The sequence below is a fragment of the Pseudomonas sp. R19M genome (assembly GCF_050312585.1).
Taxonomy (GTDB): domain Bacteria; phylum Pseudomonadota; class Gammaproteobacteria; order Pseudomonadales; family Pseudomonadaceae; genus Aquipseudomonas; species Aquipseudomonas palleroniana.
Genome location: NZ_JBNPJV010000050.1, coordinates 1 through 115,343, shown reverse-complemented (window position 1 = coordinate 115,343; position 115,343 = coordinate 1). Strand labels below are relative to the sequence as shown.

Here is a 115,343-nt window from a genome sequence, read left to right as displayed (position 1 = left end):
TTCAGGAAACGCACGCAAGCGTCAAAGGTCGCGCCGCCCCAGACTTCCAGGGACCAGTAGCCGACTTTGTCGAGCTTGTCGCAGATCGGCAGCATGTCATCGGTACGCATGCGGGTCGCGAGCAGCGATTGGTGAGCGTCGCGCAGGATGGTGTCGGTTACGAAAATCTTCTTGGTCATTGTTGTATTCCTCACAGGCCTGCGTGGGCGGCGATGGCGGCGGCGATGGCCAGGGCCAGCTCTTCGGGTTTGCGCTTGATCGAGTAGTTGGTCAGCTCAGGGTGGCTTTCCACAAAGCTTGTATTGAACTGGCCGCTACGGAATTCCGGGTTGCGCAGGATTTCCTGGTAGTAGGCGGCGGTGGTCTTCACACCTTGCAGGCGCATGTCGTCCAGGGCACGCAGGCCACGGTCCATGGCTTCTTCCCAGGTCAATGCCCACACCACCAGTTTCAGGCACATGGAGTCGTAGAACGGCGGAATGGTGTAGCCGGTGTAGATCGCCGTGTCGGTGCGCACGCCGGGACCGCCGGGCGCGTAGTAACGGGTGATCTTGCCGAAGCTGGGCAGGAAGTTGTTCTTCGGGTCTTCGGCGTTGATACGGAACTGCAACGCGAAACCGCGGTGATGGATGTCTTCCTGTTTCACCGACAGCGGCAGGCCCGAGGCGATGCGGATCTGCTCACGGACAATATCGATCCCGGTGATTTCTTCGGTGATGGTGTGTTCCACCTGCACCCGGGTATTCATCTCCATGAAGTACACCTCGCCCTCGGCGAGCAGGAACTCCACGGTACCGGCGTTCTCGTAGCCCACCGCCTTGGCCGCACGCACCGACAGGTCGCCGATGTAGGCGCGCTGTTCGGGTGTCAGCTGCGGGCTGGGGGCGATTTCGATGAGCTTCTGGTTACGGCGCTGGATCGAGCAATCGCGCTCGAACAGATGCACCACGTTGCCGAAGCTGTCACCGAGGATCTGCGCCTCGATGTGCTTGGGGTTGACGATGCATTTTTCCAGGAACACTTCCGCCGAACCGAATGCCTTGGTGGCTTCGGAGATGACGCGCGGGAAGGCTTGTTCGAGTTCTTCGCGGCTGTTGCAGCGACGGATACCGCGACCGCCACCACCGGAAGTGGCCTTGAGCATCACCGGGTAACCAATGCGATCGCCTTCGGTAAGGGCTTCATGGATATCGGCGACGTTGCCTTCGGTGCCGGGAGTGACCGGCACACCGGCCTTGATCATGCTGCGGCGCGCTTCGGTCTTGTCGCCCATGCGGCGGATGACCTCGGCCGATGGGCCAATGAACTTGATCCCACGTTCGGCGCAGATGTCTGCCAGCTCGGCGTTTTCCGAAAGGAAACCATAGCCCGGGTGCAACGCATCACAGCCGGTTTCCACCGCCAGGTTCACCAGCTTGCGCGGGTTCAGGTAACCGGCCAGAGGCTCGGCGCCAATGCTGTGGGCTTCGTCGGCACGCTTGACGTGCAGCGCATGACGGTCGGCATCGGAAAAGACCGCAACCGAGCGAATCCCCATCTCGGCGCAGGCTCGCACGATGCGTACGGCGATTTCACCACGGTTGGCGATCAGGATCTTTTTTATCACTTGGAAATTCCCTTGAGCCGATTGCTGCGTTCTTCGACCCGCTAGACCCGGGTCGACGCGTGACCAAATGTTTCAAGCCAGTCGCGTGACACACACTAAGCCGCTCAAGGAATTAACAAAAATCAATAATTATTGGGTTAGGCATAAGTAAAGACTTATAGTTGGCCGGACAGGCCGCACCAACAGGAATTAAAAATGCGTAAGTCATTGATGCGTATGACATTGCGTCAACTGCAGATTTTCAATGAAGTGTGTGATTTGCGCTCTTACAGCCGCGCCGCCGAGGAAATGTCTCTCACGCAACCGGCGGTCAGCCTGCAAATCCGCCAGCTGGAAGAGCTGATCGGCCAGCCGCTGTTCGATTACGTCGGCAAAAAACTCTACATGACCGAAGCCGCCGAAGCCCTGCAACGGGCCAGTCGCGATATTTTCGGGCGCCTGGAAAACCTCGACATGCAACTGTCGGACATGCAGGGCTCGCTGCAGGGCCAGTTGAAGCTGGCGGTGGAGTCCAGCGCCAAGTATTTCGTGCCGCACCTGTTCGCGGCCTTCAAGCGCCAACACCCCGAAGTGCAATTGCAGCTGACGGTGGTCAACCGCGCCCAGGTGATTCGCAGGCTGTCGGACAACCGCGATGACCTGGTCATCATGTCTATGGTGCCCCAGGACATGGGCCTGGAATTCCTGCCGTTTCTCAACAACCCGATCGTCGCCGTGGCACCGCTCGACCACCCCTTGAGCCTGCAAGGCCCGCTGCGCCTGCAAGACCTGGAACCCTACACGCTGCTACTGCGCGAGCCCGGTTCCGGCACGCGACTGGCCTGCGAGGAATACTTCAAGGAGAAACGCGTGCACTTCACCCAAACGGTGGAAGTCGCGTCGGCCGAAGCCCAGCGCGAATGCGTGAGCGCAGGGTTGGGCGTGGCCTTGCTCACGCGCCACGCCGTCAATATGGAGCTGGCCACCGGCGGGCTCAAGGAGTTGCCGGTGGAGGAGCTGCCGCTGTACCGCAGTTGGTGCCTGGTGCAGGCCAAGGCTAAACGCCTGTCGCCGGTGGCGCATGCGTTCCTGGGCTTTATCCGCAGCGAACGGGTGCAGATCAGCGTGCTGGCTGAGCGCTTCGCTGGGCAGCCACGGGTGCCTGCCAGTGGAGTTCCGGGTAGTCACTGAAGCTCTGGAGCAGTTGACGCTCTTCGCAGCGGTCTTCGATTGCGCGACGGAACGCCATGCGGCGTTGGTCTTCCTGTTGGCGACGGGTCTTGACGGTGCTGTTGCTGTCTTCGTAGTGCCGGGTCATTTGGAGTCTCCCAATGCGAGTACGGGGAGTTCAGGATGGGCACAGAGGATGACGGTTTAGCGAAGTGAGGATGACAGGACGATGAATATTCCGGTCAACATGTGGGAGGGCTTGCCCTTTCCCACATTTGAATCCGTGTACAGCTTTCAGTCGTCCAAGGCTTTGACGGATTTGGGCGACAGACGCAGGCTGCGCAAACTGCGCTTCACGCTCTTGAGATGGTTGACCAGGCTCGGACCACGCGCCATCGCCACGCCCATCGCCAGCACGTCAATCACCACCAGGTGAGCAATACGCGAGGTCAGCGGAGTGTAGATCTCGGTGTCTTCGTGCACATCGATCGCCAGGTTGACCGTGGACAACTCCGCCAATGGTGTCTGGCTAGGGCACAGGGTGATCAGCGAGGCGCCGCTTTCGCGCACCAGGTTGGCGGTAATCAGCAGGTCTTTGGAACGGCCCGACTGGGAGATGCAGATCGCCACGTCGGTAGGCTTCAAGGTCACGGCCGACATTGCCTGCATGTGCGGGTCGCTGTAGGCCGCGGCAGTCAGCAGCAGACGGAAGAATTTGTGCTGGGCGTCAGCCGCTACGGCGCCGGATGCACCAAAACCATAGAACTCGACACGCTGGGCCTGGGACATGGCGGTCACCGCCTTTTGCAGCTCTACCGGGTCGAGCTTCTCGCGCACTTCCATCAACGTGTGCAAGGTGGTGTCGAAAATTTTCAGGCTGTAGTCGGCGACGGAGTCATCTTCATGGATCGCAAACTGCCCGAAGCTCGCACCGGCCGCCAGGCTCTGGGCCAACTTGAGTTTCAAGTCCTGGAACCCCGAGCAACCGATAGCGCGGCAGAAGCGCACGATGGTCGGCTCACTGATGCCCACGCTGTGGGCCAGGTCGGCCATGGAACTGTGCATCACGGCCGCAGGATCAAGCAGCACATGATCGGCAACCTTGAGTTCCGATTTGCGTAACAGGTGGCGCGACTGGGCGATATGTTGCAACAGGTTCAAAGGGCAGGACTCTTGTTATTGGCAGACGCCAGGGATGTAGCAAGCTTGTAGTTATACTACAAGAATTGTCGTTTTGCCCGTCCGATGCATCACTAAATCGCCCTGCTGCCCTTTGAATCAAAGGGCAGGTACTTTGGTAGCCACAAAGGCGCTCTCGCGGTCGCTAAGGAAAATCTGCATTTTTCCGTAACAATTGAGCCAGCCCCTGCGCCTGCATCGGCCGACTGATCAGGTAGCCCTGCACTTCATCGCAACGCTCCCTGCGCAGGAAATCAAGCTGCTGCTGGTCTTCCACACCCTCGGCCACCACTTTGAGCGACAGCCCGTGCGCCATGGCGATGATTGCACGGGTAATCGCGGCATCTTCACGACCTTGGCCAAGGCCACGGATGAATGCCTGGTCGATCTTCACGTAGTCCACCGGGATGCGCTTGAGGTAGCTAAGGGACGAATAACCGGTGCCGAAGTCATCGATCGCCAGTTTCACCCCCAAGTCACGCAGTTGCTGGAAGGTCGCGATGATGTGCTCGACGCTGTCGAGCAGCTGGCTTTCGGTCAGTTCCAGTTCGAGGTATTGCGGGTCCAGGCCGGTTTCTTCCAGCACTTGGCGCACCAGGCTGACCAGCTTGCCATGGCGCAACTGGTGCACCGACAGGTTCACCGACACCCGGATCGGCGCCAGGCCCTGGCGCTGCCACTCACACGCTTGCCAGCACGCCTGGCGCAGCACGAATTCGCCCAGTGGTGCGATCAAACCCGTCTCTTCAGCCAAACCGATAAAGTCCCCCGGCGGTACCATGCCCCACTGCGGATGCTCCCAGCGCACCAGTGCTTCGGCGGCGTTCAGGGTGCCAGTGGCCAGGCACAGTTTCGGCTGGTAGAACACCGTGAGCTGACGCTCGTCGATGGCTTTGCGCAGCTGGTTTTCCAGCTGCAATCGCTCCAGGGTGCTGGCTTGCAGGCTGTCGGTATAGAACTGGAAGTTATTGCCGCCCAAGTGTTTGGCATGCTGCATGGCCATGTTCGATTGACTGACCAATGCGGAAATTTCCCGCGCGTTATCCGGCAACAGGCTGACGCCCATCGAGGCACTGACCACCAGCTCGTGCCCCTCCACCGTCACCGGCACCCGCAGCTTGGCCAGCAGACGCGTGGCCACCCGCGCCAGGCTCGACAGGTTGCCGTAGGCATCGAACAGCACTGCAAACTCGTCGCCGGACAGCCGCGCAATGGTATCGGCCTCGGGCAACGCGTTGATCAAGCGGCGTGCCATTTTTTGCAGCAGTTGGTCGGCGACTTCATGGCCCAGGCTATCGTTAAGCAGCTTGAAGCGATCCAGATTGATATGCAGCAGCGCCAGGCTGCGCCCGCCCTGGCGCACCCGCGCATGGGCCTCACGCAGGCGTTCGCGGAACAGCGAGCGATTGGCCAGCCCGGTCAATTCATCGTAATGGGTGAGGTAGCGCATGCGCTCCTCGGATTCGCGCCGCGCCGACAGATCGGCGAAAAAGCCCACGATATGACTGACTTTTCCACGTACATCACGTACGACATTCAGCTGTAGCCACTGCGGATACAGCTCGCCGTTCTTGCGGGTTTCCACCAGTTCACCTTGCCAGGTGCCGTGGCTGAGCAGGGCCTGGCGGATCACCGGGAAGTGACGGCGCGCATCGCGGCTGCTGGGTAATTCCACAACGTTACGGCCGATCATGTCGTCGATTTCGAAGCCGGTGACACGGCTGAACGCCTGGTTCACGGCGATCAATACATAATCCGGGTCGAGAATCACAATGCCTTCGCTGGCGGCCTCGAATACCGTTGAAGCCAGGCGCTGCTGCTCTTCAAGCGCCTTGCCGGCACTGATATCACGACGAGTGCCGAGCATGCGCGTTACCCGTCCGCTGGGCGCCCACTCCACCGCGCGCCCCCGGTCTTCGATCCACACCCAATGGCCGTCGCCGTGACGCACGCGATATTCCACCTGATAGTCCTCGCTGCGGCCTTTCAGGTGTTCGACCAAGGCACGCTTGAGCAGCGGCAGATCCTCGGGGTGCAGGCGCGGCTTCAGGTGGCTGAGCATCGCCGTGACGTACTCCGGCTCCAGCCCGAACAGCTCTTTGAGCTGGGTGTGATGGACTTCGTCGGTTTGCAGGTTCCAGTCCCAGAGGCCCAGCTCGCTGGCCTGCAAGGCCATGGCCAGGCGCGCTTCGCTCTTGTCCAGGGCAAGGCTGGCGGCGTCCAGCTCCTGGCTGCGTTGGGCCACACGATCTTGCAGGCCGGTCTGGGCGTCGCGCAGTTCCTGTTCAGCCTGACGGCGCTGTTCGACTTCGCGTACCAGTTCCTGATTCAACTGTTCACTGCGTTGCTGTGCCTGCTGCAGATGCTCGATCAGGGCCTGGTTCTGGAAGCGTCGCAGCAACCCGCGCTGGATCAGGCGGTTGACCTGCCAGGCGACCAGGCTCAAGGACGCCAGCAGGATCAGGCCCAGCACACCCCAGCCTTGCTGCTGCGGGCCACCGCTCCAGAACAGATAAAGGATGGTCGGCACCAGGCACGGCATGGCAAACGACAGAAACGCCGGCAGGCTCACGGCATAGGCCACGCTGGCCGACAACGCTGCGGCCCCCAGCAGCCCGAACACCCAGGCCTGTTGTATAAAGCTGTCGGCCGGCACCAGCGCAATGGCGGCGATGGCCAGGGTCAAGCCGCTGACTGTCGAGCCGAGCATGAACATGCGCTGCCAGATCGGCTGGGCCTGGCGGCTGGGCATGGCTGACTCGAAGGCCGCCACCTGAATGACGCGCATCGCCACCAGGGCCAGCAACCAGACCAGCCAGATGCTGTCCAGCACGTACAGCTTGGGGCTCCACAACAGCCAGGCGCAGACCAGGCCGTTGACCAGCATTAATAAGGTGGGCAGCAGCGAGCCCTGATACAGCAGACGCGTGCGCTCTACCGCCATCTCGGTTGCATAGTCTTTACGGATGACCTGTGCGGGCGCCGCCGAGGTGCCAGGCAGGTCGGTGCTGAGGGTCATAGGCAGTGTTCTTGTAATGGTGAGCCCGAAACGTCGACGGAGCATACACAAGCAAACGCGTGGGCCAAACTGCTCCATGTCATAAAAGCCGCTCGATGTTTGTGTGCAAAGATCGCGGCCGCACAGCTTGAGCGAGACGCTGCGCGGGTTGCGGCCCATGACCAACCGGTCATCACCAGCGGCGCAATGACAGCCGGTCGTCGCCGCGCCTGACGCTTTGTGTCGACCACCCGGCATTGGGATTTGCCCGTCTCCCCCCGGCACCCTAGAATGCGCCGATGCGCGATGATCTCTCTCTTTTGCTGAACTCCCTCAACGATGCCCAACGCCAGGCCGTAGCGGCCCCCGTTGGCCGTCAGTTGGTCCTGGCCGGTGCTGGCTCCGGTAAAACCCGAGTGCTGGTGCACCGTATCGCCTGGTTGATCCAGGTCGAGAACGCGTCCCCGCATTCCATCCTGTCGGTGACGTTCACCAACAAGGCCGCTGCCGAAATGCGTCATCGCATCGAGCAGTTGATGGGCATCAGCCCGGCCGGCATGTGGGTGGGCACGTTCCACGGCCTGGCGCACCGCCTGTTGCGGGCACATTGGCAGGAAGCGGGCCTGAGCCAGACCTTCCAGATCCTCGACAGTGACGACCAGCAACGCCTGGTCAAGCGGGTGATCCGTGAACTGGGCCTCGATGAACAGCGTTGGCCGGCACGACAGGCGCAATGGTTCATCAACGGGCAGAAAGACGAGGGCTTGCGCCCGCAACATATCCAGGCCAGCGGCGATTTGTTCCTGGCCACCATGCGCAGTATCTATGAAGCCTACGAGGCGGCCTGCGTGCGCGCCGGTGTCATCGACTTCTCCGAACTGCTGCTGCGCGCCCTTGACCTGTGGCGTGACAACCCAGGCTTGCTGGCCCATTACCAGAAACGCTTCCGCCACATCCTGGTGGACGAGTTCCAGGACACCAACGCCGTGCAGTACGCCTGGTTGCGCCTGCTGGCCAAAGGTGGCGACAGCCTGATGGTGGTCGGTGACGACGACCAGTCGATCTACGGCTGGCGTGGCGCGAAAATCGAGAATATCTACCAGTATTCCGAAGACTTCCCGGACGCGGTCACCATCCGCCTGGAGCAGAACTACCGCTCCACCGCCGGTATCCTCAAGGCCGCCAACGCCTTGATCGCCAACAACACCGGGCGCCTGGGCAAAGAGCTGTGGACCGATGGCGGCGAAGGCGAGGCGATCAACCTGTACGCCGCGTTCAACGAGCACGATGAGGCCCGCTACGTGGTGGAAACCATCGAAAGCGCGCTGAAAACCGGCCTGGCACGCAGTGATATCGCGATTCTGTATCGCTCCAACGCCCAATCGCGGGTACTCGAAGAAGCCTTGCTGCGCGAGCGTATCCCGTACCGCATCTATGGTGGCCAGCGCTTCTTCGAGCGCGCGGAAATCAAGAATGCCATGGCCTACCTGCGCCTGCTGGAAGGTCGTGGCAACGATGCGGCGCTGGAGCGGGTGATCAATATCCCGGCCCGTGGCATCGGCGAAAAAACCGTCGAAGCAATTCGCGACCATGCGCGCCATGCCGATGTATCGATGTGGGAATCCATGCGCCTGCTGATCGCCAATAAAGGCCTCACCGGCCGCGCCGCCAGCGCGTTGGGCGTGTTTGTCGAGCTGATCGAGAACCTGGCCGCCAAGTGTGCCGACATGCCGCTGCACTTGATGACCCAGACCGTGATCGAACAATCCGGGCTGATCGCCTATCACGAAGCGGAGAAAGGCGAGAAAGGCCAGGCTCGGGTAGAAAACCTTGAGGAACTGGTCAGCGCCGCCCGCGCCTTCGAAAACACCGAGGAAGACGAAGAGCTGACTCCGCTCGCCGCTTTCCTTGGGCATGCTTCGCTGGAGGCCGGCGATACCCAGGCCGATGAGCATGAAGACAGTATCCAGTTGATGACCTTGCACAGCGCCAAGGGCCTGGAGTTTCCCTATGTGTTCCTGGTGGGCATGGAAGAAGGCCTGTTCCCGCACAAAATGAGCCTGGAAGAGCCCGGTCGCCTTGAGGAAGAACGCCGGCTGGCCTACGTGGGCATCACTCGCGCGATGCAGAACCTGGTGATGACCTACGCCGAGACTCGACGCCTCTACGGTAGCGAGACCTACAACAAGGTGTCGCGCTTCGTACGTGAAGTGCCCAAAGGCCTGGTTCAGGAAGTGCGCCTGTCCAACAGCGTCAGCCGTCCGTTCGGCGGCGGCCAGCAGCAGAACTCCAGCAGCATGTTTGCCGGTTCGGACATTCCGGAAACACCATTCAGCCTTGGCCAGCAGGTCAGGCACGCGATCTTTGGTGAAGGCGTGATCCTCAACTTCGAAGGCGCCGGCGCCCAGGCACGGGTACAGGTGAATTTCGCCGAAGGCAGCAAGTGGCTGATGATGGGTTACGCGAAGCTCGAAGCCGTCTGATCGTTCCCACGCTCTGTGTGGGAATGCAGCCCTGGACGCTCTGCGTCCACCGTTCAGGTCATGACGCGGAGCGTCACATGAGGCATTCCCACGCGGAGCGTGGGAACGATCGGTGTGAAGAGTCCTGGCCTTCTCTTGTTTTTCGGCGTTGCGGGCCAATATCTGTAACTAGTCCTACAGACCCTTCGGAATCGGTCTTACGCAAAAGCCCGAAACATTATGTCGCTAGCCACTGTCACGACACCTGTGCAACATGGCGCGCGTGCAATCCACAAATGGGAATTCCCTTTATGAAACGTTTTCTTAGCATCGCCATGGCGTTGTGCATCGGCCTGACGATGAGCCTCGACGCCAACGCCAAACGCTTCGGTGGCGGCAAAAGCATGGGCTCGGCACCGACTCACCAGACCAGCCAGATGGCTCCGTCCGCCGGCGGCATGGGCGGCGCTGCCGCAACCGCTGGTGCAGCCGGTGCCGCGGGCGCTGCTGCCAAGGCCGGCGGTGCTTCGCGCTGGTTGGGCCCTCTGGCCGGTATCGCCGCCGGCGGCCTGCTCGCCTCCATGTTCATGGGTGGCGGCTTCCAGGGCATGCAGATTTTCGACATCCTGATCCTGGCGGTCATCGCCTTTGTGATCTTCCGCTTTATCGCCGCTCGTCGACGCAAGCAACAGGAGCACCTGGCTCCAGCCGGCGCGCCGATGCAGCGTGAAGTGTTCGAACAAAAACCTGCCATGGGTTCGATCTTCGGTGGTTCGGCTGCTCCTGCGTCCGCACGCCCGGTCATCAATGCACCCGCCTGGTTCAACGAAGAACGCTTCGTCGAAGCTGCCCGCAACCACTTCCAGTCCCTGCAGCAACACTGGGACGCCAACGAAATGGACAAGATCGCCGAGTTCGTGACCCCGCAGTTGCTGGAGTTCCTCAAGCGCGAACGCGCCGATCTGGGCGACGGCTTCCAGTCGACCTACATCGACGACCTGCGCGTCCAGCTGGACGGTGTGGATGATCGCGCCGACAAGACCATCGCCACCCTGACCTTCAGTGGCGTGTCGAAGACCTCGCGTTTCGACCAGGGCGAAGTGTTCAGCGAAAGCTGGAACATGGAGCGCGCCCAAGGCGACAACCAGCCTTGGCTGGTCGCAGGTATCCGCCAGAACGGCTGATAACTGCGCGCTTGAGCACTTGGTAATAAAACCCCGGACCTGTTCCGGGGTTTTCTATTTCACGGTTGCACTTATAGCGAGCTACTGTATAAAACGCCTCTATAAACCGCGCCAACTAGCAAGAGGATCCCGGCCGTGGAAGAAATCATCGAACAATTGCGTGAAGCCAATGAACCGGTCCCGGTTCCTCTGGAACTGCCTGACGAAGACCTGTTGGTGGAAATCGAGGAACAGCTGTTCATCGATATCCCGTTTGTCTTCCGCGAATTCCTGCTGACCGTCAGCGACGTGGTGTACGGCAGCCTCGAGCCCGTGACCGTGACTGACCCGCAATCCCATACCTACCTGCCCGACGTGGCCGCAAATGCATGGGATGCCGGGGTTGACCGCAGCCTGATTCCGATCTGCCAGGACGGCGACGACTACTACTGCGTCGAAGAAGACGGCACCGTGGTGCTGTGGTCCGGCGAAGAAGAACTCGTCACCGAAGAAACCTGGGAGTCGGTGTGGCACTGGGCACGGGACGTGTGGCTGGAAAGCTGAGCCCCGTTTCCTGACCTCTAGTGCTCCGGCGTATCCTTGTGGTTATCCAGCGTCTCCAGCAAGGCGACCTGCATCCGCGTATGCACGCGGATGAACCATCGCCAGAGCACCGCCGCCACCGCCGCAGTCACCACGGCGATCAATACCAGTAGCTTGTTGGTCGGCAGGATACTGGCCGACAAGGCTGCCAACAGCAGGAAGATCACCAGCAACGACAGGATCGGGATCAGTTCGGCGATCACCCGTCGTACACGCTGGGTATGCCGCCCGGCCATCTCCGGTTTCACGCTCATCTCCGCCAGTAACATCGACAGCGCCTTGAGCTTGCGATACGCCGCAATCAAAAACGGCAACGACAGCAGCAATGCTCCCCCCCAGATCAACGCCTTCTGCCAGCTCGGATCACTGATCCAACCCTGCAGATACCCACCGATACGTACCGCAAAAAAGCTGCCGGCGAAGAAGATCGCCACCACCAGCGCCAGGTTCACTCCCACCTGCAGGATGATCTTGCGGATCATCGACGCCAGCATCGCACCTTCCCCTTGAGGCTGAATGCTGCGCAACCATTCGCCGTACATCCCGAACACCCGGCCCAGGCGCTTGGGCATGACCGCAGCAAGCTTCAACGACAGTGGGTCGGCCCCGCGAATCAAGTACGGCGTAAGCAGCGTGGTGATCGCCGACACCGCCACTGCGACCGGATACAGGAAATCGCTGGTCACCTGAAGCGTCATCCCCAGCGCCGCGATGATGAAGGAAAACTCGCCAATTTGTGACAGCCCCATGCCCACCCGCAAGGAAGTGCGCCCATCATTGCCGGCGATAAAGGCGCCCAGGCCGCAGGAAAGCATCTTGCCCAGCACCACGGCTACGGTGATCACCGCAATCGGCCAGGCGTACTGCAGCAGGATCTGGGGGTCGATCATCAGGCCGATGGCTACAAAGAAAATCGCGCTGAACATGTCGCGAACAGGCTCGATCAGGCGTTCGATCTTAAGCAACTGCCTGGATTCGGCCATGATCGCACCGATCAGGAACGCCCCCAGCACCATGCTGTATTCGAGCTTGACCACCAGCAGGCAAAAGCCGAAACACAGGCCCAGCACGGTGATCAGCAGCATTTCATTGCTGTCGAACTGGGCCACGTAGGCCAGCAGGCGTGGCACCAGCAAAATGCCGATGACCAGCGCCACAATCATGAACAGTGAAAGCTTGCCCACGGTGGAGAACACCTCACCGGAACTGACCGTGCCACTGACGGCAATGCTCGACAGCAAGGCGATAATGCCGATGCCAAGAATGTCTTCGACGATCAGCACACCGAAGATCAACTGGGCGAAACGCTGGTTTTTCATCTTCAGGTCATTGAGCGCCTTGACGATGATGGTGGTCGAGGAGATCGCCAGGATCGCGCCGAGGAACAGCGAGTCCATGGTGTTCCAGTCAAACCAGCGGCCGATTTCGTAGCCGATCCAGACCATCAGGATGATCTCCAGGAAGGCTGCGATAAACGCCGTGGCACCCACCTTGAACAGCTTGCGCAGGCTGAACTCCAGGCCCAGGCAGAACATCAGGAAGATCACCCCCAGCTCGGCGAGGGTCTTGATGGTGTCTTCGTCGTGGATCAGGCCGAACGGCGGGGTATGCGGGCCGATGATGAAGCCGGCGACGATGTAACCCAGCACCACCGGCTGCTTGAGGCGATGAAACAGGATGGTAACAACCCCTGCCACCAGCATGATCACGGCCAGATCCTGGATAAAGCTGATGGCGTGCATGGCGAGGGGCTCCTTGAGGGTACCGGCGCTTTTCCCACTTCCACCCGCGCCTTTGAACTGTCGCAAAGTGCGGAGGGAAAAGTCTGCCTTGATCGTAAGAAATGCCCTGAGATGGGCTTTTGAAGGTTAACACCGCGACTTCCGACAGAAAGCCGGTGCAATATATGGAAACAGATCGGTCCCGGCGTGACGGCAAGCCGCTCACCGGCGTCCCGTTAGGGAGAACGCTGCAAAGATTTCAGCACCCGCAGAGGTGCCCCCCAACCGATGCCTACAACCCGTGAGTGTGCTATGGAACCCGGAAACGCCCAGCTGTCGATGACGGTATTGATGACCCCTGACATGGCCAACTTCTCAGGCAATGTCCACGGCGGCACCCTGCTCAAATACCTCGACGAAGTGGCTTACGCCTGCGCGAGCCGTTATGCCGGGCGCTATGTCGTCACGCTGTCGGTCGACCAGGTGATTTTTCGCGAACCGATCCATGTCGGCGAGCTGGTGACCTTCCTCGCCTCGGTCAACTACACCGGCAACACCTCAATGGAGGTGGGCATCAAAGTGGTGACCGAGAACATCCGTGAGCGCTCGGTGCGTCACACCAACAGCTGCTTCTTCACCATGGTGGCCGTGGACGACCAGCGCAAACCTGCCGCCGTACCGCCGCTGCAGCCACAGAACAGCGAAGACAAACGCCGGTTCGTGCAGGCCCAGCAGCGCCGGCAGATCCGCCAGGAGCTGGAAAAGCGCTACCAGGAAATCAAGGCTGACGCTTGATCACAGCCCGATCGGTGTAGCCTCGAAGCGCACCCGTGGATGAGCGATACGATCCTGGGCTCGCACCAGTTCCAACTCGTAACTGGCGCAGGCCTGGGTTTCCAGCAGGACTTCATGCACCGCTGCCGCCGTGAACTCGAAGGCCGCCAACAGGCTGTCGCCCAACAGCACCCGCGCCAGGAATAGCCCGGATGTCAGATCGCCCACCCCCACCGGCTGGCGCGGGAAAGCCAATAACGGCCGGCGCAGGTGCCAGCTACCTTCCGCCGTCACCAGCAGCATCTCGAAACCATCCGGGAGTTTGCCCGGATAATCCAGGTGCTTGACCAGCACCGCTTTCGGCCCCCGCGCCAGCAACGCTTTGGCCATGCCCAGGCAGTCGAACAACGATTGCGGCTTGCGCCCGGCAAAGCTGTCCAGCTCCAGTTGGTTGGGGCACAGGAAATCTGCCATGGCAGCGGCTTCATCGAGCAGGAAATCGCTGACTTCCTGAGGCACGATGCAGCCTTTTTCCGGATGCCCCATCACCGGGTCGCACAGGTACAGGGCCCTGGGGTTGATGGCCTTGATGCGCGCCACCCCGGTGAGAATCGCACGCCCCTGAGCGGCGCTGCCCAGGTAACCCGACAGCACCGCGTCGCAGTTACCCAGCTCACCAATCGCGGCAATACCTTCCACCAGCGCCGGAATTTGCTGTGGCGCCAACACTTCTCCTGCCCACTGGCCATACTGAGTGTGGTTGGAGAACTGCACCGTGTTGAGCGGCCAGACATTCACCCCGACCCGCTGCATGGGGAACACGGCGGCGCTGTTTCCGGCGTGGCCAAAGACCACATGAGACTGGATCGCAAGCAGATGAGGTGTGCGTTTCATGCGGGAGATTTCCGTAAAGCCATTGAAATTCTGGCCGGGCAGTATGCGACTAAACGCAGCCTGTACGACAGACCAGCGACACAGTTAAGCTGCTCTCACTTTGTTGGAGTTCATCGCATGCTGACCCTGGGAAACATCTTTGTGTTGATGCTGCTGGCGACCGGTGCCGCCTGGGTATGGCACAACCACGGCCTGCGCGAGCGGGCGCTGGAACGGGTCAAACAGCATTGCGCCAAGCTCGACATCGAACTGCTCGATGGCGCGGTGGCGTTGAAACGCATCGGTTTTGTGAAGGATGCCAACGGACGGCGGCGTCTGGCACGCATCTATAACTTCGAGTTCACCGTGACCGGTGAAACCCGTCATCCCGGGACCATCACCCAGTTTGGCGCCCACAGCGCCCAGATCGAACTGGCGCCCTACCCGTTCGAGATCAAGACTCCCCTGCCCAGCGCCGAGGTGATTGAGCTGAGCCAGTGGCGTCAGGACCATGCCACCAAACACCGTCACTGACGGCAGGCGGCCAGCGCATGCTGCAACGCGGCCACGTCCTGTGGTTCGCTGAAAATCAATTCCAGGCGTGAATCGCGCCGCCATTCGCTGGGTTGCAAGATGAGCGGGCTGTTATCCACAGCGTTAGCCGAAACCCAGCCTTCGCCGCTGTGGATAACCAGCTTGGCACGACGCCATTCCAGGCTTGCCAGCCATTGATGCAGGCGCCGCGTATCGAATTGCTGGCCAGGGTGCCAGCGCCATCCGATGCTCCAGCCGCCCTCTTGAGATTGGCTCAGGCAGATAGGCTGCGCGGGGTCGTTCCAGACGGTCGGCATCTGCGCAAGACGGTTGGGCATTGGGATGTTATCCACAGCCGTCGTCGCATTTGAATTCAAGCCTGGCAATTGCGCCAACGGCAGTTGCGCCTGCTGGGTCCAGTAAAGCGGGCAGCCGGGCAGTTGTCGTTCAATAGCCGTGCGCTGAGCGGCATCCAGCGACTCATCCTTGTTCAGGACCAGCAGGCCGGCATGGGCCAGTGTTTCTCGTTGCGCTTCGGGCAAGGCTTTGCCCGCCGCCAACGCCTGGGCGTCCAGCACCAGCACACAGGGTTGCACCGCCAACACCTGCTGCCAGGGCGCGTCCCGCAGTTGCTTGAGTAATTGCGCCGGATGGCCCAGGCCCGAGGGCTCTATAAACAAGCGATCCGGCTTGGCCTTACGCAGCAAACGGCCCAGGCCCACTTGGAAGGGTGCACCGTTCACACAACACAGGCAGCCTCCGGCCACTTCGCCCAGGGCAATGCCATCGTCCTCCTGGGTGAGCAAAGCGGCGTCCAGGCCGATCTGTCCAAACTCATTGATCAATACGGCCCAACGTTCGTTGGCCGGGCGCTGGGCAAGCAGATGCTTGATCAAGCTGGTCTTGCCGGCCCCTAATGGCCCGGCAATCACATGGGTGGGAATGTTCTGCAGCATGAGGGGAATCATTCAGGGCGTGTAGAAAGCTTGATCCTACGCGGTTATGCAAGCCAATCCAGCGTCAGGATCAACCGTCGCTCATCTGCGTTGAGCGCTGGTGAGCGGTGAATCAAACCATGCCTTTCATTGCCATGCCATTTAGTGCCCTTGAGCAGGGCGACTTCGCCACAGCGAATCTGTTCGATGCGCTCGACGGGTTCGGCCTGCGGCTGACCCAGTTTACAGCGGTCCATCTCGCCTTCGCGCAACCATTGACTACCGACCCCGGCATAGGTGGTGATCAATCGCACCGGCACATGGTCGACGTGAAAACGTGGGCACATGGCCTTGTCCAACAGCCGCAGGCGCACCCCCACCCGCTTGGCGCCCAGCAGACACGCGAAGGCGCTGACCAGCCACGACACATCGGCGATAAAACCTTCGTAGCCTTCCAGATCTCGGCAACCGGACGCCAAGCCCTGCAAGTCCGGTACGGCATTCTCATGGTTAAGCTCGATCACCAGGGACTCGGCCAACGGCTCGTTGAGCGCCACCAGCAAGGCACCAAACTCAGCGATATGCAGCGGTAATGGGCGCTGCCAGAGTGCCAGGTTGACGCCGTCTTCAAGAATGTCGGCCAGCGTCAGTGGGGTTTCGCCGCATGTCTGGCGGATCACCGGCAACGGCGTGATAACCGGGGCGAGCATCAAGCTGCAACCTCTTCATACCAAGGGCCGAAGGGATCGACCAACTGACGCCACCCTTCGACGCCCAGGGCCATTTCTTCATCGGTGAGCAGGCACGCGTCCAGTTCGGCGCGCATCCGGGCGAAGTCGATGTTCTGGCCGATGAAGACCAGCTCCTGGCGACAGTCGCCGGTGCTCAATTGCCAGTTGCCCATGATCGCCGCGATGCTTTCTTCATCTTGAGGCCATTGGCTTTTCGGCACAAAACGCCACCAGCGACCGGCGAAACCATGGCGCATCAACCCTCCCGCCTGAGACCAACTGCCTGCATCCTGATGTTTGCTGGCCAGCCAGAAAAAACCCTTGGAACGCAACAGCTTGCCGTTGACCCACGGACGGTCGATAAAGTCGAAAAAACGCTGCGGATGAAACGGACGACGCGCGCGGTATGCCGTGGACGCAATGCCGTACTCCTGCGTTTCCGGCACATGCTCACCGCGCATTTCCTGCAACCAGCCCGGCGCCTGGGAGGCGCGCTCGAAGTCGAAGCGGCCGGTGTTGAGGATCTTGGCTAGCGGCACTTCGCCCATGACCATAGGGATGATTTCCGCGTGGGCGTTCAGGCGCTCAAGAATGGCCATCAGCTCTTCGCGCTCGCGACTGCTGATCAAGTCGATCTTGCTGATCAGGATCACGTCAGCGAACTCGATCTGCTCGATCAACAGGTCGGTGATGGAGCGCTCATCGTCTTCACCCAGGGTTTCGCCCCGCGAGGCCAGGCTTTCGGCAGCCTGGTAGTCGAGCAGGAAGTTCATGCCGTCGACCACCGTGACCATGGTGTCCAGGCGGGCAATATCGGCCAGGCTCTGCTCGTTTTCATCGCGAAAGGTGAAGGTTTCAGCCACGGGCAACGGTTCGGAAATGCCGGTGGATTCGATCAGCAGGTAATCGAAACGACCCTCCTTGGCGAGTTTTCCGACTTCTTCCAGCAAGTCTTCACGCAAGGTGCAGCAGATGCAGCCGTTGCTCATTTCCACCAGTTTTTCTTCGGCACGATTGAGCGTGACGTCACGCTGAACTTCGCTGCCATCAATGTTGATTTCGCTCATGTCGTTGACGATCACGGCTACCCGCAGGTTTTCGCGGTTGCGCAGGACGTAGTTGAGCAGCGTGCTTTTACCGGCGCCGAGAAAGCCGGACAACACAGTAACGGGGAGACGGTGGGTCATCAGGTAGTCCTCATCAGGGGGGCCGGTCAAATCGCCCGTTTATGGCGTTCGCGCAGCTCTTCACGTTCTTTGGCTTCGATACACAGGGTGGCCGTGGGACGCAGCAGCAGACGTTGCAGGCCGATGGGCTCGCCGGTCTCACGGCACCAGCCGTATTCACCGCGGGCCAGCCGCTCCAAGGCGTCGTCGATCTTGTCCAACAGCTTCTTTTCGCGCTCCAGCAGGCGCAGTTGCCATTGGCGCTGTTCTTCGGCGCTGCCGACATCCGCCGGGTCGCTGTTGGTTTCCTGCTCGCGTAACGCCAGGAACTCGGCGTCGATACGCGCTTGCAGCTCGTTGCGCTGGGCCAGCAACAGCTCGCGGAAGAAGCCTTGCTGGGCCTCATTCATGTAATCGGCGGGCGGTTGGGCCAGGAGGTCTTGCTCAGTCATGGGAAACGGTTCATGGGTCAGGCGGTTTTTAATGTTATAGTATAACAACACAAATAAGCCAATCCCCCTTGCTCGTTACGACGAAGGGCGCAATGCTGAAACACTCTCTTGTTGCGAGAACCCCGATGAAATACCTGTTGTGCGCGCTCTTGTTGGCTGCGGCAGGCCAAGCCCACGCTCAAGCGCCGAGCCTGCTGGCCAACTGCACGCGCAGCGCCAACTTGCTGGCCTGTGTGGACCCATTGGGGAACGCCTATAGCGTGGCGACTGTCGGCAGCACCACGTATTTGCGCGGGTTCGAGGTGATCGGCAAGCGCTACTGGGCGCAGACCAACAGCCGTTACGGGCAACTGACGTTCTTTACCGGGTTGGCGTCCGATGGTGAGGCGTGGGTCGGCTACACCCGGCGCGTGGGCTGGACCACCCTCAACCGGTTCTCCAGTTCAGGTGGCGCCAGCGCCAAGTTCACGTGCAGCCGTATCACCGGTTGTTAGACCTGGCCGTTCTTTTGCTCCTGAACCCAGGCCATGTAGCTATTCATCGGCGGGTTCTTCTGGAAGTATTTTTTCAAGCCTTCGAACAGGCCATCTGCTACCGCTTGTTGATGACGCGCCGTCACCAGCCGCTGAGCGTCCTGAGTGTTGGAGATAAACCCGGTTTCCACCAGGATCGACGGTACATCCGGTGACTTGAGCACTGCAAAGCCTGCCTGCTCGACGCGTTTCTGGTGCAGCGTGGTGATGTTTTGCAGGCTGCCCAGTACCGAGCTGCCCAATTGCAGACTGGACGCGATGGTGGCGTTCATCGACATATCAAGAATCACCCCCGCGAGCATCGGGTCCTTGTCCTTGAGATTGAGCAACGTGGTGGCGCCGAGCAGGTCCGCGCCGTTTTCGCGCTGGGCCATGAAGCGCGCCGTGGCAGAGGTAGCCCCCCCTTCGGAGAGTGCATACACCGACGCCCCGGAGGCCGTCAGCCGTGGCGCGGCATCGGCATGCACCGAGATGAACATATCGGCCTTGTGCTGACGGGCGATGTCCACGCGCTTGCGCAGCGGCACGAAGAAGTCGTCATTGCGCACCAGTTTCACGGCGAAGCCCTTCTCGCGCTTCAAGCGTTTAGCCAGCAACTGCGCGATGGACAGCACCACGTCTTTTTCGCGCTGGCCTTTGGAGCCAACGGCACCTGGGTCCTTGCCGCCGTGGCCGGGGTCGACCACCACGATGATGTCACGCTTGGGGTGCGCTTTATCTACCGTCGCCGCTGATGCAACTGCTGGGGGCGCCGTTTCTGAGGCAATCAGGCGAGGCGCGTGGGTGGCATTAGTCAGGTCCAGCACCAGGCGGTGACCTTGGCCATCCTGCGGCGGTAAGAGAAAACTGTTGAGCTGCATCGGCACGGCCAGGTCCAGCACGATACGGGTGTCGTTTTTGCCGAAATGCCCGGAGCGGATCGAGGTGATCCCACTGTTTTTCAATGCCAGCTGAGAAAAATCCCCCGCGAGCCCGGCACCGCTCAGGTCGATGATCACCCGTTCCGGCGCGGTCAGGGAAAATGTCTTGTATTGCACCGGACCGCTGAGATCCAGCACCAACCGCAGTTTGTCATCCGAGCGCCACAGGCGCGCATTGCGAATCTGCGTGGCGTAAGCCCCCAAAGGCAAGGTGAACAGGGGACTGACCAACAGCAGGTTAAGGAGCTGACGTCTGTGCATGGCAAATACCGCAAATAAAGGAGCGTCCCTGCTCGACTTGACTGAAGAAAGGCTGAAGCAGAAAAATCATCGTCGACTCAATAGTTATAATATAACATGTCTTTTTATTTCCAACGATGGACCTGCCCATGAATGCGCTGACTCTGCCGGATATTGCCGCGCAGGCTTCACGCCAAGCCTTGCCACTCGATTGGGTGGGCATGTGCGGCATCGCCCTGCCCATCCTTATCGATGGCCAACGTCTGACCGCCATTGCCGACGCCGGCGTCAGCCTGGACGATGGCGCGGCCCGTGGCATTCACATGTCACGCTTGTACCTGGCCTTGGAAATGCTGGATCAGCAGCTTCTGACGCCTGCACTTCTGCGTAATGTACTTCAACGTTTTCTCGACAGTCATGAAGGATTATCTAAGAACGCTTACTTGCGTATTCACACGGATCTGCTGTTGAAACGCCCGGCTCTCGTCAGTCCATTGGCCGGCTGGAAAAGCTATCCGGTGAGCATCGAAGCGCGTCTGGAAAACCAGATGTTCCACGTGGAACTAAAAATTGACGTTACCTACTCCTCAACCTGCCCATGCTCGGCAGCCCTCGCCAGGCAGTTGATTCAGCAGCAATTTCTCCAGGATTTTGCCAATACCCAGTTGCAGCATGCGGACGTGTTGACCTGGCTCGGCAGCGCCAGCGGCATCGTTGCCACTCCTCATAGCCAACGCAGCAGCGCCCAATTGCACGTTCAACTGCAAGGCGAGCACCTGCCCTTCACTGACCTGATCAATGACGCAGAAGCCGCCCTGGGCACCGCCGTACAGACCGCAGTGAAACGAGCGGACGAACAAGCCTTCGCCCTGGCCAACGGGCAGAACCTGATGTTCTGCGAAGACGCCGCCCGCCGCCTGAACCTCGCCTTGAAACGCTCGGATGCCGTCAAAGCCTTCCACCTGAAAGTGATCCACGCCGAAAGCCTGCACGCGCATGATGCCGTGGCTGAAAGCCGCTGGACGAGACCCTCTGCATGATCACCTGCACCGCCTTACGCTGGGGCGCTCCCGGCCAGCCACTGACGCCCGCCCTGGATCTCACGCTGGCAAAAGGCAGCCTCACCGGGATCATTGGTGCCAACGGCACCGGCAAAAGCAGCCTGCTCAAAGTCATCGCCGGCCTGCAAAAGCCGCTGGCCGGCAAAGTCAGCGTGGAGGTGCCACGCCGCGGCGGCTTGTCGTTCCTGCCCCAGCAACAACACCTCGATCGCCAGTTCCCCATCAGCCTGCAAGAGTTGGTCGCCGCCGGCTTCTGGGGCACCCAGCTCAGCCCGGAGCAACGCAGCCAGCGTCTGCAAACAGTACTGAAAGGCTGGTGCCTCAGCGGCCTTGAGCACCGCCCATTGATGGCGTTGTCGGGTGGCGAATTGCAGCGTGCACTGCTCGCTCGCATGAGCCTGGCTGAGGCGCCAGTCTTGCTGCTGGATGAGCCTCACGCGGCGCTCGATGAAGAAGGCCAGGCGCTGTGCTGGAAACATGTACATGCCTGGCATGAGGAAGGCCGCACCGTGGTTATCGTTTGTCACGACCTCGCCTCCGTGCGCCATCACACCCAGCAAGTGGTACACATCAAAAGCACTGGCTGCGTGTTCGGGTCGAGCCAGGAACTGATCCGCCCACAACCGCACATGCAGGTGGCTTGATGCATTTCACCGCCCACCTGTGGATGCCCTTCCATGACTTCGTCTTCATGCGCCGCGCGCTGATCGGCGGCCTGGTGCTCGCCTGCAGCACAGCGCCGCTCGGGGTATTCCTGATCCTGCGGCGCATGAGCCTGATCGGCGACGCCGTCGCCCACGGCATCCTGCCCGGCGCCGCGCTGGGCTTCTGGTTCGCCGGCCTCAGCCTGCCTGCCTTGACCATCGGCGGCCTCGGCGCAGGTCTGGGCATGGCGGGTTTATCCGCATGGATCACCCGCCGCACCGGCCTGCGTGAAGATGCCAGCCTCGCCGCCATCTACCCCATCTCACTCGCCGCCGGCGTACTGATCCTCGGCCTCGCCGGCAAGCGCCTGGACCTCTTGCACCTGCTGTTCGGCTCCGCCCTGGCCGTGGATGAAACCACTTTGACAGGCATGCTCTGGGTGTCCGGTTTCAGCCTGGTCGCCATGGCACTGATCTATAAGCCGCTGCTGCTGGACACCCTCGACCCGCTGTTCCTGCAAACCGTCAGTCGCCTCGGCCCTCTCGCACACGGGTTGTTCCTGACCCTGGTGGTGCTGAACCTGGTGATTGGCTTCCAGGCCATCGGCGCGTTGATGGTGGTGGGATTGATGATGCTGCCGGCCATTGCTTCACGCTTCTGGAGCCGGCGCCTGCCGGTGTTGATCGCCGTCTCGGCGGTGCTGGGATGCCTGTCGGTGTGGTTGGGCCTGTTGTTGTCGTTCTACTACTCGCTACCCAGCGGCCCGGCCATCGTGCTGGTGGCTGGCGGCGGGTACCTGCTGTCCGTGGTCTTCGGTCCGGTGCACGGCTTGCTGCGCCGCCCGCCTTTGCTTACATCCCAATGAGGTGTTTCCCGATGCGCGCTCTACTCGTGCTGTTCAGCCTGCTGCTACCGCTGTCGATGGTCCAGGCCGCCGACAAACTCCAGGTGGTTACCAGCTTCAGTATTCTCGATGACATCACCCACCAGATCGGTGGCGATCATATCCAGATCAGCAACATGGTCGGCCCCGACGCCGACGCCCATACCTACGAGCCCACCCCGGATGACGCCAAGGCGCTGCTCAAGGCCAAGGTGATTATCAAGAACGGCCTGGGTTTCGAGCCGTGGCTTGACCGCCTGGTGACCAGCACCGAAACCAAGGCGACCGTGGTCACCGCCAGCAAAGGCGTGATTTCCCACACCATGGAAGAAGACGGTGAAACCATCCCCGACCCACATGCCTGGCACAACCTGGCCAACGCCGAAATCTACGTGAACAACATCACCAAGGCGCTGGTGGCCGCCGACCCGGCCAACAAGGCCGATTACCTGCGCAACAGCCAGGCGTACCTGAAAGAGATCTACCGCCTGCTGGCCGAAGCCAAAACCAAATTCGGCGCACTGCCGGCGGGCAACCGTCGCATCGTCACTTCCCATGACGCGTTCGGCTACCTGGGCCAGGCCTACGGCATCCAGTTCCTGGCACCTCAGGGCCTGTCGACGGAACGTGAGCCTTCGGCCGCCGAAGTGGCCGCGCTGATCACCCAGATCCGCAAAGACAAGGTCAAGGCCGTGTTCATGGAAAACATCAAGGATTCGCGCCTGCTCAAGCAGATTGCAGACGAAAGCGGCGCGCAGATCGGCGGCACGCTGTACTCCGACGCCCTCGCCGCAGAGGGCCCGGCCAGCACCTTCACCGGGCTGTTCGAATACAACCTCAACACCCTGTGCGCCGCCCTGAGCAAACCATGACCTTGTGCATGCTCGACCGGGAAAAGACGGCCCCTGGCAATTACGTCCCTATCATTACGGAGCCTGACGCATGATCCGCAAGAACCCTTCCGGCGATCTCCCAGTGATCGCCGAATCGGCCTACGTCGACAAGACCGCAATCATCTGCGGCAAAGTCATCATCGGCGAGAATGTGTTCGTCGGCCCCTATGCCGTGATCCGCGCCGACGAAGTCGACGCGTCCGGCGACATGGACCCCATCACCATCGGCGCCAACTCCAATATCCAGGACGGCGTGGTCATCCACTCCAAATCCGGCGCGGCGGTGACGATTGGTGAGTTCAGTTCCATCGCGCATCGCTCCATCGTCCATGGCCCCTGCACCGTCGGCGACCGGGTGTTCATCGGCTTCAACAGCGTGCTGTTCAACTGCGTCGTGGGCGACGGTTGTGTGGTGCGCCACAACTCGGTGGTCGACGGCCGCGACTTGCCCGCCGCCTTCTACGTGCCGTCCACCACTCGCATCGGGCCTCACACCGACCTGTCGCAGTTCCCGCCGGTCAGTGTCAGCGCCTCGGAGTTTTCCGAAGACGTGGCCCGCACCAACGTCGACCTGGTGCGGGGTTACAAAGCCCTGCAAAACGAGTTCTGAGCCATGAGCCGCCTGCTGATCCGCAATGCCCGCCTGGTCAATGAAGGCCTGGAGTTCGACGCCGATGTGCTGGTCGCCAATGGCCGTATCGAGAAAATCGCCGGCAGCATCGAAGGCGGCAACGAGCCGGTGGAGATCGACGCCCAGGGTCAATGGCTGCTGCCAGGCATGATCGACGACCAGGTGCACTTTCGCGAACCTGGCGCGCCGGACAAAGGCAGCTTCTACAGCGAGTCCCGCGCAGCGGTGGCCGGCGGCATCACCAGTTTCATGGACATGCCCAACACCCACCCTGCCACCCTGACCCTGGAGGCGCTGGCCGATAAAAAGCGCCGCGCCGCCTTGAATTCGGTGGCCAATTACGGCTTTCACTTTGGTGTGAGCAACGACAATCTCGATACCGTGGCCGCCCTCGACCCACGGGAAGTCGCCGGGGTCAAAGTGTTCATGGGGGCCTCCACCGGTAATATGCTGGTGGACGACCCGCGTATTCTGGAGCGACTGTTTGCCGAAGTGCCGACCCTCCTGCTGGCCCACTGTGAACACACGCCCAGCATCCTGGCCAATGAACAGCGTCTGCGCGAGCGCTTCGGCGAACGGATTCCCGCCGTTGCCCACCCACTGATCCGCGATGCCGAGGCCTGTTACCGCTCGTCTTCGTTTGCCGTGGAGTTGGCCCAACGTCACGGCACGCGGTTGCATGTATTGCACCTGACCAGCGCGCTCGAACTGGCTCTGTTCGAAGACAAACCCTTGTCTGAAAAACGCATCACCGCCGAGGTCTGCGTGCACCACCTGTTGTTCGATGACCGCGACTATCACCGTCTCGGCCACCAGATCAAATGCAACCCGGCCATCAAGACCCGCGCCGACCGCGACGCTCTGCGCCGTGCCTTGTTGAGTGATCGCCTGGATGTCATCGGCACCGACCATGCTCCGCATACCTGGGCGCAGAAACAGCTGGGCTATCGAGAAGCGCCGTCCGGGCTGCCGCTGGTGCAGCATGCGTTGCCGGCATTGCTGGAGTTGGTGGCTGACGGGCACCTGCCGCTCACCACGCTGGTGGCGAAGACCAGCCACCGAGTGGCTGACCTGTTTGCCATTCCCGAACGCGGCTACTTACGCGAAGGCTATTGGGCCGACCTGGTGCTGATCCGACCCGAGCCCGAAGGCAAACCCGTCAGCAACCAACCGATCCTGGCACGCTGCGGCTGGACACCGTTTGCCGAACGCAGCTTTCGCCACAGCGTCAGCACCACATTGGTGTCCGGCCACCTGGCGTGGCACAACGGCCAGGTCGTCGACAGTTGCCAGGGCTTGCCCCTGCATTTTTTGCGTTAAGCGCGGGGTTTGACCGTACCGCAGTCGTTGCCCAGCCACTGGGCATGGGTGTCGAGGCTGCCCTTCTGCTGGATGCCGGTGGCATTGAAGGTGCCGTTGACGGTGGTGGTGAATTCCTTCTGGCTCTGGAAGGTGGCGACGCCACTGCCTTGGGCTTTCGGGCAACTGAAACGGAATTTCCACTGGTTGCCGCTCTTGTCGGTCACTTCCTGCCTGCAGCCCGATTGCGGGTCGGTCAGCGGGATCGAATCGGAGGCGACCTGAGCAGGGGTGAGGCACACCTGCACGCCTTTGCCGGCCATGGTGATGCCCTGTTTTTCCAGCATTGCACGTTGTTCGGGAGTCATCTGTTGCTTGAGCTGACCGAGGATCAGCGAAAGGTCCGGCAAGTCCTGGTTATCAACTTTCATATTGCTGGTAGTCAATTCCCACAACCCCGGCGCCAGCATCTGCGCCTGAGCCGCCACGGGCAGCGACAATCCAACAACCATGGCCAAACCAAGCAGACGAGCATTCATCGAGTAACTCCTGGGTAATTGTGGGCGTTAGACGCCGCAAAGGCGCCAGTGTTGCACGGCAAATAAAATAGCGACATTCGCAGCCGTTCATGGTCTGTTAGGCAGTCGATTGTCTGGAGATATGTCGTCCATGGATTTTTTTGGCCCGCACCTGCTCGCCTACTTCATTGCCACGCTGCATTTTCTCGGGACTCTCGCCGCGATCCACGCTGTGCTGACCGTCAGGACCGCCCAAGGCTCGATCGCCTGGGCGTTGTCGTTGATGTTCATGCCCTACCTCACGTTGATCCCTTACCTGATCTTCGGCCGCAGCACCTTCGACGCTTATATCCAGGCACGCCGCCAGGCCAACCAGGAAATGCACACCGCCATTGCCGAGCTGAACTGGCGCCCTTGGGTCGAAGAAGCCCTCGCCGCACGCAACTCCAGCGCCTACGCGTCGCTGCGCGCAATGCCCAAGCTGGGACGCATGCCGTGCCTGGCCAACAACCAAGTGCGCTTGTTGATCAATGGTGATGCCACCTTCAGTGCAATCTTCGACGCGATCCGCAGTGCCAGGAGCGCCGTGCTGTTCCAGTTCTTCATCATTCATGACGACGAACTGGGCAGGCAGTTGCATGCCCTGCTGAAGGAAAAGGCTGCTCAGGGCGTAGCCGTATATATGCTGTATGACCGCATCGGCAGCCATGCCCTGCCCCATCACTACGTGCAATCGCTGCGCGACGCAGGCGTACAGGTCAAGGCGTTCGCAACGCGCAGCGGCTGGCTCAACCGTTTCCAGGTCAACTTCCGCAACCACCGCAAGATCGTGGTGGTGGACGGCATCACCGGGTTTGTCGGTGGGCATAACGTCGGTGACGAATACCTGGGCAAAAAGCCGCCCCTGGCCCCGTGGCGCGATACTCACGTACAGGTGACCGGCCCGGTGGTGGCGTGCCTGCAAGAGTCGTTTGCCGAAGACTGGTTCTGGGCCGCGCGCAAGTTGCCGCCGCTGATCCTGCCGGACGCCTACCCCGAAGACGGCGTACTCTGCCAACTGCTCGCCAGTGGGCCGGCCGACTCGTATGAAACCTGCTCACTGTTTTTCGTCGAAGCCATCCACGCGGCAACCGAGCGGGTGTGGATCACCAGCCCGTATTTCATCCCCGATGAGGCCGTGTTCTCCGCGCTGCGCCTGGCCGTGCTGCGCGGCGTCGACGTACGCCTGCTGCTGCCTTCACGTCCCGACCACCGCATCGTCTACGCTGCGTCCAGCCTTTATGCGATCGAAGCCGTACGCGCCGGGGTGCGCGTGTTCCGCTACACGCCGGGCTTTCTGCATCAGAAAGTGGTGTTGGTGGACAGCGAAATCAGCGCGATCGGCAGTGCGAACATGGATAACCGTTCGTTCCGACTGAATTTTGAAGTGATGTTACTGACGGTGGATGAGGCGTTTGCCGGCGAAGTTGAGCAAATGCTGATGGACGACTTCGCCCTGGCCCATGAAGTCAGCCAGGAAGAAAGCCGCGAGACCCGCCGCCTGCAACAACTGGGCATGCGGGTCGCACGACTGATCTCCCCGATTCTCTAAATGTGGGAGGGGGCAACCCCTCACCACACTTGAACTCAGGTGTCTTGAACGTCAGCGGTAGAGATCTTCCCGTGTCCACGGCAGTTCATGGCTGCCATCGGCATGGGGTTTAACCGCCAGGATCTGGTGCAGGTTGATCCAGCCCCGCGCAAACGCATAAGCGCAGCCTGCCAGGTACAACCGCCAAATCCGCAAGGCCTGCTCCGGCACCATCTGCGCCGCCGCTTCAAGGTTGTCCTCAAGGCGCTCGCTCCAGTGGTCCAGGGTGCGTGCGTAATGCAGGCGCAGGCTTTCGACGTCGACCACTTCCAGCCCGACTTCACTGATCTCGGCGGTCATCATCGCCAGGTGCGGCAACTCGCCGTTGGGGAAGACATAACGCTCGATGAAGTCCCCGGCGCCGCGGCCGACAGGACGACCGTCAGTGTGCTTGGCGGTAATACCGTGGTTCATCACCAAACCGCCCTCGCGCACCGCGCCAAACAGGGTTTGGCAGTACTGCGCCAGGTTGGCGTGCCCGACGTGTTCGAACATGCCCACGCTCACCACCTTGTCGAACCGGCCATCCTGAGGCAGGTCACGGTAGTCGAGCAATTGCAGGTCCACCTGGTCTTCCAGGCCCTCGGCTTTCACCCGTTCCCGGGCCAGCGCCAACTGCTCCTTGCTCAAGGTGATGCCAAATACTTTGACCCCGAACTCCCGCGCCGCAAAGCGCGCCAGCCCACCCCAGCCACAGCCTACGTCGAGCAAATACTCACCCGGCTGCAACCGCAGTTTGCGGCACAGGTGGCGAAATTTGTCTTGTTGGGCCTGGTCGAGGGTTTCGCTGCCGGTTTCGAAATAACCGCAGGAGTACGCCATGTCCTGATCCAGCCACAGCTGGTAGAACTCGTTGGACAGGTCGTAATGGTAGGAAATTGCCGCAGCGTCGGTGGCCTTGTCGTGGATCGAGCGCACCGGACGACTCCCCTCGTCGTCGTCGATCAGGGCATGACTGAGCTCGTCACACACCCGGATGACCTCGGAAATGGAGCCTTCCAGCTCCAATTTGCCCTCAACGAAGGCTTCGCCCAGTGAATCGAGCGTTGGATGGGTCAGTTGGGACACGACCGTGGGGTCCTTCACCACGATGGTCACACTGGGCGCAGGGCCCAGGTTGAATTCATGGCCGTCCCAGAGTCGAAGACGCAGCGGTAGCTGAAGATTCTGTAAGGCCGGTGGAAGTTGCGCGAGCATGAGTAGTCCCCCTTGTTTCAGACGTCTGGAGTGAGGGTAGACCATCAGAAGACAAAGTAGGAGGCTATCGAATTGATAGTGCTCTTCTATGGGGCTCTACGTTCGAGCAAACCATCCTGGACCCACTGCTTAAGCCACGTAACCGCCTGCAGTGGCGCACCCTCTGCATAGGTGACTACCAATTGCGCGCACAGTTCTGAAAAATTCCAGCCGGTGGTCACCATTCCGGCCAGGGCAAACGCTTCATCAGGTTCAAGGCTGCGGTAGTGGCACACGTTCTGGTGCCGCCATACCAGGCAGATGTGTGTCGGCGTCAGTGCGTGACTGCCGGGGAAGTCCGACTGATCCTTGCTCGCGCGCCATATCGCCACGCTGTTGAAATGGCACGGCATCTGCTGCACCGAAGGTACCAGGGCGACCTGTAAACCCGGCCAGTCTGCAGGCGGCAGCTGCGCCATGTCATCCAAGCCAAGCGGCTCACCCTGTGGCGCATCGAATGCCAGGGTAAACGCCCATTCGAGCCGCGCCAGTTCGGCCAGCGGCGCGCTCTGTTCAGCCACCAAATGCTCGACGATAAACGCAGGGAACCGCTCGCCCAGCCAGCGCAAGCTGTAATGGGCAGACGGATAACGACGCACGTAGGCTTCGGTCAGAGACGCAAACTCTTCATCCCCCAGCCAATACCAGATGGCGCCGAAGTCATGCCGCAGCACTTCCTGCAGCCGCGCCAGGTAGGCGTTGTGATAGATCGCCAGGCCCGTGTCGACATCCAGCGTCGGCCCCCCCAGCAACGTGTCGGCAAAACCGCTGTTGGCCGCCGGGGTTGCGGATAACAGATGCTGCTCAAAGGCCAATTGCCAGTCGGTCAGGCGCATAGCGACCTCCTGGCCAGCGCAGCAGCGCCCAGTTCACGAGCCTTGCCCAGCTCGGTGAGCAACTCTTCAAACGGAGGAAAATGATCGTCGCGCTCCAATAGCGTCGAGATCGGCCCCAGGTGTTCCAGGGTTTGTTGATACAGCGCCCACACCGGATCGCACACGGGATGGTCATGGGTATCGACGACATAGTCGCCGTAGTCCATATGCCCGGCCAGATGCAGTTGGCGAATGCTGTGTGGCGGCAGGTTGCGGATGAAAGTCCAGGCATCGAAGCCGTGATTACGCGAGCTGACGTAGACGTTGTTGACGTCCAGCAACAACTGGCAGCCCGTCAGGTGGGTCAAGGCATTGAGGAATTCCCATTCGGTAAATTCATCTGCCTTGGAACGCACATAGCTGGAGACGTTTTCCAGCACCAGTGGACGCTGCAGTACGTCCTGCACTTGCAGAACACGCGCCGCCACGTGGTAAAGGCTCTCCTCGGTATAGGGCAACGGCAGCAAATCATGCAACTGATGCGCGCTGCCGCGGCTCCAGCACAGATGATCGGAAACCCACGCCGGTTGCAGACGTACGGCGAGCTGTTTGATTTGCTTCAGGTAATCGGTATCGAGGGCATGGGGCCCACCGATGGACAAGGACACGCCATGCATGACCAGGGGATAGCGCTCGGCTATCGCCTCCAGGTAATACAAGGCTTTACCGCCCTGGACCAGATAATTCTCAGAGATGACCTCGAACCAATCCACCGCCGGTGATTGTTCAAGGATCTGCTGGTAGTACTCACTGCGCAGGCCCAGGCCGTAACCCAGACTCGGAAAGGAAGCGGACATGATGCACTCCTGGGCAAAGTGTCCGCAGCGGAAAAGGCATCCGCTGCGGTTGCACTCGGTTGCCGGTTACTCGCCGACTTTGCCGCCAGCCGCGTCACACGCTGCCTTGCTCATGGCCTTGAAGCCGTGGCCTTTGCAGACCGCCTGACCTTTGCAAGCGTTTTCAGCGGTTTTGCAGTCATTCATGCCTTTGCAAGAAGTCACACCGTAGCAATGAACAGTAGCGTCGGCGGCCTGTACCTGGGTAGCAACACCAGCAAACATAGTGGCGGCAGCGATGGCCAGGGCAGCACCGGAAACGGCATTTTTAATGTTCATTTTTGGTTCCTCAGAGATCAATAGTGGGTGTCGGTCTGAACGGTTTGTTCAGTCTCGACACACCACTAGAGTGAGGTCCCTTGGCGGCGTTACAGCCTTTTGAAAAAACTTCCGGAAATTATTCCTCGAGCTTCAAAAGCGGCTCCTGGAAACGCAATAAACGCCCAGCATTGCCCAGCACCAACAACGTACTGAGGTTATGCAATACCGCTGCAATCATTGCGCCTGCGGCCCCCAGCCAGCCAAAGGCGGCGAACACCACGATCGCCAGGGTCCACCCCAGGCCGATGACGACGTTGACCTGCAAAGTGTGTCGACACTGGCGGCTCAAGCGCACACAGGTGCCCAGACGCCGCAAGTCGCTGCCGATCAGCACCACATCCGCCGACGCCAGGGCGATGTCCGCGCCACCGGCGCCCATCGCCACGCCGACCACACCGGCCTTCAGTGCCAGGGAGTCGTTGATACCGTCGCCCACCACCATCGGGCGGAAACCACTGCCGATCTCGCCCAGCACGCGGTTGAGCTTGTCCTCCGGCAAGGCTTGCGCCTCGACATCGCTGATGCCCACGTCCAACGCCAGGCTGTCGGCGACGCTTTGACGGTCGCCGGTCAGCAGCAGTTGGCGTCCCAGGCCCAGCTCGCGCAGCTCTTGCAGCGCTTGGCGTGCTTCCGGCTTGACGCTATCGGCCAGCAGCAGCCAGGCCAGGAACCGCCCATTCAACGCCAACCCGGCAATCGGGCCGTCGTGGTTCGGAACGGACGTTGTCGCGATACCCAATTGCTCGAACAACTCCGGCCGGCCCAGCGCGGCTTCGCCCTGTTCGGTCTGTGCCACCACGCCCAGGCCCTGGCGTTCGCGGATGTCGGTCAGTGCGAGCATTTGCTCCTGGGCCGCCAGGCCCGCCAAGGCACGGCTGACCGGATGACTGCTGGCCGAACCCAGGCTGGCCGCCAGATTCAACAACACCTGCCGATCCGGTGCGGTGGTTTCGATCGATTGCAGGCGCAAGGTGCCAAAGGTCAACGTACCGGTCTTGTCGACCACCAACGAGGTCAGGTCCGCCAATTCCTCCAAAAATGCCGAGCTGCGGATCAAAATCCCATGCCGAGCCGCCACGGCGATCCCGGCAATCGCCGTGGCCGGTGCTGATAGCACCAAGGCACACGGGCACGCCGCCACCAGCACCGCCAGCATTGCCTGGGCGTCATTGGTCACAAACCAGGTCACCGCCGCCAGCAACAGCACCAGCACCATATAACTGCCGGCATAACGCTCCAGCAGCCGCGTGATCGGCGGCTTGGAGCGTTCGGCGTTCTGCATCAGCGCGATCACCTTGCCCAAGGTCGACTCATTACCGGTGCGGGTCACTTCCAGGCGCAGCAAGCCATCGAGGTTGATCGCCCCACCAAACACCTGCACACCCACGCTGGCTTCCAGCGGCACCGACTCACCAGTGATCGGCGCCGTATCCAGGCTCGCCTGCCCCGACAGCACCACGCCATCAGCCGGCACTCGATCACCGGCGCGCACTTCGACGATATCGCCAGTGTTCAGCGTTCCGTTATCCACTTCGACAATGTTGCCGTCGGCCTGCACCAACCGCGCATGGCTGCGGGTCAGTTTGCCCAGGGCATGGATCGCCTCCTGGGAGCCGATCACGCTGCGCTCCTCCAACACATGACCGAAGATCATGATGATCGGCAGCAACGCAGCCGTCAGCAGATCGCCCGTCGCCCAGGCACCGAGCATGGCCAGGGCGATCAGTTGATCGGTGATCCCGTGCAGGCTGGGAAAACGCAGGCTGTACCAGGCCGAGCGCATCACGGGTACGGCCACCAGCAACGATGCCACGCCCAGCAACAACTGACTCACGCCTGTCTGGTCCGGCGCCAGCCAGCGCCACACCAAGCCCAATATCAACAACCCCAGGGCCAGCATGGCCAAGGTCAATTGCCGGGCAGCACTGCGCTGCTCGGCTGAAGTCAGCATGGGTGCGCTCATTGTTCGGCTCCCTGGATAATCAAGCGGGAGTCGTCTTTAGGATCGACAGTGGTCACGGAGCCGGCCTGGCCGAGAATTTTCGGTAACCGCTCGCGGTACAGACGCAGCAGCAAGCCGGGGTCTTTCACCTGGGCCAGGCTGGCGACGGTGGCGGTTTGCGCCTGGGCATTGGCCAGGCGTTCGCTGGCCTGGGCATGGGCGACCTGCACCAGGCGGTCAGCCGTCTGGTTGGCGGTTTGGGTGAGTTTTTCCGCGTCGGTGCGCGCATTGGCCACCGCTTTATCAGCTTGCTGGCTGGCGGTCAGTACCGCGTTGAACGCATTCACCGCCGGGCCCGGCAGACTCGACTGCACATCGACGCGAGTGACTTCGATGCCCAACCCCAAGCCCGTAGTGGCCAACTCGGCCAACCGTTTATTGATGCCCTGCACCAAGTCCCCGCGCAGTCGCTCGCGGCGCTCGGCGGCGCCGTTGTCGGTGCCTATCAATTCAGGGCGCGCCACCAGGATCGTGTCCAGATCGCGCGCGGCGGTCAGGGCCACGGCGCTGCGGGTGACCAGGCGATCCAGGGCCGGCAGCACATGCTCGCCCTGCAGCACAAACGCGTAGGGCTCGGTGACTTTGTAGAACACCCGTACATCCAGCTGTACCACGCCGGCATCACCGGTCAACAGGTAACCGGAGCCGGCCAGGGAATCGCTTAACGGCGTGGCGAAACTGGCCACGCGATCAGCCTGCGTCGCCGCATCGGAGCGCAGCAGGTTCTCCACCCGACGCTCGATTACGCGGTCCGCCGCCGGCAACAGCACCACTTGCTCGAACGGCTGCGGCCAGGCCAGCAGCAGCCCGGCATTCTGAATCCGATCCAGTGCGCCGAAGTGCAACACCACCGCACGATTCTGCGGGTCGATCTGGCGTACGTTGGAAAACGCCCAGGCCAACGCCGCCAAAACGGTCACCGCGTACAGCGCCACGAAGGTCAGGCGCCCGGCCTGGATCCATGGGCTGTCCGGGTTGTCACGCTCGATCATGGCTGGATGTCCTTGGGCCCATCGACCAGTGCGCGGAACGGCGCGGCGTCGGTGCGCAAGATGATCTTGGTGCCTGGCGTGACCACGGTGCCCAAGGTATCCAGCGAACGCAGCAGGTTATACAGCTGCGGATTACCTGCGTAAGCGCGGCCATAAATTTGCGCGGCTTCGACCCGCGATTGCGCTTCGATATCGGCGGCTTTCACCGTGGCGTCAGCCTGCACGATCCGCGCATCGCGCTCGGCAGCGGAACGAATCTGCGCGGCTTCACGCTTGCCCACGGCAGTGCGCTCGGTGGCGATGGTTTCACGTTCGGCACGCATGCGGTCGACGGTAGCGGTGAGGGTCACTGACGGTAAGGTCAGACGCTCCACGCCCACTTGCGCTACGCGCACGCCATAGGTAGTGAGCAATTGTTGATCAATCTGCTGACGCAACTGCGCTTCGAAATCGGCGATGCGCACCTGGCTGGCGTCAGTGTTGATCAGGCTCGACAGATCGAAACTCGCCGCCGTGGTTTCCAACGCTGAGCCCACGAACGTGCGAATCTGCCGCGCCGCTTCATCCGGCTGGTTCTGCACGGCGCGCATAAAACGCTGCACATTGTCGGCATCGCCCTGCACCTGCCACGCCACGTAAGCCTGCACGATGATGCGCAAGCCATCGCGGGTGCCTACGTCCTGCAAGCCGCTGGAGGTCGTGCGCAGGCGCAGGTCCACGGGGATCGCCGCTTCGAACGGCGCCGGCCAGCGCCAGCCCAGGCCCGGCTCCAGCAGTACCCGCGACGGGTTGCCAAAGCGCGTTATCACCGTGGCTTCGCCGGAACCCACCTGCACCAGGCTCGCCGCCGCCACCGCAAACAGCACCAGCAACACGGCCCAGGCCATTCGCCGCCAGGGGAAGGGGCCAGCGGCGTGTTCATCACCGTGATGGTGGTGGCCATGATGATGGTGGTGGTGGTGACCGTGGTCATGATCGTGAGAATGAGCGCTCAACAGACAAACTCCTTATTGAACGGCTTTGCGCGGCGCCATTGGGTCAGCCGGCAACGTAAAAGAACGCAGATCGATCGTCGGCGCGCCATCGGCGCCCAGGCGGTGATCCAGAATAAGCAGTTTGGCACTGGCCAGGCCCTGGCTGAGTTGGCCAAGGTACTGTTCCAACACGAACGCTTTGCCTGCGGTGGCGTAAGCCTTCTGTTCAGCGGCAAAACGCAGGTCGGCGGCTTGGGCGCCGGCGTTCACTTCGCGGGCGCTGGCCTGGGCCTGGTCGCGTACCGTGCTGGCTTGCAGCAGCGCCTGATTGGTTTGCTCGCTGGCGGCTCCGCGCTCACGGGAGATCAGTGCCTGGGCGCCGATCTGCGCCGCCTGCACGCCGTGATAGGCGTTGGCCGCACCGGCCGGTGGGTGAATGGCCTCCACCACCGTAGCGAGGATTTCCACACCGCTGTCGAGCTTGTTCAGGTCTGCCTGCACCGCCCGGCCCACTTCATCGGCGAGGCTGGTACGTTGCTCACCCAGCAGTTCGTCGAGGGTGCGTGAAGCAAAGTCGTGCACGAGAATACGGCTGGCGGTGCTGCGGATCAGCGTCGGCACATCCGCGCTGTTGTAAGTGGCGGCGAGCGCGGCCTGATCGGTCAGGCCGATACGGTAGACAAAACGCACATCCATATTGACGATCTGAAAGCTCTGCTTGTCGCCGCTGCTGCTGGCGATCACCTGAGACTTGTCATTCACATGGCTGGCGTCCCACAACCGGTTGGCAATCGTCGGCGCCGGGCCTTCGGCAGAAGCCAGTTCGGGCGTGGCGGCTTCGCTGACGCTGGTTGCCAGCTCATGCACCACGCCGTTCTCCACATTCAATACGCGCCCCAGCGGCCAAGGCAAACCGGCATGCAGGCCAGGGCCGAAGACTTCAACAGGTTTACCGAAGCGTTCATAAATCCCGCGGCCTTGCAGGGGCACTTCATGCACGCCGGTCAGCGACCAGCCCACGGCGAGAACCACCAGCAACACTGGTAGAAACGCCCGGCGCATGTAGGTAAACGCCCAGATCTGGCGCAGGTCGATGCCGAAGCGGTTGTGCAATTCATGCTGCAAGGCAAGCAGGGGTTGCGGCGGCCAGCGCAGCAGCCCGGCAATAAAACTCTGGGCCATCAAGCGCGGTTCGAGGCGCGGTTGGCGCGGGCTGAACAACGACAGCACGCCCCTGAGCAGGAACTCCAAAGCCACCAACGCCGGCAAGAGCCCCATCAGCGTCGCCAGCCGCAACGGCCAGACCGATTCGGCACCGGCAAACAACAGGCAAATTGCACTGATCACCAGGCAGATGATTGCCACCCGGCTCAATTGCGCCAATTGCTCAGCTTCCGGCCATTGCGTCAGCGTTTCCTGGGCCAGGCGGCGCTCGAACACCAGCAAACCGAAGGCCAGCGCCAACGCCAAGGCAGCGCCGATGCTGGCAGACTGGCCTACGGCGGCGGCGGGCAACGCCAGGTTCCAGAACTCGAAGATGCTGACCAGCACCAGTAGAGACCAACCGCATAACCACAATACCGGGGTGCCGATCTGCGCCAACAGGCCACTACCCAGACGCCCGATCAGCCGCGTGTAACCTTCCGTGTCCGCCACGGGCACATCGGCGCTCGGCTCTTCCAGCGACTGGGCGCGCCAATCGGCCACCCACCACGCCGATTGCAACCCGGCCACCAGCACCAGCAACGCCGAGGAGCAGTTGATCAGCACCACGGGCCAGATCGATAGCGGGGCGAACAATGCGACGAACAGGGCGAGCACCCAACCCGCGACCGCCAGGGTCGTCAGGCTGATGCCGGCCTGGCGCAACCGACGGGCATGGAACAACCCTTGTTGAAAACGCGGCAGGCCCTCAACCGAAGCGCCGTCAGCTTCTAGATCCACTTGCATTCACAACACCCACCTAAAACCGATCGTTATCCTATAACAAAAAACGTGAAATTTCTGTTTGGCCATGAGGCATCGAACACGGGCTCTCAACACAGCCCGCCCTGTGAATCCAGGATCACTGCATAAACAAGTAAAAGAAACACTTAGATAAATAGTTGGCTGGAACGCTTCACTTGCTTTGCTTCACACAAAGACACGTCTATTTTATTACATAGGCGCAACTATCAGTCCTACAGGAAGCAGAGAATTGGCCATCAGTTTCAATCCATCTCATAACGTAAATTTTTCCTATCCAACAAATCCAGTTACACCTTCTAAGCAAGAAGTGCCACAGCATGAGACTGAAGTCCGTTCAAAAGATAAATCGGCAATAGACGCTAGAAACGCCCAAGACAACTTCAACCAAATTTCCCAACGCAAGACACGCTCCGTCAACACCCCTCCGGAGAATTCTCAACCGGTCATTCATTTTCATGGAGGAGGGACATGGGATCAGTACTATCAGACCTACGGAAATCTCTGGGGATATCTTCCTCCGGAGAATCCACCCGTTCGTCAAAAAGTCGCGGATCAAGACGACTCCGCCGACGGCCTTACGTTGACCTTGGATGAATATGAACAAGAACATAAATATGAAGAGGGCGATCACAAGCTGAGCCAGACCGTATCCAAGCATATGCTAAAGCACGACCCGGCCACTGACAGTCAGCCCATGATTGACGTCAATCAAGACACGACAATTCGTGGTTGGCTTGATCAATTAAGAAATGCATTCTCCAGTAATATCCTGAAAAAGTGGTATGAGACCAATGAAATTACTCCCGGCAGTTTGAGCTACGACTCAAAATACCAAAATGTTCAATTTGTCAGAAATGATGGAAGGACCTTGAGCATGTCGCTTGAGCAATTTTATGAGCGATACCCGACTGCTCGCCAGGGGCTTGAGCCAGTGATCGATGCCTGCAAGAAGCTGGCGCCAGAGGGAAGTGATGTGAAATTCACGGCCTGGCCACAGGGCAAGGCACCGCTTGATGTGATTCAGAATTTCTATGGGATCAAGCCGCCAGAAACCAAGGAGGCTTCCACGGCATGGGGCAAAGAACTGCAGAAAATCAAGGCATTCCCGGAACACACCTTGAACCTTCCGGAGAATGACTGGGCACTCTCACGCCAGCAACGCAGGTTGCAAAATATCAACGAAGGCTTTGTGACACAGCCCAAATATGTCGTGGAATATGAATCGTCTGCCGACCAACTCCACCGGGATCTAAATGCATGGCCCCTTAAACACAAAAATCCTGCCGATTATGAGCTCTCCCAATCCATCGGCGACATAATGTCCACGATGACAGAAGAAGCATTTACGAAACCGCTTCCAGAGATAACAGTTGAAAAAGGCACCTCGTTTTACCGTTGGATCGGTGTAATCAATCAGGCCTTTGAAAACAAAGCGCTTACAGAGTGGGCTAAAAAAAATAATGCCCGTGAATTCAGTTTTGACCCTGAGACTAGAACATTCCATGCCACGGTGGGCAACGAATCAAAAAGTTATACGGCCGATGAGTTCGACAAACAATTCCCGGCCTATTCCGGAGCTCTTGAGCCGCTGAATGATGTTGCCAAAGTCGTTGCACCTTTCCAGACCGGAATTAAACTTCGGCCGATCAAAGATGACAAGGTTCCGGTTGACATGCTCCTTAGCTTTTACGGGCTGAAGTCCATGCGCGAGATCCTGGTTGAAACACATGAAGATGCTAAGGCGCAAGCAAACTCGATCATTGATGAAAACCATCGGAACACGGCTATTTCCAACATCGACAGTACCGCCCAAAAAGAAGCTATTGAAAAAATAAACAGGATGGGGACCCAATTAAAAAACAACGATAGCGTCTTCAGCCAGGAACCTTCATGGCGACGCGAAGATGAGACCTACGAGCACTCGCTGCGGGTCATAGAAATCACCAATTCGGAATACGGAAAGCCCAATAAACGAATGGTCATTGAATATAGCGGGCGCGACTCCGAAATTATTTATGCGTAAAGGGCTCCGAACCTGAGGTTCCGCCCTCTCAACGGTGCCCGCTCGTTTGGAACGCTCGGGCACTGGTTTTTTGCTGGCCCGACTTTTGGGACAACCAGTCCGAAAGGATTTGTCCTACTTCGCAAAAACTCAAGAAACACGCGGCCAAGGTGAGCCATCACTAGAGTCCGCGGCAAGAAATCGGCACACTTCAGCACAGTTTTTCACGGGTTAACGGACAAGGAAGCGTCACCCCCCATGATTTCCATCTACCAACTCAAGCCACGCTTTCAAAACCTGCTGCGCCCCCTCGTGCAGCGTCTCTACGACAATGGCACCACCGCCAACCAGATCACCGTACTGGCCGGGGTCGTTTCCTTGCTCGTCGGCCTGCTGGTCGCAGGCTTTGCCCAACATCTGTGGCTGTTTGCGCTGATCCCTGTGTGGATGATCCTGCGCATGGCCCTCAATGCCATCGACGGCATGCTCGCCCGCGAGTTCGGCCAGCAATCGCGCCTGGGTGCCTACCTCAACGAATTGTGTGATGTGATCGCCGACAGCGCACTAATCCTGCCGTTCGCGCTGATTCCCGGCGTCAGTCTGGTACCGGTGGTGCTGGTAGCGCTGTTGGCGGTATTCAGCGAATACGCCGGGGTCCTGGGGCCGATGGTCGGTGCGTCACGCCGCTATGACGGGCCAATGGGCAAGAGCGACCGTGCCTTTGTATTGGGCGTGCTGGCCACCGGTGTGGCGCTCGGCTGGCTCGGCGCCGGTTGGGTCGACACGCTGATGTGGCTGGTTGCCGCCCTGCTCGCCTACACCCTGGTCAACCGTGTGCGCCAGGGCCTCAAAGAAGAACAAACCTCCCCGATTGCATAAGGATTTTTGCGATGCGCGAACAACAAGAGCACACCTTCACGACCCATGATGGCGTCGAGCTTTTCTACCGCCACTGGCCGGCCAGCGCACCTTCGAGTGATGAGCCGCGCAAGGCAATCCTGTTGTTCCATCGCGGGCATGAGCATTCGGGGCGCATTGCCCATCTGGTTGACGAACTCGACCTGCCGCACTTTGACTTCTTCGCCTGGGACGCCCGTGGCCATGGCCAGTCCCCCGGCGAGCGTGGCGACAGCCCCAGCTTCGCCACCAGCGCCCGTGACGTGCAAACCTTTTGCGACCACATTGGCGCCACCTACGGCATTGCAGAAGAAAACTTCGCCGTTATCGCGCAAAGCGTCGGCGCGGTGATCGCGGCGACCTGGGTCCATGATTACGCGCCGAAAATCCGTGCACTGGTGCTCGCCTCCCCGGCGTTCAAGGTCAAGCTCTACGTGCCCTTCGCACGCCCGGGCCTGGCACTGATGCGCAAGTTTCGCGGCAATTTTTTCGTCAACAGTTACGTCAAGGCCAAGTTCCTCAGCCACGACCCGCAGCGCGTGGCGTCCTACGACAGCGACCCGCTGATCACCAAGGCCATCTCGGTGAATGTACTGCTGGGCCTGTACGAAGCGGCTGATCGGGTGGTCGCCGATGCCCAGGCGATCCAGGTGCCGACGCAGTTGCTGATCTCCGGTTCCGACTTTGTGGTGCACCGCAAACCCCAGCAGCAATTTTTCGACCGCCTGGGCAGCCTGAAGAAAGAGCTGCACATCCTCCCTGGCTTCTTCCACGACACCCTTGGCGAACGCGACCGCGCCCCGGCCGTGAGCAGTGCCAAGCGCTTTATCCTGCAAAACTTCACCCAGCCGCTGGACCGCGCCTCATTGCTGGATGCCGATAAGCTGGGCGCCACCTGCGCCGAGTCCGAAGCCCTCGCAGCGCCACTGCCGCGTAATTCCCTGCGCGACCTGTATTGGCGCATGACCCGCGCCAGCATGGGCCTGGGCAAAACCCTGTCGGAGGGGGTGAAACTGGGCTTCGACACCGGTTTCGACTCCGGCAGCACCCTGGACTATGTGTACCGCAACAAGCCCAGCGGCAAGGGCGGGCTGGGCCGGATGATCGACAGCAACTACCTCAACTCCATCGGCTGGCGCGGCATTCGCCAACGCAAGCTCAACGTCGAGGAACTGCTGCGTTTGGCCATGGCCAAGTTGCGTGCCGATGATCGCCAAGTACGCATTGTGGACATTGCCGCCGGCCACGGTCGCTATATTCTGGAAGCCTTGCAGGGCGTGTCGCCGCTGCCGGAATCGATCCTGCTACGTGACTACAGCGACATCAACGTGCGCGATGGTGGCGCACTGATTCGCGAGAAAGGCCTGGGGGATATCGCGCAGTTCGTCAAAGGCGATGCCTTTGACCGGGCGGATCTGGCGGCGTTGGACCCCAAGCCAACCCTGGCGGTAGTGTCGGGGCTGTATGAGTTGTTCGCCGATAACGCCATGGTCGGCGGTTCGTTGGCCGGCCTTGCCGAAGCGGTGGAGCCCGGCGGTTACCTGGTCTACACCGGCCAACCGTGGCACCCGCAACTGGAATTGATCGCGCGTGCACTGACCAGCCACCGCCAGGGCCAGGCCTGGGTGATGCGCCGTCGCAGCCAGGCGGAAATGGATCAGTTGGTCGAAGCGGCGGGCTTTCGCAAGATCACCCAACGCGTGGATGAATGGGGCATTTTCAGCGTGTCCCTGGCACAGAAGATCTGAACATGCGCGAGCCCGGTTTATTGAAACCTGCTGTCCTGTGGCTGCTGCTGTTGGCACCGCTGTTTTTCAGCACCTACGGCTTCGCCACTTGGGTGACCAGCCAACGCAGCGACGTCGGCACGCTGGTGTTCGGCTGGGAAACCCACATGCCATTCTGGGCCTGGACCATCGTGCCGTACTGGTCGATCGACCTGCTTTACGGCTTTTCCCTGCTGCTTCCCAACAGTCGGCATGAGTTGAAACAGCACGCGCTGCGGCTGCTGTCCGCCCAGGTTATTGCGGTCAGTTGCTTCCTCATCTGGCCGCTGCGCTTCACCTTCGAGCGGCCGGAACTGCACGGCATATTCGGCTGGCTGTTCGCCGTGCTCGCCGGCTTCGACAAGCCGTTCAACCAGGCACCGTCACTGCATATCGCCTTGTTGGTGATCTTGTGGGTCATGTACCAACGCCATACCCGTGGCCTGTGGCGGTGGCTGGTGCACGGCTGGTTCGCCTTGATCGGCATTTCGGTGCTGACCACTTATCAACATCACTTTATCGACTTACCCACAGGCGCCCTGGCGGGATGGATATGTGTGTGGTTATGGCCGGTAGAGCATCCCAGCCCGCTGCTGAATGCACGACTGACCCACGACCCTCGGCGCTGGCGCCTGGGCGTGCGGTATGGCCTGGGCGCTGTGGTGCTGGTGATCCTGGCGTTTGTATTGGGCGGGGCGTGGTTGTGGCTGCTGTGGCCGGCGGTAGCCCTGGGTCTGGTCAAGGCGAATTACTTCGTCCTCGGCGCGCCGGGCTTTCAGAAACGTGCCGATGGCCGGCTGACCCCGGCGGCACGCTGGCTCTATGCGCCCTACCTGGCGGGCGCATGGATAAACTCACGCCTGTGGACACGCAAGCATCCACAACCTGACCTGATTGTGGATAACGTTTGGCTAGGGCGAATTCCCACAATCCAGGAGCAAGATTCATTCACGGCCATCGTCGATCTCTGCGCCGAATTGCCGATTAATCCACAGGGCCGCGCCTATCAATCCATCCCTGTGCTGGACCTGATCGCACCCACCCCGACCGAATGTCGGCAAGCCGCCCAAGCCATCGAGCAATTGCGCTTGAACGGCCCATTACTGGTGTGTTGTGCCCTCGGTTACTCGCGCAGCGCCACCGCCGTTGCCGCCTGGCTGCTGCACAGCCGGCGTGCTACTACGGTAGATGAGGCGCTGGCTATCATTCGTACAGCGCGGGCCGAAGTGGTCCTGCATCCCGCTCACCGTGAAGCTTTGGAGGGTCTACCCGATGCCCGCTGATATGGAACTCCAGGTAACTGCCAGCCTGCTACGTCGTGGGCGTTCCCTGGATCAGTTATCCACAGGCCTGACGGTGCTCGGCTTTTTGTTCGGCCTGGCGCAGCTGCTGATGGCCAGTATCTCGACCGTCTGCCTGTTGCTGGCCTTGTGGATGATTATCCTGGGGCTGCTGCAAAAGTACTGGGCACTGCGTGTGGCGTTTGACGCCGACCTGTTCGCCCTGCTCGCCCGCGATATCGCACGCACCCCGGACCTCGATCAGGCCCTGTTGACCCTGGGCCTGCAATCGGCCAAGCGCGTCGGCCGGCCCTGGACCGAACGCCGGCGTGGCGCGCTGAAATTGCTGCGCAAACAAGCCTGGTTGCTCGGCGCGCAAGCGCTGCTGACACTGGCCGTGATTCTCGCCAGCCCTTGGCTGCCTTTCGCCGGATAAGGAACGCCCATGTTCGAACCCGTAGTCGCCACGCTGATTACTTCGATGGCCCGCACCGTCACCGGTGCCCGCAGCCTGTGGCTCGGCTGCGCCCCGGTGCCGGTGCAGCGCATCTACTTCGCCAACCACAGCAGCCACGGCGATTTCGTACTGCTATGGGCCTCGTTGCCGCAGAACCTGCGCAAATTCACGCGCCCGGTGGCCGGCAGTGACTACTGGAACGCCAGTGCCTTGCGCCGCTACATTATCAACCGCGTGTTCAACGGCGTGCTGATCGACCGCGAGCGTAAAGACCCTGTGGATAACCCACTGCAACCCATGCTCACGGCCCTGGAAGGCGGCGACTCATTGATCATCTTCCCGGAAGGCACGCGTAATCTGGAAGACGGCCTGCTGCCGTTCAAGAGCGGTCTGTATCACTTGGCAAAAAGTTACCCACAGGCCGAACTGATCCCGGTGTGGATTGCCAACCTCAACCGGGTCATGCCCAAAGGCCGCGTACTGCCGCTGCCATTGCTGTGCACCACCAGCTTCGGCGCGCCGCTGCAACTGGAGGACGGCGAAGACAAGGCCGCCTTCCTCGCCCGCAGCCGCGACGCCCTGCTCGCCCTTGCCCCGGAGCACGTCTGACATGGATAGCCAAACCCTGATGTTATTCGGCGGCATCGGCGCGATCCTGGTGCTCGCCTCCCTGATCGGCCTGATCCTCAAGCTGCGCACGCGCGGTACGCCAAACGCGGTGATCGACAATCTCAACGCGCGCATCAATGCGTGGTGGGTGATGGTGGTCGTGATCGGCATCGCCTTCTGGCTCGGCACCGGCGCGGTGATCCTGCTGTTCTATGCCGTGTCGTTCTACGCCCTGCGCGAATTCCTGACCCTCACGCCGACTCGCCGCAGCGACTACCCGGCCCTGGTGGCCGCGTTCTACCTGGCGTTGCCGCTGCAATACCTGCTCATCTATTCGGATTGGTACGGGCTGTTCTCGATCTTCATTCCGGTGTACGTGTTCTTGCTGCTGCCGATCCTCGCTTCACTGGGGGGCGACAGCACACACTTCCTGGAGCGCGCCTCCAAGGTGCAATGGGGTTTGATGATCGCCGTGTTCTGCGTGTCCTTCGTACCGGCGCTGCTGACCCTCGACATCCCCGGCTACGAAGGTCGCAACCTGTTGCTGATCGCCTATCTGGTGATCGTGGTGCAGTTGTCGGATGTGCTGCAGTACGTGTGCGGCAAGCTGTTCGGCAAACACAAGATCGCGCCTAACCTGTCACCCTCGAAAACGGTGGAGGGGTTTGTCGGCGGGATCCTGCTCTCGTCCCTGATCGGCGCGGCATTGTGGTGGACCACCCCGTTCAGCCCCTGGCAGTCGTTCTTGATTGCGCTGCTGATCAATCTGCTCGGATTTGCCGGCGGCATCGTGATGTCGGCGATCAAGCGCGATCGAGGGGTGAAGGATTGGGGCCATATGATCGAAGGGCACGGAGGGATGCTGGATCGACTCGATTCAGTGTGCTTCGCAGCGCCGATTTTCTTTCATCTGGTGCGCTATTGGTGGACCTGATCCCCAGGCTCCAGAAGCCCAAAAATGAAGATCAAGCATGTGGGAGCAAGCCCGCTCCCACAGTAGAATTTTGTGATGTATTCACGTCATCTTTTATCTCAAAGACGCGTGTAAGATAGCCGCACTTTGCCAGGGATGCTCACCATGTTCGATTCGTTGAAAGCGATCAGCCGCCGTATTGCCGGTGCCTTATTGACCGTGGTGGGGGCCGTTTTCGGTCAATGGCATCCGCCGCGCTGGCTACGCGCCATTGGTCAAGGCCTGGCCAACCTGGGCGGCAAGGCTCGCGCTTATCCACGCCAATCCGGTGCAGCAGTTGTGGGTCTGGCGTTGTTGGCGGGTGCCGGTTTCTATGGCTGGCAGTGGTATTCACATCTGCCCAAACCCCATACCGTGGGTTACTCGCTGCACAAACCGAACCTGACCGATTACACCCAACCACAACCGGTTGTGGATAACTTGCAGGTGCGCTTCGCCGAGTCCGTCGCCCCACTGGCAGCAATTGGCAAGCCGGTGACCCATGGCATCACCTTGAAACCAAACGTAGCGGGTAGCTGGCGCTGGTCCGATGACCGTACGTTGCTGTTCGTGCCGGAAAAAGACTGGCCCATCGATGCTCACTACACCCTCGATATGGGCAAGAAAAACCTGCTGGCCGACGGCGTGCTGCTGGACCAATACAGCACTCAGTTCTCCACCCAACCGTTCCGCGCCACCCTGGCGCAAAACGAGCTGTATCAGGACCCGTCCAACCCGACACTGAAACAGCTGGTGGCGACTTTCCATTTTTCCCACCCGGTAGATGAAGAAAACCTGCGCAAGCGCGTGTCGATCACCCTCGGCAAAGGTTTGGCCTACCGCGACGCGCAGTTGCCCAACCGCCCGGAAATCACCTTCGACGAGAAGAAACTCAACGCCTACGTGCGCTCCGCTGCCTTGGCCACCCCGCTGGAAAGTACGCCGGTCAGCGCCAAGCTCGACGAGGGCATCAAGGCCCGCGACGGCGGCAACGCCAGCACGGCGCCGCTGGTGTCGGAAGTCACCGTACCCGGTCGCTACCGCCTGACCTTCACCGGCGCCGAAGTGAGTTTTGTCGACAACCAACGCGGCGAACCCGAACCGGTATTAATGTTCAGCAGCTCCAGCGCCGTGGCCGACGAAACCATCGCCGGTAAGGTCCAGGCTTGGCTGTTGCCGGAAAAAGCCCAGGACGATACGCGCCCCTATTCCGCCAACGACATCGACGACGCCCTGCTTGCCCGCAGCACCAAGGTCAACCTGACCCACGTGCCCAGCGTCGAACCCCTGAACACGCTTCACGCGTTCAAATTCAAGGCTCCGGCCGGTCGCGCACTGTATGTGCGCGTTCCTGCCAACCTGGAGGCCATCGGCGGCTATCTGGCGAAAAACCCTACGGCATCGCTGATCAGCATGCCGGCGTACCCTCGCACGTTGCAGTTCCTGTCTGACGGCGCGTTGCTCAGTCTCAACGGTGAAAAACGCCTGGGGTTCATGGCCCGTGGCGTACCCGGCGCCCATGTGGAAATCGCCCGCCTGCTGCCCAACCAGTTACAACACCTGGTGGATCAGAGCAGTGGCAGCTTCGCCCGGCCGAATTTCAGCAACGAATATTTTGATCGCATGGTCGAGCGCCAGGCATTGGAGATTCCCCTGTCATCCAATGACCCGGCGAAAACCGTCTACGACAATGTCGACCTCAGCCCCTACCTCACCGCCAATGGCGGCCGGCGCGGCATTTTCGTGCTCAAGCTCAGCCCGCAGGATGACCCGGCCACGCGCACGTTCGAATACGACCGCAGCAGTACCAGCGACCTGCGTTTCATCGTAGTGACGGATCTGGGCATCATCGCCAAACGCTCCAGCGACGGCAGCCACGATGTGTATGTGCAGTCCATCAGCAATGGTTCGCCGGTGGCAGATGTGCAAGTCGACATCATGGGTCGCAACGGCCTGCCGGTCGCCAGCGGTCATACCGACAGTGAAGGCCATGCGCATTTCGCCAAGCTGGATGAATTGCGTCGTGAGAAAACGCCGCTGATGTATGTGGTCACTCGCGGCAACGATCAGTCGTTCCTGCCGATTGCCCGTCAGTCCCAGCAGTTGGATTTATCGCGCTTCGATGTCGGCGGCTTGCAAGAAGACGGTGCGATTGATCGCCTCAGCGCCTACCTGTTCACTGATCGCGGGCTCTATCGCCCAGGCGAAACCGCGCACCTGGGCATGATCGTGCGCAGCGGCAATTGGAAAGGTGCTCTGCTGGGGCTGCCGGTGGAGCTGCAAATCACCGATCCCCGTGGTCTGGAAGTGATTCGCCAGCCGTTGAAGCTGTCCGCCAGCGGTTTTGAAAGTTTCGATTTCCCCAGCAGTGAAGTCGCCCCCGCCGGCGAATACACCGCGACCTTGCAGTTGATTGGCCAGAAGCAGACGCGCACCGATTTGGGCAGCGTGAGCTTCAAGGTCCGCGATTTCGAGCCCGACCGCATGAAGGTCAACCTGAGCTTGCACGACACCCCGGTACAGGGCTGGATCCCACCGGACCAGGTGGTGGCCAAGGTCACCGCCATGCACCTGTTCGGCGCCCCGGCAGTCGGCCGGCGGGTCACCGCGAAAATGTCCCTGAGCCCGACGCTCGCAGCATTTGACCGGTACCCTGACTACCGCTTCCGCCTCAATAACGGCCTGGAAGAAACCAACACCGAAGACCTGGCGGAAACCACCGTCGACGACAACGGCCAGGCCGTGCTCGACCTCAACCTGCAACGTTTCGCCAACAGCACCTATCGCTTGCAAGTGATGGCCCAGGTATTCGAAGCCGAAGGAGGCCGTAACGTCGCGGCGCAAAGCGCATTGCTGGTTTCGCCTGCGCCTTACCTGGTCGGTGTGAAAAGTCAGGACTCGCTGTCATACGTCGCCAAGGACACCCCGCGTGAAGTGCATTGGCTGGCCGTGGCGCCAGACCTGACGCCGCTGGCGGTAGACGGCCTGACCACTGAAGTGGTCGAACATCGCTATGTATCGGTACTGGTGAAACAGTCCAATGGCACCTACAAGTACGAGTCGCGCATCAAGAACATCAGCCAGCCGGCCTCCCCGCTGACGATGACGAAGGAAGGCGCCAAGCAGGCCCTGAACACCGGCACGCCGGGGGATTTCACCCTGCAGTTGAAAGACGCCAATGGCAACCTGCTCAACCAGATCGACTACAGCGTGGCCGGGCGTGGCAACACCTCACGTTCCCTGGAGCGCAACGCCGAACTGCAACTGCGCCTGGACAAGCGCAGCTATGCCACGGGTGATGAAATCGCCATCAGCCTGCGTGCGCCGTATACCGGTGCCGGTTTGATTACCATCGAGCGTGACAAGGTCTACACCCAGCAGTGGTTCAAGGCCGACAGCACCAACAGCGTGCAACATATCCGCGTGCCGGCCGGGCTTGAGGGCAATGCCTACGTCAACGTGCAGTTTGTGCGCGATATGGGTTCGGCTGAGGTGTACATGAGCCCGCTGTCCTACGGCGTGGTGCCGTTCAGCATCAACCTGGATGCGCGACGCATGGCGCTGAAGGTAGAAGGCCAGGAGAAGATCGAGCCGGGGCAGACCCTGGACATCAAGGTCACCGCCGACCGACCAGGCCGTGCGGTGGTGTACGCGGTGGACGAAGGCATCCTGCAAGTAGCGCGTTATCAGGCGCCGGACCCACTGGGCTTCTTCTTCCAGAAGCGTGCGCTGGAGGTCGGTACGAGCCAGATTCTTGACCTGATCCTGCCTGAATTCAGCCGCCTGCTCAGTGGGGCGGCGCCCGGTGGTGATACCGAAGGCGCGCTGGCCAACCACCTGAACCCGTTCAAGCGCAAACATCAACCGCCCGTGGCATGGTGGTCCGGCCTGGTGGACTTGCCGGCCGGTGAAACCGTGCTGCATTACCAGGTGCCGGACAGCTTCAACGGCAAACTGCACCTGTTCGCAGTGGCGGTGGACAGTGACAGTGTCGGTGTCAGCGAGGCCAACACCGAAGTGCGTGGCCCGATTGTGATCACGCCGAACGTGCCCGCCTTCGTGGCGCCGGGGGATGTATTCAACGTCAGCGCCGGGGTGTTCAGCAACCTCGACGCAGCGGCGGATGTGAAGTTTGAAGTGCAGACCAGCGACGGCCTGGCTGTGCAGGGCGGCAAAGGCAGCACCTTGTCGCTGCAACCACGCAAGGAAGGCACCGCCGAGTTCAAGATCAAGGTCGGCGAAACCCTCGGCTCTGCGGACCTGCGTTTTGTCGCGGTGTTGCCCAATGGCAAACATATCCAGGTCGCCGAAACCACGTCGATCCGCCCACTGAGTGAGCACCGTGTCGCCCTGAGCCTGGGCCGTTTCGACAGCGCCAGCAAAGAGCTCAAGCCGACCCGCGAACTGTTCAGCCAGTTGCGCGATGTACAACTGGGCGTGGCGGCATCGCCGCTGGTGTGGGCCAACGGGCTCAAGCATTACCTGGATGACTACGGCTACGCCTGCACCGAGCAACTGGTGTCCAAGGCCATGCCGGCGTTGATCTGGGGTGGCACCGCCCCCGAAGCCGAGCAAGCCTTCAGCGGCGCGGTTCGTATGCTGCGCCAGCGCCAGAATTCGGCCGGCGGCTTTGGTCTGTGGGCCGCCAACCCGGACGTGGCGCCGTACGCCAGCCTGTACGCCACCGATTTCCTGATCGAAGCCAGGGAGCGCGGGCTGCCCGTACCGGAAGATCTGTTGGTGCGTTCCAACGCTTACCTGACCGACCTGGCCAATGGTCCAAGCGAAGGTCTGTCGGAATTGCGCAACCGGGCCTACGCCAGTTACCTGCTCAGTCGGCAGGGGATCCTGGTAAGCGGCGCCCTGAGCGATATCCGCGAGCGCTACGAGAGCTACTTCAAGGACAGCTGGCAGAACGACCTGGGCGCAGCCTACCTGGCCGCCAGCTACAAGTTGCTCAAGCAGGATCGCCAGGCCGATACGCTGTTCCGTAAAATCCCGTGGCGCTCGCTTGTGGATAAGTGGGACAGCGACGGCCTGTATTACGACCCGCTGGTACACGATGCCGAACACCTGCACCTGCTGGCGCGGCATTTCCCCGAGTTGCTGGACGAGGTGCCGACAGCCTTGCTGGATAAGCTCGGCAAACGCCTCAACGAGCAGCGCTACAACTCGCTGTCGGCGGCACTGCTGTTGCGTGGGCTGGATAACTATGGCCAACGTGCGCAGAGCGACATGACCCTCAAGGCCACCGCCTGGCTGAGTGACAAGCAGCAGCAATTGCTGGAGATGGCCGGCCAGCCGCCCCGCGCTGCCGTGCCGCGCACCACGCAAAAGCTGGTGATGGAGAAAACCGACGGCCCGGCCGCGTTCTACATGCTCAGCGAGGCCGGCTTCGACAAGGGCGCCAAGCTCAAGCCGATCAACAATGGCCTGGAAATCATCCACGAATACCTCGATCTCAAAGGTGAGCCGGTGAGCAAGGTCGCCGTGGGCGATGAGTTCCTGGTGCGCCTGCGTCTGCGCGCCACTGACCGTGATCAGGTGCAACAAGTGGCCGTGGTCGACCTGCTGCCAGGTGGCGTCGAGCCTGTGTATAACCTGCCGCCGGAGCCGGAGCCCGCCAGCACCGAAGAAAGTGAAGGCGACGACGCCGAGTACGTGGAAACTGCAGACGGCGACGAAGCGGCGGATACCTGGCAAGCGCCGATCGGCGAAACCGAGCTGAGCAACTGGCAGCCCGACTACGTGGACGTGCGCGATGATCGAGTGGTGTTGTACGGCACCGCGCTGCGCGACGCTGGGACCTTCGTCTACCGTGTACGCGCCACCAACGCGGGTACCTTCAATACGCCACCGGCTTACGCCGAGGGCATGTACGAAACCACCCTGCAAGGGCGCGGCAAAGTAGGCCAGCTTGAAATTACCAAGCCTTAAACGCGTGACGCCGCTGCTGGCAACGGCGGCGTTATTGGTGGGAGGGCTGGCGGGGCTGCGGTTGTGGCCCCACGCCTCGCTGGAGCAAGCGGTTACGTCGTCACGGGTGGTATTGGCTGACGACGGTTCGCTGCTGCGCATGACCCTGGCGGATGACGGGCAATATCGCCTGTGGCTCCCACTGGAGCGCATGTCACCGTCACTGGTCGAAGCCTTGTTGCTCAAGGAGGACCGCAATTTCTACTGGCACCCGGGGATCAATCCCCCGGCGTTGCTGCGCGCGGCCATGGCCACCTACAGCGGCGGCCAGCGCCAGGGCGGTTCGACCTTGAGCATGCAACTGGCGCGACGCTTGTGGGATTTGAACACCCGCCAAGTGCCCGGCAAATTGCAGCAGATGGCCCTGGCCGTTTGGCTGGAAGCACGTTACAGCAAGCACGACATTCTTGAGGCCTACCTGAACCTGGCCCCTATGGGTGGCAATATCGAGGGCGCCGAAGCGGCCAGCCGTATCTACTTCGGCAAGTCGGCGACCCAGTTGTCGTTGTCCGAGGCCTTGGCGCTGGCGGTGATTCCACAACAGCCGGGGCGGCGCGCGCGCTTTGGGCCGTCATTGCAAAACGCGCGACTGCGGTTGATGGCCGACTGGCGCGAGACTTATCCACAAGACCCGCGCAACGACAGTCTGCTGGAGTTGCCCCTGGAAGCACGCAACCGCCAGCAGATCCCGTTTCTGGCGCCGCACCTGAGTGAACAATTGCTGGCGTCCCAAACCGGCAATGAGTTGAACACCACCCTCAGCCTGCCCTTGCAACAACTCCTGGAACGCCTGATCAGCGGCTTCATCGCCGAGCGGCGCAGCACCGGTGTGGAAAATGCCACGGCGATCCTGATCGACAGCCGCGACCAGAGTGTCAAGGCGCTGGTGGGCTCGGCCGATTACTTATCCACAGGCATTCATGGTCAGGTCAACGGCGTGTTGTCACGACGTTCGCCAGGGTCGACGCTCAAGCCGTTTCTGTATGGGCTGGCACTGGATCAAGGGGTGATTCATCCCATGAGCATCCTCAAGGACCTGCCCAGTAACTTCGGCTACTTCCAACCAGAAAATTTCGACGGCAGTTTTGTCGGCCCACTGACGGCACGCGATGCGTTGATCCGTAGTCGTAATATTCCCGCTGTTTGGCTGGCCAGCCAGCTCAAATCGCCTTCGCTGTACGGTTTGCTGCAACGAGCCGGGATCAAGGGCCTGCGCAACGAGAGCCACTACGGCTTGGCCTTGGCCCTCGGCGGCGGCGAAATGACGCCCGAAGAGCTGGCACGCCTGTATGTGATGCTCGCGGGTGACGGGCACCTGCGGCCGTTGCGCTATCTGCAGGAACAACCGCAAACCACCGGCGCACAATTGCTGACGCCTCAGGCGGCCTTCATGGTGCGCGACATGCTGCGCCATAACCCGCGCCCGGACGGCTTGCCGGGCCGCCATTGGCGCACCGCGTGGAAAACCGGCACGTCCTGGGGTTTTCACGATGCCTGGAGTGCCGGCCTGGTCGGCCCCTATGTGCTGGTGGTGTGGGTCGGTAACTTCGACGGTCGGCCGAACCCGGCGTTTATTGGTGCCAAGACCGCTGCGCCGCTGTTCTTCCGCATTGCCGACGCCCTGCCACTGGCCTTGCCCAACGTGGTGATCAAAGCCGACAAACCGCCCGCCGGGCTGGTGCGCATCGATGTGTGCGCAGCCTCCGGCGAACTGCCCAACCGCTGGTGCCCACAAACCCGCAAGACCTGGTACATCCCTGGCGTGTCACCGATTCGCGTCTCCAACCTGCACCGTCCGGTGCTGATCGACACCCGCACCGGCAAGGCGGCGTGCCCGCCGTTCGATCCGCAATACACGCGTGAAGAAGTCTTCGAGTTCTGGCCCAGCGACGTACAGCGCCTGTACCGCGCCGCCGGCCTGCCCCGACGCACACCGCCCAATGTGATGAAAAACTGCCAACCCAACCGCATCAGTGATTCAAGCGAAGCGCCGCAGATCCGCTCGCCGCTGACGCAGGTCAGTTATCAACTGCGCCTGTCCCAACCACAGGAAAGCATCCCACTGAACGCCAACGCAGCCAGCGATGCGGTGACGTTGTATTGGTTTGCCGACCAGACGTTGATTGGCCAGGGCTCACCGCAGACCACACTGAACTGGCGGCCGGGCAAGTCGGGAGAGTATCGGTTGCGGGTCAGTGATGATCAGGGACGCAGTGCGAGCCGGGGGTTGAGGGTGGAGTTTGTGCCGTGAACCGGCACCTCTGTTACCTGACTCAGTAAAACCGCCGGTGAAGATCCGGAAATATCATCTGTGCAAACCAGACGGGAAGCCCAGGATAGATCGAACGCGACTTTGCCGAAGGCGCTTCAACCACCCCCATATCAATCAACTTCTTAAGCTGATCACTCGCTACACGGTCATGCAAACCAGAGAAAATCTTAAAGTCCGCCCGAGCAATTTCGCCCTGAGTCAGCAAGATATGGATGGCCTTGGCCATTTCTTGTTTCACCCCGGACTCTACGAATACCCCTTCAAGCCCGATCACCCTCTCAAGTCTCTGGCGTAATGTTACAAGGTCCATCGCTTTCTCTACGTACTCCATCTGATCAATACAGACTTGCAACATGAACTCTACAAACTCGAACAACCCTCCTTGAGTCAACTGACCACGACCGTCGAGGTCCCCTCGACGAGGCTGATCAGCAGCGCGCAAGCGCCCATAATATTCTTCCTGTTTTCTCGCCAATCCTCGGGAAAGCGACCAAAGGGGTGATGCGAGCCCCAGACGCATCAGTTGCAAGTGCGTAATCATGCGCACCACTCGGCCATTCCCATCTTCAAATGGGTGAACAAACGCGAGACGATGGTGATAAGAAAGAGAGCTGAGAATGCGTGAAGTCAGGTCAGGTTGCCCGCCGTATACATGCTGTAGGCGCTTGAGCATTGGAGTGACTGACTCCCACGCAGGCGCAGCATGGTCCCCTACAAGAACATTACGTTTTGCTGTATCCCGCAATTGGCCGGGCGCGAGTAATCGACCGTCACTGAGTTGCAAGTGCTTATCGCCGGCACCTACAAAAAGCCGGCGATGTATCACAGACATAAATTCAGGGGCAAAGAAAACGCTCCAAGGCGCGTCAACTGCTTTTGGTCGTCGCACCACCCGCTCTAGCAACTCCTGAACGCCGATATGACTTTCCGCCAATTCGCGCAACTCTTTTGAGTCACGCCTCGGCACTCGCGCAGACAAGGTTACAGGCTCCGTATACTGGCCTTCGATCAGGTTGCTGTAATAGCTATTGGTGATTCGCATCAGCCCGCCGATACGCGTGGCGGTGTTTTCGGGGAGTAAGCCAGTGAGTTTTCCTGCACGGAACGACAGCGTCTCCGCCGTACGTAAAATCGACGCTGGGAAACCAGGAGATGGCCAGATAGGCTCCAACCAGTGATTTCCGGATATGAATTGCTGCGCCATTTTTCTCACCTTATTCCGATTTTTTTTCGGATCTATTTTCCCATAATCTCCAATAATAACGGGATGAATCGACATTTTTATACAACTATTTAGTAGAGAGTTTTCCGATTTATTTTCTGATTATTTAAACCTATGCAACAAGCTCCACATAGCTCGACTCCCCTCCCCCCGTCGCCCCCGATAACCAGCCCCATTTGAAATGCAGCGTGGTATATCCGGCGGCGTCCACACCGAGGGTGCCACGCGACCAACCGCACAGCAGCTCACCTTCCACGGTCAGGCACTGATACAGCAACTCGATAGTGTCCGGGCCGGTCACTCGCCCGACTTGCGTGCCCAGCCGAATCCGACCGCCCTGGTAGGTGCCGGAAATGGCCTCGCCCTCGACCTGGTAATGAAACACCGTATCCGCGCCGGATAGCCCGTGGGCATTATTGGCGACGGTGAATCGGCGGTTGTTCAAGCGCTGGTGAATCTGGGAAGGGGTTTGCATCGAAGTGGCATCCTTGCGCGGGAAGCCTGGAGACCCAGGGCGGGTCTCCAAGGTGCAGCGGGTTACTCCACAGTCACCGACTTCGCCAGGTTACGCGGCTGGTCCACGTCGGTGCCTTTGAGCACGGCCACGTAGTACGACAGCAACTGCAGCGGGATGGTGTAGAGGATCGGCGACAGGGTGTCGTGGATGTGCGGCATATTGATGACGTGGGTGCCTTCACCGTTGGCCATGCCGGCCTTCTCATCGGCGAACACGATCAGCTGGCCACCGCGAGCGCGTACTTCCTGCAGGTTGGATTTGAGCTTCTCCAGCAGTTCGTTGTTCGGCGCCACGGTGACGACTGGCATGTCGTCATCGACCAGGGCCAGCGGGCCGTGTTTCAACTCACCGGCCGGGTAGGCTTCAGCGTGAATATAGGAGATTTCCTTGAGTTTCAGCGAACCTTCCATCGCTACCGGGTACTGCGCGCCACGGCCGAGGAACAGGGTGTGGTTCTTGTCGGCGAACAGTTCGGCGACTTTTTCCACGGTGGCATCCATCGCCAGGGCTTCGCCCAGACGGGTTGGCAGGCGGCGCAGTTCTTCAACCAGGGTCGCTTCAAGACCTTCAGCGAGCGTACCGCGCACCTGGCCCAGGGACAGGGTCAGCAGCAGCAGGGAAACCAACTGGGTGGTGAAGGCTTTGGTGGAGGCTACGCCGATTTCACGACCCGCCTGGGTCAACAGGGTCAGGTCGGATTCACGCACCAGGGAGCTGATGCTGACGTTGCAGATCGCCAGGCTGCCGAGGAAGCCCAGCTCCTTGGCGTTACGCAGTGCAGCCAGCGTGTCGGCGGTTTCGCCGGACTGGGAGATGGTCACGAACAGGGTGTCAGGCTGCACCACCACCTTGCGGTAGCGGAACTCACTGGCCACTTCGACCTGGCACGGGATGCCGGCCAGTTCTTCCAGCCAGTAACGGGCGACCATACCGGCGTGGTAGCTGGTGCCGCAGGCGACGATCTGTACATTGCGCACTTTGGCGAACAGTTCGGCGGCCTGCGGGCCGAATGCATTGACCAGCACTTGGTTCTGGCTCAGACGACCTTCCAGGGTACGTTGCACCACGGACGGTTGCTCGTGGATTTCCTTGAGCATGAAGTGGCGGAATTCACCCTTGTCAGCCGCTTCGGCGCCATCACGGTATTGCACGGCCTCGCGCTCGACAGATTGGCCGTTGATATCCCAGATCTGCACGCTTTCACGGCGAATATCAGCGATATCGCCTTCTTCCAGGTACATGAAGCGGTCAGTGACCTGGCGCAGTGCCAGTTGGTCAGACGCCAGAAAGTTCTCACCCAGGCCCAGGCCGATCACCAGCGGACTGCCACTACGGGCGGCAACCACACGGTCGGGCTGGCTGGCGCTGATCACGGCCAAGCCATAGGCACCGTGCAGTTCCTTGACCGTGGCCTTGAGGGCATTGGTCAGGTCGCTGTGGTCCTTGAGTTTGTGGTTCAGCAAGTGCGCGATGACTTCGGTGTCGGTGTCCGAAGTGAACACATACCCCAGGCCTTTGAGCTGTTCGCGCAGCACTTCGTGGTTTTCGATGATGCCGTTGTGCACCACAGCCAGGTCACCGGAGAAATGCGGGTGAGCATTGCGCTCACACGGCGCGCCATGAGTCGCCCAGCGGGTGTGGGCGATGCCCAGGCGACCTACCAGCGGCTCGCCGGCCAATGCCTGGTCCAACTCACTGACCTTACCTGGGCGACGCATGCGCTCAAGCTTGCCCGCGTTGGTGAAAACCGCCACGCCGGCACTGTCATAGCCGCGATATTCGAGACGCTTGAGGCCTTCGATCAGGATGGCCGTAATACTACGTTCAGCGACTGCGCCAACAATTCCACACATGGTGTTTCTCCTAGATGACTGCCGCGCATATCAGCGTAATGCCGCGGGCTTGGATCTGGTCGCGGGCCTCAGGCGGCAGGCGATCATCGGTAATTAAGGTATGGACGCTGCTCCAGGGCAGTTCCAGGTTGGGAATCTTGCGGCCGATCTTGTCGGACTCGACCATCACCACCACTTCACGAGCGACTTCGGCCATTACGCGGCTCAAGCCGAGCAATTCGTTGAAAGTGGTGGTGCCACGTTCCAGATCGATGCCGTCGGCACCGATGAACAACTGGTCAAAGTCGTAGGAACGCAGCACTTGCTCGGCGACCTGGCCTTGGAACGAGTCCGAATGCGGATCCCAGGTGCCACCGGTCATCAACAGCACCGGCTCATGTTCCAGCTCACTCAACGCACGGGCCACGTGGAGGGAGTTGGTCATCACTACCAGGCCGGGTTGATGACCCAGTTCGGGAATCATCGCGGCGGTCGTACTGCCGCTGTCGATGATGATGCGTGCGTGTTCACGCAAACGCATCACGGCCGCACGGGCAATCGCGCGCTTGTAGGTCGAGATGGGCTGAGCGGCGTCGCCGACCAGTTCCTGCGGCATGGTGATAGCGCCACCGTAACGGCGCAGCAGCAGGCCGTTGCTCTCAAGGGCAGCCAGGTCCTTGCGGATAGTCACTTCCGACGTTTCGAAATGCTTGGCCAATACGTCCACGCTGACTTCTCCCTGCTCATTGAGCAAGGTCAGGATGTTGTGGCGTCGTTGGGGGGTATTTCGTTTCGACATGGTGACGATAAGTTTCGTTTCGAAAGATAACGAACGCAATCAAAACCTATTACCGAAAGATCGTCAAGTAACATTTCTTGAAATGTGGGAGGGGGCTTGCTCCCGATAGCGATAGATCAGTCAACTCAGGCATCGACTGAAAACCGCCATCGGGAGCAAGCCCCCTCCCACACTGGAGTCTTGTTGCTGCGGAGAGTGTGGATAACTCAGCTCTTTTTGATCTTGACCGGGCGTTTCCAGCCGTCGATGTTGCGCTGGCGAGCACGGGCTACGCCGAGCTGCAAGTTATCCACATCCTGGTTGATGGTGGAACCTGCAGCTGTGGTCGCGCCATTACCAACTTTCACCGGGGCGACCAGTGAATTGTTAGAGCCGATAAACACATCTTCACCCAATACAGTCTGGTGCTTGTTGGCGCCGTCATAATTGCAGGTGATGGTGCCAGCGCCGATGTTGGTGCGTGCACCGATAACCGCATCACCCAAGTAGGTCAGGTGACCAGCCTTGGCGCCTTGGCCCAGGTGGGCGTTCTTCAGTTCAACAAAGTTACCCACATGGGCTTTGGCTTCAAGCACGCTACCCGGACGCAAGCGCGCAAACGGGCCTGCATCACTGCCCTCGCCCATCACCGCGCCATCGAGGTGGCTGTTAGCCTTGACCACCACACCTTTGCGCAGGGTACTGTCCTTGATCACGCAGTTCGGGCCAATCACCACGTCGTCCTCGATCACGACGCGACCTTCCAGAATCACGTTGATGTCGATGAGGACGTCTCGGCCCACGGTGACTTCACCGCGCACGTCGAATCGCGCCGGGTCGCGCAAGGTCACGCCTTGGGCCATCAGGCGGCGACCTTCGCGCAGTTGGTAGTGACGTTCCAGTTCGGCCAGTTGCTTGCGGTCGTTGGCGCCCTGCACTTCCATCGGGTCGTGAGGTTGCTCGGTAGCGACCAGCAAGCCATCGCTGACGGCCATTTCAATCACGTCGGTGAGGTAATACTCGCCCTGAGCATTGTTGTTGGACAGACGGCTCATCCAGTCAGCAAGCTTACTGGCCGGGACCGCCAGAATGCCGGTGTTGCCTTCGGTGATAGCACGCTGGGCTTCGGTGGCGTCTTTGTGCTCGACAATGGCCGCAACCTTGCCGTCGGCGTCCCGCACAATGCGCCCGTAGCCGGTAGGGTCGTCCAACTCCACGGTGAGCAGGCCCATCTGGCCGGGTACTACGTGTTTGAGCAGGCGTTGCAGGGTTTCCACTTCGATCAGCGGCACATCGCCATAGAGGATCAGCACCGTGTCGGCACTGATGAACGGCACGGCTTGTGCCGTGGCGTGGCCAGTACCCAGTTGCTTGTCTTGCAATACGAAATTCAAGTCATCCGCGGCGAGACGTTCACGTACCACATCGGCACCGTGCCCGATCACTACGTGAATCCGCTGCGGGTCCAACTGCCGAGCGCTGTGGATAACATGGCCGAGCATGGAGTTCCCCGCGACCGGGTGCAGCACCTTGGGCAGGGCCGAACGCATGCGAGTGCCCTGGCCTGCGGCGAGAATGACGATTTCAAGAGACATGAATGGCTACCAATCCTGGGCGGTCCGAGTTCAGACCAAAGAAGTGTTTTACAAAAAAAGAAAAAGGGTAGCCGAGGCTACCCTTTTTAATCAATCGCGCATGAAGCATGACGGCATGGCCGTTTACTTCTTGCGGATCTGCTGGAGCGTGCGCAGCTGAGCTGCAGCCTCGGCCAGACGTACAGCAGCAGCGCTGTAGTCGAAGTCCGCACCCTTTTCGTTCAGGGCCTTCTCGGCAGCCTTGACGGCTTCCTGAGCGGAGGCTTCATCCAGGTCGCCAGCACGTTGCACAGTGTCGGCAAGTACCTTGACCATGTTCGGCTGAACCTCGAGGAAACCACCAGAGATGTAAAACACCTCTTTTTCCCCGCCTTGCTTGGTCAGAGTGATCGGACCTGGCTTCAAGCTGGTGATCAACGGCGCGTGACCCATGGCAATACCAAGGTCACCGAGTTCGCCGTGTGCAATCACCATCTCTACCAGACCGGAGAAGATTTCCCCTTCCGCGCTGACGATATCGCAATGGACTGTCATAGCCATCTGATTGCCTCAACCTGATGAGCGCCCGTTTCCGGGCGCCTGGATTACAGTTTCTTGGCTTTCTCGATCGCTTCTTCGATGCCGCCGACCATGTAGAACGCTTGTTCTGGCAGGTGGTCGTAGTCACCGTTGAGGATGCCTTTGAAGCCAGCAATGGTGTCTTTCAGGGAAACGTATTTACCCGAAGCACCGGTGAAGACTTCAGCCACGAAGAACGGCTGCGACAAGAAACGCTGGATCTTACGAGCACGGTTTACCAACTGCTTGTCGGCTTCCGACAGCTCGTCCATACCCAGGATCGCAATGATGTCCTTCAGTTCTTTGTAACGCTGCAGCACGTACTGAACGCCGCGAGCGGTGTCGTAGTGCTCCTGGCCGATCACGTTCGGGTCCAGCTGGCGCGAAGTCGAGTCGAGTGGATCGACCGCTGGGTAGATACCCAGGGAAGCGATGTCACGGGACAGAACGACGGTGGCGTCCAAGTGGGCGAAGGTGGTCGCAGGCGACGGGTCGGTCAAGTCATCCGCAGGTACGTATACCGCTTGGATCGAGGTGATCGAACCTTCCTTGGTCGAAGTGATACGTTCTTGCAGAACGCCCATCTCTTCAGCCAGGGTCGGCTGGTAACCTACTGCCGAAGGCATACGGCCCAGCAGTGCGGATACTTCAGTACCGGCCAGGGTGTAACGGTAGATGTTGTCGACGAACAACAGTACGTCGTTACCTTCGTCACGGAACTTCTCGGCCATGGTCAGGCCAGTCAGTGCTACGCGCAGACGGTTTCCCGGCGGCTCGTTCATCTGACCGTAAACCAGTGCCACTTTGTCCAGAACGTTGGAGTCCTTCATCTCGTGGTAGAAGTCGTTACCCTCACGAGTACGCTCACCCACACCCGCGAACACGGAATAACCGCTGTGCTCGATGGCGATGTTACGGATCAGTTCCATCATGTTTACGGTCTTGCCTACACCGGCACCACCGAACAGACCGACTTTACCGCCTTTGGCGAACGGGCAAACCAGGTCGATAACCTTGATGCCGGTTTCCAGCAGATCGTTGCCGCCAGCTTGCTCGGCGAACGAAGGTGCTGGACGGTGAATGCCCCAGCGCTCTTCGGTGTCGATCGGGCCAGCTTCGTCAATCGGGTTGCCCAGTACGTCCATGATCCGGCCCAGGGTCGCTTTACCGACCGGTACGGAGATGGCTGCGCCAGAGTCGACAACGTCCAGACCGCGCTTCAAGCCTTCGGTGGAACCCATCGCAATGGTACGAACTACGCCGTCGCCCAGCTGCTGCTGAACTTCCAGAGTAGTGTCCGCGCCTTGTACTTTCAGCGCGTTGTAGATGCTCGGTACGTTGTCGCGTGGAAATTCCACGTCGATAACGGCGCCGATGATTTGAACGATACGTCCGCTACTCATAGCTGGATCCTCTGAATATTTGAACCGTTAAACCGCGGCAGCGCCGCCGACGATTTCCGAGATCTCTTGGGTGATCGCAGCCTGACGCGCCTTGTTGTAGATCAGCTGCAAATCGCTGATCAGATCACCGGCGTTATCGGTAGCGTTTTTCATCGCGATCATCCGCGCCGCTTGTTCAGCTGCGTTGTTCTCGACCACCGCCTGGTACACCTGCGACTCCACGTAGCGCACCATCAAGCCGTCAAGCAGCTCTTTGGCGTCTGGTTCGTAGAGGTAGTCCCAGTGGTGCTTGAGTTCCTGATCCGGAGTCGCCACCAGTGGAATCAATTGCTCCACGGTTGGCTGCTGGGTCATGGTGTTGATGAACTTGTTGGATACCACGGAGAGACGGTCAATCCGGCCTTCCAGGTATGCATCCAGCATCACCTTCACACTGCCGATCAAATCATTGATCGACGGCTCTTCACCCAGGTGGCTGATAGCTGCAACGACGTTACCGCCGAAGTTACGGAAAAAGGCCGCACCCTTGCTACCAACAACACACAGATCGATCTCGACGCCCTTTTCGCGGTTTACCGCCATGTCCTTGACCAGGGCCTTGAACAGGTTGGTATTCAAACCACCGCATAAACCACGGTCACTGCTCACAACCACATAACCAACGCGCTTGACTTCGCGGTCGATCATGAACGGGTGGCGGTATTCCGGGTTGGCGTTGGCCAGATGCCCAATTACCTGGCGGATACGCTCCGCATAAGGACGGCTAGCAGCCATGCGCATTTGTGCCTTGCGCATTTTGCTGACCGCCACTTTTTCCATGGCGCTGGTAATTTTTTGCGTGCTTTTGATGCTCGCAATCTTACTGCGAATCTCTTTTGCGCCTGCCATGTAACACCTATCAGGTTAGCAAGCGGGAGCCTTGCGGCTCCCGCTGCGGCTTACCAGGTTTGGGTGGCCTTGAACTTCTCGATACCGGCTTTCAGGCCAGCGTCGATTTCGTCATTGAAGTCACCCTTCACGTTGATCTTGGCCAACAAGTCGGCGTGATCGCGGTTGAAGTAAGCAATCAGCGCTTGTTCAAAGCTGCCGACCTTGGCGATTTCGACGTCAGTCAGGAACCCACGCTCAGCGGCATACAGCGACAACGCCATGTCAGCGATCGACATAGGGGCGTATTGCTTCTGCTTCATCAGCTCGGTAACGCGCTGACCATGCTCAAGTTGCTTACGGGTCGCTTCGTCCAGGTCAGAAGCGAACTGGGCGAATGCCGCCAGTTCACGGTACTGAGCCAGAGCGGTACGGATACCACCGGAGAGCTTCTTGATGATCTTGGTCTGAGCGGCACCACCCACACGGGATACCGAAACACCGGCGTTCACAGCAGGACGGATGCCTGAGTTGAACATGGCCGATTCCAGGAAGATCTGACCGTCGGTGATGGAAATCACGTTGGTCGGAACGAACGCGGAAACGTCGCCAGCCTGGGTTTCGATGATCGGCAGAGCGGTCAGGGAACCGGTTTTGCCGGTCACTGCGCCGTTGGTGAACTTCTCTACGTACTCTTCCGAAACGCGGGATGCGCGCTCCAGCAGACGGGAGTGGAGATAGAACACGTCGCCTGGGTAAGCTTCACGGCCTGGTGGACGGCGCAGCAGCAGGGAAATCTGGCGGTAAGCCACTGCTTGCTTGGACAGATCGTCATAAACGATCAGCGCGTCTTCACCGCGGTCGCGGAAGAATTCACCCATGGTGCAACCGGCGTACGGTGCCAGGTATTGCAGCGCAGGAGATTCCGAAGCACTTGCAGCCACGATGATCGTGTTTTTCAGTGCACCGTTTTCTTCCAGCTTGCGAACCACGTTGGCGATGGTCGATTGCTTCTGACCAATGGCTACGTAGACGCAAAAAATGCCGCTGTCTTTCTGGTTGATGATCGCGTCGATGGCCAGAGCGGTTTTACCGATCTGACGGTCGCCGATGATCAGCTCACGCTGGCCACGGCCGACAGGGATCATGGCATCGACAGCCTTGTAGCCAGTCTGTACAGGCTGGTCTACCGACTTACGCCAGATCACGCCTGGAGCAACTTTCTCGACCGCGTCGGTCTCGGTGTTGCCCAGTGGACCTTTGCCGTCAACAGGGTTACCCAGTGCGTCGACTACGCGACCCAGCAGTTCCTTACCAACCGGAACCTCCAGGATGCGGCCTGTGCACTTGGCGCTCATGCCTTCAGCCAGAGACTGGTATGCGCCCAGGATAACGGCACCTACGGAGTCCTGCTCCAGGTTGAGGGCCATACCGTAGACGCCGCCCGGAAACTCGATCATCTCGCCGGACATGACGTCGGCCAGACCGTGAATCCGCACGATACCGTCAGATACGCTGACGACAGTGCCTTCGTTACGGGCTTGGGAGGTCACATCGAGTTTGTCGATGCGGCCCTTGATAATTTCACTTATTTCGGAAGGATTGAGTTGCTGCATTGCTCTGCTGCCCCTTCAAACTCAAGATTTCAATGCTTCGGCAAGTTTCGCGATTTTGCCGCGAATCGAGCCATCGATAACCAGGTCGCCGGCACGGATAACAACACCACCAATCAGTGATGCGTCCTCCGAAGCTTGCAGGCGCACTTCCCGATTGAGTCGTGCACTGAGAACCTTGGCGAGTTTGTCTTGCTGTTCTTGGTTCAATGCAAAAGCACTGGTCACTTCAACGTCTACCGACTTCTCTTCTTCGGCCTTGTACAGGTCGAACAGAGCGGCAATCTCCGGCAAAAGCAGGAGACGGTCGTTTTCGGCAACGACGTGGATGAAGTTCTGCACTTTCACATCAAACTTGTCGCCGCACACTTCAATAAAAGTGGCGGCCTTGTCTGCGCTCGTCAGGCGCGGGGCCTTGAGCACGCGCTGCATGGTGTCGTCTTGCGACACTGCTGCAGCCAGGCCGAGCATGGCTGACCAAGAGGCCAGCTGCTGGTGGGCCTGGGCGTGCTCGAAGGCTGCCTTGGCGTAAGGTCGGGCCAACGTGGTCAGTTCTGCCATGATCGCCCTCGCTTAAATTTCAGCAGCCAGTTTATTAACCAGCTCCGCGTGCGCGTTTTGATCGATTGTGGCACCGAGGATCTTCTCAGCGCCGCCGACCGCCAGGGCACCCAGTTGGGCACGCAGCGCGTCTTTGACGCCGTTCAGTTCCTGTTCGATCTCGGCATGAGCCGAAGCCTTCACACGGTCAGCTTCGACGCGGGCTTTTTCAACAGCCTCTTCGACGATCTGGTTACCGCGTTTCTTGGCTTGCTCAATGATTTCAGCTGCCTGTGCTTTAGCTTCGCGCAGTTGATGACCCGCTTTCTCTTGGGCCAACTCCAGGTCGCGAGCTGCACGGGTGGCAGCGTCCAAACCATCCGCGATCTTCTTCTGACGTTCGTGCAAAGCCGCGATGACCGGAGGCCACACGAACTTCATGCAAAACACTACAAAAATGAAGAACGCAACGGATTGGCCAATCAGGGTTGCATTAATGTTCACGCCAACACCTCGCTCATTCGTTGTCCATCACCCTAATCACTCGAAAATTCGAGTGATTAGCCAGCGAGTTGACCAACGAAGGGGTTCGCGAAGGTGAAGAACAGAGCGATACCAACGCCGATCATGGTCACGGCGTCGAGCAGGCCGGCGACGATGAACATTTTAACTTGCAGCATTGGAACCATTTCTGGCTGACGCGCTGCGCCTTCCAGGAATTTGCCGCCCAGCAGGCCGAAACCAATGGCAGTACCCAGAGCGCCCAGGCCGATCAACAGTGCAACAGCGATAGCGGTTAGACCAACTACAGTTTCCATCTTTCCTCCCGACTTTTACGTCGTATGGTTTAGGTTTTTAGATTTTAAAGCGGTAAAACAAATCGTTTCATAGCCCGCTAGGGCCACCTTCCCGTATTACCGGGAAGGACATCAGACTAGTCGAGACTGGTCTTAATGGTTCTCTTCGTGCGCCATCGACAGGTAGACGATGGTCAGCATCATGAAGATGAAGGCCTGCAGGGTGATGATCAGGATGTGGAACACAGCCCACGCCCACTGCAGAACCACGCCCAGGCCGCTAAGCCAGAGCAGACCGCTGCCGAACATCACAGCGATCAGGATGAACACCAGCTCGCCGGCATACATGTTGCCGAACAGTCGCAGGGCCAGGGAGATAGGCTTGGCGACCAAGGTCACGAATTCCAGCAGGAAGTTCACCGGGATCAGCAGGGCTTGAACGAAGATGTTCTTGCTGCCGAACGGGTGCAGGGTGAGTTCGCCGATGAAGCCGCCGATGCCCTTGACCTTGATGCTGTAGAAGATGATCAACGCAAACACCGACAGGGCCATGCCCAGGGTGGCGTTAGGGTCCGTGGTGGAAACCGCACGGAATGGAATGTGGTGGTCGCCGGAGATCAGGATGGCCAGCTGAGGAATCCAGTCGACCGGTACCAGGTCGACGGCGTTCATCAGGAACACCCAGACGAAGATGGTCAGTGCCAGCGGTGCGATCACCGGGCTACGGCCATGGAAGCTGTCTTTCACGCTGCCATCGACGAATTCGACCAGTACTTCAACGAAGTTCTGCAATGCACCTGGCTGACCGGAGGTCGCCTTCTTCGCCGCCATGCGGAAAATCAGGACAAAGATCAGACCCAGTGCGACCGACCAGCCCAGAGTATCCAGGTGGAAAGCCCAGAAGCCCATTTCCTTGGCTTCAGCTGCGGTATGGGCGAAGCCCCAGCCGCCGTTGGGAAGCTGACCGAAAGTCAGGTTCTGCAAGTGGTGCTGGATATAGCCCGAAGCGGTTGTTTCTGCCATGTGTGCCTCAAACGCCCTAAGGTTTCGAAAGTCTTGTTTTCATTAGCAGGGGAGCGAACCAGCTGACCAATTGGGTCAACACGAAGGCGCCGAATACAGCCAGCGGCGCCAATGGCTTCACACCTGCAAAGGTCAGTGCGAACAGCACTGCCGTCAAAATCAGTTTCCCTGCTTCACCGGCATAGAAAGACCGGACGATAGCCTGGGCTGCTCGGGCGCCGGAAAACCGAAAGGCCCTGTGAGCAAAATACATATTGGGCAGCAAGGCTATCAGGCCTCCGCAGAGTCCTGAATATCCGGCTACGACTCCATGCCAGTACCAAAGCGCCAATGCGGCGATCAGCAAAACGACAAATTGAGCCAATAAAACCGGAAAAACGGCCAAGCGATGGAACGGCAACGTGTTTGGCGTGCGGGTTTCCATCACTCTTGCTCCTCAATGGTCGGCTGCCGGAAATCAATAACTTGGCATAATTTGTGCCGACAAAATGCGCGCAGAGTATAGGGGCGGTTCAGCCCCTATTCAACTGTCGGGTAGTGTTTTCCGATCGCGCGCTACATAAGCAAATGTTTCAGCGGATGTGGGCAAGGACGCCCTGAAGCTCATCGAGGGAGTTATATCCGATGACCAGTTGCCCTTTGCCCTTCTTGCCATGGCGAATTTGCACCGCCGAGCCCAGCCGCTCGGCCAGGCGCTGCTCAAGGCGCGCGATATCCGGATCAGGTTTGGCCGCTTCGACCGGTGCAGGTTTGCCGCTGAGCCACTGGCGAACCAGCGCCTCGGTCTGACGAACGGTGAGGCCGCGTGCGACAACGTGTCGCGCCCCTTCAACCTGTTGATTTTCCGGCAATCCGAGCAAAGCACGAGCGTGACCCATTTCCAGGTCGCCATGGGACAACATGGTCTTGATAACTTCCGGCAAGGCGATCAGGCGCAGCAAGTTGGAAACGGTGACGCGGGATTTACCCACCGCCTCAGCCACTTGTTGCTGGGTCAGCTGGAATTCCTGCTGCAAACGCTGCAAGGCAATCGCTTCTTCGATCGGGTTGAGATCTTCACGCTGGATATTTTCGATCAACGCCATGGCGATGGCGGTTTCATCCGGCACATCGCGCACCATCGCCGGGATGGTGTCCTTACCGGCCTGCTGGCTGGCACGCCAGCGACGTTCGCCCGCGATGATTTCAAAACGGCCACCACCAATGGGGCGTACCACAATGGGCTGCATCACGCCCTGTGTCTTGATCGAGTTGGCCAGTTCCTCCAGCGCCTGGGGGTCCATGTCCCGACGTGGCTGGTACTTACCGCGCTGGATCAGGTCCAGCGGCAGGTGTTGCAACTCGCGCTCATCGGCCTGCACCGCTTGTTCTTCAAGCGATGTGACGGTCGGACCACTCAACAGTGCATCCAGTCCACGTCCGAGACCTCGTTTCTTGACGGCCATGGGGATTCCTTAAGTTGGCTGAGCTGCAGCGGTACGTGAGTTGCGGCGCTGACGGCGAACCATCTCGCCGGCCAATGCCAGGTAGGCAATGGCACCACGTGAGGATTTGTCATACGCCAGCGCGGGCATGCCATAGCTTGGCGCTTCGGCCAGACGGATGTTGCGCGGGATCACGGTGTCGTACAACTGATCGCCGAAGTGTTCCTTGAGCTGCGCCGACACGTCGTTCATCAGGCTCAGGCGTGGGTCGAACATCGTCCGCAGCAGACCTTCGATCTGCAGGTTCGGGTTCAACAACTCGGCGATACGCTTGATGTTATCCACAAGGTCGCTCAACCCTTCCAGTGCGTAATACTCGCACTGCATGGGGATAATCACCCCGTCGGCGGCCACCAGCGCGTTCAACGTCAACATCGACAGCGACGGCGGGCAGTCGATCAAAATGTAGTCGTAGTTTTCGCGAATCGGCGCCAGTGCGCTGCGCAGACGGCTTTCTTTCATCTGCATTTCCAGCAGCACCACTTCCGCCGCGGTCAAATCGCGGTTGGCCGGCAACAGTTGATAACCGCCGTGCTCGGAAAAGTGCATGGCCTGGGTCAGGTCGCACTCGCCGATCAGCAAGTCGTAGACCGAGTTTTCCAGGCCATGTTTATCCACACCACTACCCATGGTGGCGTTGCCCTGTGGATCAAGATCGATCAACAGCACCCGACGCTTGGTAGCGACCAGGGATGCTGCGAGGTTGATGCAGGTGGTGGTTTTGCCCACGCCACCTTTCTGGTTCGCTATCGCGAATACCTTAGCCATTCTTGCTTGTGTTCCCAATCATGCCGTGCGGCGCAGTATCAGCAGATGGCGTTGGCCTTGGCAACCAGGTACGGCCAAGGCGTGTTCGCTATCGAGGTGGAAGTCTGCCGGCAATGCTAACAGCTCGTCGCTTGGATGAACGCCCTTCATTGCCAGCCAGCGCGTATCGCGGTCGCCCAGGTGGCGGGTCCAGTTGCTGAAGTTCTCCATGCTGCTGAACGCCCGGGAGACGATACCGTTGAATGGCTGTTCAGGTGTGAAGGCTTCGACACGGCTGTGGATAACTTGCAGGTTATCCAATTTGAGTTCGAGTTTGACCTGGGTCAGGAAGCGGGTTTTCTTGCCATTGCTGTCCAGGCACGTCACTTGCGACTCTGGAAACAGGATGGCCAGCGGAATACCGGGCATGCCACCGCCGCTGCCGACGTCGAGCCAGCGACCGTTTTCGATAAACGGCATCACGCTCAAGCTGTCGAGCAGGTGGCGGGAGACCATTTCATCGGGATCACGCACAGCGGTCAGGTTGTAAGCCTTGTTCCATTTGATCAACAGGGCCAGGTAGCCCAGCAGCAACTCATGCTGGGCGGCGGTCAGGTCGACGCCCAACTGGCGTGCACCTGTGGATAACTCTTCGGCGTGTTGTACGGTGACCAACGAACTCAAGCGCTTTGCTCCAACTGACGGCCCGCGCCGCGTTTTTTCAAATGAATCATCAACAGCGAAATCGCTGCCGGAGTGACACCGGGAATACGTGAAGCCTGGCCCAGGGTCTCCGGACGCGTTATCCCCAGCTTGCTTTGAATTTCTTTCGACAGACCGGAAATCCCGGTGTAGTCGATATCCACAGGCAGCTTGGTGTCTTCACTGGCGCGCAAGCGGGCGATCTCATCCTGCTGGCGGTCAATATACCCGGCGTATTTGGTCTTGATTTCGACCTGCTCGGCCACTTGTGGATCTTCTGCACCTTGTCCGGTCACTTCGACCAAGCCAGCGTAGTCGATTTCCGGCCGGGACAGCAGGTTCAGCAAGTTGTACTCGTGGGTCAGCGGCGTGCCGAATTTTTCTGCAATCGCATCGCCTTGCTCGGTGCCTGGGCGGACCCAGGTGCTTTTCAAACGCTGCTCTTCCAGCGCGATGCTCTCGCGTTTTTTGCAGAATGCCGCCCAACGCACGTCATCGACCAAGCCCAGTTCGCGACCTTTTTCGGTCAGGCGCAGGTCGGCGTTGTCTTCGCGCAGGATCAGGCGATATTCCGCCCGGGAAGTGAACATCCGGTAGGGCTCCTGAGTACCCAGGGTAATCAGGTCATCCACCAATACGCCGATGTACGCTTCATCGCGACGCGGGCACCAGCTGTCTTTGCCTTGTGCACGCAGTGCTGCGTTGGTCCCGGCCAGCAAACCCTGGGCGCCGGCTTCTTCGTAGCCGGTGGTGCCGTTGATTTGCCCGGCGAAGAACAAGCCGCCGATGACTTTGGTTTCCAGGCTGTACTTCAAATCACGCGGGTCGAAGTAGTCGTACTCGATGGCGTAGCCCGGCCGCACGATGTGGGCGTTTTCCATGCCGCGAATCGACTGCACGATCTGGATTTGCACGTCGAACGGCAACGAAGTGGAAATCCCGTTCGGGTACAGCTCGTGAGTGGTCAAACCTTCCGGTTCGATAAAGACCTGGTGGCTTTCCTTGTCGGCAAAGCGGTGGATCTTGTCTTCAATCGATGGGCAATAACGCGGGCCGATGCCTTCGATCACGCCGGAATACATCGGTGAACGATCGAGGTTTGCGGCAATGATTTCGTGGGTACGCGCATTGGTGTGGGTAATCCAGCAACTGACCTGTTTCGGGTGCAGCTCTTTGGACCCCATGAACGACATCACTGGGATTGGCGTATCACCGGCTTGTTCGGTCATCACCGAAAAATCCACAGAACGCCCGTCGATACGTGGCGGGGTTCCGGTTTTCAGGCGGCCGACACGCAGCGGCAATTCACGCAGGCGTTTTGCCAGGGCGATCGAGGGTGGGTCACCCGCACGACCACCGGAATAGTTTTGCATTCCGATGTGGATAAGTCCGCCGAGGAAGGTACCGGTGGTCAACACCACGGATTCTGCGAAGAAACGCAGGCCCATTTGAGTGACAACACCGCGTACCTGGTCCTGTTCAACGATCAGGTCATCTGCTGCCTGTTGAAATATCCACAGGTTCGGCTGGTTTTCCAGGGTTTCACGCACCGCCGCCTTGTACAGGATGCGGTCAGCTTGTGCCCGCGTAGCACGCACGGCCGGGCCTTTGCGGCTGTTGAGCACGCGAAATTGAATGCCGCCTTTATCAGTAGCCATCGCCATCACGCCGCCAAGGGCGTCGATTTCTTTGACCAGATGACTTTTACCGATCCCACCAATGGCGGGGTTGCAACTCATGGCACCGAGGGTTTCCACGTTATGCGTCAACAACAGGGTTTTTACACCCATGCGTGCTGACGCCAGTGCTGCCTCGGTACCGGCATGACCGCCGCCGATGACGATCACTTCAAAACGGGAAGGGAAATCCACCACGCACCTCGTGCCTGCTTATGTAGGTAATTAGGAATTGATTGGTTGAGCTGGTTTTAGAGCTTTGGCGGCAAGTATAGGGACTTAGCCCTTCCTAAAGAACCCTTTGCACAAAATTTAACCAGCTGTGGATGAGTCACGAGCAAAAGAAATTAAAAAGAAAGAAATTTATAAGATCTTTGTTTTTATGTTTATTTCTACTGAGGTACCTTTCTGTGGATAAACCTCTGTATCCCTTTATTTATGTGGTGTACAGAGATTCAAAAGGTTGTGGTCATGTGCCAATGAGGCCCTTGGATAACTGCTTTAAGCCTGTGGATTAAATGCACAGTTATCCACAGAGGGGTTTTTACTCAGGTTTCAGGTCTTGTTATCAACCGGGCACAAGGGCGGTTATTCACAGGGCTTAACTCACAGAAAAGTATCGATATGCTCAAGTTTCGAGCACGGCAGAGCTCCCCCGGATCCTTCGATGCAGGGAGTAACGCTTCAGATAGCGGGCTATTGTGAGAAGTCAGCGGCGTAGTTAATAATAGCGATTATCATTAACCTGTGTTGTCGTGCCTAATGTCCCTTCCTCCACACACGGTTTCAGTCCAGCACATCTATGAGCAGCACCATTCCTGGTTGCAGGGTTGGCTAAAGGCCAGATTGCATAACGCCTGCGATGCAGCCGACGTCGCACACGATACGTTCGTGCGCATTCTGGGCGGCCGGAACGCCGCGCAAATCCTGGAACCCAGGGATTATCTGGCGACCATTGCCAGGGGGTTGGTGATTGATCGATATCGCCGGCATGCCGTGGAACAGGCCTATCGACAGACCATGGCCGAGCGCCCGGAAGCCACCGCCATCAGCGAGGAGGATCGGGCAATCATCATTGAAACGTTGGTGGCTGTGGATAAAGCCCTGTCGGGGCTGGGTGAACGGGCTCGGCGGATTTTCATGCTTTCACAGATCGAAGGCCTGACTTATCAACAGATTGCCGATCAATTGCAGGTGTCGCTGACTACCGTTAAAAAACACATGGTCCGCGCCCTGACTGAATGCACTCTGATCATGGCAGGCCTGTAATGGTCGCCCCCGATCGCAAGACCTTCGAAGCCGCAGCTACCTGGTATGTGCAATTTCAATCCCAACCGCCCACCGCCGCCGAGCGCCAGGCCTGGCAGCAATGGCTTAATCGCGACCCCTCCCACCAGCTCGCCTGGAGTCAGATGGAGCAGTTGCAACGCAGCCTTGGCACCCTGCCGCAGGATTTTACTCGGCGTGCGTTATCCACAACGCACCAAAGGCGGCAGGTGCTCAAGTGGATGCTGGCACTGGGCGGCACGGGTTATCTGGGTTGGAACGTCCAGCAACACACGTCGATGGGGAATGTGTGGGCCGATTACCGCACACGGGTGGGCGAACACCGCCGCGTCGAACTGGCCGATGGCACTCGGATAGACCTGAATACCCGCACAGCCATCGATGTGGTGTTTGATGGGCGCCAGCGTTTGATACGCCTGCGCGAAGGTGAAGTACTTATCCATACTGGCAAGTCAGGCGGGCAAACGCCGTTCTATGTAGAAACCCGCCAGGGTCGCGTACAGGCATTAGGTACCCGGTTTACGGTACGCCAGTTGCCGGACTCCACCCGGGTCGGAGTCCTGGAAGACCGCGTGAGTTTGTCGCCTGGGGATAAACCGGATCAGGCTCGCTTGCTCGTAGCCGGGGAAAGCGCGGACTTCAATCGACAGGCCGTGGAGGCCAACCAGCCCTATCAGGGAACCCAGGCTGCCTGGGTCGATGGGCAAGTCATCGTACTGGATACCCGGCTTGGCGATCTGCTCGAAGATTTGGCGCGCTATCGACCCGGCGTTCTGCAGTGCGATCAGGCCTCGGCACGACTGCGGGTTTCCGGGACTTTTCGACTGGACTCCACCGACGCAGTGCTGGCCAACCTGCAAGCGACCTTGCCGATTCAGGTGAAATATTTCACACGCTATTGGGTTTCGGTAAAGCGCGTCGCTTGATCAAAAAAATAATCCACAAGAGGGTTATCTTTTTTTGACCTGGCACGGCCCTAAGGATAATCACGACGCTACCTTCAGGGCTTATCCGCTAATGCGCCTTCCTACTACGCTTCGCCAACGACTCTCCTGCCATGGCATGACCTATGGTCTGCTGCTCACCACCGTCACTGCAGCCACCATGCTATCCGGTGGTGCCATGGCTGCCAGTTCGGTTCAACACTACGCCATTGCTGCCGGCTCCCTGGACACTGCTCTGAGCCAGTTTGCCGCGAGGGCGAATGTGATTCTGTCCTTTTCGCCTCAGCAAACTGCGGGCCTTACGACGTCGGGCCTTGAGGGCGACTATTCGGTGGAACAGGGTTTTGCGCTATTGCTGCAAAACTCTCAGTTGCAAGCGGCAGCCCAGGGGCCGGGAAGCTATGTACTGCAAGCGGCGCCCTCCGGCCAACTCACCCTCGCCCCGACTACGGTGAGCACTTATCAACAGAATGGGTTCAATCAGGACATCGCCGGGGACGTGGGTTACAAGGCGCAAAACAGCCGTATCGGCACCAAGACCAGTACCCCCCTGTCGGAAACTCCACGTTCCGTTTCGGTGGTCACGGGCCAGCGCATCAAAGACCAGAAGTCACAGACGCTGACTGAAGTGCTGGGCTACGTCCCGGGGATCTTCGCGCCGCCCTTTGCGGCCGGCGATAGCTTGGCCGGTGACCTGTTCTTCATTCGCGGTTTCAACGCCACAGATTATGGCTACGGCTTGCTGCGAGACGGCCTGCGTGTACAGGGCAATCGGTATGACACCACCAGCGAGCCGTATGGCCTGGAGCGGGTTGAAGTTTTCCGCGGGCCTTCTTCACTGCTCTACGGCGAAAACGCGCCCGGTGGGTTGGTCAATCTGGTCAGCAAACACCCGACTGCCACCCCGCAAGGCGAAGTGCAACTGGGCTATGGCTCCAACAATCGGCGCCAATTGGGTGTGGATATCTCCGGGCCACTCAATGGCAGCGACAATATCCTCGGCCGCGTTGTGTTGCTCGGCCGCAAATCCGACACCCAGACCGACCACGTGCCAGATGATCGCCTCTACCTGGCGCCGTCCCTGACCCTGAACTTCGATGACTACAACACCCTGACGCTGTTGGCTAACTATCAGAAGGACCACACCAACCTGGAACTCGGCCTGCCCGCCGCCGGCACGTTATTGAAAAATCCCAACGGCAAGCTCTCCAAGCACACCATGCTCGGCGATCCGGACTGGAACACCTTTGAACGCGAAGCCTGGAGTACCGGTTACGAATTCAGCCACAGCTTCAATGACGATTGGCAGTTCCGTCAGAATTCGCGCTACATGCAGTCACGCATCAATCGCCATGAGACCTGGCCTGGTGCCTTGAATAACGGTGGTTTCGGCACACAATTGAACATGACCGCCTACGATCGCTACAACAAGTCGATGGTCTATTCCCTGGATAACCAGCTCGAAGGCAAATTCCAGGTGGGCGGGCTGGAAAATACCGTGCTGTTCGGTGCCAGCTACGACCGCACCTCCTTCAATCAGGACTGGGACGCGGGATTTGCCGGCACCATCAATGTGTACAACCCGGTGTACCTGCGCGATCCGCTCACCCCGATCGCAGTGCAGAACACTTTGCTCGAACAGCGGATGAAAGGGGTTTATGCACAGCTCCAAAGCAAGTACGACCATTGGCTGTTACTGCTCGGTGGCAGACAGGACTGGGTCGACAGCGATTTCCGCGACAAGGTGAACAAGGCCAGTAATACCAGCTCCGAAGACCGTAAGTTCACCTATCAGGGTGGCGTGATGTATCAGTTCGACAACGGTCTTACGCCGTATGTCAGCTATTCCACCGCGTTCGTACCGGTGCAGCAGATCTCCAACGCGGGCTCCCCGCTGAAACCGATCACCAGCAGCCAATATGAAGCGGGTGTGAAGTACGAGCCGATCGGCTGGGATACCGCGATGACCCTGTCGGTGTATGACCTGCGCAAACAGGACGACACTTACCTGGATGCCACCACCAATAGCTACCGCCAGGTGGGTGAAAGCCGGGCCAAGGGCGTGGAGGTAGAGGTCAACAGCAATATCACGCCCAATCTGAATGTGACGGCGGCTTACACTTATACCGACGCACGGATCACCAAGGATTCGGCAACATCGCTGGTGGAAGGTCATCAGATGACCGGCGTCCCACGTAACCAGGCGTCAGTGTGGGGAAAATATCGCTTCCTCGATGGCCAACTCAAGGGCCTGTCCCTGGGCGGCGGCGTGCGTTATTTCGACAGCACTTTTTCCTACACAGCACCTACGCTGTACGGGAAACTGGACGCGGGAAGTGTGACGTTGGTAGATGCGTCCGTTGGCTATCAGATCGATAAGAACTGGTCGGTGGATCTGAATGCCAAGAACCTGTTCAACAAGGAATATGTGTCTGGTTGCAACGATGCAGGGCGTTGCTACTGGGGCGACAGCCGTACCTTGCTGGGTACGGTGTCCTACAACTGGTGACGGTGTGGATAACTCGGTTATTTGCCGATACAGAAGCTGGAGAAGATTCGCCCGAGTAAATCATCGGAGCTGAACGCGCCGGTGATTTCGCCCAACAGCTGCTGCGCCTGGCGCAAGTCCTCGGCCAGCAGCTCGCCCGCACCCGCCAAAGTCAGCTGAGCTCGGCCGTGTTCCAACGCTGAGCTGGCATGGCGCAGTGCCTCCAAGTGCCTGCGGCGCGCACTGAAGCTGCTTTCCGAGGTCTGTTCGTAGCCCATGCAGGCCTTGAGGTGCTCGCGCAGCAGTTCCAGGCCATCCCCTGCCGACTTGGCGCTCAGGCTGAGCGTGACGTGGCCATCCTCGCTGGTTTCCATGGTAATCGCTTCGCCGGTCAAGTCGGCCTTGTTGCGGATCAAGGTGACTTTGCTCGGGTCGGGCCGTTGCTCAAGGAATTCCGGCCAGAGCGCAAAAGGATCTACAGCCTCCGGTGCCGTGACATCGACGACCAGCAGTACCCGGTCCGCTTCACCGATAGCCTTGAGCGCCCGTTCCACGCCGATTTTTTCGACCTGATCGTCGGTATCACGCAACCCCGCCGTGTCGACCACATGCAGGGGCATGCCATCGATGTGGATATGTTCGCGCAAGATATCCCGCGTGGTGCCGGCGATCTCCGTGACGATAGCCGCCTCTCTACCTGCCAAGGCGTTGAGCAAGCTGGATTTGCCGGCATTGGGGCGGCCAGCGATCACAACGGTCATGCCATCGCGCAGCAAGGCCCCCTGCCCGGCTTCACGCAGCACTGTGGATAATTCATCACGAACCTTATCCAGCATCGCCAAGACATGGCCATCGGCGAGGAAGTCGATTTCTTCCTCCGGAAAATCAATCGCCGCCTCGACATAAATGCGCAAGCTGATCAGTTGCTCGGTCAAGTTATGCACACGCAGGGAAAAGGCGCCCTGCAACGAGCGCAGAGCATTGCGCGCGGCCTGTGCAGAACTGGCCTCGATCAGGTCGGCAATCGCTTCAGCCTGGGCCAGGTCAAGCTTGTCGTTGAGGAATGCCCGCTCACTGAACTCGCCTGGGCGTGCCAACCGGCAGCCCAGTTGCAGGCAGCGCTGCAGCAACATATCAAGGACCACCGGGCCACCGTGCCCCTGCAGTTCCAGCACGTCTTCACCTGTGAAGGAATTGGGGCCCGGAAAATACAGGGCCAAACCTTCGTCCAGCACGGCTTCATCGGCATCCAGAAACGGACCGTAATGAGCAAAACGCGGCTTCAGCTCTCGACCACTGATTGCCCGCGCCGCCACACCCGCAAGCGGCCCGGAAATTCGAACGATGCCGACACCACCGCGACCTTGAGCGGTAGCGACAGCAGCGATGGTTTCACGAGGAGCGCTCATCATCAGGTTCCAGAACAAAAGTGACGGAAAGCAAAACGCCCCACTAGGGGGCGTCTTGAGTGGTTATCCACAGAGTAAGTTACGCCGCGGCTTTTTTGGTAGCCGCTTCGATCTTACGAGTGATGTACCACTGTTGGGAGATCGACAACACGTTGTTGACTACCCAGTACAGGACCAGGCCAGCTGGGAACCACAGGAAGAAGAAGGTGAAGATGATTGGCATCATTTTCATTACCTTGGCCTGCATCGGGTCCGGTGGAGCCGGGTTCAGACGCTGCTGGATGAACATGGTCGCGCCCATGATGATCGGCAGGATAAAGAACGGGTCTTTGATCGACAGGTCAGTTATCCACAGCATGAACGGAGCCTGGCGCATTTCCACGCTTTCCAGGAGTACCCAGTACAGCGACAGGAACACCGGCATCTGTACCAGAATCGGCAAGCATCCACCCAACGGGTTGATCTTCTCTTTCTTGTACAGCTCCATCATGGCCTGCGACATTTTCTGCCGGTCATCACCATGCTGTTCTTTCAACGCGGCCAGTTTCGGCGCCACGGCACGCATGCGCGCCATCGACTTGTAGCTGGCGGCCGACAGAGGGAAGAAAAGCCCTTTGATCAGCATGGTCAGGAAGATGATCGACCAGCCCCAGTTACCGACGATGCTGTGGATATGTTGCAGCAGCCAGAAGATCGGCTGGGCAATGAACCACAGGAAGCCGTAATCCACAGTCAGTTCCAGACCTGGGGACAACTCTTTCAACACTGCCTGGCTTTTTGGGCCGGCATACAGAGTAGCGCTGGTTTCAGCCTTGGCACCTGGCGCGACGGTCAACGACGGGCCAGTGAAACCGATGATGTAGTTGCCTTGGCTGTCTTTGCGGGTTTGAACCAGGTTGGCTTCACCCTTGTTCGGGATCCATGCGGTCACGAAGTAGTGTTGCAACCACGCAACCCAACCGCCTTGGACGGTTTCTTTCAGAGCGCCCTTGTCGATATCTTTCATCGACACTTTTTTGTACGGCTCGCTACTTGTCCACAGGGCGGCGCCCAGGTAAGTCGCGGTGCCGGTGGCGGTGCTGGAAGAAGGATCGGCGCTGTTGTCACGCTTGAGCTGGGCAAACAGGTTGCCGTTCCAGGGTTTGTCGCTTTCGTTGTCGATCAGGTAAGTGACCTTCAAGTCGTACAAACCGCGGGTGAAGCTGAAACGCTTGATGTAATTGACGCCGTCGAGGCTGAACTTCAGGTCGACGTTCAACTGGTTCTGGCCATCAGCCAGTTGATAATTCTTTTGTTCGGTCGAATAAACCGGACGACCGGTAGCACGTGCATCCGGGCCGTTGGGGCCAGTCAGGCCACTTTGTGCCAGATAAATACGCTCGCCACCGTTATCGAACAGTTGGAACGGAACATCCGGGTGGTCTTGACGACGTGGATACAGCGGCAGTTTCAACTGCGCGATGTCACCGCCTTGTGGATCGATAGCCAGGTCGAGCACATCCGTTTTTACGTGGATGAGGTCTTTATTGGTGACCACCGGCGTTTCTACAGGGGTGCTGGTATCGGCATTCGCGCTGGGTACATCGGCACTGGCGGAAGCATTGTTACCCAGCGGGGTGTCCGGAATAGCCGGCGCAGCCTGATTGGTAGCAACATTCTGAGTCGGCAGGGCAGCTTGACCATAGTCCTGGTTCCACTTAAGAACCATAACGTAGGACACGATTGCCAGGGCGACGATCAGGATCGTGCGTTTAATATCCATGATTACTCGGCCATCGAAGAAGAACGGGAGGTAGGGATAGGCGGAACCGGGTCATAACCACCGGGATTCCACGGATGACAGCGACCTAAACGACGAAAGGTCAGCCAGCCACCGCGCAGAAGACCATGATTTTCTATGGCCTCTAACGCGTAGCAGGAACAACTGGGGTAGAAACGACAGTGGTTGGCCATCAGAGGACTAATGGCATAGCGATAAAACTGGATCGGAACGAGGGCCAGTTTACGCATCAAGGCTGTCTACCCCTACAGTTTCGGTGCTGACTGCTGGTGCTGGCTTGTGGGTACGCGCCAAACGTTTCCAGAGCTTGCCGAAATGCTGAATCAATTCGGGGTTTTCTACGTCCCCCAAGCCTTTACGCGCGACGATAACAATATCCCAACCAACCAGAGTGTCCTGGTGGAGGCGAAACGATTCGCGCATCAGACGCTTGAGGCGATTGCGCTCAACGGAGAGCTTTACGCTCTTCTTGCCGATCACCAACCCGAGACGGGGGTGATCCAGATCGTTGTTACGCGCAAGGAGCAGGAGATTTTTCCCCGGAACCTTGCCGGTGGGGGAGTCAAAGACTGCCTTGAAATGCCGGGGAGTTAGCAGACGCTTTTCCCGACTGAAGTCCTGACTCACCACCAGTGCCGGATTATCAAACTGCCAGACGCGCGCGACCTTTGGCGCGACGACGCGACAGGACGGCACGACCGTTCTTGGTGGCCATGCGGGCACGGAAGCCGTGGGTACGGGCGCGTTTGATGGTGCTGGGTTGGAAAGTACGTTTCATGGCGTTGTTACCTGGTTCGTCCACAACGGGCCGGAATGGCCCCCGTTTTAAGAGACCGGCGATTCTAGAGAAAGCAAGCCTCTAGGTCAATTTCCAACCAGCTTTTCCTTTAATTAGATCTCTATAAAGGCAACGCCCCCTTTTCTGCCTTCTCGCTTTCATCTCGAGTCTCATAGATATAAAAATAGAGAAGGAAGTTATTTAAAGCTTTTCTGTAAAGCTTATAAAAGCTAGGCAGCGTTTCGTCTGTGGATAACTGCCTTGAGGCCATATTTCACGTGCTGTACAGAGAATGACAACACGGGGGAGAAACGGTGCTCTGCCTGTGCTGCGCTATCGGATAAGCTGTGGGTGGAACAGCTAGTTATCCACAGGCCAGTTACCCACAGACTTTCACCCCCACTTTTGCAACGAGCTCAGGCAGGTTTATCCACAGAGCTTATGCACAGACCATTGGTCGCCTTTTTTGCGGTTAACGCATTGATTTTGGGTGCCCTGTGGGCAACCTACATGTGGATAAGTGAGCGGCCGACCGCTACAATGGCGGCTGTTTTTGCCTCACCGGCTTTCAACTTAGGGGATATCCGTGTCAGTGGAACTTTGGCAGCAGTGCGTGGAGCTATTGCGCGATGAGCTGCCTGCCCAGCAATTCAACACCTGGATCCGTCCGCTACAGGTCGAAGCCGAAGGCGACGAGTTGCGTGTCTACGCGCCGAATCGTTTTGTTCTCGACTGGGTCAATGAGAAGTACCTGAGCCGCGTTCTCGAATTGCTCGACGAACATGGCAACGGCCTTGCACCTGCGCTTTCCTTATTAATAGGCAGCAAACGCAGCTCGGCACCGCGCGCAGCGCCGAACGCACCGTTGGCCGCTGCCGCGTCGCAGGCCCAGGTTGCACCGGTTGTTGCTACGCCAAGCCCGACGCCGGCGCCGGCCAAATCGACCGCGCAAAAAGACGTTTCGGAGAATGAAGAGCCGTCTCGCGACAGCTTCGACCCAATGGCTGGTGCGAGTTCGCAGCAGGCCCCGGTCCGCGCCGAACAGCGCACCGTGCAGGTCGAAGGTGCGCTCAAGCACACCAGTTACCTGAACCGTACCTTTACCTTTGAGAATTTCGTCGAAGGTAAATCCAACCAACTGGCTCGTGCAGCGGCCTGGCAGGTCGCCGATAACCCCAAGCATGGTTACAACCCACTCTTCCTTTATGGTGGCGTTGGCTTGGGTAAGACTCACTTGATGCACGCTGTGGGTAATCACCTATTAAAGAAGAACCCGAACGCCAAGGTCGTGTACCTGCATTCGGAGCGTTTCGTGGCTGACATGGTCAAGGCCCTGCAGCTCAATGCAATCAACGAGTTCAAGCGTTTCTACCGTTCGGTGGATGCCTTGCTGATCGATGACATTCAATTCTTCGCGCGCAAAGAACGTTCTCAGGAAGAGTTTTTCCATACCTTCAATGCCCTGCTCGAAGGCGGCCAGCAGGTCATCTTGACCAGTGACCGTTATCCGAAGGAAATCGAGGGCCTCGAAGAACGCCTGAAGTCCCGCTTCGGCTGGGGCCTGACCGTTGCGGTCGAGCCGCCGGAGCTGGAAACCCGGGTAGCGATCCTGATGAAAAAGGCCGACCAGGCCAAGGTCGAACTGCCGCACGATGCTGCGTTCTTCATTGCCCAGCGCATCCGCTCCAACGTGCGTGAGCTGGAAGGTGCGCTCAAGCGGGTTATCGCACACTCGCATTTCATGGGGCGCGATATCACCATCGAGCTGATTCGCGAATCCCTCAAAGACTTGCTGGCACTGCAAGACAAGCTGGTGAGTGTGGATAACATCCAGCGCACTGTTGCCGAGTACTACAAAATCAAGATTTCCGACCTGCTGTCCAAGCGCCGCTCGCGCTCGGTGGCTCGTCCCCGTCAGGTTGCCATGGCCCTCTCCAAGGAGCTGACCAACCATAGCCTGCCGGAAATCGGTGATGTATTTGGCGGCCGTGACCACACCACGGTCTTGCACGCGTGCCGCAAAATCAACGAACTTAAGGAATCCGACGCGGATATTCGCGAGGACTACAAGAACCTGCTGCGTACACTGACAACGTGATGACACCAGCGCAGCTTATTAAGGCAAGGGACTAGACCATGCATTTCACCATTCAACGCGAAGCCCTGTTGAAACCCCTGCAACTGGTCGCGGGCGTCGTCGAGCGCCGACAGACCTTGCCGGTGCTTTCCAACGTATTGCTGGTAGTCGAAGGCCAGCAATTGTCCCTGACCGGTACCGACCTTGAAGTCGAGCTGGTCGGTCGTGTGCAGTTGGAAGAGCCCGCCGAACCTGGCGAGATCACGGTGCCGGCGCGCAAGCTGATGGACATCTGCAAGAGCCTGCCGAACGACGCCCTGATCGACATCAAGGTGGATGAGGGCAAGTTGGTCGTCAAGGCCGGCCGCAGCCGCTTTACCCTGTCTACCTTGCCGGCCAATGATTTCCCGACTGTAGAAGAGGGCCCCGGCTCGCTGACGTGCAGCCTGGAACAGAGCAAGCTGCGTCGGTTGATCGAGCGTACCAGCTTCGCCATGGCGCAGCAGGACGTGCGTTACTACCTCAACGGCATGTTGTTGGAAGTGTCGGAAGGCATCATCCGTGCTGTCGCCACGGACGGGCACCGCTTGGCAATGTGCTCGATGAAGGCCGACATCGGCCAGCCGGATCGTCACCAGGTGATCGTCCCGCGTAAAGGTATCCTTGAACTGGCGCGCCTGCTGACTGAGCCCGATGGCAACGTCAGCATTGTCCTGGGTCAGCACCACATCCGTGCAACCACCGGCGAGTTCACCTTCACTTCCAAGCTGGTTGACGGCAAATTCCCGGATTACGAGCGCGTACTGCCTAAGGGTGGTGACAAGCTGGTACTCGGCGACCGTCAGGCGTTGCGTGAAGCCTTCAGCCGTACTGCGATCCTGTCCAACGAAAAGTACCGTGGTATCCGTCTGCAACTGGCTAACGGTCAGCTGAAGATCCAGGCCAACAACCCGGAGCAGGAAGAAGCGGAAGAAGAAGTGGGCGTCGACTACAACGGCGGCTCGCTGGAAATCGGCTTCAACGTGAGCTACCTGCTGGACGTATTGGGTGTAATGACTACCGAACAGGTTCGCCTGATTCTGTCGGACTCCAACAGCAGCGCCCTGGTGCAAGAATCCGATAACGACGACTCGGCTTACGTTGTCATGCCGATGCGCCTGTAATTATGCTCAGCAGAAGCTAGATGTCCCTCAGTCGCGTCTCGGTCACCGCGGTGCGCAATCTGCACCCGGTGACCTTCTCCCCCTCCCCCCGCATCAACATCCTCCACGGCGCCAATGGCAGTGGCAAAACCAGCGTGCTGGAAGCCATTCATTTGCTGGGGCTCGCCCGTTCGTTTCGCAGTGCTCGGCTGTTACCCGTCATCCAGTACGAACAATTGGCGTGCACGGTATTTGGCCAGGTTGAGCTGGCTGAAGGTGGACATAGCAGCCTGGGGATATCTCGGGATCGCAGTGGGGAGTTTCAAATTCGCATTGATGGGCAAAACGCGCGGAGTGCGGCGCAACTTGCAGAAATTCTGCCGTTACAGTTGATCAACCCTGATAGCTTTCGCTTGCTGGAAGGCGCACCCAAAATTCGCAGGCAATTCCTCGACTGGGGGGTGTTCCACGTGGAACCACGATTCATGGCCACTTGGCAGCGCCTGCAGAAGGCCCTGCGGCAGCGGAACTCGTGGCTGCGGCATGGTACACTTGACGCCGCTTCACAAGCGGCCTGGGACCGGGAACTGTGCCTGGCCAGCGACGAAATAGATGAATACCGCCGTGCTTATATAAAAGCCTTGAAACCAGTCTTTGAGCAGACCTTAAGAGAACTGTTGGATCTCGAGGGGCTGACGCTGAGCTACTACCGCGGATGGGATAAAGAGCGTGAACTGAGTGCAGTGCTCGCCACATCCCTGCAACGGGATCAGCAAATTGGCCATACACAGGCTGGCCCGCAACGTGCTGATTTGCGCCTCAGATTGGGCGCACATAACGCTGCGGATATCTTGTCGCGCGGCCAGCAGAAGTTGGTGGTGTGTGCTTTACGTATCGCCCAGGGTCACTTGGTTAGCCAGGCCCGGCGCGGTCAGTGTATTTATCTGGTGGATGACCTGCCGTCTGAACTCGATGAGCAGCACCGCCGTTCGCTATGCCGCTTGTTGGAAGACTTACGCTGCCAGGTGTTCATCACCTGTGTAGACCACGAATTATTGAGGGAAGGCTGGCAGACGGAAACGCCAGTCGCTTTGTTCCACGTGGAACAGGGCCGTATCACCCAGACCCACGACCATCGGGAGTGAAGGCATGAGCGAAGAAAACACGTACGACTCGACCAGCATCAAAGTGCTGAAAGGTTTGGATGCCGTACGCAAACGTCCCGGTATGTACATCGGCGACACCGATGATGGTAGCGGTCTGCACCACATGGTGTTCGAGGTGGTCGACAACTCCATCGACGAAGCGCTGGCCGGTCACTGCGACGACATCAGCATCATCATCCACCCGGATGAATCCATCACTGTGCGCGACAATGGTCGCGGCATTCCGGTTGATGTGCATAAAGAAGAAGGCGTTTCGGCGGCCGAGGTCATCATGACCGTGCTCCACGCTGGCGGTAAGTTCGACGATAACTCCTATAAAGTGTCTGGCGGCTTGCACGGCGTAGGTGTTTCGGTAGTAAACGCCCTCTCGGAAGAGCTGGTGTTGACCGTTCGCCGCAGCGGCAAAATCTGGGAGCAAACCTACGTGCATGGCGTGCCTCAGGCACCCATGGCGATCGTGGGTGACAGTGAAACCACCGGTACCCAGATTCACTTCAAGGCTTCCAGCGAGACGTTCAAGAATATCCACTTCAGCTGGGATATCCTCGCCAAGCGTATTCGTGAGCTGTCCTTCCTTAACTCCGGTGTGGGTATCGTCCTCAAGGACGAGCGCAGCGGCAAGGAAGAACTGTTCAAGTACGAAGGTGGCCTGCGTGCGTTCGTTGAATACCTGAACACCAACAAGACTGCGGTCAACCAGGTGTTCCACTTCAACATCCAGCGTGAAGACGGCATCGGCGTGGAAATCGCCCTGCAGTGGAACGACAGCTTCAACGAGAACCTGTTGTGCTTCACCAACAACATTCCACAGCGCGATGGCGGTACTCACCTGGTGGGTTTCCGTTCCGCACTGACGCGTAACCTGAACACCTACATCGAGGCCGAGGGCCTGGCGAAGAAGCACAAAGTCGCCACCACCGGTGACGATGCGCGTGAAGGCTTGACCGCGATCATCTCGGTAAAAGTACCGGACCCCAAGTTCAGCTCCCAGACCAAAGACAAGCTGGTGTCTTCCGAAGTGAAGACCGCAGTGGAACAGGAGATGGGCAAGTACTTCTCCGACTTCCTGTTGGAAAACCCGAACGAAGCCAAGCTGGTAGTCGGCAAGATGATCGACGCCGCACGTGCCCGTGAAGCAGCACGTAAAGCCCGTGAGATGACCCGCCGCAAAGGCGCGCTGGATATTGCCGGCTTGCCAGGCAAACTCGCGGACTGCCAGGAGAAGGACCCTGCCCTCTCCGAACTGTACCTGGTGGAAGGTGACTCTGCTGGCGGCTCCGCCAAGCAGGGTCGTAACCGTCGTACCCAGGCCATCCTGCCGTTGAAGGGCAAGATCCTCAACGTCGAGAAAGCGCGTTTCGACAAGATGATTTCTTCCCAGGAAGTCGGCACCTTGATCACGGCACTGGGCTGCGGCATCGGTCGTGACGAGTACAACATCGATAAGCTGCGCTACCACAACATCATCATCATGACCGATGCTGACGTCGACGGTTCGCACATCCGTACCCTGCTGCTGACCTTCTTCTTCCGTCAGTTGCCGGAGCTGATCGAGCGCGGCTACATCTACATCGCCCAGCCGCCGTTGTACAAAGTGAAAAAGGGCAAGCAAGAGCAATACATCAAAGACGACGACGCCATGGAAGAGTACATGACGCAGTCGGCCCTGGAAGATGCCAGCCTGCACTTGAACGACGAGGCGCCGGGTATCTCCGGTGAGGCACTGGAGCGTCTGGTTAACGACTTCCGCATGGTGATGAAGACCCTCAAGCGTCTGTCGCGCCTGTACCCTCAGGAACTGACCGAGCACTTCATCTACCTGCCGGCGGTCAGCCTGGAGCAGTTGGGTGATCACGCGGCCATGCAGGAATGGTTGGCTCAATACGAAGTGCGCTTGCGTACCGTCGAGAAATCCGGCCTGGTCTACAAAGCCAGCCTGCGTGAAGATCGTGAACGTGGCGTGTGGTTGCCCGAGGTCGAACTGATCTCCCACGGCCTGTCCAACTACGTCACCTTCAACCGCGACTTCTTCGGCAGCAATGACTACAAGACCGTGGTTACCCTGGGCGCTCAACTGAGCACTCTGTTGGACGAAGGCGCTTACATCCAGCGTGGCGAACGCAAGAAGCCCGTCAAGGAATTCAAGGAAGCCCTCGACTGGCTGATGGCTGAAAGCACCAAGCGTCATACCATCCAGCGATACAAAGGTCTGGGCGAGATGAACCCGGATCAGCTGTGGGAAACCACCATGGACCCAAGCCAGCGTCGCATGCTGCGCGTGACCATTGAAGACGCCATTGGCGCAGACCAGATCTTCAACACCCTCATGGGTGATGCGGTCGAGCCTCGCCGTGACTTCATCGAGAGCAATGCCTTGGCGGTGTCCAACTTGGACTTCTGATCAAGCCTACGCGCTAAAGCAAAAGGCCAACGCTATGCGTTGGCCTTTTTTATTGCTGCGGGGATGTATTTTTAAAATGCTCCACGTGGAACATAGCCGGTCTTAGTCCGACGTGGTCGTCGCCACACTCTCCAACCGATACCCATACCCATAGATGGTCAGCAACTGCCAGCCTCGATCCGCCGTCAGCCCCAGCTTGTTACGCAGTCGATAGATATGCGTATCCAGCGGGCGTGAGGACACCATTTCCTCATGGGTCCAGAACCGTTCATACAGGTACTCGCGAGACAGCGGCCGCGCCAGGTTGGCGAACAAACAACTGGCCAGTCGATACTCCCTCTCGGTCAGATTGATCGGTTTACCCGCACGGGTAACGGTCAACTCGGCATCGTCAAAGGTCAGGTCATTGAAACTTTGCAGCTCGCTGGTGGCGGGCTTTTGCAGGCCATGACGGCGTAGCACCGCACTGACCCGTGCTTTGAGTTCATTGGGGCGGAAGGGTTTGCTGACGTAGTCATCGGCCCCGCTGTTGAGTGCCGTGACGATGTCGCTCTCTGCGTCCCGGCTGGTCAGCATGATGACCGCAGGGGGGACCTCCATGTGTTCTCGGGTCCAGCGCAACAGGGCGATGCCGCTGATATCAGGCAGTTGCCAATCGAGTATCAGCAGATCGAAGGTTTCCCGGCGTAACTGGCGCAACAGGTCCTCACCGCGCTCAAAGAAATGCAGGGACCACGGCTGTTCCGCAGTGCTGGGGATCTGTCGCAGTGTCTGTTCAACCCGGCGTAGTTCGGCAGGCTCGTCATCCAGTATTGCGACACGCATGGGTGGGTCCTTTCAACTAAAATAGCGGCCGTCGATGGCCTGTTCGACAGCGATTTCGTACAGAGCAAATACCTGGTGTTGAATCTGAATAATTGTGGCCAGACGCAACACCCCGTGGATCAATCGGTACGCTGATAGCAAAGAGCCGTTAACTTATTGAAAACTTTCAGTACCAATGTGGGAAAGATACCGGCTCCTGCTCCTGAGGAAAAGGATCAGCCGACGCATGCGTAACGAGCGTAAAACCTGCGCGTTTTTGTGAGACGCACTATGGAAGCCCCATGTCGATAAGCACCCTGAGCTTTTCTCCCCGCAGCGGGTACGGGACACTCTCCTCGTTCCTACTCATGGCCTTGGTTGCCCTGCCTGTTTGCGCGGCGCCCCGCGCCGCCTACATCGATGATCATTTTGTCTGTCGTGCCCAGCCGCTGCCGGCGGTTGTCCTGCATTTGACAGGGGACGCCTGGAAGCTGGACAGCCAGGGCAAGGCGCACCCTCTGCAAGAAGGCATGACCATCGATGAGCAAGAAGGCGTGAGAACCTCGGAATCGGCGTTCACCAGCCTGTTGTTCGGCGACGGTTCGAGAGTGGTGCTGCCTTCCCATTCGCAGGTGCATTTGCGCTCGGTGCAACCGCTGTCGATTCCCCAGGTCGTTCTTGAACAAGGCCAGGCTGAAGCCTATGTGATCAAGCGGGACAGCGCCTCTGATCGGTTCCAGATCGTGACTCCCGTGGGAGTGCTGGGGGTACGCGGTACGCACTTTCGAGTACGCGATGAAGGTGAGCAATCGGTATTGGAGGTGCTCAACGGTCAGGTCGCGGTCAACCGTGATGTGAAAACAAAGCGGGTCACCGGTCCTGTCGACGGCGAAGTGAAGGTGGATGCGCGTCAGGGACTGTTGTTCACCAGACAGGGTGAACTCAAGCCGGTGGAGCTTCTGCCGGCGCCGGTGTTGGTTGGCCAGGACGGCCAGAAAGGCGACGCGCCGGTGTGGCATTTGTACCTGCGACCATTACCGGGGGCGCAGCGTTATCGTGCGCAAGTTGCCACGGATAGCGCCTTCCTGAACATCAAGCAGCAAAACTTTTCCAGCGAGCCGAAAATGAGCTTCACTGGGCTCAAAGCGTCGTTCTATCACGTGCGTTTGTCGGCCTACGATGAGCACGGCCTGGAGGGAGAAACCGGGGTTTATGACATCTTCTACTACCCACCCGCCACGCAGGCGCAGGCATCCGGTGGCTGACCGATGATGCTCTGGCGCAAGGCCGAGAAACGCCAGCCTACCCATGCCCAACGTTTATTCCACGGCCTGGTTCGGGAATGGTTGTGGATAGGTCTGCTGCTATTGCCGATCACCGCCTACCTGTCCCTCAGCCCGGGGCTGGCACTGAACAACCCGCTGTACGACAGCCTTCGCCGCCTGGCCCCTCTGCCGGTGGACCCGCGCATCTTGTTGGTGACGATTGATGATCAGAGCGTCAAAGCGCTGGGCCGATGGCCCTGGCCGCGCAGCCTGCACGCCGACCTGATCGACCGCCTGAGTGACGCACAACCGGCGGCGATCCTGTTCGATGTGATCTTCAGCGAGCCAGGTGTACCCGCCAATGATCGACGCCTGGCGGATGCGATTTGCAACGCAGGTAACGTGGTATTGCCGTTATTGCGTGAAGGCGCCGCCACCTATAGCGAGCCGGACCCGCAACTCTTGCCCCTGCTCAAATGCGCCAAGGGGCTTGGGCATATCAACGTTGAAGCGGATAGCGATGGCGTGGTTCGTAGCCTCTACCTGCGCGAAGGCCCGCCCGGTGCTACCACACCGCAATTGGCGTGGCTGGCCTACACATTAAGCGGCCAACCGTCTGAGATGCCTGGCGAGCCGATGGCGCAAACCAGCGCGCAGTGGCATCGGGACTACGCTATACGCATCCCGTTCATCGCGGCCCATACCCATTTTCCGAGTGTCTCCTACGCCAGCCTGTTACGCGGTGAAGTCGCCCCTGAGCGGCTGCGCAATCGCCTGATCCTGGTGGGGGCCACTGCCTCTGGAATGGGCGATCGTTTTGTCACCCCGCTGTCGTCGATTGCGGGCACCACGGCGGGTGTGGAGATCCAGGCCAACGTTCTCAACGGCTTGCTGCAAGAGCGCAGCATTGTCGAGCTGCCTGGTTGGCTCGCCGCGTTGATCGCGACGTCGCTGGTGGCCGTGTTACTGGGCCTGCTGCTGTATCGGCCCAGGTACGCCTTGTGGATGACGCTGGGGTGCATGGGTGGCGCTCTGCTGGGGGCATGGCTGCTGCTGCGCATGGGGCACTGGTGGCCGCCGGCGGCGTGTCTGATCGGTTTGCTGCTCAGCTACCTGATCTGGAACTGGCGTCGTCTGAGCGTGATCCTCGCTTATTTCGGCTGGGAACTGGCGCGCCTGGATCACGAACCCAAGGTTCTCCCCGAACGTCGTCGCGCCCCCGCAAGCAAAGGGGATATGTTACAGGCACGGATCTTTGCCTTGGAGCAGGCGGTCAGCCGCACACGTGATACGCGCCGTTTCATGGCCGATGGTCTGGAGTGCCTGCCGGTGGCAACGCTGATTACCGATCCCCAAGGCACCATACTGCTGGCCAATCGCATCGCCCGTGAGGTGTTCGGTAGCGATCTGGTCAGCGCCAATCTGATCGAACAGCTCGCTGATTTGGGTTATCCACCGCTGCACAACGGCGTTCGCCCTGCCCTCTCGGCGTTGGAGCTTGTTGAATTCCGTGACATCCACCAACGCAGCTTGCGCATGGAGCTCGCACCCTTGCTGCCGGCTGAAGGCGACATCGCCCTCGGCTGGCTGCTGAGCCTGACCGACCTGAGCAAGGAGCGCGAGGCCCAGCAACACCGCGAGACGATGTTGCGCTTTTTGTCCCACGACCTGCGTGCGCCACATTCGGCAATATTGGCCCTGCTGGATGTGCACAACAGCGAGTCACCGGTGTTTGCTCAAATCGAACAACAAGTGAAGCGGGCCTTGAGCCTCACGGAATCCTTTGTGCAATTGGCCAAGGCCGAAGCTGACGGCTATCAGTTCCAGCCCACGCTGTTCGCCATGCTGGTGATGGACGCCTTTGACCAGGTGGCGTTGCTCGCCCAACTCAAGGGCATCCACCTCGTCCACGACCTGGATGAAGCCGATGAAGCCATGGTGTCGGCAGATCAATCATTGCTCACTCGAGCGCTGTTTAATGTGCTGGAGAACGCCATCAAGTACTCGCCGTCCGGCACCACCGTCAGCTTGAGCCATAGCAGCGGGCAAGGTGTTCTGGAGTGCCGCATCAGCGATCAGGGGCCGGGTATTGCGCCTGACGACTTGCCCGAGCTGTTCAACCAGTACCGGCGCTTTGATTCGGCCCAGGGCAGCGAAGGGTTGGGGTTGGGCCTGACCATGGTCAAAGCCGTGGTCGAGCGTCATGGTGGTCGTATCCGGTGTGAAAGCGAGTTGGAAAAAGGCTCTACCTTCATCCTTTCCCTGCCCCTCTTGGACGAATAAAAAACGTACTTTTTCGTTGTGCATAAAAAACCGGTCACAAGGACCGGTTTTTTTGACTGAGAAAACTTATGCACGTTTTTCGAGATTTTATAAGATCAAGAAATATGTAATAAAATCAGTTTGTTAAGTTTGAAAATCATCAATTCGCCAACAAACCGTACACAGGTTATCCACAGAAGCTCATACCGCCGGAGTCTCGACCACAACCGGCTCCGGAGGCAACGAACCCATGGCTCGCTGTTGTGCCTCGTTCCACGCGGCAGCGCGATCATTCAGCGCAGCAATGGCACGCGGTCCTTCACCTTCGGCGTACATCGGCTCACCAATCACCACGGTGATGGTGCCCTCGCGTTTTGCCCAACCCGTCTTTGGCCAGAACTTGCCCGCGTTGTGGGCGATTGGCAAAACCGGCAGGTTCGCGTTGACCGCCAGTGCGGTACCACCGCGTGAGAACTTGCCTACGGTGCCGTAGGGCACCCGAGTACCTTCAGGGAAGATCAACACCCAGACGCCGTCCTTGAGCAATTCGTCGCCTTTTTTGGCCACGTGCTTGAGCGCCGCCTTGGGGTTGTCACGGTCAATGGCGATGGGCCGCAGCATGGCCATGGCCCAGCCGAAGAACGGCACGTACAGCAACTCACGCTTGAGTACCTGGCTCAATGGCGAGAAGTAGGCCGACAGGAAGAACGTCTCCCACGTGCTCTGGTGGTTCGACAGAATCACGCAGGGCTGGTCCGGGACGTTTTCAGCGCCCTTGACCTCGAAACGGATGTTGAGGAATACCCGAGTCAGCCACAACGCGCAGCGGCACCAATAGACGTTGATAAAGCGATAACGCGCCTTGAACGGCAAAAAAGGCGCAATAAAAAAGCTCAGGGTGCACCAGAGAAACGAACTGGTGCCCAGCAGCAGGTAAAAGAAAAAGGTTCTGATGGCCTGCAAGATCGACATGGCGGCATTTACCGTTGCGGGACACGGCCCGCCTGTTAAAAGCGCACTCCCGAACAGTCCTTGGCCAGGAAGTCGAGGGCGGCTAGTTGTTGATAAGTTCTGCGGCAACCGCCGCCAGATCGTCAAAAATCAAAGTGCCTACCGGCAGGTTTTTCGCCTGGGTCTTTTCGCCTTTCCCGGTCTTAACCAAAACTGGCTGAGAGTCGACGGCTTTGGCCGCCTCCAGGTCACCGAGGCTGTCCCCGACGAACCATAGCCCAGCCAAGGGCACCTTGTAATGTTCTGCAATGGTTTTCAACATGCCAGGCTTGGGTTTGCGGCAATCGCAGCCCTCGTCCGGCCCGTGGGGGCAGTACACCACCAGCCCCACCTCACCCCCCTGCTCGGCGACCAACGTGCGCAAGCGCGCATGCATGGCGTCCAGGGTCGCGATGTCGTAGTAGCCACGGGCAATGCCGGACTGGTTGGTGGCGATGGCCACCGTCCAGCCGGCTTTGCTCAACTGCGCGATGGCCTCGATCGAGCCGGGCAGTGGAACCCACTCCTCCACCGACTTGATGTAAGCGTCGGAGTCATAGTTGATCACCCCGTCCCGATCGAGAATCAGCAGTTTCAACATAGTCAGCTCAGTGTGGAAATATCAGCGATGCCGATGAACAAGCCGCGCAGGCGCGCCAGCATGGCATAACGGTTTTTCCGCACGCCGGCCTCTTCGGCATTGACCATCACCGCCTCGAAGAACGCATCCACCGGCTCACGCAAGCTCGCCAGGCGCGCCAACGCTTCGGCGTAGTTACGCTCGGCGATCAGCGGCTTCACCGCGTTCTCCGCCTTGGCGATGGCCGAGTTCAGCGAGAACTCCTTGGCATCGGCAAACAGGCCCGGGTCGACTTCGGCGTTGCCCAAGCCTTCGGCCTTGCTCAGCAGGTTCGACACGCGCTTGTTCACGGCGGCCAGGGCATCGGCCTCCGGCAGCTTGCGGAACGCCTGTACGGCTTGCACGCGTTGGTCGAAGTCCAGCGCCGAACCCGGTTGCAGGGCACGTACCGACAGGTAGACGGAAACATCCACGCCTTCGTCTTCGTAACGCGCACGCAGGCGGTCGAACACAAACTCCAGCACTTGCTCGGCCAGGCCGGCTTGCTTGACCTTGGCACCGAACTGGCCGACCGCGAACACCACGGCCTGGGTCAGGTCGAGGTCCAGCTTCTTGTCGATCAGGATACGCAGCACGCCCAGGGCTGCACGGCGCAGGGCATACGGGTCTTTGCTGCCCGTGGGCAACATGCCGATACCGAAGATACCGACGAGGGTGTCCAGCTTGTCGGCGATGGCCACAGCTGCACCGGTCAGGGTGCTTGGCAGCTCGGCACCGGCACCGCGTGGCATGTACTGCTCGTTCAGTGCCAGGGCCACATCCTCCGGCTCGCCGTCGTTGAGGGCGTAGTAGTAACCGGCGACGCCTTGCATCTCGGGGAACTCGCCAACCATCTCGGTGGCCAGGTCGCACTTGGACAGCAGGCCCGCACGCGCAGCCCGTGCAGCATCACCGCCGATGCGTGGCGCAATGTAGGCGGCCAGCTTGGAAACGCGTACGGCCTTGTCGTAGACACTGCCGAGTTTTTCCTGGAACACCACGTTCTGCAGGCGCAGGTTGAAGTCTTCGAGCTTCTGCTTCTTGTCTTGCTTGAAGAAGAACTCGGCGTCGGTCAGGCGCGGGCGAACGACTTTTTCGTTACCGGCGATGATCTGCTGCGGGTCCTTGCTCTCGATGTTGGCCACGGTGATGAAGCGCGGCAGCAACTTGCCGTCCACGTCCAGCAGGCAGAAGTACTTCTGGTTGTCCTGCATGGTGGTAATCAGTGCTTCTTGCGGCACCTCGAGGAAACGTTCCTCGAACGAGCACACCAGCGGCACCGGCCATTCAACCAGGGCGGTCACTTCATCAAGCAGGCTTGGCGGCACGATGGCGGTGCCTTCCTGCAGGCGAGCCAGCTCTTCGGTGCGTTTGCTGATCAGCTCGCGACGCTCGTTGGCATCGGCCAGCACGTAGGCGGCACGCAGGTCATTGAGGTAGTTGGCCGGCGACGTAATGCGCACGGATTCTGGATGGTGGAAGCGGTGACCACGGGAGTCGCGGCCCGCTTTCTGGGCGAGGATGGTGCAGTCGATGACCTGGTCACCGAGCAGCATGACCAGCCACTGGGTCGGGCGTACGAATTCTTCTTTGCGCGCACCCCAGCGCATGCGCTTGGGGATCGGCAGGTCGTTCAGCGAGTCTTCGACGATGGTCGGCAGCAGGCTTGCGGTCGGCTTGCCGGTGATGACTTGGCTGAAGCGCAGTTTCGGGCCGCTCTGGTCGATATCGCTCAGCTCCACGCCACACTTCTTGGCAAAACCAAGGGCGGCCTGGGTCGGGTTGCCTTCGGCGTCGAAAGCGGCCTGGCGCGGTGGGCCGTCAAGGTTGATGCTGCGGTCCGGCTGCTGGGTTTCCAGGGCGGTCAGCAACACGGCCAGGCGGCGTGGCGCGGCGTAGACTTTCTTCGCTTCAAACTTCAGGCCGGCGGTTTGCAGGCCTTTTTCGATACCGGCCAGGAAGGCGTCGGCCAGGGTATTGAGTGCCTTGGGTGGCAGCTCTTCGGTGCCCAGTTCAACCAGGAAATCTTGAGCACTCATTGTGCAGCCTCCAGCTTAGCCAACACTTCATCACGCAAATCCGGGGTTGCCATCGGGAAGCCCAGCTTGGCGCGTGCCAGCAGGTAGGCTTGGGCGACGGAACGCGCCAGGGTGCGGACACGCAGGATGTATTGCTGACGCGCGGTTACCGAGATGGCACGGCGGGCGTCGAGCAGGTTGAAGGTATGGGAAGCCTTCAACACCATTTCATAGCTTGGCAACGGCAGCGGCTGGTCGAGTTCGATCAGGCGCTTGGCTTCGCTTTCATAGAAGTCGAACAGTTCGAACAGCTTGTCGACGTTGGCGTGTTCGAAGTTGTAGGTGGACTGCTCCACCTCGTTCTGGTGGAACACATCGCCGTAGGTCACTTTGCCGAACGGGCCGTCCGCCCACACCAGATCGTAGACCGAGTCCACGCCTTGCAGGTACATGGCCAGGCGCTCAAGGCCGTAGGTGATTTCGCCGGTCACCGGGTAGCACTCGATGCCGCCCGCTTGCTGGAAGTAGGTGAACTGCGTCACTTCCATGCCGTTGAGCCACACTTCCCAGCCCAGGCCCCAGGCGCCCAGGGTCGGCGACTCCCAGTTGTCTTCGACGAAACGGATATCGTGGACCAGAGGGTCCAGGCCGACATGTTTCAACGAGCCCAGGTACAGCTCCTGGAAATTGTCCGGGTTCGGCTTCAAGACCACCTGGAACTGGTAGTAGTGCTGCAGGCGGTTGGGGTTTTCGCCGTAGCGGCCGTCAGTCGGGCGACGACTGGGCTGCACATAAGCGGCGTTCCAGGTTTCCGGGCCGATGGCCCGCAGGAATGTGGCGGTGTGGAAAGTGCCGGCGCCTACTTCCATATCGTAGGGCTGAAGTACCACACAACCTTGCTCGGCCCAGTATTGCTGGAGGGCGAGGATCAAGTCTTGGAAGGTACGCACGGCTGGCGTAGGCTGGCTCACGAAATTCACCTGTTACTTGGGCTGCGATTTAAAGAGCGGGAGTATACCCGATTCGGCCCTGCTACCACCCCCTGGAGCCTTATGCCACGCTGCTTTTGGTGTTCTGAAGATCCGCTGTACATGGCATATCACGATCAGGAGTGGGGAACGCCGCTGCGCGATGCGCAGGGTTTGTTCGAGTTGCTTTTGCTCGAAGGGTTCCAGGCGGGCCTGTCCTGGATCACCGTTTTACGCAAACGCGAGCATTATCGAAAGGTGTTGTTCGGTTTCGATGCGCAACGGCTGGCGAAACTGACCGACGCTGAGATCGAAGCCTTGATGCTCGATCCGGGTATCGTGCGCAATCGCTTGAAGCTCAACGCCACCCGGCGCAATGCCGCTGCCTGGCTGGCCCTGGAAGACCCGGTGGGGTGGCTCTGGTCCTTCGTTGGCGGCGTGCCCAAGGTCAATCACTTCAAGGACCGCAGCGAAGTCCCGGCAATTACCCCCGAGGCCGAAGCCATGAGCAAGGCCCTGAAAAAGGCCGGGTTCACCTTTGTCGGGCCGACCATCTGCTATGCCTTCATGCAGGCCAGCGGCATGGTCATGGACCACACCCAGGACTGTGACCGTTACGCGCAGTTGGCCAACGCCGGTTAGAATGCCCGCTTTGCGCACCACACACGATCAGGAGTGACCTGTGGAAAAGTTTAAAGGCGCCTTGCTGGTAGGCGCTCTCCGGTTGTTTGCCCTGCTGCCCTGGCGCGCCGTTCAAGCCGTCGGCACGGCGATTGGCTGGATCATGTGGAAAACCCCCAACCGCTCTCGCGACACGGTGCGGATCAACCTCTCCAAGTGCTTCCCGGACATGGACCCGGCCGCTCGCGAGCGGCTGGTCGGCCAGAGCCTGATGGATATCGGCAAGTCCCTGACCGAAAGCGCCTGTGCCTGGATCTGGCCGGCCCAGCGCTCCATCGACCTGGTGCGCGAAGTCGAAGGCCTGGAAGTGCTGCACCAAGCCCTGGCGTCGGGCAAAGGCGTGGTGGGCATCACCAGCCACCTGGGCAACTGGGAAGTGCTCAATCACTTCTATTGCAACCAATGCAAACCGATCATTTTCTACCGCCCGCCGAAGCTCAAGGCGGTGGATGAACTCCTGCAAAAACAGCGGGTGCAACTGGGTAACCGTGTGGCGGCGTCGACCAAGGAAGGCATTCTCAGCGTGATCAAGGAAGTGCGCAAAGGCGGTCAGGTCGGCATCCCCGCCGACCCGGAGCCGGCCGAATCGGCAGGGATTTTCGTGCCGTTTTTCGCCACTCAGGCGCTGACCAGCAAGTTCGTGCCGAACATGCTCGCAGGCCACAAGGCTGTGGGTGTCTTCCTGCATGCGCTGCGGTTGCCGGATGGTTCAGGCTACAAAGTGATCCTGGAAGCGGCGCCGGAAGATATGTACAGCACCGACACTGCCACGTCCTGCGCGGCCATGAGCAAGGTGGTGGAGCGTTACGTCGGCGCGTACCCGAGCCAGTACATGTGGAGCATGAAGCGCTTCAAGAAGCGCCCGCCGGGCGAGGCGCGGTGGTACTAGGCCCCACTGGCTCAATACCCAAGCAAAACCCAATGTGGGAGGGGGCTTGCTCCCGATAGCGGTGGTTCAGCTAAGTAATTCTTGGCTGACACACTGCAATCGGGAGCAAGCCCCCTCCCACATTTCATTCCGGTCAGGGCTGACGGTCGAGTTTCTTCAGGAACACCGTCATCTCTTTCTCGGCCTGCTTGTCGCCATGGGCCTGGGCTGCTTCGATCCCTTTCTCCCACGCCAGCCGCGCCGCAGCGATATCACCCAATCCCGCCTGCGCCTTGCCCAGCAACTTCCACGCCGCCGAATACTTCGGGTCAAACTCGACGCACTTGCGTAAATGTTCGGCTGCCTTGGCGTTGTCCTTCAGGTCCAGGTAACCCTTGCCCAAGCCAAAGCGCAGCAGGGAATTATCGACACCCTTGGCGAGCATTTTCTCCAGGGATTCGAGCATGCCGGTGTACTCCTTTTGCGTCAGAAGAAGCTCAGCCCCACGTGGAACAACTTCTCCACATCGCGGATATGCTTTTTATCCACCAGGAACAAAATCACATGGTCGCCCGTGGCGATCACCGTGTCGTCGTGGGCGATGATCACTTCTTCATCACGAATGATCGCGCCGATGGTGGTGCCCGGTGGCAGGCCGATATCGCGGATGGCCTTGCCGATCACCTTGCTCGATTTCGCATCACCGTGGGCGATCGCCTCGATGGCCTCCGCCGCGCCCCGGCGCAGGGAGTGCACGCTGACGATATCGCCACGGCGCACGTGGGCGAGCAAGGTGCCAATGGTGGCCAACTGCGGGCTGATGGCGATGTCTATATCGCCCCCTTGAATCAGATCGACATAGGCCGGGTTGTTGATGATGGTCATCACCTTCTTCGCGCCCAGTCGCTTGGCCAGCAGGGAAGACATGATGTTGGCTTCGTCATCGTTGGTCAGGGCCAGGAAGATATCCGCGTCGGCAATGTTTTCTTCCATCAGCAGGTCGCGGTCCGAAGCGCTGCCTTGCAACACCACGGTACTGTCGAGCGTGTCGGACAAATACCGGCAACGTGTCGGGCTCATCTCGATGATCTTCACTTGGTAGCGGCTTTCAATCGCCTCCGCCAAGCGTTCGCCAATCTGTCCACCCCCTGCGATCACGATGCGTTTGTAGCTCTCGTCGAGCCGGCGCATTTCGCTCATCACTGCGCGAATATTCGCCTTGGCTGCGATGAAAAATACCTCGTCGTCAGCCTCGATCACCGTATCGCCCTGGGGCAGGATCGGCCGGTCGCGTCGGAAAATAGCCGCTACGCGGGTTTCCACATTCGGCATGTGTTCGCGCAACTGGCGCAGTTGCTGGCCGACCAGCGGGCCACCGTAGTAAGCCTTCACCGCCACCAATTGGGCCTTGCCTTCGGCGAAGTCGATCACCTGCAAGGCGCCGGGTATCTCGATCAGGCGCTTGATGTAGTGGGTCACCACCTGTTCCGGGCTGATCAGCACGTCCACCGGAATCGCGTCGTTGTCGAACAGCCCCGCACGGGTCAGGTAGGCCGCTTCACGCACGCGGGCGATCTTGGTCGGGGTGTGGAACAGGGTGTGGGCGACTTGGCAGGCAACCATGTTGGTTTCGTCACTGTTGGTCACGGCCACCAGCATATCGGCATCGTCGGCGCCGGCCTGGCGCAGCACCGTCGGGAATGACGCGCGGCCTTGCACAGTGCGGATGTCCAGGCGGTCGCCGAGGTTGCGCAGGCGTTCGCTGTCGGTGTCGACCACCGTGATGTCGTTGGCTTCGCTGGCCAAATGTTCGGCCAGCGTACCGCCAACCTGCCCTGCCCCAAGGATGATGATTTTCATCCGGTCACTCCCTTAAAACCATTCAGCCGCGTGCGGCGGCGATTTTGATCAGTTTGGCGTAGTAGAAACCATCGTGGCCGCCTTCCTGTGCGAGCAGTTGGCGGCCGTGGGGCTGCTTGATCCCGGCGGCCGTGGCGAGGTCCAGTTCGCGCGCGCCGCTGGTGCGGGCGAGGAAGGCCTGGATCACCTCGGTGTTTTCGGTGGGCAAGGTAGAGCAGGTGGCGTAGAGCAGGATGCCGCCGACTTCCAGGGTCGGCCACAAGGCGTCGAGCAGTTCGCCTTGCAGCACGGCCAGGGCCGCGATGTCGTCGGGCTGGCGGGTCAGCTTGATGTCCGGATGACGGCGGATGACGCCGGTGGCGGAACACGGCGCGTCCAGCAGGATACGTTGGAAGGGTTTGCCGTCCCACCAACTGGCGGTGTCGCGGCCGTCGGCCGCGATCAGGTCGGCGTTGAGGCCCAGGCGTGCGAGGTTTTCACGCACACGTACCAGGCGCTTGGCTTCCAGGTCGACCGCGACCACACCCGCCAGGTCCTTTTCGACTTCCAGGATGTGGCAGGTCTTGCCGCCCGGTGCGCAGCAAGCGTCGAGCACGCGTTGGCCGGGGGCCAGGTCGAGCAGGTCGGCGGCCAGTTGTGCGGCTTCGTCCTGCACGCTGATCCAGCCTTCGGCAAAGCCCGGCAGGCTGCGTACGTCGGTGGCGGCTTCCAGCACGATACCGTCGACGCTGTACACGCACGGTGTGGCGTTGATGCCGGCCGTGGTCAGCAATTGCAGGTAGGCATCACGGCTGTGATGACGGCGGTTGACCCGCAGGATCATCGGCGGGTGCGCATTGTTGGCGTCGCAAATGGCTTCCCATTGCTGCGGCCAGAAGGCTTTCAGGGCTTTTTGCAGCCAGCGGGGGTGAGCGGTGCGCACCACCGGGTCGTGCTCCAGCTCGGCCAGCAGCGCTTCGCTCTCGCGCTGGGCGCGGCGCAGTACGGCGTTGAGCAGGGCCTTGGCCCAGGGCTTTTTCAGCTTGTCGGCGCAACCGACGGTTTCACCGATGGCGGCATGGGCCGGCACGCGGGTATAGAGCAACTGATAGAGGCCGACCAGCAGCAGCGCCTCCACATCCGCATCGGCGGCCTTGAACGGCTTTTGCAGTAGCTTGGCCGCCAGTGCTGACAAGCGCGGCTGCCAGCGGGCGGTGCCAAATGCCAGGTCTTGGGTGAAACCGCGATCGCGGTCCTCAACCTTGTCCAGCTGAGTGGGCAGCGAACTGTTCAACGAAGCCTTGCCGTTGAGAACGGCGGCGAGGGCCTTGGCGGCGGCCAGACGCGGGTTCATTGGGCGACCGTCCCGAGAACCGTGCCGAGGGCAAATTTCTCACGACGGCTGTTGAACAAGTCGCTGAAATTCAGTGCTTTGCCGCCAGGCAATTGCAGACGGGTCAGGCACAGCGCCTGTTCACCGCAGGCCACCACCAGGCCGTCTTTGCTGGCCCCGATGATTTCGCCGGGAGCGCCTTTGCCATCGGCCAAGGTCGCGGCCAGTACTTTCAAGGCCTCGCCGTTGAGCGTGCTGTGGCAGATCGGCCACGGGTTGAAGGCGCGCACCAGGCGCTCCAGTTCCACGGCCGGGCGGCTCCAGTCGATACGCGCTTCGTCTTTATTCAGTTTGTGGGCGTAGGTGGCCAGGCTGTCATCCTGTACGTCGCCTGGCAGTGTGCCAGTTGCGAGGCCGGCGATAGCCTGGATCACCGCCGGCGGGCCCAGTTCGGCGAGACGGTCGTGCAGGCTGCCGCCCGTGTCTTCGCCCGTGATCGGGGTGGTGACCTTGAGCAGCATCGGGCCGGTATCCAGGCCCGCCTCCATGCGCATCACGGTCACCCCGCTTTCGTGGTCACCCGCCTCAACCGCCCGCTGGATGGGGGCTGCGCCGCGCCAGCGTGGCAGCAACGAGGCGTGACTGTTGATGCAACCCAGGCGCGGGATGTCGAGCACCACTTGTGGAAGGATCAAGCCATAGGCCACGACCACCAACAGGTCCGGCTGCAGTGCTGCCAGCTCGGCCTGAGCCTCGGCATTACGCAGGCTGGGTGGTTGCAGCACAGGGATGTTGTGCTCCAGCGCCAACTGCTTGACCGGGCTTGGCATCAGTTTTTGCCCGCGCCCGGCCGGACGATCCGGCTGGGTATACACCGCGACGATGTCATAAGGGCTGGCAAGCAGCGCCTTGAGGTGTTCGGCTGCGAATTCGGGAGTGCCGGCAAAAACAATGCGCAGTGGCTCGGTCATGGGAGTTCTCGGTTAAAAGCAGTCACAAAAGAAAAAGGCTTGCCGCAGCAAGCCTTTGGAAGATGGGCATCAAGCTTGCTGGCGATGCTTTTTTTCCAGCTTCTTCTTGATTCGGTCGCGCTTGAGCGTGGACAGGTAATCGACAAACAGCTTGCCGTTGAGGTGGTCGCACTCATGCTGGATGCATACCGCCAGCAGGCCATCGGCGATCAACTCGTAGGGCTTGCCATCACGGTCCAGGGCCTTGATCTTCACGCGTAGCGGGCGTTCGACGTTTTCGTAGAACTCCGGTACCGACAGGCAACCTTCCTGGTATTCGCCCATCTCTTCGGTCAGCGGTTCGAACTCGGGGTTGATGAACACCCGGGGTTCGCTGCGATCTTCCGACAGGTCCATGACCACGACGCGCTGATGCACGTTGACCTGGGTGGCGGCGAGGCCGATGCCCGGGGCTTCATACATTGTTTCAAACATGTCATCGACCAACTGACGAACCTTGTCGTCCACTACGGCCACCGGTTTGGCGATCGTGCGCAGGCGCGAGTCGGGGAATTCGAGGATGTTCAAAATAGCCATAAGCGTAATTGCTGCACATGTGAGGTAGAGGCAAATCGGCGTTGGGATGGACCCAGACAGCCGGTGTGAAACGCTCAAAAGCCGCACAGGCCATGGCATTTCACGCGAACGCACATAATAAAGGAGATTGACCCCATGAGGAAATCGCTACTCGTCTTGCTGCTGTGGGCCCCGTTCGCCACGGCCCTGCTGCCCCAGCCTGTACAGCGCCTGGATCAACCGACGCAACAGGCCATCCAGCGCTTCTTATTGCATAACCGCATTCTCGATACGCCCCAGGATCTGGACCGGGCGCCCTACATTGTTGCGGCTGAGGCGGGGCGGGTGTTGGGCGCCCATGGCGAGCGGGTGCATGCCCGCGGTGCTCTCGACCCGTCCCAGGCCAGCTATGGGATTTTCCGGCGCGGCAAAACCTACACCGACCCGCTCACTCAGGAACTGCTGGGCATCAATGCCGACGACATCGGCACCGCACGTTTTGTGACGGCCGGTGATCTCACTACCCTGGCCGTGCAGCGCGTGACCCAGGAAGTCCGCCCAGGCGACCGTCTGCTACGCGCTGAGCACCCCGTCGCGCCGGCAAGGCTGGAAGCTGGGGTATCCGCGCCTTTTATCGAAGGGCAAATCATTGATATCCCCAAGGGCGTCACTCAGATTGGCGTGCTGGACGCCGTCACCCTGAATAAAGGCCGGCGCGACGGCATGGTCGAAGGCCAATTGCTCACGGTGATCAAGAGCGGTTCCACTGTCCGCGACATCCTCACCGGCGCCCCGACGCCACTTCCTGACGAGCGTGCTGGCACCCTGCTGGTGTTTCGTACCTTTGAAAAACTCAGTTACGGCCTGGTTCTGAGTGCCTCGCGCTCACTGGCGGTGATGGACCGTTTCGTGACGGCCAATCCAACGCAATAAATAGCCTGCTAAATAAGTTACCAACAGAGTTATCCACAGCTTGTTCCGGTCAAGGATGATCAGATGTATCCGATAAACAGTGATGAAATTTCGCCTGCCGAACTGGAAGCCCGACTACGCTTGCACAGGCTGCCGGAACTGGGCCCCAAGCGTTTTCGCATTTTGATCGAAGCGTTCGGCGGCGCTTCAAAGGCCATCAGCGCCCCCGCCAGTGCCTGGCGTTCCCTTGGGTTGCCGGCCATCAGTGCCGAGGCTCGACGCAGCCCTGAAATCCGTGATGGCGCGAGTGCTGCCTTGGCCTGGCTAGCCCGCCCGGCCCAGCATTTACTGATGTGGGACCAGCCTGAGTATCCCGCGCTACTCGCCCAGATCGACGATGCCCCCCCGTTGCTGTTCGTTGCCGGTGACCCTGCGATCCTGGAAAAACCCCAGTTGGCGATGGTCGGCAGCCGTCGCGCTTCCCGTCCCGGCATGGACACGGCCGCCGCGTTTTCGCGCAGCCTGGCGAGTGCGGGCTTTGTTATCACCAGCGGCTTGGCGCTGGGCATAGACGGCGCGGCGCATCAGGCGGCATTGGAGGTTGGTGGCCAGACCATCGGCGTGCTGGGCACGGGCCTGGAAAATTTTTATCCACAGCGCCATCGAAAGCTCGCGGCGGCAATGATTGACCAAGGCAGTGCCGTAATTTCCGAGTTTCCGCTGGATGCGGCGCCGCAAGCGGGTAATTTTCCCCGGCGCAACCGGATCATCAGCGGCTTGTCGCTGGGCGTGTTGGTGGTTGAAGCCAGCATGGCCAGCGGCTCGCTCATTACCGCACGGCTGGCGGCCGAGCAAGGACGCGAGGTGTATGCGATCCCCGGCTCGATTCATCATCCGGGTGCCAAGGGGTGTCACCAGTTGATCCGCGATGGTGCGGTGTTGGTCGAAACCATCGAGCACATTCTGGAAGGTTTGCGCGGTTGGCAGGCCCTGTCCCGTCCTGCCCCCATGCCGGTCACCCATCCGCTGGTGGCGTTGCTGCATGCCGCGCCTTATACCAGCGAAGGCTTGGCGATTGCCAGCGGGCGGCCGTTATCCCAAGTGCTGGCGACGCTGACGGAGTTGGAGCTCGAAGGCCAAGTGATCTGCGAGAGTGGCCGCTGGCTCGCGCGCCCCTAGGTTTTGTAACGAAGATCGGTAAACTGCGCAGAGCTTTAGTCCGGAGAGTGAACAATGGTCAACAGGTGGCGTGTGCTGGAAGCCGCACGAGAAATTCGCGCAGGCGCGGTGATTGCCTATCCGACCGAGGCGGTCTGGGGCCTGGGCTGCGACCCGTGGAACGAAGAAGCGGTGGACCGGTTGCTGGCGATCAAGAACCGCTCGGTGGATAAGGGCCTGATCCTGGTGGCGGACAATATTCGCCAGTTCGATTTTCTCTTTGAAGATTTCCCGGATACCTGGATCGAACGCATGGCCAGTACCTGGCCGGGGCCGAATACCTGGCTGGTGCCCCACCAGGGCTTGCTGCCTGAATGGGTGACCGGTGTGCATGACACGGTGGCGGTACGGGTGAGTGACCATCCGCTGGTGCGGGATTTGTGCTCGCTGGTGGGGCCGTTGATTTCCACATCGGCCAACCCTCAGGGGCGCCCGGCGGCGCGCACGCGGCTGCGTGTAGAGCAATATTTCCGTGGCCAACTGGACGTGGTGCTGGGTGGCGCCCTGGGTGGGCGCAAGAACCCGAGCCTGATTCGTGATTTGGCGACGGGTGAGGTGGTGCGGCCGTCCTGAGGCCGAGGTGTGGCCATCGCGAGCAAGCCCGCTCCCACATTTTGATCGGATTCCAACTGAAGGAACGCGGTCAAGTGTGGGAGCGGGCTTGCTCGCGATAAGGCCCTCACAACCTCTACAGATCTATCGTCTTACGGCAACAGAATGGTCGACCCCGTCGTGCGCCGTCCCGACAACTCCGTTTGTGCTTTCGCCGCCTCAGCCAGCGAATAGCGCTGGTTGATATCAATGCGGACCTTGCCGCTCTTGATCATCGAGAACAAATCATCGGCCATTGCCTGCAGGTTCTCCGGGTTGTTGGCATAGGTCGCCAGTGTCGGACGGGTCACATACAGCGAACCCTTGGCCGCCAGGATCCCCAGGTTCACCCCATCGACCGCGCCCGACGCGTTACCGAAGCTCACCACCAACCCACGCGGTGCCACGCTGTCCAGTGAGGTCAGCCAGGTATCCTTGCCCACACCGTCGTATACCACCGGTACTTTCTTGCCGTCGGTCAATTCCAATACGCGCTGTGCGACGTTTTCCTTGCTGTAGTCGATGGTTTCCCAGGCGCCGAGGGATTTGGCCAGGGCGGCTTTTTCCGGCGAACTCACGGTACCGATCAGCTTGACGCCCAGGGCTTTGGCCCATTGGCAGGCCAGGGAGCCCACGCCCCCGGCCGCGGCGTGGAACAGAATGGTTTCGCCGCCTTTGAGTTCATAGGTCTGGCGCAGCAGGTATTGCACGGTCAGGCCCTTGAGCATGGCACCGGCAGCCTGTTCAAAGCTGATCTCGTCCGGCAGGTGCACCAGGTTGGCTGCGGGCAACACATGCAGTTGGCTGTAGGCGCCCAATGGGCCGCTGCCATACGCCACACGGTCGCCGACCTTGAATTGAGAGACTTCACTGCCGACCGCGTCGACCACCCCGGCACCTTCGGCGCCCAGTCCCGATGGTAACGCTGGCGGTGCATACAGGCCGCTGCGGAAATAGGTGTCGATGAAGTTCAGGCCGATGGCCTCATTACGCACGCGAACCTGTTGCGGGCCCGGCTCTGCGGGCGTGTAGTCGACATATTCAAGTACTTCGGGGCCGCCATGGGCGCTGAACTGGATACGTTTGGCCATCTGCACTTCTCCTTGAGATCGAATCGCGTGGCCTGCTATCGGACTCCTAAGCTTGATCTTCGTCAACTGCGGCGCACGTGGGTGCGGTGTTATCCTGTGCGCCCATTTGCCGCCGACGCCCGATGGCCTCGCGTAGCTTTGCCCGATTCAAGGTGATGCCATGACTACCCGCACTGAGGCTGTTAAAGCCTACCTGCTCGACCTGCAAGACCGCATTTGCAGCGCCCTGGAAACCTTCGAGACGGACACTCGCTTTATCGAAGACGCCTGGACCCGGCCTGCCGGCGGTGGCGGTCGCACCCGTGTGATTGCAGACGGTTCGGTCATTGAAAAAGGCGGCGTTAACTTTTCCCACGTGTTTGGCAGCGGCCTACCACCCTCTGCCAGTGCCCATCGCCCTGAGCTGGCCGGGCGCGGCTTTGAGGCGTTGGGGGTGTCGCTGGTGATCCATCCGCACAACCCGCATGTGCCGACGTCCCACGCCAATGTGCGCTTTTTCATTGCCGAAAAAGACGGTGAAGAGCCGGTATGGTGGTTCGGTGGCGGCTTCGACCTCACGCCTTACTATGGCAACGAAGAAGACTGCATCCACTGGCACCGCGTGGCCGAGCAGGCTTGTGCGCCGTTCGGCCCGCAGGTGTACTCGCGCTACAAAGCCTGGTGCGACACCTATTTTCATATCAAGCATCGCAACGAACCGCGCGGTATCGGCGGGCTGTTCTTCGATGACTTGAACGAATGGGACTTCGACACCTGTTTCGCCTTCATCCGCGCTATCGGCGATGCCTACATCGACGCTTACCTGCCGATCGTGCAGCGCCGCAAAGCCATGCCCTACACCGAGCAACAGCGCGAATTCCAGGAGTTCCGTCGCGGCCGCTACGTGGAATTCAACCTCGTCTACGACCGTGGCACATTGTTCGGCCTGCAGTCGGGTGGGCGTACCGAGTCGATCCTGATGTCGCTGCCGCCGCAAGTGCGCTGGAGCTATGACTGGAAAGCCGAAGCCGGCAGCGAAGAAGCGCGACTCACCGACTACTTCCTGCAAGACCGCGACTGGCTTGGCCTGATTGCGCCCAAGGCGGCTGTCTGATGGATCGGTATGTCGTATTCGGTAACCCCATCGGCCACAGTAAATCGCCGTTGATCCACCGTATGTTTGCCGGGCAGACCGGCGAGCAACTGGATTACAACACCTTGCTCGCACCGCTGGAGGATTTCTCCGGCTGTGCCCGTGAGTTCTTTGTGCAAGGACGGGGTGCCAACGTCACTGTGCCGTTCAAGGAAGAAGCCTACCGTCTGGCCGATACCTTGACCGAGCGCGCCCAACGCGCCGGTGCGGTGAACACCTTGAGCAAGTTGGCCGACGGCACCCTGTTGGGCGACAACACCGACGGCGCGGGTTTGGTGCGCGACCTGACGGTAAACGCCGGGTTGACGCTCAAAGGCGCGCGCATCCTGCTGCTGGGCGCCGGCGGTGCAGTCCGCGGGGCATTGGAGCCGTTGCTGGCGGAACAACCGGCCTCGTTGATCATCGCCAACCGTACGGTCGAAAAGGCCGAATTGCTCGCGGAGCTGTTCGACGATCTCGGCCCGGTATCCGCCAGCGGTTTCGACTGGCTGCGTGAGCCGGTAGACCTGATCATCAATGCCACGTCCGCCAGCCTGTCAGGCGATGTACCACCGATTGCCGGCAGCCTGATCGAACCCGGCAAGACCTTTTGCTACGACATGATGTACGCCAAGGAGCCGACCGCGTTCTGTCGCTGGGCCGCTGAACAAGGTGCAGCCGTGGCGATGGATGGCCTGGGCATGCTGGTGGAGCAGGCGGCGGAAGCGTTCTTCCTGTGGCGCGGTGTGCGCCCGGCTTCGGCACCGGTGCTGGCTGAACTACGCCGCCAACTCATCTAGCTCCAATCTGATGTGGCCCCCTCCCACATTGTTGACTGCGTTCAGTCTTCGAACTGGAGGGGGCAGTTGTCGGCCCCCTCCAGTTTCTTCAACTCCTCCACCACCTGCGGCCGGGCCCGGCGCAAGGTCAAGCTGCGTCCCAAGCCCCGCAATCGCCGTGCCTCCTGGTGCAGCATCTCCACGCCGGAATAGTCGATAAAGTTGATCTGCTGCGCCTCGATGACCACCCGCTGGCCATGCAGACTTTGCAGACGGACTTGCAGGTAATGGCTGGCGCCGAAGAAGATCGAGCCGCCTACCCGCAGCACATCTTCGTCGCCGTCACGCCACTGCTGGACGCGCGGTTGCGAGGTGCGCTTGAGGTAGAAAAACAGCGAGGCCAGCACCCCGGCATAAATCGCCGTTTGCAGCTCCAGCAGCAAGGTGGCGACGCAGGTCAGGCTCATCACCACAAACTCGGCCCGGCTCACCCGGAACAACGCACGAATGCCGCGATGGTCCACCAGGCCCCAGCAAATCAACAGAATGCTCGCGGCCATGCTCGGAATGGGGATGTGGGCGATCAATGCGGCGCCGAACAACGCGAACAGCGCCACCCACAGCGCGGAAAACACCCCCGCCAACGGCGAGCACGCGCCTGCTTCATAGCTGAGCCCGGAGCGAGTAAAGGAACCGGCTGACAAGTAGCCCGAGAAAAATCCACCAACAATGTTGGATAAACCCTGCGCGCGGACTTCCTGGTTGGCGTCGAGCAATTGCTGTGAACGGGCCGACAAAGAGCGGGCTATCGACAGGCTGGTCACCAGCCCCAGCATGCCCACCGCCACGGCACTGGGCAGCAGGCGCAGCAGCAGATCGAGGTCCATCGGTAGCGGGCTGAATGGCGGCAGCTTGCCAACAAACGAACTGACCCGCGCGACATGCCCGAACATCGCCGGCCACAGCCAGACGGCCAGGCTGCCGAGGGCCAGGGCGATCAACAGCGTTGGCCAGCGTGGCACCCAGTATTTGAGCAACGCGCCCACCAACAAGGTGCCCAGCCCCAGGGCCAGTGACGCCCCGTCCCACTCGCCGCCATGGTCGATCAGTGCCAGCAGGCTATTGATTGCCGTGGCCTGGCTCGGCAAATCCAGGCCCAGCAGATTGGGCAACTGGCCCAGGGCAATCACCACGGCGGCACCCAGCGTGAAGCCCAGTACCACCGAGTGAGAGACGAAATTCACCAGCGCGCCGAAGCGCAGCATGCCCAGCAGCCACTGGAAAACGCCGGCCAGGAATGTCAGCAGGAGGATCAAGGTGATGTAGTCCTGCGATCCGGGTATCGCCAAGGGGCTGATGCTGGCGTACAGCACGATGGAAATCGCCGCCGTAGGGCCGCAGATCAGGTGCCAGGAGGAGCCCCAGAGACAGGCGATCAGTACCGGGATGATTGCCGCGTACAGGCCGTATTCGGGCGGGAGACCGGCGATCAGTGCGTAGGCAATCGACTGTGGCAGGGCGAGGATTGCGCCGCTGAGGCCAACGACTGCATCTCGACCCATGCTGGCGCGGGTTTGGCGCGGGAGCCAGGCGAGAAAGGGAAAAAGTGTGTGGCGATTGGGCCGGGGCATGAAAGGCTCGGTCTGTAGGTTTGGCGCAGAATATCAGCAGACATCAATCCCGGTGGGAGGGAGCAAGTCGAATCGTCGCACCGCCCCTCCCACACTTGGATTGCGTCGGATGTCAGAGCCTGGCTTTGACAGCCGGCAGGGCCTCTTGGCCATCCGTGGTCTTCACGCCGTCGAGCCACTTGTCCAACACCGCGGGATTCGCCTTGATCCACGCCTTCGCCGCATCGGCATTGCTGACCTTGTTGTTGGCGACCTCGGCCATGATGCTGTTCTCCATCTCCTGGGTGAAACTCAGGTTGGTCAGCAGCTTCCCGACATTCGGGCAGGCCTGTGCGTAACCCTTGCGGGTCAAGGTATACACGCTGCCGGTGTCACCAAAATACTTCTCGCCGCCCTTGAGGTAGTGCATTTTCAATTGCACGTTCATCGGGTGGGGCGTCCAGCCGAGGAAGGTGACGAATTTCTGTTTTTTGACCGAGCGTGACACCTCGGCGAGCATCGCCTGTTCGCTGGACTCGATCAGCTTCCATTGGCCCAGATCAAAGTCGTTCTTCTTGATGATCTCCTGCAACGAGATATTCGCCGGCGCGCCGGAGCCGATGCCGTAGATCTTCTTGTCGAACTTGTCGGCAAACTTGTTCAGGTCGTTGAAGTCATGCACGCCGGCGTCCCACACGTAGTCCGGTACCGCGAGGGTGAACTCGGTGCCGTCGAGGTTTTTCGCCAGTTGCACCACATCGCCATTGGCCACGAATTTGTCATAGAAGCCCTGTTGTGCCGGCATCCAGTTACCCAGGAACACATCCACCTGGCCATCCTTGAGCCCGCCAAACGTGATCGGCACCGCCAGGGTGTCGACCTTGGGTTTGTAGCCCATGCCTGTCAGTAGAAAACCGGTGATGGCATTGGTGGCGGCGATATCGCTCCAGCCGGGATCAGCCATTTTCACCGTTTCACAACTGGTGTCTGCGTACACATTGGCGCTGGCGAGCGCCAGGATACCCAGTACTACCGTTAGCTTTTGCATGGCCTTCCCTCTGTGTCTTTATTGGTTTTGGCAGGGTTGTGGATAACGTGCCTTGCGCTCCAGGTCGTCGAGGTCGATATGGTTGCGCATGTACTGCTGACTGGCGTCTACCAGTGGCTGGTGATCCCAGCTCTTCAGCTTGCCCTGGGTCAGGGCTTCAAACACCAGGCGACGGCGGCGTTGGCTGGCGAGCACCTGTTGGTGGATCGCCGGGATGTCCCATTTGGCTCGCGCCTCGCTCAAGAACGCCTCGAACCGTGAGCGGTGCTCCGGCGACTGGCTGAGGTTCTCCCGCTCGTGCGGGTCGTTGTGCACATCGAACAGCAGACAAGGGTCGTCTTCGCTGTAGATGAATTTGTAGGCGCCACGGCGGATCATCATCAGCGGGCTGATGGTGCCTTCGGCCATGTATTCGCCGAACACTTCGTCGTGCCCGCCCTGCCCTTGCAAATGCGGCACCAGCGAGCGGCCGTCCAGCGGCAGGCGTGGATCCAGCTCGCCGCCGGCCAGTTCCACCAGGGTCGGCAGCAGGTCGGCGGTGGACACCGCGTGGGCCACGCGGCCGGCGGCGAATTGCCCCGGTGCCCAGACCAGCAACGGTACGCGGGCGGCCATTTCAAACCAATGCATTTTGTACCAGAGGCCGCGCTCGCCGAGCATGTCGCCGTGGTCGCCGGAGAAGATGATGATCGTATCCTCGGCCAGGCCGGTGTCTTCCAGGGTCTGCAAGAGCTTGCCGACATTGCTGTCGATATAGCTGCAAGCACCGAAATAAGCACGCCGCGCATCGCGGATCTTATCCACAGGCAGCGGCTTGTCCCACAGGTCATAGACCTTGAGCAGGCGCTGGGAGTGCGGGTCGAGATCGGCCTGGGGCGGGGTCGTCGGCAAAGGGATCTGGCTATCGTCGTACAGCTCCCAGAACGGCTTGGGAATGGTGTACGGGTCGTGCGGGTGAGTCATCGATACCGTCAGGCAGAACGGCTGATCGCCGTCCTCACGGATATGGTCAAACAGGTATTGCTGGGCTTTGAACACCACCTCTTCGTCGAAGTCGAGCTGGTTGGTGCGCACACACGGACCGGCTTGCAGTACCGAGGACATGTTGTGGTACCAGCTGGGGCGCACGTTCGGCTCATCCCAGTTCACCGCCCAGCCGTAGTCGGCGGGGTAGATGTCGCTGGTCAGGCGCTCCTCGTAGCCATGCAACTGGTCGGGGCCACAGAAATGCATCTTGCCCGACAGCGCGGTGCGGTAGCCGAGGCGGCGCAGGTAGTGGGCATACGTCGGTACATCGGCGGGGAAATCCGCCGCGTTATCGTAGGCGCCGATCTTGCTCGGCAGTTGGCCGCTGACCAAGGTGAAGCGCGATGGTGCACACAGCGGGCTGTTGCAATAGGCGGCGTCGAACACCACGCCCTGTGCGGCAAGGCGGCTCAGGTTCGGCAGCTTGATCGGGGACGGTGCGTAGAACGGCAACAGTGGCGCGGCCATTTGATCGGCCATGATGAAAAGAATGTTCTTGCGCTTCATGGGGCTTCGGCATTCCATAGGCGGTGTTTATGCGAATGAGCATGCAGCCCATGAAAAACTGGGTAAAGCCCATGAAATACAATGTCTAGGATAAGTACAGCTAATGTATGAAGCCCTCGGTGATCTATCCCTCGACCTGTTGCGCGTGTTCGAAGCGGCGGCGCGACATCGCAGCTTCACGGCGGCCGCCATGGAGTTGGGCACCACTCAACCGGCCATCAGCCAGCAGATCAAGCGGCTCGAAGAACAGCTGTCGATTCGCCTGTTTGATCGCATCTACCGTGGCATCGAATTGACCGACGCGGGTGCCCTGCTGTTCGAGCATGCCCAGGGTGGCTTGCAGGCCATCAACCAAGGTCTGAGCGCGATCACCCAGCAGGGCCAGCATGAAGTGCTGCAAGTGGCCACCGACTTCGCATTCGCCGCTTACTGGCTGATGCCGCGCCTGCACCGCTTCCACCAGGCCAACCCGCAGGTCGATGTCAGCCTGGTCACCAGCGAACGTAACCACGCCACCTTGCGCAGTGATATCGATGTGGCGGTGCTGTTCGGCGACGGGCGTTTCAAGCAGGGCGACAGCTTGTGGCTGTTCAACGAAGAAGTGTTCCCGGTGTGTAGCCCGCAGTGGCTCAAGGAGCAGACCACAGCGCTGACCCTGGCGAATTTGCAGGATTTTCCCCTGCTGCACCTGCGTCAGGAGAACAACAGCCAGTGGTTCGACTGGAGCGGTGTGTTTCGCGAGTTAGGGATCACCACGGCACCCACGCCCGGCCAGTTGCGTTTCGACAACTACACACTGCTGATCCAGGCGGCGATTGCCGGTCAGGGTGTAGCCATCGGCTGGCGCCACCTGGTGGATAACCTGTTGCAGCAGAACTGGCTGTGCCGGCCGATCAGCGACACGGTGATCTCGCGTTTCGGTTATTACGTCGTGCAGCCCCAGCGCAAACGCCGGGGGCAGTTGATCGAGCGCTTTGTCGATTGGCTGCTGGCGGAGCAGGCCAGCAGCGCGCAGTCCCTGACCGGGCTGGCCCTGCCGTCGATTGCGGTCTAGGATCGGCGCACAGTGGACGCGGATTTCATCATGCAACGTATCAAGGGCTATCACGCCCATATTTACTTCGACGCCAGTACGATCGAGCAGGCGCGCACCCTGTGCGAAGACGCGGCCAAGCTGTTCCCGTTACGCATGGGTCGAGTGCACGAACGGCCGGTGGGCCCGCACCCGGACTGGAGCTGCCAATTGGCTTTCGAGCCGGAGTACATCGGTGTGGTGCTGCCGTGGTTGGCCTTGCACCGCGAGGGTCTGGTGGTGTTCCTGCACCCCGAAACCGGCGATGACCTGAAGGATCACACCGACTATGCGATCTGGATGGGGGCGATGCGCGAACTGGACTTGTCGGCTTTTTAACTTCCCCTATCAGATAACGTCTTGTTCCACTCCCCGCAAAAAGCGCAAACGGAGTAGGATTTATCTCGTCTTGTCTCACTATATGGGATTGATATTTATATATTGAGATGTGCGCAAGCATAGGTTTATATTCGCCCATCAGCTTTTTTCATCACCACTCATTCAGGTGAAGCGATGCAGGCGCAATTGATCGCGCTCGATTGGGGCACCAGTTCCCTTCGTGCTTATAAACTCGGCCCCGCAGGCGTGGTGCTGGAGCAGCGCTCGCTGGCGTGGGGCATCATGCATTTGCCCAGCGAGCCCCGGGATATCGCGGGTGTGTACTGCCGTGATGGTTTTGAATTGGCATTCGATGCGGCGTGTGGTGACTGGCTCGATGCCCGGCCCGACCTGCCCGTGATCGCCTGCGGCATGGTCGGCAGCGCCCAGGGCTGGAGCGAGGCGGCCTATCGCAATACGCCAGTGGACGTTGCCAGCCTCGGCAATGCTCTGCATCGGGTACGCAGCTTGCGTGGAATCGACGTGCATATCGTCCCCGGCGTGATTGAGCAGGTCGGTCTGCCCAATGTGATGCGTGGCGAAGAAACCCAGGTACTGGGCGTGCTGCAGGGTCTAGGCGCCGATGTTTTGATCGGCCTGCCCGGCAGCCATTCCAAATGGGTCGAGGTGGTCGAGGGGCGTATCACCCACTTCGACACCTTCATGACCGGCGAGCTGTTCGCGGTGTTGAGCAAACACAGCCTGCTTGGGCGTACCCAGCAAATATCCGAATACTTCCAGGCCGACGCTTTTGATCGGGGCGTGCAGGTGGCGCTCTCCAAAGATGGCCAACGCGGTGTGCTGTCGACGTTGTTCAGTGCGCGCACGCTCGGGCTGACCGGCGAATTGGCGCCCGAACAACAGCCTGACTACCTGTCCGGCTTGCTCATCGGTCATGAACTGGCCGGCCTGCCGGTCGGCGCCAAACACCAACCCATCATCCTGGTCGGCGCCGCCGCCCTCTGCGCCCGCTACCAACGCGCCCTCGCCCTGTGCGGCTTCGATCACGTCAGCCTGGCGCAGGAAGCCACCGAGCGTGGCCTGTGGCAACTGGCGGTGGCCGCCGGGCTCACTCAACCTGCATTGGAGACCTGACATGCTCAAGCAAGCGCTCGCCCGCAACGGTTTGATCGCAATCCTGCGTGGCGTACGACCGGACGAAGCCCTGGCGATCGGCCAGGTGCTGTACCAGGCGGGGTTTCGTGTCATCGAAGTGCCGCTGAATTCGCCCGACCCCTACACCAGCATCCGCACGCTGCGCGATGGCCTGCCTGCCGATTGCCTGATCGGCGCGGGCACGGTGTTGACCCCGGAGCAGGTCGAGCAAGTGAAAGCCGCCGGTGGCCAGGTCATCGTGATGCCCCACAGCGATGCCAAGGTCTTGCGCGCAGCGAAAGCGGCGGGCCTGTTCCTGTCGCCCGGTGTGGCCACGCCGACCGAAGCATTTGCCGCCCTGGCCGAAGGCGCCGACGTGTTGAAGTTGTTCCCGGCCGAGCAAATGGGCCCGTCGGTGATCAAGGCGTGGCTGGCGGTCTTGCCGGCGGGCACGTTGCTGCTGCCGGTGGGCGGCATTACCCCGGACAACATGCAGGTGTTCATCGATGCCGGCGCCAAAGGGTTCGGCCTGGGTTCCGGGTTGTTCAAGCCGGGTATGACGGTGGATCAGGTCGCGAGCCGCGCCCAGGCGTATGTCGCCGCCTGGAACAGCCTGAGCTGACTCCAAGTTCCGCGCCCACGGGCGCTGCATCTATAAGAGAGATAACAGATGAAAATCACCAAACTGACGACCTTCATCGTTCCGCCGCGCTGGTGCTTCCTCAAGGTCGAAACCGACCAGGGCGTGACCGGCTGGGGCGAGCCTGTGGTTGAAGGCCGCGCCCATACCGTGGCGGCGGCCGTCGAAGAACTGTCCGACTACCTGATCGGAAAAGACCCGCGCAATATCGAAGACATCTGGACCGTGCTCTATCGCGGCGGTTTCTACCGTGGCGGCGCGGTGCACATGAGTGCCCTGGCCGGTATCGACCAGGCGTTGTGGGACATCAAGGGCAAGGCCCTCGGCGTGTCCGTCAGCGACCTGCTCGGTGGCCAGGTGCGCGACAAGATCCGCGTGTATTCATGGATCGGTGGCGACCGCCCGGCCGATACCGCCCGTGCCGCCAAAGAGGCGGTGGCGCGTGGCTTTACCGCAGTGAAAATGAACGGCACCGAGGAGTTGCAGTTCGTCGACAGCTTCGAAAAAGTCGACCTGGCCTTGGCCAACGTTGCCGCTGTGCGGGATGCGGTCGGCCCTAACGTGGGCATTGGCGTCGACTTCCATGGCCGCGTGCACAAGCCCATGGCCAAGGTGCTGATGAAGGAACTGGACCCGTACAAACTGATGTTCATCGAAGAGCCGGTGCTCAGTGAAAACTACGAAGCGCTCAAGGAACTGGCACCGCTGACCAGCACCCCGATTGCGCTGGGCGAGCGCCTGTTCTCGCGCTGGGACTTCAAGCGTGTGCTCAGCGAAGGCTATGTCGACATCATCCAGCCGGATGCGTCCCACGCCGGAGGCATCACCGAAACCCGCAAGATCGCCAACATGGCCGAAGCCTACGACGTGGCCCTTGCCCTGCACTGCCCGCTGGGCCCGATTGCCCTGGCGGCGTGCCTGCAACTGGACGCTGCGTGCTACAACGCGTTTATCCAGGAGCAAAGCCTGGGCATTCACTACAACGAGAGCAATGACCTGCTCGACTACGTGCGCGACCCGGGCGTGTTCGACTATGACCAGGGCTTCGTGAAGATCCCCAACGGGCCGGGCCTGGGCATCGAGATCAACGAGGAATATGTGGTCGAACGCGCGGCTATCGGCCATCGCTGGCGCAACCCGATCTGGCGCCATGCCGACGGCAGCTTTGCCGAGTGGTGACTTCCAGCTAAATGTGGGAGGGGGCTTGCTCCCGATGGCGGTGAGTCAGTCAGCACATCTGAATCTGATGCGC

Annotated in this window: 102 protein-coding genes (1 of these 102 running past the window's edge); 44 read left to right on the top strand and 58 right to left on the bottom strand. The window is 59.9% G+C overall.

Going from position 1 to position 115,343, the window contains the following annotated elements; genetic code table 11:
• Positions 1-179, bottom strand: the 5' portion of a protein-coding gene (gene oadA, locus ACQRBT_RS09530) for a sodium-extruding oxaloacetate decarboxylase subunit alpha (RefSeq protein ID WP_060756622.1). It extends 1,630 nt beyond the left edge of the window; the window shows 179 of its 1,809 coding nt (coding positions 1-179); the start codon lies at positions 177-179; its stop codon lies off the left edge, out of view.
• An 11-nt stretch (positions 180-190) separates the two neighbouring features.
• Positions 191-1,606, bottom strand: a complete 1,416-nt coding sequence (locus ACQRBT_RS09525) for an acetyl-CoA carboxylase biotin carboxylase subunit (protein ID WP_060756621.1) — start codon at positions 1,604-1,606, stop codon at positions 191-193.
• Between the two features lie 195 nt (positions 1,607-1,801).
• On the opposite strand from ACQRBT_RS09525, the gene ACQRBT_RS09520 reads away from it, so the two are divergent.
• Positions 1,802-2,776, top strand: coding sequence for a LysR family transcriptional regulator (locus tag ACQRBT_RS09520; protein ID WP_411984897.1), 975 nt, complete (start codon positions 1,802-1,804; stop codon positions 2,774-2,776).
• Here the strand turns inward: ACQRBT_RS09520 and ACQRBT_RS09515 are convergent.
• The 3 genes from ACQRBT_RS09515 to ACQRBT_RS09505 all read right to left on the bottom strand — a co-directional run bounded on the left by ACQRBT_RS09515 (position 2,706) and on the right by ACQRBT_RS09505 (position 6,953).
• A complete protein-coding gene (locus tag ACQRBT_RS09515; RefSeq protein WP_081087085.1) occupies positions 2,706-2,903 on the bottom strand; it encodes a PA3496 family putative envelope integrity protein in 198 nt (65 codons plus the stop codon). The genes ACQRBT_RS09520 and ACQRBT_RS09515 overlap by 71 nt on opposite strands.
• A gap of 146 nt (positions 2,904-3,049) precedes the next feature.
• A complete protein-coding gene (hexR, locus tag ACQRBT_RS09510) occupies positions 3,050-3,916 on the bottom strand; it encodes a transcriptional regulator HexR (protein ID WP_003177007.1) in 867 nt (288 codons plus the stop codon).
• A 163-nt stretch (positions 3,917-4,079) separates the two neighbouring features.
• Entirely contained in the window at positions 4,080-6,953 is a 2,874-nt protein-coding gene (locus tag ACQRBT_RS09505; protein ID WP_060756619.1) for an EAL domain-containing protein, read from the bottom strand.
• Positions 6,954-7,231: 278 nt separating this feature from the next.
• On the opposite strand from ACQRBT_RS09505, the gene uvrD reads away from it, so the two are divergent.
• The 3 genes from uvrD to ACQRBT_RS09490 all read left to right on the top strand — a co-directional run bounded on the left by uvrD (position 7,232) and on the right by ACQRBT_RS09490 (position 11,121).
• On the top strand, positions 7,232-9,415 hold the full coding sequence (gene uvrD, locus ACQRBT_RS09500; protein ID WP_060756618.1) for a DNA helicase II: 2,184 nt from the start codon (positions 7,232-7,234) through the stop codon (positions 9,413-9,415).
• 290 nt (positions 9,416-9,705) lie between these two features.
• Positions 9,706-10,578 carry a Tim44 domain-containing protein gene (locus ACQRBT_RS09495; RefSeq protein ID WP_060756617.1) on the top strand — a complete coding sequence of 291 codons (873 nt, stop codon included), beginning with the start codon at positions 9,706-9,708 and terminating at the stop codon, positions 10,576-10,578.
• A gap of 135 nt (positions 10,579-10,713) precedes the next feature.
• Positions 10,714-11,121, top strand: a complete 408-nt coding sequence (locus tag ACQRBT_RS09490) for an SMI1/KNR4 family protein (RefSeq protein ID WP_034129154.1) — start codon at positions 10,714-10,716, stop codon at positions 11,119-11,121.
• A 17-nt stretch (positions 11,122-11,138) separates the two neighbouring features.
• Here the strand turns inward: ACQRBT_RS09490 and ACQRBT_RS09485 are convergent, their stop codons facing one another.
• The gene (locus ACQRBT_RS09485) at positions 11,139-12,902 is read right to left on the bottom strand and encodes a cation:proton antiporter (protein ID WP_060756615.1); all 1,764 of its coding nucleotides are present in this window, start codon (positions 12,900-12,902) and stop codon (positions 11,139-11,141) included.
• Positions 12,903-13,193: 291 nt separating this feature from the next.
• On the opposite strand from ACQRBT_RS09485, the gene ACQRBT_RS09480 reads away from it, so the two are divergent.
• Positions 13,194-13,676: an acyl-CoA thioesterase gene (locus ACQRBT_RS09480; RefSeq protein ID WP_016978672.1), complete on the top strand. Its 483-nt coding sequence runs from the start codon at positions 13,194-13,196 to the stop codon at positions 13,674-13,676.
• Here the strand turns inward: ACQRBT_RS09480 and pdxY are convergent, their stop codons facing one another.
• Positions 13,677-14,549, bottom strand: a complete 873-nt coding sequence (gene pdxY / locus ACQRBT_RS09475) for a pyridoxal kinase PdxY (protein ID WP_104995055.1) — start codon at positions 14,547-14,549, stop codon at positions 13,677-13,679.
• 117 nt (positions 14,550-14,666) lie between these two features.
• Here pdxY and ACQRBT_RS09470 point away from each other — a divergent pair, with 117 nt between their 5' ends.
• Entirely contained in the window at positions 14,667-15,062 is a 396-nt protein-coding gene (locus ACQRBT_RS09470) for a DUF3301 domain-containing protein (protein ID WP_060756613.1), read from the top strand.
• Here ACQRBT_RS09470 and ACQRBT_RS09465 read toward each other — a convergent pair.
• From ACQRBT_RS09465 to dksA, 4 genes are read right to left on the bottom strand one after another with little or no spacing between them, the layout of a single operon-like run.
• Positions 15,056-16,018 (bottom strand): CobW family GTP-binding protein, encoded by a 963-nt coding sequence (locus ACQRBT_RS09465; protein WP_412046237.1) that lies wholly within the window; start codon positions 16,016-16,018, stop codon positions 15,056-15,058. The genes ACQRBT_RS09470 and ACQRBT_RS09465 overlap by 7 nt on opposite strands.
• A gap of 44 nt (positions 16,019-16,062) precedes the next feature.
• Complete coding sequence (locus ACQRBT_RS09460; RefSeq protein WP_244701179.1) at positions 16,063-16,707, bottom strand: DUF1826 domain-containing protein; 645 nt, start codon at positions 16,705-16,707, stop codon at positions 16,063-16,065.
• Positions 16,707-17,915, bottom strand: a complete 1,209-nt coding sequence (zigA, locus tag ACQRBT_RS09455) for a zinc metallochaperone GTPase ZigA (protein WP_412046238.1) — start codon at positions 17,913-17,915, stop codon at positions 16,707-16,709. Before zigA ends, ACQRBT_RS09460 begins: the two co-directional genes overlap by 1 nt.
• Before the next feature lie 26 nt (positions 17,916-17,941).
• On the bottom strand, positions 17,942-18,346 hold the full coding sequence (dksA, locus tag ACQRBT_RS09450; protein ID WP_060756609.1) for an RNA polymerase-binding protein DksA: 405 nt from the start codon (positions 18,344-18,346) through the stop codon (positions 17,942-17,944).
• A gap of 125 nt (positions 18,347-18,471) precedes the next feature.
• On the opposite strand from dksA, the gene ACQRBT_RS09445 reads away from it, so the two are divergent.
• Positions 18,472-18,840, top strand: a complete 369-nt coding sequence (locus ACQRBT_RS09445) for a hypothetical protein (RefSeq protein WP_060756608.1) — start codon at positions 18,472-18,474, stop codon at positions 18,838-18,840.
• On the opposite strand, the gene ACQRBT_RS09440 is transcribed toward ACQRBT_RS09445, so the two are convergent.
• The gene (locus ACQRBT_RS09440) at positions 18,837-20,060 is read right to left on the bottom strand and encodes an N-acetylmuramoyl-L-alanine amidase (protein WP_412046239.1); all 1,224 of its coding nucleotides are present in this window, start codon (positions 20,058-20,060) and stop codon (positions 18,837-18,839) included. The genes ACQRBT_RS09445 and ACQRBT_RS09440 overlap by 4 nt on opposite strands.
• A 128-nt stretch (positions 20,061-20,188) precedes the next feature.
• Between ACQRBT_RS09440 and folE2 the strand changes: the two genes are divergently transcribed.
• The 6 genes from folE2 to ACQRBT_RS09410 all read left to right on the top strand — a co-directional run bounded on the left by folE2 (position 20,189) and on the right by ACQRBT_RS09410 (position 25,472).
• Positions 20,189-21,079: a GTP cyclohydrolase FolE2 gene (gene folE2, locus ACQRBT_RS09435; protein WP_411984890.1), complete on the top strand. Its 891-nt coding sequence runs from the start codon at positions 20,189-20,191 to the stop codon at positions 21,077-21,079.
• On the top strand, positions 21,076-21,744 hold the full coding sequence (locus tag ACQRBT_RS09430) for a metal ABC transporter ATP-binding protein (RefSeq protein WP_412046240.1): 669 nt from the start codon (positions 21,076-21,078) through the stop codon (positions 21,742-21,744). The genes folE2 and ACQRBT_RS09430 overlap by 4 nt, the downstream gene beginning before the upstream one ends.
• The gene (locus tag ACQRBT_RS09425; RefSeq protein ID WP_412046241.1) at positions 21,744-22,610 is read left to right on the top strand and encodes a metal ABC transporter permease; all 867 of its coding nucleotides are present in this window, start codon (positions 21,744-21,746) and stop codon (positions 22,608-22,610) included. The genes ACQRBT_RS09430 and ACQRBT_RS09425 overlap by 1 nt, the downstream gene beginning before the upstream one ends.
• Before the next feature lie 11 nt (positions 22,611-22,621).
• Positions 22,622-23,500 (top strand): metal ABC transporter substrate-binding protein, encoded by an 879-nt coding sequence (locus ACQRBT_RS09420; protein WP_412046242.1) that lies wholly within the window; start codon positions 22,622-22,624, stop codon positions 23,498-23,500.
• A gap of 70 nt (positions 23,501-23,570) precedes the next feature.
• On the top strand, positions 23,571-24,131 hold the full coding sequence (locus tag ACQRBT_RS09415) for a DapH/DapD/GlmU-related protein (RefSeq protein WP_104995060.1): 561 nt from the start codon (positions 23,571-23,573) through the stop codon (positions 24,129-24,131).
• A 3-nt stretch (positions 24,132-24,134) separates the two neighbouring features.
• Positions 24,135-25,472 (top strand): dihydroorotase, encoded by a 1,338-nt coding sequence (locus ACQRBT_RS09410; RefSeq protein ID WP_104995061.1) that lies wholly within the window; start codon positions 24,135-24,137, stop codon positions 25,470-25,472.
• On the opposite strand, the gene ACQRBT_RS09405 is transcribed toward ACQRBT_RS09410, so the two are convergent.
• Positions 25,469-25,990 (bottom strand): DUF3617 domain-containing protein, encoded by a 522-nt coding sequence (locus ACQRBT_RS09405; RefSeq protein WP_060756600.1) that lies wholly within the window; start codon positions 25,988-25,990, stop codon positions 25,469-25,471. The two genes, ACQRBT_RS09410 and ACQRBT_RS09405, sit on opposite strands and share 4 nt — an antisense overlap.
• Before the next feature lie 130 nt (positions 25,991-26,120).
• Between ACQRBT_RS09405 and cls the strand changes: the two genes are divergently transcribed.
• Positions 26,121-27,560 carry a cardiolipin synthase gene (cls, locus tag ACQRBT_RS09400; RefSeq protein ID WP_060756599.1) on the top strand — a complete coding sequence of 480 codons (1,440 nt, stop codon included), beginning with the start codon at positions 26,121-26,123 and terminating at the stop codon, positions 27,558-27,560.
• A gap of 51 nt (positions 27,561-27,611) precedes the next feature.
• On the opposite strand, the gene cfaB is transcribed toward cls, so the two are convergent.
• The 8 genes from cfaB to hflK (ACQRBT_RS09360) all read right to left on the bottom strand — a co-directional run bounded on the left by cfaB (position 27,612) and on the right by hflK (ACQRBT_RS09360) (position 36,785).
• Positions 27,612-28,796, bottom strand: a complete 1,185-nt coding sequence (gene cfaB / locus ACQRBT_RS09395; protein ID WP_060756598.1) for a C17 cyclopropane fatty acid synthase CfaB — start codon at positions 28,794-28,796, stop codon at positions 27,612-27,614.
• An 86-nt stretch (positions 28,797-28,882) separates the two neighbouring features.
• A complete protein-coding gene (locus ACQRBT_RS09390) occupies positions 28,883-29,671 on the bottom strand; it encodes a DNA-binding domain-containing protein (protein WP_060756597.1) in 789 nt (262 codons plus the stop codon).
• Positions 29,662-30,507, bottom strand: coding sequence for a DUF692 domain-containing protein (locus tag ACQRBT_RS09385; protein ID WP_090367852.1), 846 nt, complete (start codon positions 30,505-30,507; stop codon positions 29,662-29,664). Before ACQRBT_RS09385 ends, ACQRBT_RS09390 begins: the two co-directional genes overlap by 10 nt.
• A 66-nt stretch (positions 30,508-30,573) precedes the next feature.
• Positions 30,574-30,825, bottom strand: coding sequence for a hypothetical protein (locus ACQRBT_RS09380; protein ID WP_060756595.1), 252 nt, complete (start codon positions 30,823-30,825; stop codon positions 30,574-30,576).
• Positions 30,826-30,943: 118 nt separating this feature from the next.
• Complete coding sequence (locus ACQRBT_RS09375) at positions 30,944-32,830, bottom strand: cation-translocating P-type ATPase (protein WP_104995063.1); 1,887 nt, start codon at positions 32,828-32,830, stop codon at positions 30,944-30,946.
• Positions 32,827-33,861 (bottom strand): protease modulator HflK, encoded by a 1,035-nt coding sequence (gene hflK, locus ACQRBT_RS09370; RefSeq protein ID WP_060756593.1) that lies wholly within the window; start codon positions 33,859-33,861, stop codon positions 32,827-32,829. Before hflK (ACQRBT_RS09370) ends, ACQRBT_RS09375 begins: the two co-directional genes overlap by 4 nt.
• Entirely contained in the window at positions 33,858-34,859 is a 1,002-nt protein-coding gene (gene hflC, locus ACQRBT_RS09365) for a protease modulator HflC (RefSeq protein WP_412046267.1), read from the bottom strand. Before hflC ends, hflK (ACQRBT_RS09370) begins: the two co-directional genes overlap by 4 nt.
• A 9-nt stretch (positions 34,860-34,868) precedes the next feature.
• Positions 34,869-36,785: a protease modulator HflK gene (gene hflK, locus ACQRBT_RS09360; RefSeq protein ID WP_412046243.1), complete on the bottom strand. Its 1,917-nt coding sequence runs from the start codon at positions 36,783-36,785 to the stop codon at positions 34,869-34,871.
• A gap of 247 nt (positions 36,786-37,032) precedes the next feature.
• On the opposite strand from hflK (ACQRBT_RS09360), the gene ACQRBT_RS09355 reads away from it, so the two are divergent.
• The 9 genes from ACQRBT_RS09355 (at position 37,033) to pbpC (ending at position 52,993) form a co-directional block, all read left to right on the top strand.
• The gene (locus ACQRBT_RS09355; RefSeq protein ID WP_412046244.1) at positions 37,033-38,826 is read left to right on the top strand and encodes a hypothetical protein; all 1,794 of its coding nucleotides are present in this window, start codon (positions 37,033-37,035) and stop codon (positions 38,824-38,826) included.
• Between the two features lie 237 nt (positions 38,827-39,063).
• Complete coding sequence (locus ACQRBT_RS09350) at positions 39,064-39,684, top strand: CDP-alcohol phosphatidyltransferase family protein (protein ID WP_060756590.1); 621 nt, start codon at positions 39,064-39,066, stop codon at positions 39,682-39,684.
• Between the two features lie 11 nt (positions 39,685-39,695).
• Positions 39,696-41,450 (top strand): bifunctional alpha/beta hydrolase/class I SAM-dependent methyltransferase, encoded by a 1,755-nt coding sequence (locus tag ACQRBT_RS09345; RefSeq protein ID WP_060756589.1) that lies wholly within the window; start codon positions 39,696-39,698, stop codon positions 41,448-41,450.
• A gap of 2 nt (positions 41,451-41,452) precedes the next feature.
• The gene (locus tag ACQRBT_RS09340; RefSeq protein WP_412046245.1) at positions 41,453-42,751 is read left to right on the top strand and encodes a phosphatase PAP2/dual specificity phosphatase family protein; all 1,299 of its coding nucleotides are present in this window, start codon (positions 41,453-41,455) and stop codon (positions 42,749-42,751) included.
• A complete protein-coding gene (locus ACQRBT_RS09335) occupies positions 42,741-43,184 on the top strand; it encodes a hypothetical protein (RefSeq protein WP_411984880.1) in 444 nt (147 codons plus the stop codon). Before ACQRBT_RS09340 ends, ACQRBT_RS09335 begins: the two co-directional genes overlap by 11 nt.
• A gap of 9 nt (positions 43,185-43,193) precedes the next feature.
• Positions 43,194-43,814 (top strand): lysophospholipid acyltransferase family protein, encoded by a 621-nt coding sequence (locus ACQRBT_RS09330; RefSeq protein ID WP_060756586.1) that lies wholly within the window; start codon positions 43,194-43,196, stop codon positions 43,812-43,814.
• Between the two features lies 1 nt (position 43,815).
• On the top strand, positions 43,816-44,748 hold the full coding sequence (locus ACQRBT_RS09325) for a phosphatidate cytidylyltransferase (protein ID WP_060756585.1): 933 nt from the start codon (positions 43,816-43,818) through the stop codon (positions 44,746-44,748).
• 144 nt (positions 44,749-44,892) lie between these two features.
• A complete protein-coding gene (locus ACQRBT_RS09320) occupies positions 44,893-50,703 on the top strand; it encodes an alpha-2-macroglobulin (protein ID WP_412046246.1) in 5,811 nt (1,936 codons plus the stop codon).
• Positions 50,684-52,993: a penicillin-binding protein 1C gene (pbpC, locus tag ACQRBT_RS09315; RefSeq protein WP_412046247.1), complete on the top strand. Its 2,310-nt coding sequence runs from the start codon at positions 50,684-50,686 to the stop codon at positions 52,991-52,993. Before ACQRBT_RS09320 ends, pbpC begins: the two co-directional genes overlap by 20 nt.
• Before the next feature lie 22 nt (positions 52,994-53,015).
• Here the strand turns inward: pbpC and ACQRBT_RS09310 are convergent, their stop codons facing one another.
• The 18 genes from ACQRBT_RS09310 to mnmG form a co-directional block, all read right to left on the bottom strand.
• Complete coding sequence (locus ACQRBT_RS09310) at positions 53,016-54,293, bottom strand: Fic family protein (RefSeq protein WP_412046248.1); 1,278 nt, start codon at positions 54,291-54,293, stop codon at positions 53,016-53,018.
• A 55-nt stretch (positions 54,294-54,348) separates the two neighbouring features.
• Entirely contained in the window at positions 54,349-54,711 is a 363-nt protein-coding gene (locus ACQRBT_RS09305) for a hypothetical protein (RefSeq protein WP_104995072.1), read from the bottom strand.
• Between the two features lie 62 nt (positions 54,712-54,773).
• A complete protein-coding gene (glmS, locus tag ACQRBT_RS09300) occupies positions 54,774-56,606 on the bottom strand; it encodes a glutamine--fructose-6-phosphate transaminase (isomerizing) (RefSeq protein WP_090367819.1) in 1,833 nt (610 codons plus the stop codon).
• A gap of 10 nt (positions 56,607-56,616) precedes the next feature.
• Entirely contained in the window at positions 56,617-57,384 is a 768-nt protein-coding gene (locus tag ACQRBT_RS09295; protein ID WP_090367817.1) for a DeoR/GlpR family DNA-binding transcription regulator, read from the bottom strand.
• A gap of 206 nt (positions 57,385-57,590) precedes the next feature.
• Positions 57,591-58,958 carry a bifunctional UDP-N-acetylglucosamine diphosphorylase/glucosamine-1-phosphate N-acetyltransferase GlmU gene (gene glmU, locus ACQRBT_RS09290; protein WP_104995073.1) on the bottom strand — a complete coding sequence of 456 codons (1,368 nt, stop codon included), beginning with the start codon at positions 58,956-58,958 and terminating at the stop codon, positions 57,591-57,593.
• A gap of 123 nt (positions 58,959-59,081) precedes the next feature.
• Entirely contained in the window at positions 59,082-59,498 is a 417-nt protein-coding gene (locus ACQRBT_RS09285; RefSeq protein WP_003177061.1) for a F0F1 ATP synthase subunit epsilon, read from the bottom strand.
• Between the two features lie 44 nt (positions 59,499-59,542).
• Positions 59,543-60,919 (bottom strand): F0F1 ATP synthase subunit beta, encoded by a 1,377-nt coding sequence (gene atpD / locus ACQRBT_RS09280; protein ID WP_060756579.1) that lies wholly within the window; start codon positions 60,917-60,919, stop codon positions 59,543-59,545.
• A 27-nt stretch (positions 60,920-60,946) separates the two neighbouring features.
• Entirely contained in the window at positions 60,947-61,807 is an 861-nt protein-coding gene (gene atpG / locus ACQRBT_RS09275; protein ID WP_010207685.1) for a F0F1 ATP synthase subunit gamma, read from the bottom strand.
• A gap of 50 nt (positions 61,808-61,857) precedes the next feature.
• Positions 61,858-63,402, bottom strand: coding sequence for a F0F1 ATP synthase subunit alpha (atpA, locus tag ACQRBT_RS09270; protein ID WP_060756578.1), 1,545 nt, complete (start codon positions 63,400-63,402; stop codon positions 61,858-61,860).
• A gap of 21 nt (positions 63,403-63,423) precedes the next feature.
• Positions 63,424-63,960: a F0F1 ATP synthase subunit delta gene (locus ACQRBT_RS09265; protein ID WP_060756577.1), complete on the bottom strand. Its 537-nt coding sequence runs from the start codon at positions 63,958-63,960 to the stop codon at positions 63,424-63,426.
• A gap of 12 nt (positions 63,961-63,972) precedes the next feature.
• On the bottom strand, positions 63,973-64,443 hold the full coding sequence (locus tag ACQRBT_RS09260) for a F0F1 ATP synthase subunit B (protein ID WP_060756576.1): 471 nt from the start codon (positions 64,441-64,443) through the stop codon (positions 63,973-63,975).
• A gap of 56 nt (positions 64,444-64,499) precedes the next feature.
• A complete protein-coding gene (gene atpE / locus ACQRBT_RS09255) occupies positions 64,500-64,757 on the bottom strand; it encodes a F0F1 ATP synthase subunit C (protein WP_002555987.1) in 258 nt (85 codons plus the stop codon).
• A 132-nt stretch (positions 64,758-64,889) separates the two neighbouring features.
• A complete protein-coding gene (gene atpB, locus ACQRBT_RS09250; RefSeq protein WP_024078254.1) occupies positions 64,890-65,759 on the bottom strand; it encodes a F0F1 ATP synthase subunit A in 870 nt (289 codons plus the stop codon).
• Between the two features lie 16 nt (positions 65,760-65,775).
• Positions 65,776-66,183: a F0F1 ATP synthase subunit I gene (locus ACQRBT_RS09245; protein WP_090367811.1), complete on the bottom strand. Its 408-nt coding sequence runs from the start codon at positions 66,181-66,183 to the stop codon at positions 65,776-65,778.
• 148 nt (positions 66,184-66,331) lie between these two features.
• Entirely contained in the window at positions 66,332-67,204 is an 873-nt protein-coding gene (locus ACQRBT_RS09240) for a ParB/RepB/Spo0J family partition protein (RefSeq protein ID WP_060756573.1), read from the bottom strand.
• Between the two features lie 9 nt (positions 67,205-67,213).
• The gene (locus ACQRBT_RS09235; protein WP_060756572.1) at positions 67,214-68,011 is read right to left on the bottom strand and encodes a ParA family protein; all 798 of its coding nucleotides are present in this window, start codon (positions 68,009-68,011) and stop codon (positions 67,214-67,216) included.
• Between the two features lie 18 nt (positions 68,012-68,029).
• Positions 68,030-68,674: a 16S rRNA (guanine(527)-N(7))-methyltransferase RsmG gene (rsmG, locus tag ACQRBT_RS09230; protein ID WP_060756571.1), complete on the bottom strand. Its 645-nt coding sequence runs from the start codon at positions 68,672-68,674 to the stop codon at positions 68,030-68,032.
• Positions 68,671-70,563 carry a tRNA uridine-5-carboxymethylaminomethyl(34) synthesis enzyme MnmG gene (gene mnmG / locus ACQRBT_RS09225; protein WP_060756570.1) on the bottom strand — a complete coding sequence of 631 codons (1,893 nt, stop codon included), beginning with the start codon at positions 70,561-70,563 and terminating at the stop codon, positions 68,671-68,673. Before mnmG ends, rsmG begins: the two co-directional genes overlap by 4 nt.
• Positions 70,564-71,130: 567 nt before the next feature.
• Here mnmG and ACQRBT_RS09220 point away from each other — a divergent pair.
• From ACQRBT_RS09220 to ACQRBT_RS09210, 3 genes are all read left to right on the top strand, one after another.
• On the top strand, positions 71,131-71,637 hold the full coding sequence (locus tag ACQRBT_RS09220; protein WP_161548528.1) for a sigma-70 family RNA polymerase sigma factor: 507 nt from the start codon (positions 71,131-71,133) through the stop codon (positions 71,635-71,637).
• Entirely contained in the window at positions 71,637-72,581 is a 945-nt protein-coding gene (locus tag ACQRBT_RS09215; RefSeq protein WP_412046249.1) for a FecR domain-containing protein, read from the top strand. Before ACQRBT_RS09220 ends, ACQRBT_RS09215 begins: the two co-directional genes overlap by 1 nt.
• A gap of 91 nt (positions 72,582-72,672) precedes the next feature.
• Positions 72,673-75,108, top strand: coding sequence for a TonB-dependent siderophore receptor (locus ACQRBT_RS09210; RefSeq protein ID WP_412046250.1), 2,436 nt, complete (start codon positions 72,673-72,675; stop codon positions 75,106-75,108).
• 17 nt (positions 75,109-75,125) lie between these two features.
• Here ACQRBT_RS09210 and mnmE read toward each other — a convergent pair whose 3' ends face one another.
• The 5 genes from mnmE to rpmH form a co-directional block, all read right to left on the bottom strand.
• Positions 75,126-76,496 carry a tRNA uridine-5-carboxymethylaminomethyl(34) synthesis GTPase MnmE gene (gene mnmE / locus ACQRBT_RS09205; protein WP_412046251.1) on the bottom strand — a complete coding sequence of 457 codons (1,371 nt, stop codon included), beginning with the start codon at positions 76,494-76,496 and terminating at the stop codon, positions 75,126-75,128.
• A 79-nt stretch (positions 76,497-76,575) separates the two neighbouring features.
• Positions 76,576-78,258, bottom strand: a complete 1,683-nt coding sequence (gene yidC / locus ACQRBT_RS09200; protein WP_060756565.1) for a membrane protein insertase YidC — start codon at positions 78,256-78,258, stop codon at positions 76,576-76,578.
• A gap of 2 nt (positions 78,259-78,260) precedes the next feature.
• Positions 78,261-78,506 carry a membrane protein insertion efficiency factor YidD gene (yidD, locus tag ACQRBT_RS09195; protein WP_003213574.1) on the bottom strand — a complete coding sequence of 82 codons (246 nt, stop codon included), beginning with the start codon at positions 78,504-78,506 and terminating at the stop codon, positions 78,261-78,263.
• The gene (rnpA, locus tag ACQRBT_RS09190) at positions 78,499-78,906 is read right to left on the bottom strand and encodes a ribonuclease P protein component (RefSeq protein ID WP_020302575.1); all 408 of its coding nucleotides are present in this window, start codon (positions 78,904-78,906) and stop codon (positions 78,499-78,501) included. The genes yidD and rnpA overlap by 8 nt, the downstream gene beginning before the upstream one ends.
• A 13-nt stretch (positions 78,907-78,919) precedes the next feature.
• On the bottom strand, positions 78,920-79,054 hold the full coding sequence (rpmH, locus tag ACQRBT_RS09185) for a 50S ribosomal protein L34 (protein WP_003213577.1): 135 nt from the start codon (positions 79,052-79,054) through the stop codon (positions 78,920-78,922).
• A 586-nt stretch (positions 79,055-79,640) separates the two neighbouring features.
• Between rpmH and dnaA the strand changes: the two genes are divergently transcribed.
• Genes dnaA through gyrB form a run of 4 tightly spaced genes read left to right on the top strand, consistent with a single transcriptional unit; the run spans position 79,641 to position 85,840 of the window.
• Positions 79,641-81,152 (top strand): chromosomal replication initiator protein DnaA, encoded by a 1,512-nt coding sequence (dnaA, locus tag ACQRBT_RS09180; protein ID WP_104995078.1) that lies wholly within the window; start codon positions 79,641-79,643, stop codon positions 81,150-81,152.
• Positions 81,153-81,190: 38 nt separating this feature from the next.
• Complete coding sequence (gene dnaN / locus ACQRBT_RS09175; protein WP_060756562.1) at positions 81,191-82,294, top strand: DNA polymerase III subunit beta; 1,104 nt, start codon at positions 81,191-81,193, stop codon at positions 82,292-82,294.
• Between the two features lie 20 nt (positions 82,295-82,314).
• Complete coding sequence (gene recF, locus ACQRBT_RS09170) at positions 82,315-83,418, top strand: DNA replication/repair protein RecF (protein ID WP_060756561.1); 1,104 nt, start codon at positions 82,315-82,317, stop codon at positions 83,416-83,418.
• A gap of 4 nt (positions 83,419-83,422) precedes the next feature.
• Positions 83,423-85,840 (top strand): DNA topoisomerase (ATP-hydrolyzing) subunit B, encoded by a 2,418-nt coding sequence (gene gyrB, locus ACQRBT_RS09165; protein WP_060756560.1) that lies wholly within the window; start codon positions 83,423-83,425, stop codon positions 85,838-85,840.
• A 102-nt stretch (positions 85,841-85,942) separates the two neighbouring features.
• Here gyrB and ACQRBT_RS09160 read toward each other — a convergent pair whose 3' ends face one another.
• Positions 85,943-86,665: a response regulator transcription factor gene (locus ACQRBT_RS09160; RefSeq protein ID WP_060756559.1), complete on the bottom strand. Its 723-nt coding sequence runs from the start codon at positions 86,663-86,665 to the stop codon at positions 85,943-85,945.
• Positions 86,666-86,946: 281 nt separating this feature from the next.
• Between ACQRBT_RS09160 and ACQRBT_RS09155 the strand changes: the two genes are divergently transcribed.
• Together ACQRBT_RS09155 and ACQRBT_RS09150 are read left to right on the top strand one after the other, a co-directional pair.
• Entirely contained in the window at positions 86,947-87,909 is a 963-nt protein-coding gene (locus tag ACQRBT_RS09155) for a FecR family protein (RefSeq protein ID WP_412046252.1), read from the top strand.
• Positions 87,910-87,912: 3 nt separating this feature from the next.
• Positions 87,913-90,192 (top strand): CHASE2 domain-containing protein, encoded by a 2,280-nt coding sequence (locus ACQRBT_RS09150; RefSeq protein WP_412046253.1) that lies wholly within the window; start codon positions 87,913-87,915, stop codon positions 90,190-90,192.
• Between the two features lie 180 nt (positions 90,193-90,372).
• On the opposite strand, the gene ACQRBT_RS09145 is transcribed toward ACQRBT_RS09150, so the two are convergent.
• The 4 genes from ACQRBT_RS09145 to glyQ all read right to left on the bottom strand — a co-directional run bounded on the left by ACQRBT_RS09145 (position 90,373) and on the right by glyQ (position 94,769).
• Positions 90,373-91,143, bottom strand: a complete 771-nt coding sequence (locus tag ACQRBT_RS09145) for a lysophospholipid acyltransferase family protein (protein WP_060756556.1) — start codon at positions 91,141-91,143, stop codon at positions 90,373-90,375.
• An 82-nt stretch (positions 91,144-91,225) separates the two neighbouring features.
• Positions 91,226-91,762 carry a D-glycero-beta-D-manno-heptose 1,7-bisphosphate 7-phosphatase gene (gene gmhB / locus ACQRBT_RS09140; RefSeq protein ID WP_161548523.1) on the bottom strand — a complete coding sequence of 179 codons (537 nt, stop codon included), beginning with the start codon at positions 91,760-91,762 and terminating at the stop codon, positions 91,226-91,228.
• A gap of 2 nt (positions 91,763-91,764) precedes the next feature.
• Complete coding sequence (gene glyS / locus ACQRBT_RS09135; RefSeq protein WP_060756555.1) at positions 91,765-93,819, bottom strand: glycine--tRNA ligase subunit beta; 2,055 nt, start codon at positions 93,817-93,819, stop codon at positions 91,765-91,767.
• Complete coding sequence (gene glyQ / locus ACQRBT_RS09130) at positions 93,816-94,769, bottom strand: glycine--tRNA ligase subunit alpha (RefSeq protein ID WP_003187265.1); 954 nt, start codon at positions 94,767-94,769, stop codon at positions 93,816-93,818. The genes glyS and glyQ overlap by 4 nt, the downstream gene beginning before the upstream one ends.
• Before the next feature lie 81 nt (positions 94,770-94,850).
• Between glyQ and ACQRBT_RS09125 the strand changes: the two genes are divergently transcribed.
• Entirely contained in the window at positions 94,851-95,408 is a 558-nt protein-coding gene (locus ACQRBT_RS09125) for a DNA-3-methyladenine glycosylase I (RefSeq protein WP_161548522.1), read from the top strand.
• 40 nt (positions 95,409-95,448) lie between these two features.
• Positions 95,449-96,336, top strand: a complete 888-nt coding sequence (locus ACQRBT_RS09120; RefSeq protein ID WP_060756553.1) for a lysophospholipid acyltransferase — start codon at positions 95,449-95,451, stop codon at positions 96,334-96,336.
• Positions 96,337-96,469: 133 nt separating this feature from the next.
• Here the strand turns inward: ACQRBT_RS09120 and ACQRBT_RS09115 are convergent, their stop codons facing one another.
• The 5 genes from ACQRBT_RS09115 to def all read right to left on the bottom strand — a co-directional run bounded on the left by ACQRBT_RS09115 (position 96,470) and on the right by def (position 101,034).
• The gene (locus ACQRBT_RS09115) at positions 96,470-96,781 is read right to left on the bottom strand and encodes a hypothetical protein (protein WP_412046254.1); all 312 of its coding nucleotides are present in this window, start codon (positions 96,779-96,781) and stop codon (positions 96,470-96,472) included.
• A 20-nt stretch (positions 96,782-96,801) separates the two neighbouring features.
• Positions 96,802-98,175: a Trk system potassium transporter TrkA gene (trkA, locus tag ACQRBT_RS09110; RefSeq protein WP_060756551.1), complete on the bottom strand. Its 1,374-nt coding sequence runs from the start codon at positions 98,173-98,175 to the stop codon at positions 96,802-96,804.
• 22 nt (positions 98,176-98,197) lie between these two features.
• On the bottom strand, positions 98,198-99,508 hold the full coding sequence (rsmB, locus tag ACQRBT_RS09105; RefSeq protein WP_412046255.1) for a 16S rRNA (cytosine(967)-C(5))-methyltransferase RsmB: 1,311 nt from the start codon (positions 99,506-99,508) through the stop codon (positions 98,198-98,200).
• Entirely contained in the window at positions 99,505-100,458 is a 954-nt protein-coding gene (gene fmt / locus ACQRBT_RS09100; protein WP_104995087.1) for a methionyl-tRNA formyltransferase, read from the bottom strand. Before fmt ends, rsmB begins: the two co-directional genes overlap by 4 nt.
• A 69-nt stretch (positions 100,459-100,527) precedes the next feature.
• On the bottom strand, positions 100,528-101,034 hold the full coding sequence (def, locus tag ACQRBT_RS09095) for a peptide deformylase (RefSeq protein WP_016970668.1): 507 nt from the start codon (positions 101,032-101,034) through the stop codon (positions 100,528-100,530).
• 135 nt (positions 101,035-101,169) lie between these two features.
• Here def and ACQRBT_RS09090 point away from each other — a divergent pair, with 135 nt between their 5' ends.
• From ACQRBT_RS09090 to ACQRBT_RS09080, 3 genes are all read left to right on the top strand, one after another.
• Positions 101,170-101,946: a peptidoglycan-binding protein gene (locus tag ACQRBT_RS09090; protein ID WP_412046256.1), complete on the top strand. Its 777-nt coding sequence runs from the start codon at positions 101,170-101,172 to the stop codon at positions 101,944-101,946.
• A 63-nt stretch (positions 101,947-102,009) separates the two neighbouring features.
• Positions 102,010-103,104, top strand: coding sequence for a DNA-processing protein DprA (dprA, locus tag ACQRBT_RS09085; RefSeq protein ID WP_412046257.1), 1,095 nt, complete (start codon positions 102,010-102,012; stop codon positions 103,102-103,104).
• 54 nt (positions 103,105-103,158) lie between these two features.
• Complete coding sequence (locus ACQRBT_RS09080) at positions 103,159-103,716, top strand: L-threonylcarbamoyladenylate synthase (RefSeq protein ID WP_060756546.1); 558 nt, start codon at positions 103,159-103,161, stop codon at positions 103,714-103,716.
• Positions 103,717-103,847: 131 nt separating this feature from the next.
• Here the strand turns inward: ACQRBT_RS09080 and ACQRBT_RS09075 are convergent, their stop codons facing one another.
• Positions 103,848-104,825: a quinone oxidoreductase family protein gene (locus ACQRBT_RS09075; protein ID WP_060756545.1), complete on the bottom strand. Its 978-nt coding sequence runs from the start codon at positions 104,823-104,825 to the stop codon at positions 103,848-103,850.
• A gap of 160 nt (positions 104,826-104,985) precedes the next feature.
• Here ACQRBT_RS09075 and hemF point away from each other — a divergent pair, with 160 nt between their 5' ends.
• Positions 104,986-105,918 (top strand): oxygen-dependent coproporphyrinogen oxidase, encoded by a 933-nt coding sequence (hemF, locus tag ACQRBT_RS09070; RefSeq protein WP_060756544.1) that lies wholly within the window; start codon positions 104,986-104,988, stop codon positions 105,916-105,918.
• Positions 105,918-106,736, top strand: a complete 819-nt coding sequence (gene aroE / locus ACQRBT_RS09065) for a shikimate dehydrogenase (RefSeq protein ID WP_060756543.1) — start codon at positions 105,918-105,920, stop codon at positions 106,734-106,736. Before hemF ends, aroE begins: the two co-directional genes overlap by 1 nt.
• Before the next feature lie 41 nt (positions 106,737-106,777).
• Here aroE and ACQRBT_RS09060 read toward each other — a convergent pair whose 3' ends face one another.
• From ACQRBT_RS09060 to betC, 3 genes are all read right to left on the bottom strand, one after another.
• The gene (locus tag ACQRBT_RS09060; protein ID WP_412046258.1) at positions 106,778-108,346 is read right to left on the bottom strand and encodes a SulP family inorganic anion transporter; all 1,569 of its coding nucleotides are present in this window, start codon (positions 108,344-108,346) and stop codon (positions 106,778-106,780) included.
• 112 nt (positions 108,347-108,458) lie between these two features.
• The gene (gene choX, locus ACQRBT_RS09055) at positions 108,459-109,373 is read right to left on the bottom strand and encodes a choline ABC transporter substrate-binding protein (RefSeq protein WP_411984857.1); all 915 of its coding nucleotides are present in this window, start codon (positions 109,371-109,373) and stop codon (positions 108,459-108,461) included.
• 18 nt (positions 109,374-109,391) lie between these two features.
• Positions 109,392-110,906: a choline-sulfatase gene (betC, locus tag ACQRBT_RS09050; RefSeq protein ID WP_411984856.1), complete on the bottom strand. Its 1,515-nt coding sequence runs from the start codon at positions 110,904-110,906 to the stop codon at positions 109,392-109,394.
• Positions 110,907-111,009: 103 nt separating this feature from the next.
• Here betC and ACQRBT_RS09045 point away from each other — a divergent pair, with 103 nt between their 5' ends.
• From ACQRBT_RS09045 to dgoD, 5 genes are all read left to right on the top strand, one after another.
• A complete protein-coding gene (locus ACQRBT_RS09045) occupies positions 111,010-111,960 on the top strand; it encodes a choline sulfate utilization transcriptional regulator (RefSeq protein ID WP_060756539.1) in 951 nt (316 codons plus the stop codon).
• 30 nt (positions 111,961-111,990) lie between these two features.
• The gene (locus ACQRBT_RS09040; RefSeq protein WP_060756682.1) at positions 111,991-112,317 is read left to right on the top strand and encodes a DOPA 4,5-dioxygenase family protein; all 327 of its coding nucleotides are present in this window, start codon (positions 111,991-111,993) and stop codon (positions 112,315-112,317) included.
• A gap of 174 nt (positions 112,318-112,491) precedes the next feature.
• Positions 112,492-113,451, top strand: coding sequence for a 2-dehydro-3-deoxygalactonokinase (locus ACQRBT_RS09035; RefSeq protein WP_205344265.1), 960 nt, complete (start codon positions 112,492-112,494; stop codon positions 113,449-113,451).
• A gap of 1 nt (position 113,452) precedes the next feature.
• Entirely contained in the window at positions 113,453-114,073 is a 621-nt protein-coding gene (locus ACQRBT_RS09030; RefSeq protein WP_090367764.1) for a 2-dehydro-3-deoxy-6-phosphogalactonate aldolase, read from the top strand.
• A gap of 48 nt (positions 114,074-114,121) precedes the next feature.
• Positions 114,122-115,270: a galactonate dehydratase gene (gene dgoD / locus ACQRBT_RS09025; protein WP_104995095.1), complete on the top strand. Its 1,149-nt coding sequence runs from the start codon at positions 114,122-114,124 to the stop codon at positions 115,268-115,270.
• The last annotated feature ends 73 nt before the right edge of the window (positions 115,271-115,343 follow it).

Bases quoted from the DNA above. Each gene is read 5' to 3' on its own strand.
- ACQRBT_RS09520 (WP_411984897.1), top strand. From the start codon at position 1,802: ATGCGTAAGTCATTGATGCGTATGACATTGCGTCAACTGCAGATTTTC.
- ACQRBT_RS09515 (WP_081087085.1), bottom strand. From the start codon at position 2,903: ATGACCCGGCACTACGAAGACAGCAACAGCACCGTCAAGACCCGTCGC.
- ACQRBT_RS09505 (WP_060756619.1), bottom strand. From the start codon at position 6,953: ATGACCCTCAGCACCGACCTGCCTGGCACCTCGGCGGCGCCCGCACAG.
- uvrD (WP_060756618.1), top strand. From the start codon at position 7,232: ATGCGCGATGATCTCTCTCTTTTGCTGAACTCCCTCAACGATGCCCAA.
- ACQRBT_RS09495 (WP_060756617.1), top strand. From the start codon at position 9,706: ATGAAACGTTTTCTTAGCATCGCCATGGCGTTGTGCATCGGCCTGACG.
- ACQRBT_RS09485 (WP_060756615.1), bottom strand. From the start codon at position 12,902: ATGCACGCCATCAGCTTTATCCAGGATCTGGCCGTGATCATGCTGGTG.
- ACQRBT_RS09480 (WP_016978672.1), top strand. From the start codon at position 13,194: ATGGAACCCGGAAACGCCCAGCTGTCGATGACGGTATTGATGACCCCT.
- pdxY (WP_104995055.1), bottom strand. From the start codon at position 14,549: ATGAAACGCACACCTCATCTGCTTGCGATCCAGTCTCATGTGGTCTTT.
- ACQRBT_RS09470 (WP_060756613.1), top strand. From the start codon at position 14,667: ATGCTGACCCTGGGAAACATCTTTGTGTTGATGCTGCTGGCGACCGGT.
- ACQRBT_RS09465 (WP_412046237.1), bottom strand. From the start codon at position 16,018: ATGCTGCAGAACATTCCCACCCATGTGATTGCCGGGCCATTAGGGGCC.
- ACQRBT_RS09460 (WP_244701179.1), bottom strand. From the start codon at position 16,707: ATGCTCGCCCCGGTTATCACGCCGTTGCCGGTGATCCGCCAGACATGC.
- zigA (WP_412046238.1), bottom strand. From the start codon at position 17,915: ATGACCCACCGTCTCCCCGTTACTGTGTTGTCCGGCTTTCTCGGCGCC.
- dksA (WP_060756609.1), bottom strand. From the start codon at position 18,346: ATGACTGAGCAAGACCTCCTGGCCCAACCGCCCGCCGATTACATGAAT.
- ACQRBT_RS09445 (WP_060756608.1), top strand. From the start codon at position 18,472: ATGAAATACCTGTTGTGCGCGCTCTTGTTGGCTGCGGCAGGCCAAGCC.
- ACQRBT_RS09440 (WP_412046239.1), bottom strand. From the start codon at position 20,060: ATGCACAGACGTCAGCTCCTTAACCTGCTGTTGGTCAGTCCCCTGTTC.
- folE2 (WP_411984890.1), top strand. From the start codon at position 20,189: ATGAATGCGCTGACTCTGCCGGATATTGCCGCGCAGGCTTCACGCCAA.
- ACQRBT_RS09430 (WP_412046240.1), top strand. From the start codon at position 21,076: ATGATCACCTGCACCGCCTTACGCTGGGGCGCTCCCGGCCAGCCACTG.
- ACQRBT_RS09425 (WP_412046241.1), top strand. From the start codon at position 21,744: ATGCATTTCACCGCCCACCTGTGGATGCCCTTCCATGACTTCGTCTTC.
- ACQRBT_RS09420 (WP_412046242.1), top strand. From the start codon at position 22,622: ATGCGCGCTCTACTCGTGCTGTTCAGCCTGCTGCTACCGCTGTCGATG.
- ACQRBT_RS09415 (WP_104995060.1), top strand. From the start codon at position 23,571: ATGATCCGCAAGAACCCTTCCGGCGATCTCCCAGTGATCGCCGAATCG.
- ACQRBT_RS09410 (WP_104995061.1), top strand. From the start codon at position 24,135: ATGAGCCGCCTGCTGATCCGCAATGCCCGCCTGGTCAATGAAGGCCTG.
- ACQRBT_RS09405 (WP_060756600.1), bottom strand. From the start codon at position 25,990: ATGAATGCTCGTCTGCTTGGTTTGGCCATGGTTGTTGGATTGTCGCTG.
- cls (WP_060756599.1), top strand. From the start codon at position 26,121: ATGGATTTTTTTGGCCCGCACCTGCTCGCCTACTTCATTGCCACGCTG.
- cfaB (WP_060756598.1), bottom strand. From the start codon at position 28,796: ATGCTCGCGCAACTTCCACCGGCCTTACAGAATCTTCAGCTACCGCTG.
- ACQRBT_RS09390 (WP_060756597.1), bottom strand. From the start codon at position 29,671: ATGCGCCTGACCGACTGGCAATTGGCCTTTGAGCAGCATCTGTTATCC.
- ACQRBT_RS09385 (WP_090367852.1), bottom strand. From the start codon at position 30,507: ATGTCCGCTTCCTTTCCGAGTCTGGGTTACGGCCTGGGCCTGCGCAGT.
- ACQRBT_RS09380 (WP_060756595.1), bottom strand. From the start codon at position 30,825: ATGAACATTAAAAATGCCGTTTCCGGTGCTGCCCTGGCCATCGCTGCC.
- ACQRBT_RS09375 (WP_104995063.1), bottom strand. From the start codon at position 32,830: ATGAGCGCACCCATGCTGACTTCAGCCGAGCAGCGCAGTGCTGCCCGG.
- hflK (WP_060756593.1), bottom strand. From the start codon at position 33,861: ATGATCGAGCGTGACAACCCGGACAGCCCATGGATCCAGGCCGGGCGC.
- hflK (WP_412046243.1), bottom strand. From the start codon at position 36,785: ATGCAAGTGGATCTAGAAGCTGACGGCGCTTCGGTTGAGGGCCTGCCG.
- ACQRBT_RS09350 (WP_060756590.1), top strand. From the start codon at position 39,064: ATGATTTCCATCTACCAACTCAAGCCACGCTTTCAAAACCTGCTGCGC.
- ACQRBT_RS09345 (WP_060756589.1), top strand. From the start codon at position 39,696: ATGCGCGAACAACAAGAGCACACCTTCACGACCCATGATGGCGTCGAG.
- ACQRBT_RS09340 (WP_412046245.1), top strand. From the start codon at position 41,453: ATGCGCGAGCCCGGTTTATTGAAACCTGCTGTCCTGTGGCTGCTGCTG.
- ACQRBT_RS09335 (WP_411984880.1), top strand. From the start codon at position 42,741: ATGCCCGCTGATATGGAACTCCAGGTAACTGCCAGCCTGCTACGTCGT.
- ACQRBT_RS09330 (WP_060756586.1), top strand. From the start codon at position 43,194: ATGTTCGAACCCGTAGTCGCCACGCTGATTACTTCGATGGCCCGCACC.
- ACQRBT_RS09325 (WP_060756585.1), top strand. From the start codon at position 43,816: ATGGATAGCCAAACCCTGATGTTATTCGGCGGCATCGGCGCGATCCTG.
- ACQRBT_RS09320 (WP_412046246.1), top strand. From the start codon at position 44,893: ATGTTCGATTCGTTGAAAGCGATCAGCCGCCGTATTGCCGGTGCCTTA.
- ACQRBT_RS09310 (WP_412046248.1), bottom strand. From the start codon at position 54,293: ATGTCGATTCATCCCGTTATTATTGGAGATTATGGGAAAATAGATCCG.
- ACQRBT_RS09305 (WP_104995072.1), bottom strand. From the start codon at position 54,711: ATGCAAACCCCTTCCCAGATTCACCAGCGCTTGAACAACCGCCGATTC.
- glmS (WP_090367819.1), bottom strand. From the start codon at position 56,606: ATGTGTGGAATTGTTGGCGCAGTCGCTGAACGTAGTATTACGGCCATC.
- ACQRBT_RS09295 (WP_090367817.1), bottom strand. From the start codon at position 57,384: ATGTCGAAACGAAATACCCCCCAACGACGCCACAACATCCTGACCTTG.
- glmU (WP_104995073.1), bottom strand. From the start codon at position 58,958: ATGTCTCTTGAAATCGTCATTCTCGCCGCAGGCCAGGGCACTCGCATG.
- ACQRBT_RS09285 (WP_003177061.1), bottom strand. From the start codon at position 59,498: ATGGCTATGACAGTCCATTGCGATATCGTCAGCGCGGAAGGGGAAATC.
- atpD (WP_060756579.1), bottom strand. From the start codon at position 60,919: ATGAGTAGCGGACGTATCGTTCAAATCATCGGCGCCGTTATCGACGTG.
- atpG (WP_010207685.1), bottom strand. From the start codon at position 61,807: ATGGCAGGCGCAAAAGAGATTCGCAGTAAGATTGCGAGCATCAAAAGC.
- atpA (WP_060756578.1), bottom strand. From the start codon at position 63,402: ATGCAGCAACTCAATCCTTCCGAAATAAGTGAAATTATCAAGGGCCGC.
- ACQRBT_RS09265 (WP_060756577.1), bottom strand. From the start codon at position 63,960: ATGGCAGAACTGACCACGTTGGCCCGACCTTACGCCAAGGCAGCCTTC.
- atpE (WP_002555987.1), bottom strand. From the start codon at position 64,757: ATGGAAACTGTAGTTGGTCTAACCGCTATCGCTGTTGCACTGTTGATC.
- atpB (WP_024078254.1), bottom strand. From the start codon at position 65,759: ATGGCAGAAACAACCGCTTCGGGCTATATCCAGCACCACTTGCAGAAC.
- ACQRBT_RS09245 (WP_090367811.1), bottom strand. From the start codon at position 66,183: ATGGAAACCCGCACGCCAAACACGTTGCCGTTCCATCGCTTGGCCGTT.
- ACQRBT_RS09240 (WP_060756573.1), bottom strand. From the start codon at position 67,204: ATGGCCGTCAAGAAACGAGGTCTCGGACGTGGACTGGATGCACTGTTG.
- ACQRBT_RS09235 (WP_060756572.1), bottom strand. From the start codon at position 68,011: ATGGCTAAGGTATTCGCGATAGCGAACCAGAAAGGTGGCGTGGGCAAA.
- ACQRBT_RS09220 (WP_161548528.1), top strand. From the start codon at position 71,131: ATGTCCCTTCCTCCACACACGGTTTCAGTCCAGCACATCTATGAGCAG.
- ACQRBT_RS09215 (WP_412046249.1), top strand. From the start codon at position 71,637: ATGGTCGCCCCCGATCGCAAGACCTTCGAAGCCGCAGCTACCTGGTAT.
- ACQRBT_RS09210 (WP_412046250.1), top strand. From the start codon at position 72,673: ATGCGCCTTCCTACTACGCTTCGCCAACGACTCTCCTGCCATGGCATG.
- mnmE (WP_412046251.1), bottom strand. From the start codon at position 76,496: ATGAGCGCTCCTCGTGAAACCATCGCTGCTGTCGCTACCGCTCAAGGT.
- yidC (WP_060756565.1), bottom strand. From the start codon at position 78,258: ATGGATATTAAACGCACGATCCTGATCGTCGCCCTGGCAATCGTGTCC.
- yidD (WP_003213574.1), bottom strand. From the start codon at position 78,506: ATGCGTAAACTGGCCCTCGTTCCGATCCAGTTTTATCGCTATGCCATT.
- rpmH (WP_003213577.1), bottom strand. From the start codon at position 79,054: ATGAAACGTACTTTCCAACCCAGCACCATCAAACGCGCCCGTACCCAC.
- dnaN (WP_060756562.1), top strand. From the start codon at position 81,191: ATGCATTTCACCATTCAACGCGAAGCCCTGTTGAAACCCCTGCAACTG.
- recF (WP_060756561.1), top strand. From the start codon at position 82,315: ATGTCCCTCAGTCGCGTCTCGGTCACCGCGGTGCGCAATCTGCACCCG.
- gyrB (WP_060756560.1), top strand. From the start codon at position 83,423: ATGAGCGAAGAAAACACGTACGACTCGACCAGCATCAAAGTGCTGAAA.
- ACQRBT_RS09160 (WP_060756559.1), bottom strand. From the start codon at position 86,665: ATGCGTGTCGCAATACTGGATGACGAGCCTGCCGAACTACGCCGGGTT.
- ACQRBT_RS09155 (WP_412046252.1), top strand. From the start codon at position 86,947: ATGTCGATAAGCACCCTGAGCTTTTCTCCCCGCAGCGGGTACGGGACA.
- ACQRBT_RS09150 (WP_412046253.1), top strand. From the start codon at position 87,913: ATGATGCTCTGGCGCAAGGCCGAGAAACGCCAGCCTACCCATGCCCAA.
- ACQRBT_RS09145 (WP_060756556.1), bottom strand. From the start codon at position 91,143: ATGTCGATCTTGCAGGCCATCAGAACCTTTTTCTTTTACCTGCTGCTG.
- gmhB (WP_161548523.1), bottom strand. From the start codon at position 91,762: ATGTTGAAACTGCTGATTCTCGATCGGGACGGGGTGATCAACTATGAC.
- glyS (WP_060756555.1), bottom strand. From the start codon at position 93,819: ATGAGTGCTCAAGATTTCCTGGTTGAACTGGGCACCGAAGAGCTGCCA.
- ACQRBT_RS09125 (WP_161548522.1), top strand. From the start codon at position 94,851: ATGCCACGCTGCTTTTGGTGTTCTGAAGATCCGCTGTACATGGCATAT.
- ACQRBT_RS09115 (WP_412046254.1), bottom strand. From the start codon at position 96,781: ATGCTCGAATCCCTGGAGAAAATGCTCGCCAAGGGTGTCGATAATTCC.
- trkA (WP_060756551.1), bottom strand. From the start codon at position 98,175: ATGAAAATCATCATCCTTGGGGCAGGGCAGGTTGGCGGTACGCTGGCC.
- rsmB (WP_412046255.1), bottom strand. From the start codon at position 99,508: ATGAACCCGCGTCTGGCCGCCGCCAAGGCCCTCGCCGCCGTTCTCAAC.
- fmt (WP_104995087.1), bottom strand. From the start codon at position 100,458: ATGACCGAGCCACTGCGCATTGTTTTTGCCGGCACTCCCGAATTCGCA.
- def (WP_016970668.1), bottom strand. From the start codon at position 101,034: ATGGCTATTTTGAACATCCTCGAATTCCCCGACTCGCGCCTGCGCACG.
- ACQRBT_RS09090 (WP_412046256.1), top strand. From the start codon at position 101,170: ATGAGGAAATCGCTACTCGTCTTGCTGCTGTGGGCCCCGTTCGCCACG.
- dprA (WP_412046257.1), top strand. From the start codon at position 102,010: ATGTATCCGATAAACAGTGATGAAATTTCGCCTGCCGAACTGGAAGCC.
- ACQRBT_RS09080 (WP_060756546.1), top strand. From the start codon at position 103,159: ATGGTCAACAGGTGGCGTGTGCTGGAAGCCGCACGAGAAATTCGCGCA.
- ACQRBT_RS09075 (WP_060756545.1), bottom strand. From the start codon at position 104,825: ATGGCCAAACGTATCCAGTTCAGCGCCCATGGCGGCCCCGAAGTACTT.
- hemF (WP_060756544.1), top strand. From the start codon at position 104,986: ATGACTACCCGCACTGAGGCTGTTAAAGCCTACCTGCTCGACCTGCAA.
- aroE (WP_060756543.1), top strand. From the start codon at position 105,918: ATGGATCGGTATGTCGTATTCGGTAACCCCATCGGCCACAGTAAATCG.
- ACQRBT_RS09060 (WP_412046258.1), bottom strand. From the start codon at position 108,346: ATGCCCCGGCCCAATCGCCACACACTTTTTCCCTTTCTCGCCTGGCTC.
- choX (WP_411984857.1), bottom strand. From the start codon at position 109,373: ATGCAAAAGCTAACGGTAGTACTGGGTATCCTGGCGCTCGCCAGCGCC.
- betC (WP_411984856.1), bottom strand. From the start codon at position 110,906: ATGAAGCGCAAGAACATTCTTTTCATCATGGCCGATCAAATGGCCGCG.
- ACQRBT_RS09045 (WP_060756539.1), top strand. From the start codon at position 111,010: ATGTATGAAGCCCTCGGTGATCTATCCCTCGACCTGTTGCGCGTGTTC.
- ACQRBT_RS09040 (WP_060756682.1), top strand. From the start codon at position 111,991: ATGCAACGTATCAAGGGCTATCACGCCCATATTTACTTCGACGCCAGT.
- ACQRBT_RS09035 (WP_205344265.1), top strand. From the start codon at position 112,492: ATGCAGGCGCAATTGATCGCGCTCGATTGGGGCACCAGTTCCCTTCGT.
- ACQRBT_RS09030 (WP_090367764.1), top strand. From the start codon at position 113,453: ATGCTCAAGCAAGCGCTCGCCCGCAACGGTTTGATCGCAATCCTGCGT.
- dgoD (WP_104995095.1), top strand. From the start codon at position 114,122: ATGAAAATCACCAAACTGACGACCTTCATCGTTCCGCCGCGCTGGTGC.